This is a genomic window from Pantoea sp. XAF26B01_ASV70 (assembly GCF_054512635.1).
This window is the reverse complement of sequence record NZ_CM137251.1, coordinates 3,720,572-3,834,873: the sequence shown is the minus strand read 5'-3', so window position 1 is coordinate 3,834,873 and position 114,302 is coordinate 3,720,572. Positions and strand designations below refer to the sequence as shown.

Sequence of the window (114,302 nt, the reverse complement as noted above, 5' to 3'; positions counted from 1 at the left end):
CATCGGCATCAGGGCGGGCATCTGTTTATTGGTGGACCAGGCATCAGCGATTTTTGCCAGCTGATCGTCCTTCATGGTGCCGACCATATCGCCGTAGCAGCTGAAGAAATACCACGTGACGCCGCCGATCATCAGCAGATGAATAATCAGCAGCGTAGAGAGTAATTTGTTGCGTAATGAACGCATAAAGGTGAAGGGTTTCATATTGCCGGTACCCGCCAGCCCAGTCCGCGCACATTGCGGATCACGTCGTTATCCAGCTTGCGGCGCATCCCGTGGATCAGAACATCCACCGCATTGCTGCTGACTTCATCGCCCCAGCCATAGATGCGATTTTCCAGCTGCTCGCGCGACAGAATAGCGCCTGGCCGCTCCAGCAGGGCGTAGAGCAGGGCATATTCGCGCGCCGTAAGCTGCTCGCGCTGTCCTTTGTAGAGCACTTCGCGGGTCATCATATCCAGCTGCACATCGCCGCTGCCCAGCACCGAGTCTGCTGCGCCGTGGCTGCGTCGGGTAATCGCGCGCATCCGGGCCATAACTTCCTGTAAATCGAACGGTTTAAGCAGGTAGTCGTCAGCGCCGCTGTCGAGTCCCTGAATCCGCTGCGCCACCGTGTCGCGTGCGGTAAGAATCAGCACCGGCGTGGCGTCGCCACGCCCGCGCGCCCGGCGCAGTACCTGCAGGCCATCATCGCGCGGTAAGCCGAGATCGAGCAGCACGCAGCTGTAGCCGCCTTCGCTCCAGGCATTCTGGGCATAGATGCCATCACGCACCCAGTCCACCGACCAGCCCGCCCCCTCCAATGCCTGCTGCAGGTTCGCGCCGATCATTTCATCATCTTCAACCAGTAACACGCGCATGGCTGATCTCCTTCAGAAAGATGAGGGGAGTTTACTCACCAATTGTTAGGCCAGAATTATCCGCCGTCATACTTCGCACTGTGGCGGCGTTGGCTGCTTTTGCTCATCCCAGTCACTGACTGATGTCAGCTCCTGGGGACTCACGCATTTGCCGCCTTGCCACAGCATGAATTATTTCGCGGACCGCCGTCACCGGTATTTTATGGAGGAGTCAGGTGGCCTGATGTCCCCATCCATATCCATTGAGATGCCAGCGATTGCAAGCGTAAATGGGGTGACGTATATTTGAGCAACAGATTAATGCCAGACATTTCAGCGGTGAATAGTATGTCAGCCCAGGAAGCAAAAATCAGACATCAGCGCGAGTATCAGGAGCGTGTTGAAGCCGTCCGAAATGGTCAGGCTCCAGGCCGCGTGCTTGAAAAACGTCCTCAGGGTATTGTGCCTGCAAAAAGTGGACGCAGCCTCGCATTTTTCTGATGTCACGCCGTGCTGAAATCAGCCAGGTAGTAAAATAAGCTCATCATACAGGTGGGCTTTTTTTATGACATTGCACGCTATTCCTCCAGAAGAACAGATCCTTAAACTCAACCGTTATCTTATTGATAACGCCGGACAACTTCCGTCACCGGTTATTACTGTAGGCGGTCAGGCTGTTATGTACTGGTATCTGACCTACCTGCATCTTTATCCTGATCAGCCTGATGTAACATCCATAACCTCAATTGATGTTGATTATGTCACCCGAAAGGAAGGCGTTGATTTTCTGGCTCAGGAATATCAGCGATATCTCAAACATGTTGACGCCTGACAGGGCTGAATGCCCCCGTCACTTATGATGCAGAAATAAATTTGTCTGACTCAGCGTTTTTATCTTCTGCCTTTTTTCAGCAGCAATCTCTTCACGAACTTTCACACTAAAGCCCCGCTGGCCGCGCGATCCCGCCTCCGTTTCCGCCGTTGCTAATTCTGCGCTAATTTTCTGCTAATTAAGGGATAAATTTTAGCGGGTAGAGTGGCTCCACTGCACATCAGCATCAACAGGAGGAACCATGAATCAGCGCGAGTTTATTCGGAGTTTGCTGGACTGGATTGAGAACAACTTAGGACACGATCTGCATCTGGATGAGGTGGCGCGCCGCTCGGGCTATTCGCGCTGGCATCTGCAACGGCTGTTTCGCCAGCATACCGGCTTTTCACTGGCAGAATATATCCGTCAGCGCCGTTTAACCGAGTCTGCGCTCACGTTGCTGAGCAGCAACGAAGCGATACTGCAGGTGGCGATGAACTATGGCTTTGATACCCAGCAGGCCTATACCCGCACGTTTAAAAACTACTTTATGGTGACGCCTGGCCAGTTGCGCCGTCAGCGTCGCGTCGAGCCGGATCGGCTGCTATTCCCTCTGGCGATGGCCAGCTGATGCCTGATAAGACCTTCCCGTCACAGCCTGCGGACGGGAAGGTCGGCCCGCGCTTTGCGCTTCTCTCCACGTGTTCTTCGCCTCGCCTTTTTTTACCCATCAGCCACAGTGACCCCGCCCGAACGTGTTAGTTTGTTGCCAGCATCCCTTTACTGTCGGAGTCGGGAAACATGGAAAACGGCGCGAATTTAACCGCCATGTTGGTATTTGCACGGGTTGTGGAATTACAGAGTTTCAGTGAGGCGGCACGCGCACTCGGCTTGTCCAAATCCCATGTCAGCCGGGAGATCGCCCGTCTGGAGCTGCGGCTCGGTATCCGGCTGCTGCAACGCACCACCCGGCGGCTGGCGCTGACCGAGCTGGGCCAGGCGTACTATTCCTACTGTGTGCGGATGCTGGCCGAAGTGCAGCGCGCCGAAGCCTTTGTGCAGCAGGTGCATCAGCAGCCCGCCGGCCATGTCAGGCTGCAGGCACCCGTTACGTTTGGCTGCCAGTGCGTAGTCCCTGTCCTTAACCGCTTTCTGCGTCGGCATCTGCATATCAATGTCGATCTTGATCTGACCGATCGCAGTCACGATCGGCTGGATGATCAGGCGGATCTGGCGATTGTGATCCGATCCCGATCGCCACAGCAGGGCAATTTTCGGGTACTGAGCGAAATCGAGTGGGGGCTCTATGCCGCGCCCGCCTACCTGGCGCAGCGACCCGCTATCACACATCCTGAGATGCTGCCACGCCACGACCTGCTGATGTTTCATGGTCCGGCGCACACCGCCGCACTGCCGTTCCGCCGTGATAAACAGCGGCTGGCACTGGATGTACGTAGCCGTTTTCGCGCCAATAACAGCATGGCGCTGCTCAATGCGGCACTGGCAGGGAGCGGCATCGCCTATCTGCCCTCCTACATGGCCCAGGAGGCGATGGCGCGCGGGGATATTCAGCAACTGCTGCCGGAGTGGCAGATGGATCGTCTGCAAAGTTATCTGCTGCTGCACGACACGCCTGAACCGGCCTCACCCGTGACGCTGCTGTGCGATGCCCTGGTTGCGGCGCTGAATACAGGCTGATTGTTGCCTGCTGACAACAATCATCGTCACAGAGTAACTATCCCGCCGCGACTGTTGTTACTCCGCTACGCCGGTTAGCCTGTATCCCTGATTACTTACCGGATATCATCATGCAACAGTCACCCGAAACTGCAGAGTTTCAGCACTGGCGACGTAACTTAGGGGTCTGCGTCGTCGGCTCTTTTACCACTATCGTGGCGATGACGCTGCTGCTGCCGTTCCTGCCGCTCTATGTGCAGCAACTCGGCGTTGAGCAGCCTGCGGCTATCGCCCGCTGGTCCGGCCTTGCCTACGGCGCGACCTTTTTCAGCGCCGCACTGACGGCGCCGTTGTGGGGCAGGCTGGCTGACCGCTATGGTCGTAAGCTGATGCTGATTCGGGCCAGTCTCGGGATGGCGATTGCGATGTCGCTGATTGGCATGGCGACCGCGCCGTGGCAACTGGTGGCGCTGCGCCTGCTGGCGGGGCTGCTGGGCGGCTACGCGTCGGGATCGACCATTCTGGTGGCGGCGCAAACGCCGAAAGCACAGACTGGCTGGGCGCTGGGGGTGTTGTCTTCCGGCATTATGGCCGGCAACGTGGTCGGACCGCTGCTGGGCGGTGTGCTACCGCCACTGATCGGGATTCGTCAGACTTTCTGGCTGACCGGTGCCGTGATTTTTCTCGCCTTCCTCGCCACCACCTTTTTACTCAAAGAGCAGCCACGTGCTCCCGCTACATCGCGCGCCAGCCAGCAACCGCATCCTGAAGCCGGGCCGGTTAATCACAGCCTGATACGGCTGATGTGGCTCTCTGGCATGTTGCTGATCTTCGCCAGCATGTCGATTGAGCCGATTATTACGCTTTACGTGGGCGAGTTTGTGCAGGGCGACCACCAGATCACCCTGATAGCCGGACTGGTGATGTCCGCGGCGGCGCTGGGCACGGTCCTGGCGGCACCACGACTGGGTCGGCTGGCCGATCGGGTAGGGCACTGGCGGGTGCTGACCGGCGGTTTAGTCGTTAGCGGGCTGCTGCTGATACCCCAGGCATTTATCACGGCGGCCTGGCAACTGGTGCTGCTGCGTTTTCTGATGGGGATGGCGCTGGGCGGGTTGATGCCGTGCATCACGGCGATCATTCGTCATAACGTGCCGGGTTCACAGGTTGGGCGGATGCTGGGATATTCGACATCGGCACAATATATCGGCCAGGTCAGCGGCCCGCTGTTCGGTGGACTGGTGGGCGGTGCATTCGGGATGCGGCCGGTGTTTCTGGCAACCTGCGTGGTGATGCTGTTTTGCGCCTGGCTCAACTGGCGTGGCATGAAAAAGTAGTGCGATCAAAAAAGGCGGACCGGAGTCCGCCTTAGTTTATTCACAGCTGCGTGAATTACTTCTGGTCTGGCAGCGCGTAGGCAATCACATAATCGCCCAGCCTGGTACCAAACGAGCCGTGACCCCCTGCCGCGATGACAACGTACTGCTTGCCATCCACTTCATAGGTCATTGGTGTCGCCTGGCCGCCTGCTGGCAGACGTGCCTGCCATAACAGTTCGCCGGTATCAGTGCTGAAAGCACGCAGGTAGTTATCTGCGGTCGCACCAATGAAGAACACCTTACCTGCGGTGGTGATAGGACCACCCAGCATCGGCATACCCATTTTGAACGGCAGCGGAACCGGTGCGCTATCGCGAACGGTACCGATACGCTGTTTCCACACCACGTTGTTGGTCTTCAGATCCACCGCGGAGATGTAACCCCAGGCAGGCTGTTTGCATGGCAGACCAAACGGTGACAGGAACGGGTTCAGCTCGACGCCATACGGCACGCCATACTGAGGCTGAATACCGGTTTCAGTACCTGAACCACCTTCAGCGCCTTTCGGCGGCACAATCGGGTTGCCTGGGCCACGTGGAATCAGCTTAGAGACAAACGGCAGCGCCATTGGGTTAGCAATCGCGATCTGACGATGAGGATCGACTGCGATGCCGCCCCATTCGAACATACCGAGGTTACCCGGGAACACCAGCGTACCCTGCTCAGATGGCGGAGTGAACGGACCTTCATAGCGCAGGCGCTTGAAGATCACGCGGCACACCAGCTGGTCAAACATCGTCGCGCCCCACATATCCTTGTCCGTGAGATTCTGTTTCGGACGGAAGGTCAGCTCAGAGTAGGGCTGAGTGGCGGCAACGTGATCGCCTTTAGCAGCACCCTGTGGCACTGGCGTTTCCGGCGCAGGCACGACTGGCTTGCCGGTACGGCGATCCAGTACAAAGATGTTGCCGGTTTTCGCTGGCGCGTAGACAACCGGTACGGTGTTGCCATCTTTGTCGGTGATGTCAGCCAGCGTCGGCTGCGACGGCAGATCCATATCCCACAGATCGTGATGCACAGTCTGATAAGACCAGACCAGCTTACCGGTGGTGGCGTTCAGGGCCAGCACGCTGCTCGCATAACGCTCCTGCTCTGGTGTGCGGTTACCGCCCCAGATATCCGGGGTGCTCACGCCCATCGGCAGGTAAACGGTATCCAGTTTCGGATCGTAAACTGCCGGTGCCCATGAGTTCGGAGAGTTCATGGTGAAGGTGTGTTCATCAGCCGGAATGGCATTAGGATCTTTTGCGCCTGGATCAAATACCCACAGCAGTTTGCCGGTATTCACATCAAAGCCACGAATCACGCCTGACGGCTCGCGGGTTGAGTAGTTATCGGTAACCGCACCCGCCATCACGATGGTGGTGTTAGTAATCACCGGCGGTGAGGTCGGCTCATACTGACCCGCAGTGGTGACAGGCTGTTTGTGTTGCAGATCCAGCTCGCCGTTGACGCCAAATGCCGGGCAGCGTTCGCCGGTCTCTGCGTCCAGTGCAAACAGACGACCATCGTTGACCGGCAGATAGATACGACGTGAACACAGCGCAGGCTGAGTGTTCGCTGCATCGGCGGCTGCCGGCACTTCGTGGTAAGAAACACCGCGACAGGTCACGTGCTGGAAGGTCGGGTTGACCTTCATGCCCGGATCAAACTTCCACTTCTGCTTACCGGTGGCCGCATCCAGTGCAAACAGGATCTGGTGTGGCGAACAGAGGTAAAGCGTGTCGCGGATTTTAATTGGCGTGACTTCGTCGGTAATTTCACCCGGATCGTTAGGGGTTTTCATGTCGCCAGTCTGGAACTGCCAGGCAACCTGCAACTCTTTCACGTTCTGGTGATTAATCTGCTTCAGCGGAGAGAAACGGGTTCCCTGCTGATCGCGCGCATAAGCGGGCCAGTCAGCATCCGGGATGTTGCTCAGCGGCGCAGCCTGCGGGGCGTTGTCAGCGGTTTCTGGTACTGACCCGTTGATGACCTGCGGATCGTTGAATACCGCATAGGCCAGCACAATGGCACTGGCAATCAGCGCCACAGCCATGGTACCCAGCGCGGCTTTGCTGCCCGCATTGAAGCTGCGATAGACAAACGGCAGGATCAGCCAGACACCGAAGATCACCAGCACATCGGTGCGTGGTGCCAGTGCCCAGAAGTCGGTGCCCACTTCCCATACACCCCAGATCAGGGTGCCGATCAGCAGCAGCGCATAGAGAACCAGCGCAGTGCTTTTACGACGGGAAAGCAGATAAGCGGTGATAAGCATCACCACACCGCCAAAAACGTAATACCAGGAACCACCAATGGCGGCTAACCAGCCACCGCCAATCAGCATAAACGCGCCCGTCAGCACTGCGAACAGCACCGTCAGGAAACGAATTACGCCAAAAGATGAGGAGTTTTTCCCCATAATATCGACCTCGTTTCGTTGCCATAAAACACACGAAAACAACCAGATAGGCTGTTTCCAGTTATCAAGTACAAATGATTAGGGTGTTCTGAAGTATCTCTTCCGTTAAGACAGACGATCCCTTTGTGTTAAATGTTATAGCAAAATCAGATCGAGGTTTGATTTTTTTGGCTTAAACCGCTTAACAACTGGAATAAAACGACATTTTATGGGGGATTAAAGGACGTTAAGCGCACCGCCGTGTGCCCTTAACGCCGGAAGGCAGGATTTGTGAATCAGCAGCTAATAAGATCGCCGTCCGAGCGTTGCTGTTGCCAGCCGCTGATATTTATCTCAGCAAACTGCTCAGCGGTTAAGGGCGGCGTATGACTTCGTACGATTACCTCTGCCCCTTTTTCACGAAACGTCGCCATAAAAAAGGGAAAGGTAAACTTCTCATAATTATCATTAAAGAAAGATTCGGTTAAAACAATTCCTGAAAAAGGAAAAGATTCCAGCAGTCGCCAGTCTGCACCCGGCGGCGCAAAATCATAAAGCCAGAAATCAAATTTCTTTGTTAATTCAAGCAGTGACGTACTGTGTGCTGCCAGACTGGAATAATTAATTCCAATCCGGACACGCGCATTTTGTAAATGCGTATAGGCATCCGGAACCGCGATCATTCCCCGTAATCGAATATCTTCCACCGGCACAACCATTAATGCTGCTTCAGTAGCAATTTGATTGTGTAATGAAATAATGTTGTTTGTATTAAGTATATTGCCGCTATCCTGGTTTTGCTGAAGATAAGGCACGCTATAACAAATGCCAGTGACATTACGCTTAACGTGATGGATTGGTTCAGTAACATAGGGGTTATATAAACTGTTTTTCATTATCTCTATGAAATTCAATAGAAAGGATTTGTTGTTAATTAAGCATATAAAAAGTCGCATTTTTCTAAACGCGTGAATAAATATAGATCACATGCTTAATCCAAATCATCCTTTTGTTGCCTGAGAAAGTAAATAAACCTGTTAGCAAAGAAACGATAATTCCTTTGGCGTCTGATGATGTGCTGGAATATATTCAATAGTCGGGACCAATAGGCTGGTAATAATCATGAGGGGTCTGACGCGCCTCGGCCGGACAGGGACGCTGCTTATCGCACAGGGAGGCAGCGCTGGAGCCACAGGCCTTCTGCTCGCATCCGGTCTGCTATCGTGAAGCCGACAATCACCACACCAATAACACCGCGCAACGACGCGGGTTTCCTCACCTGATTTGGGATAAGACATGGGATTTATGGCATCGGCAGCGGAAGAGTCGCTGTGGCGACATCGGACATTTGTCGCCTTCTGGGTGGCGCGTACCTGCTCATCATTTGGTTTTCAGATGTTCTCGGTCGCAATCAGCTGGCAGATCTATGCGCTGACCAACAGCGCGATGGCGTTAGGGATGATTGGCTTAATGCAGTTTCTGCCGTCGGTGTTGCTGGCGCTGCCAGCGGGCCATCTGGCGGATCAATATGACCGGCGGCGGATCGTGCTGTTGGGTCAGCTGGTGGAATTTGCCGCACTGCTGGCATTAGTGGTGCTTACCTTATTCCATACCCCCGATAAGACCGCGTTGTGGGGGCTGGTGTTTATGATTGCAGTGGCGAAAGCGCTGGAGTGGCCTGCGATGTCTTCGATGCTGCCGTCGCTGGTGCCACCTTCGATTCTGGCGCGTGCGATGGCGATGAACTCCGTGGGCGGTCAGGCAGCGGTTATCGTCGGGCCGACGATTGGCGGGCTGCTTTATGTCGCCGGGCCGCATGTGGTGTATGGCGTTTCCGGGCTATTTTATCTGGTTTCGCTGACGCTGGTGAGTCTGCTGCGTTATGAGCGTCCGGTGCAGGCTCGTCTGCCGATGAATATGAAGAATCTGTTTGCCGGGATTCACTTTATCCGTGAGCGCAAAGATGTACTTGGGGTAATTTCGCTCGATCTGTTTGCGGTGCTTTTGGGCGGTGCAACGGCGCTGCTGCCGATTTTTGCCAAAGATATTCTGCATACCGGGCCCTGGGGGTTGGGGATGTTGCGCGGGGCGCCGTCGGTAGGAGCATTGCTGGTGGGCATCTGGCTGAGCCGCCACAAGCTGGAGAAGCATGTCGGGATGATTATGTTTGGCTCGGTGGCGGGCTTTGGCGTTGCGACGCTGGTGTTCGCGCTTTCCACGCAGTTATGGCTGTCGCTGGTGGCGCTCTGTGCGCTGGGTGGCTTTGATATGGTGAGTATGGTGATCCGGGGTGCGCTGGTGCAGCTGGATACGCCGGATACCATGCGCGGTCGGGTGAATGCGGTTAACGCGATTTTCATTAATACGTCGAATCAGCTGGGCGAGTTTGAGTCGGGGTTGCTGGCGGCCTGGATGGGTGCGGCACCGGCGGCGGCGATTGGCGGCATCGGTACGCTGGTGGTGGTGGCGCTGTGGATGAAGTTGTTTCCGCATCTGCGGCGGCGTCAGAAGCTGGAGAATGAGGTGGATCCGGTTTGAACAACCGAGGTTGGTGAGGCAGATGCGGTTGTAGAATTGAGTGCAGTCTCAGGGAGCCTATGCCTTGCGCAAAGACGCAAAAGCGCCATCCATTCGCTGTGAGTATGTAAGTTGCCTCTGACTGAAACGCAAACCGGACGAACGCAAAGCTCCGGAACGCCTTTCAAAACGTTCCTGATTTACACGAAAACGCGTTCCTTGCTATAACTTATCTCTCATCGGCAGGCCTGTGGCCTCCTCAGTCAGCTTAAGCGCTTATAGAGGGTACCGTTATGAATCAGACTCACTCCATTCCGGAAATTTATAATCCTGATGTGCCGTATTCAGTAAAGTGCGAGATCGTGGCGCAGCTGTGCCGGGCGCTGGCTTCCCATAAAAACATCCCGGTTAGCGCCCTGAGAAAATATCTTCTGGAAAAAACTCACGTTGATTTCGAAAATCTGGAGGATAACCCGGTAGGAATGCTGCTGCTGTATGAATACCTTCACTGCCAGCGCCCCTCGGTCTGCGCCCGGAATGAAAAAAACCTTCATTAAGCGCTGCCTTCAGCTTAATCAAATACGCCTTCGGAGAAGAGGGCTGGAGAAGGGGCGGTTGAGTTGTCGCTGGCAACGGTTTCCCGAGCCAGCTCAACCTCAATATTGTCACTGGCCCGAAGGCCAGTACAGGAAGTTACCAGTCATACTGCCATTAAAATCCTGGGGTCAGAGGGGGAGGCCGACCCGCAGGCTGGGGCCATCAGGCCCCGGTTTTTCCCAGGTTGGCGTCAAATGTTAGCCAGCTTTCACGCATGTCCACTACGCTGCGGGTTTTACGAGCCTCATCGATTTTAATTGCCGTGAGGCCCGCTTCCAGCGCGTCCACTACTGAAACTTTCAGCGGTGTTCCCTGTTTAATATGTTTAACGATCTCTTCAGCCATCAACGCATCTGCGCCGTAATGGCCATCATACGCATTGCCGCTGTAGGCGGTATCGACCTCTTTCTCGCCGCTGCGCGCGTTGTGTACGCGGAAGTAGTTGCGCACGAAGTCGCCTTCCGCCATGCCGTCGGTGCCCATGACACAGAAACGGCGGAACTCATCCGGCACATTCAGATTGGCGTGGAAGGCCAGCGTCGCGCCGCCTTCGTACTCAATCAGGGCAGTCTGGTAGTCGACAATATCGGCATCGCTGTCGAACACCGCATCGGTGCTCGACCAGCCGCTGGGCTTCACGTGATAAAGTTCTGAGTCAGCGGTGATAGCTCCCTGCGGCGCATGAGCGGGAGTAAAGGATTTCCGGCCACCAAAGCTGGCGACGCGGATCGGGCGCTCCTGCAACAGGCCCTGATAGAGATCGATGTCGTGACAGCATTTTTCCAGAATGTACGGGCCGGCATATTTCTCCAGACGGCGCCAGTCGCGCTGAAAGAATGCGCCGTGATAAGGCTTGATATGTTCTGTCGCCTCAATCGAGGTGATCTCACCCAACTGACCCGCATCGCGTGCCGCCAGCAAATCATGATAGAGCGGGGAATAGCGCAGTACCAGGCCGACCAGAATGCGCGCTTCGCCATACTGACGTACCAGCTTCGCCATCTCCATGGTCTGCTCTTCATTGATCACCACCGGCTTTTCTGTAAACACGGTGTAACCCGCCGCCAGCGCCTGACCCACATGCTCCAGATGCAGGAAGTTGGGTGAGCCAACCAGCACGACATCCATTCCGCCATGTTCCAGCAGAGCATCGATTGACGCAAAGGCCTGGCCGGGCGCGATACCAAAGCTGTGCAGATTAGGCAGTCCGGCGGGTGCCGGATCGTAATAACCCACTACCGAAAAGGCGTCGTCGGCTTTGCTGAACTCTTTGATCACGTGGGACAGTCGAAAGCCGAGACCGATAATGCCTACTTTCATGTTAAACCCCTGCTCCTGAAATCGCATGATGCATAGCCCGCCTGTGATCGGGCGCGCCTGTTGATAATCTGACCACCAACTTATTACGACAGAAAAACTAATGTCAATAACGCACTGCGCGTTTTGCGAGGGAGTTTTTGTTATCATGATGTAAAATAAGAAGAAAATTCAGATATGATTTTGCTATATTTATTTGTTATTGCGATTTAAGTTTTTTTATCCTATCGTTCGCTCATTATGGCTATAACCCTTAATCAGGGAAGGAAGCGCGTGCAACCACACTATCTTCTGGGCATTGATGGCGGCGGTACACAGTGTCGCGCGCGGTTAACCGACCTGCAGGGTCGCATCCTGGCTGAAGCCACCGGCGGGCCTGCCAACGTCTGGTCAGACTATGACGCGGCACTGACCTGCGTCGGGCAGCTGATCGAACGGGTATTGTCACAGGCGGGATTCGCCCCGGAGGCGCTGACGCAAACCGCGCTGGTGGCCGGATTAGCCGGTGCGAACGTCACCTCGGTACAGGCGCGGCTCGCCAGCTGGCAACCTGCCTGCGCGGCGTTACAGGTGGTCAGCGATGTGGAGATCGCCTGTGCGGGCGCCCATGGCGGCGCACCTGGCGCCGTCTTTATTATCGGCACCGGCAGTCAGGGAGCCGCGTGGGATGGCGAACAGTTTACGCTGCTTGGCGGCTGGGGCTTTGCCTTGTCTGACCAGGGATCGGGCGCTGAGCTGGGCCGTCGTGCGCTGCGGCTGGCGCTGCTGGCCCATGAAGCGATTATTACCCAGAGTGCACTTACCCGGCAGCTGATGGCGCAGTTCGACCACAGCCCGGAAACCATGCTGCTCTGGACGCGCTCAGCGACGCCTGCAGACTGGGCTCGCGTGGTGCCACAGATTTTTGCGGCCGCCGACGCGGGCGATGGTCATGCACAGGATCTGCTGCATCAGACCGCAGCCGATATCGGCCTGATGGTCCGCCGTCTGACTGCCCTGAGCAGCGGACCCGTGGCGCTGATGGGGGGACTGGCCACGCCGATTCAGCGCTGGCTGGATGACGATATTCAGGCCCGGCTGGTGACGCCGCAGGGCGATGCCCTGAGCGGGGCGCTGATACTGGCGCAGCAGCTGACGCCTGCCCGATTACCGATCTGAAGCTGGCTGAGCATCCTCAGCCGGATAACCCGAGGAATTTATGACCGCTCCCAACGTAACCGCGCGCATTCTGCGGTTGATTGTTGAAAATGCGCCGATCAGCCAGTCAGACCTGAAAGTTCGTAGCGGACTGAGCATGTCGACCGTGTCGCAGGCGACTAATCGCCTGCTGGCGCAGGAAATCGTGCAGGAGCTGGGGCTGCGTCGCGTGTCGATGGGGCGGCCAAAAACGTTGCTTGGGCTCAATCCCGATCGCGCCAGCGTGATTGGCATTCAGCTCAATGCGGAACGCAACCTGATCGTCATGACCGATCTCAGCGGCAATCTGCTGGGCGAACAGCAGATGCCGAAAGGCACGCTGACGCCGCGCCAGCTCGGCGATGCGCTGGCGAAATTCCTGCGCGGCGTTGAGGAGAAGCGGGTGGGCGCCATTGGCCTGGCCCTGTCGGGACTGGTCGATGCCGAAAACGGCTACTGTATCCGATCCAAAGTGCTCGACTGGGACAACGTCCCGATTGCGCGCCTGCTGGAAGAGCGTTTTTCGCTGCCGGTGTTTATCGAGAATGACGCCAACGCCATGGCAATGGCGGCGCTGGTGTTTGGTCAGCTCGGCAACGCGCAGTCGGCGGTGATCGCCACCTACGGCAAAGGGATCGGGGCGGGCATCATCCTGAATCGTCAGCTCTACCGCGGTCGTCACGGCAAGGCGGGGGAGATTGGCAACGGGCTGGTGGGCGACGGCTCACTGCGTCTGCTGGAAGATGTCGCCTCATCGCGCGCCATTCTGCAACGGCTTGCTGAGCAGGAACCGGTGGAAGGCCTCACGTTGCAGGCGCTGGATCAGCGGCCAACGCCCGAGGTGCTGGCGGTGCTGGAAGAGGCAGGACGCGAGCTGGGAATTTCACTGGCGAACCTGTCGGTGGCTTACGATCCGGATGTGGTTTATCTGGCGATGGAGCCGCACATGGCGTCACGCATTCTGCTCGATCACATCACCCAGAGCTTCCAGGCCTACCGGCTTAAACTGACGCCGCACATGACGCCGCTGCAGTTCCTGACTGAATCGAACCGCATGTGGGCGCTGGGCGCGGCGGGTTTTGCTGTCAACCGGCTGCTTGATCTGCTGGCGGCGCAGGCCGATGAAGAGCCGGTTACCTGAGTTATCCCTCGAATAAAAACGGGCGCCACGGCGCCCGTTTTTGTTTCCGCGCTTCCCTTAGCGCAGGCGCATCCCCTGATCATCAAACAGCAGGCAGTGTGCGGCAGAAAAGCCCAGTTCAACCTGGGTTCCCAGATCGCGCGTGGTTGCTTCACGCTCTTCCACCACCAGCATCTCTTCACGCCCGATATCCAGGTAGAGATAGTTGGTGTGGCCCAGCATTTCGCCATAGGCCAGCTCGCCGTGAAAGCGCAATGCCTCCGGCGTCTGCGCGGCAGGCTGGAAATGCTCGGGACGAATTCCCAGCGTCACGGTTTGCCCCTCGCGGCAGTCGGCGGCGATTTTCAGCACCAGCCCCTCAATCTTCAGTTCCGGCACCCGCAGCTGCACTTCACCCTTGCCCGTGGCGCTGATTTCCGCCCGCAGGAAGTTCATTTTTGGCGAGCCGATAAAGCCGGCGACAAACAGGTTATCCGGGTCGTGATAGAGCGTCAGCGGTGCGCCGACCTGCTCAATGCGGCCCTGACGCAGCACGACGATGCGGTCAGCCAGCGTCATCGCTTCCAGCTGATCGTGGGTGACATAAATCATGGTATTGCCGAGCGAGGCGTGCAGCCGCGCAATCTCAATCCGCATCTGCAAACGCAGCTCGGCATCGAGGTTAGAGAGCGGCTCATCGAACAGGAAGATACGCGGATGACGGATAATTGCCCGGCCAATCGCCACGCGCTGCCGTTGTCCGCCAGAGAGCGCGCGCGGCAGGCGGTCGAGCAGTTCGGTGAGATGCAGGCGGGCGGCCGTCCGGGCAATCGCCTCGTTGATCTCCGCTTTGGACTTTTTCATTACCTCAAGCGGATAGGCCAGGTTGCCGCGCACCGTCATGTTGGGGTAGAGCGCATAAGACTGAAACACCATAGCAATGCCGCGCTCGGTGGCGGGCTGCTGCGTCATGTCCTGCTCCTCAATCAGCAACTGACCGCTGCTGATCTCCTCCAGCCCGGCGATCATCCGCAGCAGTGTCGATTTGCCGCAGCCGGATGGCCCGACAAACACCACAAATTCGCCGCTGTTGATCGTCAGATCGATGCCATGAATGACATTAACGTGTTCATAAGACTTCTTCACATTCTGCAAGCGCAGGCTGGTCATCGGCTACCTCACTCAGAGTAACTGGCCCATGTAGATGGCATTGCTGCGCAGGATTGGGGTGAACCCCATGCGCTGATAAAAGGCACAGACCTGCTCATTCTGCAGGCTGACGCCAAGATGGACACCAGTGACACCGGCAGCGCGCAGCGCCGCCAGCTCATGCTCAATCATCCGGCGACCCCAGCCGCCTTTCTGTGCCGCCGGCAGCAGGTTGATATGCAGATGAGCGGGCCACTGCGTCACCAGCGTGTCAGCGGCCTGGTCAGGATGGCGTATTGCGTCGAGCACTTTGCTGTCGAGCGGCGCGCTGGCGCTGCGATCACGATATTTCTCCTGCAGCTGCGGCCACCATTCGGCCTGTAGCTGCGCTTCAAACGCGCGGGTATCGGGCGCGGCGACCACATAACCCTGCACCTCACCGTCCCGCTCCAGCACAAAAGCAAAGTCAGGCGCGAAACGCGCATAAGGCACAGCAAAACGCTGGCCGGGATAGTCAGGATCGGAATAGAGCGCGCGGGCATCGCCACCTGCATCGGCTGTTTCCAGGCAGATGCGGTAGAGCGCCGGGTAGTCCGCCGGGGTGGCCGGACGAATGACACCTTGATTCGCCATGGTGAATTCTCGTGAGTGAGTGAATCGGTCAGGGATTGAACAGATCCGCAGATAAAAGTTACGTTAATGAAAGTGGACTTAGTTTTCAAGATAGAATAATTACCTTATCTCACTAACACGGGCGCTTCGGCAATGTTTACCGGCATCGGGATGCACAACTGTGATCGCCAACACGCCCGGATCGTGGCGGCTGGCAGCAGATTCACGGCCAGTGAAAGGGGGAAAGTGTGAGCGTGATAGGATTTTCGTATGTTTTATCAGGACGTTATTTTGCAATGATTGCACTGGCATCTCCTGCTGCAGAAAAAGTAGCTGGCGACGCACCGCCACGGTTAATCGCGTAAATGCCAGCGCAGTGTGCTGAATTTCACGCCATGTCGCTGTTTATTTGCGCGTGCTCACAGCGTTGCAATTCCCCGCGCAGGCTGTTTGACTTTATTTTTTTATTAAAGTAAGTATGAGTGAGTGCGTTTGTGTGCGGCTGCAGCCTGCAGGATGTCAGGCGGTGAGATGAAAGGATGCCGATCCTGGTCTGAAGAAGGTGAGCATAATGTCTGTTTCCTCCGTTCGTTCGTTCCGAATTCGCAATGTGGGTCGGCTGCTGGCAGCGGGCCTGCTGGCGGGCAGCGTCTCGCATGCCGCCCACGCCGCCGTTACCCTGAATGAGTGGGATATCTACAACTACCCGGAGCAGACTGCCGCGGTAGATGAAGGGATTAAAGAGTTTTCCCAGCAGAATCCCGGCATTGTGATTAACCGCTCGGTTCACTCCTTTGAAGATACCCGTATTCCCCTGAAGCTGGCGCTGACCGCCGGTGATGGCCCGCAGATCGCTCAGGTCAACCAGGGCGGCGGTGATATGGGCTCGCTGGTTAAAGATAAGCTGCTGCTGCCACTCGACAGCTACGCCGCCAGCAACGGCTGGACCACACGCTTCCCGGACTCGATTCTGAAACGTAACCGCTGGTCAGACAGCGGCGAGTTTGGCAGCGGCAAACTCTATGGCGTCGCCAGCCTGGGCGAGATGGTCGGGCTCTATTACAACAAAGCGCTGCTGGATAAAGCGGGTATTGCCGTGCCGAAAACGCTGGCTGAACTGGAAAGCGCGATGGCGAAACTGAAGCAGCAGGGCACCGCGCCGATGATGCTCGGCCTGCTGGATGGCAACATGGGCCAGCAGCTGCTCAGCACCCTGTGGCAGGCGCAGATTGAGAGCCACGACCGCAAGACGCTGGATAATCTGATTTACGATGTGGGCGGCACCTTCAAAGACAGCAAGCTGGTCAATGCCGCCTCTATGATGAAGAGCTGGACCGACAAAGGGTACTTCTTCCCTGGCTTCCAGGGCATCGGTCACGACGATGCGGCGACGCTGTTCCAGAACGGCCAGGCTGCGTTCCTGGTCAGCGGCACCTGGTATCTCGGCCAGTTTAAAGACAACAAAGATATTCACTTTGCCGCGATGCCTGCCGGTGAAGGCGTGAAGCAACCGCTGATGGTGGGCGGTACCGATCTGGCGTTCTCCATCACCAGCACTGCCAAAGGCAAAGATCAGCAGGAAGGTGCGGCGAAGTTCATCAACTATATGGTCTCTGATGCCATGGCGAACCGCTGGCTGAAGGTGGGCTTCCTGCCTGCCAGCACCAATAAAGCGGCGAAAATGCCAGCGGACAATCCGCTGCTGGCCGAGGCGTATCAGGTCTGGCTGACACTCAATGATTACGACGGTTTAGGTCACTACGTGGACTGGGCGACACCCACCATGAACGCCGAGCTGAATCAGAACGTTCAACTGCTGCTGGCAGGCCGTCAGACACCCGATCAGATGGTAGTTAATTTTGATAACAACTATCAGCGTTACCTGAAAACACTGAAGCATTAAGCCGGAGGCCCGGCGAACAGCCGGGCCTGAGCCTCGTTCTGAACCACGAGTAGAGTTATGTTGAATTTAAGTGGCTGGCGTAATTTTCTCTATGTTCTGCCTGCGGTGCTGGTCTATGCGGTGTTTCTGCTGTTCCCGCTACTGGCCTCGCTGGGCATCAGTTTTACCGAATGGGACGGCACCTCGCTGCCGGTGTTTAGCGGCGTCAGCAACTATCTGCGGATGTTCAGCGATCCGGTGTTCTGGATTGCACTGGGCAATAACGCCATCCTGATGCTGTTCTATACCCTGTTGCCGATTGGCGTCGGCCTGCTGCTCTGCAGCTTTCTGTATGACACGCGCAACAACAGCGAACGCAGCGTGCTGCGCATTCTCTTTTTCCTGCCCTACATCATGCCGATGGCGGTGCTGGGCGTGGTGTGGCGCTGGCTCTATAACCCGGCGTTTGGTCCGATCGACCAGATATTACGCGCAATAGGATTGCCCCAGCTGGCACTCTCCTGGCTGGGTGATTTTACCTGGGCGCTGCCCGCCGTGGGTCTGGTCGCCACCTGGTACTTCTTCGGCTTCTGTCTGGTTCTGTTTATGGCGGGCCTGCAGCGCATGGATCCCTCACTGCTGGAAGCGGCCGATCTCGATGGCTCGTCGCGTCGCCAGAAGTTTATGCGCATTACGCTGCCAGGCCTGCGACCCGAGCTGCGGATTGCCCTGCTGCTGACGGTGATCGCCAGCCTGAAAGCCTTTGACCTGGTCTATGTGATGACGCAGGGCGGCCCGGGCACCTCCACCATGGTGACCAACATCTTTATGTATAAGCAGGGCTTTGATCTGCACTACTTTGGCTACGCCTCGTCGGTGGCGGTGTTCAGCATGGTCATTGTTTTAGGGATTAACTATCTGATCCATCTGGCCTTAAAGGAGCGTTACTGATGCGAAGCACGCCGGTGATTTCACGCGCGCTGATCTGGATCGTGGCGCTGATGACGATTCTGCCGTTCCTGATGGCGCTGATGACGTCGTTCAAAACCCAGATGGAGCTGTTTCAGGGGGTCTTCACGCTGCCCGCCTCGCTGAATTTCAAAAACTACCTGACCGCGTGGCAACAGGGACACTTCAACGTCTACTTCCTCAACTCAGTGCTGGTGGTGATTCCGGTGGTGCTGTTCAGCGTGCTGCTGGGCATTCTGGCCGGGTTCGGTTTCGCGTGGCTGAAAATCCCTGGTAAAAAAGTCATCGGAGCGATGCTGGCGCTGGGGATGGTGTTGCCGAGTGAAGCCTTTATCATTCCGCTCTATCACGAGCTGCGCTGGATGGGGCTGACCAACACCTATCTGGCGCTGATCCTGCCGCAAATCGCCCTGTCGCTGCCCTTTACCACGCTGATGATCGCCAGTGCTTTCCAGCAGGTGCCGAAAGAACTGGTGGAAGCGGCGGTAATGGATGGGGCATCGCGGGTCAAAATTCTGTGGGGCATTCTGGTGCCCGCTATCTGGCCGACCCTCTCAACGCTGGGGCTGCTGCTGTTTATCTGGACCTGGAATGAGTTCCTGATCCCGCTGATTCTGGTCAACAAGGATGAGTTACGCACACTGCCAATTGGCATGATGTTTTTCCAGAACAAAAACACCATCGACATTCCGGTGCTGATGGCGGGCGCGATGATTGTGATTATGCCGCTGATCGTGGTGTTCCTGATTTTCCAGCGCAAGTTCATCAGCGGCGTCACCGAAGGGGCCGTGAAGTAATCTGTGATAGCCCGCACGAAACGGCGCACTGGCGGCCAGACAAAGGTTTGCCGCGTCGTATCGTGCTGCAATTCCTCCTCCTCAATCCTGCGGGAGACGCATGATGCACCTTTCCCTTGCTGATTTTCACCCTGTCGCCGATGGCGAAACCCCGGACACGGCCGTGCTGCAACGCGCTATGGATCAGATTGCGGCGGCGGGCGGTGGCCGTCTGACCCTGCCTGCCGGGCGTTATCGCAGCGGCTGCCTGAATCTGCCCTCTGATTTTGAACTCCATCTTGAAGCGGGCGCGGTGCTGATCGCCAGTCAGCGGCTGGCTGATTACCAGGCGGTACAGGCGCTGAGCTGTGCTGAGAAGTCCCACAATGTGCTGCTCTATGCGCTGGGCCAGCGCAATATCACCATCAGCGGCACCGGCCGTATAGACGGTGACGGTGAAGCCTGGTTTGCCGCTGAGCGTGACGAGCAGGGCTATCGCCTGCCGCGTACGGACCGGCCGCGGATCATTGTGTTTGAAGATTGTGAGCAGGTAACGCTGACCGCTTTTACCATCGTGCAGGCGCCGATGTGGACGGTGCATCTGGTGAGCTGTCGCCATGTGCATATCGACCACCTCACCATCGACAATGCCATGACCATGCCGAATACCGATGCGCTCGATATCGACAGCTGCGAAGCGGTGTTTGTCAGCAACAGCTATCTCAGTGCCGCCGATGATGCCATCTGCATCAAAACCACCCATAAACCGGCCGCGCTGCGGCGTCCGGCGCGGCAGATTATGATCACCAACTGCCTGCTGCGTAGCTACAGCTGCGCCTTTAAAATCGGCACTGAAACCTGGGATGATGTGGAAGATGTCACGGTGACCGGCTGCACCATTTTTGATTCCAACCGTGGCATCGGCATTCTGTCGCGTGACGGTGGCGCGATGCGGCGTCTGCTGTTCAGTAATCTGACTTTTGCCTGTCACCATGCGCCGCCCTGTCACTGGGGAAAAGCCGATCCGCTGCATATTTCGGTGCGCAGTCGCGATCCCGCCATTACGCCAGGCATCGTAGAGCAGGTGCAGTTCAGTAACGTTACGGGCGTGGCGGAAGGGGCGATTAACCTGCATGCGGCAGAACCGGGCTGGATACGCGATGTGGTCATCAGCCAGCTGCAGATGCGGCAGACCGTGGCACCGGTTGCACAGGGACACTATGACGTACGGCCGCCCTGTAACCCGGACTCCCCGACCGGCATGGGGCTGGATAACGCCTACAAACTTGACCCGAAAACCGGAGAAGCTTTTGGCGTAGAGCGCTATCCCGGCGGGCTGCCGGGCCTGTTCGCACGCGGGGTGGAGAACCTGCAACTGCACAGCCTGGCGATAATACGGCCGGAACCGTTACCGCCAGGCTGGCACCCCGAGTGCGTGGTGCAGTTGCCGGACTAAATCACAGCGCGGCGGCGATGGCCATACCGAGCTGTTCGGTGCTGGCGCTGCCGCCGAGATCGCGCGTCAGGTGCTCACCCGCTGCCAGCGTGCGTTCAATCGCGTCTAACACCGCATCACCTGCCGCTTTGTAGCCGAGGTGCTCCAGCATCATCGCGCCACACCAGATCTGTCCGATGGGATTGGCGACACCTTTACCGGCGATATCGGGCGCAGAACCGTGAACCGGTTCAAACAGGCTGGGGAACAGGCCTTCCGGGTTGATATTGGCCGAAGGGGCGATGCCGATAGTGCCGGTACAGGCCGGGCCGAGATCGGAGAGGATATCGCCAAACAGATTGCTGGCGACCACCACATCAAACCAGTCCGGATGCAGCACGAAGTTAGCGGTGAGAATATCGATGTGATACTTATCGACGCGAACATCGGGGAACTGACCGGCCATGGCTTCAACGCGGCTATCCCAGTAGGGCATGGTGATGGCAATGCCGTTCGATTTGGTGGCGGAGGTCAGGTGTTTCTTCGGCCGACTCTGCGCCAGCTGATAGGCAAACTTCAGGATGCGATCGACGCCGGTGCGCGTCATCACCGTCTCCTGAATCACCACTTCACGTTCGGTGCCGGGGAACATGGTGCCGCCGACGCTGGAGTATTCACCCTCAGTGTTTTCGCGTACCACATAGAAGTCGATATCGCCGGGCTGACGGTTCGCCAGCGGCGCTTTGACGCCTGGCATCAGTCGCACCGGACGCAGATTCACATATTGATCGAACTCCCGGCGGAACTGCAGCAGCGAGCCCCACAGTGAAACGTGGTCGGGCACCACATCGGGCCAGCCGACTGCGCCAAAATAGATCGCATCAAAGGCTTTCAGCTGTGGAAACCAGTCGTCAGGCAACATTTTGCCATGCTGCTGCCAGTAGTCGGCACTGGCGTAATCGAACCACTCCCAGCGCAGCGGAATGTTAAATTTCTCTGCGGCCGCATTCATTACACGGACGCCTTCCGGCATCACTTCTTTGCCGATGCCGTCGCCAGGGATCACGGCAACAGAGTGAATTTTGTCAGTCACAGGGTACCTTTCCGGTTGATGTTCGAATTGTGTACGCAGTATAACTGTCGCTTACGGGGAAATAATGAGCCTGAAAGGCAATCCAGTGTTGAATAAAAGTAGAGAATCCCGCACCTCCACCGATGATTTAGCCTTCTTTGTTCGCCTGGCTGCGCTGGATAGCCTGACTGCGGCGGCGCGCGAACTGGGACTGTCGCTGGCGGCGGTCAGCAAACGTCTGAGCCAGCTGGAACAGCGGCTTGGTGTGCAACTCCTGCGCCGCACCACGCGACGACTGGAGCTGACGCCGGAAGGGCGCCGCTATCTGGCGGGCGCGCGTCCGTTGCTGGATCAGCTGGCGGCGCTGGAAGAGGCGGTCAGCGGCGAGACCGCCCAGCTGCGCGGCACACTTAACATCAACGCCTCATTTGGCTTTGGCCGTCGGCATATTGCGCCCTGCGTCTCGGCTTTTGCCGCGCTGCACCCGGAACTCTCGCTGTCGCTGCAGCTCAGCAGCCAGCCACTTAATTTTCTTGATGCCCACATGGATATTGATATCCGCGTCGGGGAACCGCCCGACTCACGGCTGGTGGCGCGCAAACTGCGTACCAATCCGCGCATTCTCTGCTGCTCACCCGCCTATGCCGCCCGGCACGGTCTGCCGGAGACAGTGCGCGATCTGGCACAACACAACTGCATTTTACTGCGCCAGCACGACAGCGATTTTACCCTGTGGCGACTGACCAGCGGCGAACAGAGCATCAATCAGAAAGTGCGCGGCAGTCTGATCACCAACGATGGCGAAGTGGCGATGCGGCTGGCGATGGATGGGCATGGCATCTTGCTGCGTTCCTGGTGGGATGCGCAGCACAGTCTGGCGACGGGCGAACTGCTGCCGGTGTTACCCGACTGGCAGGCACCGGATGGCGATATTTTTGCGGTCTGGCAGGCGCAGCGTCAGCTTCCGGCGCGTATTACCGCATTTGTGGGGTTTCTGCAGAGCAATCTGCAATCGGTTGATTAGCCAGGCTTTTAAAGGCAGTTTCTGGCGCGGCCAGACGCCTGCGGACAATAAACATACCGCATTAAGCTGATTCGGTTGCGTCATCATGCCGCTGCGTTTACAGCGTTTTAGCGGCTGCGTATGATTCTTATTCTTTTTATTTCCTGCCTGTCCTCTGCGTTGTGGCCAGCCGGGAGCAGCAGGCAGATAGGGGAGTTAAGTATGAAAGCGTTGTTCAGTCCGCGTACAGCGGCACTTACACTGGCGATGGTGACCACCTTCAGCCTGACGGCGTGCCAGATGCCGGCGAAAAAAGTGGATGCCAGCGCGCCGGTGGTGATGCAGCCCTCCAGTCCCGATAACCTGATTCAGCGCGAGCTGGGTGAAGGTTTGTATGAGATGGCCTATCTGCCAGCAAAAAATGCCCTCTATGTCGCCAGCGCGCAGGGATTTAAAGATATCAGCGGCGGCATGATCTACCGTCTTGATGCTTCCACGCTGCAGAGCACCGGCGCGGGACACTTCGACCTGAAAAACTTTGGTCTGATCAGTGCGCCTGACGGCAGCGCACTCTACGCCACCAACACGCTGGATGGCGGTATCTCTAAAATCGATCCTGATAACGGTAAGGTGCTGAAGCGCCTGATGTTTGACGAGAAAAACGAGAAAGGCATGCCCTATGGCACGCGTGAAATCTTTCTGCATGACGGGCTGCTCTATGTCGGCGGCGTGGGTGATCCGGGCGTGATCTGGGTGGTTGATGCCAAAACCCTGACGCTGAAAACCCGGATAAAAAATGCCGGGAAGTGGGTCACAGGCATCATCTTCTCGCCGGTCAGCGACCGGATTTATGCGGCGAACGGCAGCGGAGAAATCCTGGTGATCAATCCGCGCAATAACAAAATCGAGCAGCGCCTGACGGCGGGTGACGGGCAGGAGTATCTGTTCCTGAATATGGCCGAGGATCCGGCAACCGGTCGCCTGTTTGTTACGGATAATTCAAAAGCGAAAAATACGCTGGTGTTTGATGAGCGCAGCGGCAAGGTCATTAAGCGTCTGAATCCGGGCGACTCACTGGGGATTAAGTTTAATGGCAAGCGCAATGAGATTTATATCAGCCAGCGCGAATCGAAGAAGGTGCTGCAGCTGGATGGCACCACCTATGAGGTGAAAAACAGCTGGTCATTTGATAGCCACCCCAACAGTCTGCTGGTCTCACCGGACGGGCAGACCCTGTTCGTCACCCTGAAGCAGGGCTTCAATGACGATCACAGCAGTCAGGGGCTGGATGGCGTGGCGCGTATCACACTGCAATAAAAAAAGGCGGCATCGCTGCCGCCTGAATCTTTACTTAGCCACACCTTCTACCAGCACCACGCGATAGTTCGCGCCTTTCAGACGGTGCGCTTTGGCAGCCTGATATTCCGGGCTGTCATACCAGGCATGTGCGGCTTCGCGGCTCGCGAATTCCAGAATCACCACGCCTTCCGCTTCCTGTCCTTCCAGCGTTTCCAGTTCGCCATAAAAGGCGAGAGGATTGATCTGATGATCGCCGCGAGCCTCGCCCGCTTTCTCGGCATAGATCGCCATTTCGTCCTGGTTCAGGGTGTTATCACGAATAAATACAACATATGCACTCACAGGTCTCTCCTTAAGCTTTTTTATCCTGGGTTTTGGTATCGAAGTCAGCGGCATCATGACGCTCGTGCAGCTGATCGGCCGGGTCGCCCATGACACGGTTGACCTTGCGGCCACGAATCACAGCAGGTCGCAGCGCGATCTCTTTCGCCCAGCGCACCACATTTTTATAGGACTGCACATCCAGGAATTCGGCACCGCCATACTGGTCATTCAGCACCATGTTGCCGTACCACGGCCAGGTGGCGATATCAGCGATGGTGTAGTCATCACCGGCCAGATAGCGGTTATCTGCCAGCTGACGATCCAGCACGTCGAGCTGACGCTTCGCTTCCAGCGTGAAGCGGTTAATGGCGTACTCAATTTTTTCTGGCGCGTAGTGATAGAAATGACCGAAACCACCGCCGAGGTAAGGCGCTGAGCCCTGTAACCAGAAGAGCCAGTTCAGGGTTTCGGTGCGGCCAGCGATATCTTTCGGCAGGAAGTAGCCATACTTCTCCGCAAGATAGAGCAGGATGTTGCCCGATTCAAATACCCGAATCGGCGGCGTTGCTGAGTGGTCGCTCAGCGCCGGGATTTTCGAGTTCGGGTTTACGTCGACAAAACCGCTGGAGAACTGATCGCCTTCGCCGATACGGATCAGCCAGGCATCATATTCCGCATCGTTGACGTTAAGCGCCAGCAGTTCTTCCAGCAGGATGGTCACTTTCTGGCCGTTAGGCGTGCCAAGCGAATAGAGCTGTAAAGGATGCTTGCCGACCGGCAACGCTTTTTCATGGGTGGGACCAGCGAACGGACGATTAGTTTTAGCGCCGTTGCCTTTGGCTTCAGGGTCCCAGGTCCAGACTTTTGCGGGCTGATATGCATTTTCCGACATAATGAAAGTTCGCCTTATGGTGTGGTATTGGTCTGGAGTGTAGCAGGTGCTGCGAAGGGGGTTTAACTCTGCTGGCTGCGCAAGGCCGTGCTGCAGGGGGCTGATGTCAGGCGGGCAGCGGCACAGGAGAAAAGTGAATAAAAGTGTGTCAGGCAGGTGGTTCGTTATCCTGAGCGGAGGTGGCCGTGCAGTCAGCAGCGACTGCACGGCAGGCAGGGTTACAGCAGTTCACGCTCAATCAGTTCGCGGGTTTCTACCGCCTGAACCTTTATCTTTTCCGGGTAGCCAAACAGAGACGCCGCGATGATCGGTTCACCGCCGACTTTATAACTGCGGGTAGCAAAGCCGGTGTCGCGCAGCGTTTTAAACAGGGTGTCGAAGTCCACTTCGCCTTCGCCCACGCCGACATGCTGGTGAATGGTGGCATCCACCCCTGGCGGGTTAACGATGTAGCGACAGTGTTTTGTATGGTTCATGGTGTCGGCGATCAGCATGTGTGACAGATCGTCACCGGCATACTCCAGCATCGGTTTCACATCACCTTTGCCTTTGTCATAAAAGAAAGTGTGTGGTGCGCTATAAATATACTTCACGTTATCGCTGCGAAACGACTTCACGATATCCACGGTTTCGTTGTTCTCTTCGCAGAAATCCCATGGATGCGCCTGGATTTCGACGCGGATGCCTTCACGTTCGATGATTGGCAGCAGCTCTTCCATGGAGCGATAGAACATCTCTTCACAGATTTCCGGCTCGTTAGGCGTGCCGGAGAGCTCGGTGTTGATCACCTGCACACCCATCTCAACCGCGATCTCGATCATCCGCTTCCAGTTCTTCACCGCCGCCTGACGACGCAGCTCATCCGGGCCGGACCAGCGATAGACCACGATAAACGAGGAGATCTCCAGCCCGGTGGCGTTTAACGCATTCTTATACTCGGTGATGATTTCACGGCTGGCTTTAGGATGTTTATAAAACGGGTTGATCTGCGGATGCGGCGACTGTTCGATATATTTGTATCCCCAGTCGGCCACCTGATGAACCATACGGGTGATGCCTAAATCTTTAATCACATCCACATCAAAAGCGATTTTCATCTTTCTGCTCCGGGCACATTAAGGTTGCTGTTCTTCATTGAAGGTCACGCCAATCTGCTGCCTGACGTTGTCCATCGTGGCCAGGGTGGTAATCGCCTGGTCAAGCGAATGGATGGGTGAATCGATCCGGTTCTGACCGATACACCAGGCGAAATGGTTAATTTCATGACAGAGCTGTTCATAGCGGCTGGCAGGCTCCTGCCACTGCAGGCGATGACGCCGATCGCTGGAGGTCAGGGTGAAGTTACCAGGCGCATAGAACTGGCCCGCCAGTTCCAGCGTGGCCTCGCGTCCGGCGATCACCGCGCCGCCTGGCGTGTTGCTGAACAGGGTGGTATTCAGCACCGAATGCATGCCGTGCTGATGGGTAAACAGCATCGACGTCTGACCGTTTACACGCCCAGCCGGGACGGGCTGGCCCCGGGCGACGATCGTGTCAGGCGCACCGCCGCCAACAAACACGCTAAGCGCCACCAGATAGCTGCCCAGATCCAGCATCGGGCCGCCCGCCAGATCGGCGTTGAAGATGCGATGGTCTGGTGTGAAAAACTCGCCATGATCGGCAATCAGGGTGTGAACATCGCCGAGCACGCCATCCTCCAGCAGCTGACGGATAACGTCATATTTCGGTGTGAAGTTGCACCACATCGCCTCCATACAGAGCAGGTTCGCGGCAGCGGCGGCCAGTTTAAGCTGTGTCGCCTGCTGAGCATTCAGCGCCAGCGGCTTTTCAATCAGCAGATGCTTTCCGGCGGCAATCGCGCGCAGACCATCGGGAAAATGGTGGTTGTGGGGCGTAGCGATATAGACCGCATCAACATCCTCCCGCGCCAGCAGCACGTCGATACTGCCCGTGGCATGGCTGATTGACCATTTGTCGGCAAAGGCCTGTGCTTTTGCCGGGTCACGCGCAGCCACCGCCGTGATCTGCTGGTGGGTATGCTTGCGCAGTGCATGGGCAAAATGGTCGGCGATCCAGCCCGGCCCGATAATGCCCCAGCGCAACTGTGGTACCTGGCTGGCCGCGGTCAGGCGTGGAACCGGAAGCGTTGAAGGGAACATAACTTTTCCTTTTATACGTGCAGGCAGGTGCTGCTCAGGGCTCCACTATAGAAAGCCCGCCGTCGTCGCTCTAACCTTTTAATGATGTGATCCCATCAACCCGATCGGCGCAGGATTTTTATCCGTTTTAGCAAATGGGCGTTTTAAAGAGAATGCAGAAAGAAATGAATGTTTCATTTTGCGAGGACGATCAAGATTAACGCTGACTTTCTATCAAATAAATGAGAGGAAATGGCTGTGCCGCGATAGAGTGTTGATGTCTCAGACAACAGAATATATAGGCGTAGCCGTCAGCCAGCGCTACAGAGAGCAGAAGCAGGGAGAAGGATGATGTCAAAAGTGACGATGACCGCTATTGCGCAGGCGGCGGGCGTGGGCGTGGCCACCGTGGATCGGGTGCTGAATGGACGCGCGCCGGTGCGCAGCGTGACCGAGCAGAAAGTGCTGGCTGCGGCCCGCGAGCTGGGCTATCACCTGACGCAGGCACACATCCGGACAACATCGCTGCTCGCTGCGGCAATAGTTCGCGTGAGCTTTATCCTGCTGCCTGCCCGTTATTCGTTTTATCAGCAACTCGGCGAGGTGCTGAAACAGCAGCTGAAGGCGCAGCAGCCACAGGGCAGCGAACCTGAATTCTGCTGGCATGATATTCATGAAGTGGAGGCGGTGGCGCACTCGCTGCGTCTGCTGGCACAGCGCAGTGATGTGATTGCGCTGGTGGCGCTGGATCATCCGCTGATTCGTCACGCGATTCAGGATGTGTCACGACTGGGCGTACGGGTTTACGCGCTCTTTTCTGATTTCTCGCCCTGTGAGCATGCGGGGTTTATCGGCATTGATAATCAGAAAGCGGGACGTACGGCGGCCTGGATGGCACAGCATCTGCTGCGTCAGCCGGGATGCGTTGGGGTGCTGCTGGGCGATCACCGCTTTACCTGCCAGGAGAGCAGCGAGATCAGTTTCCGCTCTTACCTGCGCGAGTCAGGCATCAGCCAGCGGGTACTGGAACCGTTAAAAACGCATGAGTCGGGTGAAGGAGGCTATCAGGCGACCCGGCAGTTGCTGGACACCCATGATGATCTGGTGATGATTTATGCGCCCTGCGGCGGCATAGAGGGCGTGGTGCAGGCGCTGCGTGACAGCGGACGCAGGCAGATCGATCTGCTGTGCCACGGTCCGCTGCCCGGCGATGAGCTGGCGCTGATTGATGGCACCATTACGCTGATGTTGCGCCATCGTATTGATGCCATGGCTGCGGCGGTGATCGCCACCTGCCTCAACAGCCGGATGGAACAGCGCGACCATTTTGCTCAGGTGACCGTACCCTTTGAAATCGTGACGCGTGAAAACCTGTAGAAAGAGCAGGTTAGCGGGTATTTGATAGAAAGCTATCATATAAAGAAATATTTAAACGCGATCTCTATCAAAAAATGAAACGTTCATTGTTGTCTGAGATGAAATTTTCATTTGATACTGCCAGCAGTTCTCACTGCACAGGCAGATATCATGACCTTTCACATTGCTAATGCGCCCTGTAGCTGGGGCGTCGACGATCCCGCTAATCCCTGGCTGCCGCCATGGCAGAAAGTCCTGACCGAGGCCGCTCAGGCTGGCTATCCCAGTATTGAACTCGGCCCCTGGGGCTATCTGCCAGCGGATGCAGCCGAACTGACCCGGCAGCTTAATGCGCATCAGCTTTCGCTGGTGGCGGGTACGATTTTTGATGATTTGGTCAGTGAAGCGCATTTCCCTGAACTGGTCACGCTCACCCACAACCTGTGCCGTACCCTGGCCAGCGTACCAACCGCCGCCAGAACGCCCGGCGCCAGCGCGCCTTATTTGGTGGTCATCGACTTCGGGAATCCGGAGCGGGCGAAATATGCCGGTCAGTCAGAAAAAGCGCCACGGCTCTCCGCTGACGACTGGCAGCGCATGATGCGACACATCACCATTCTGAGTGAGATTGCCTGGCAGGAGTATGGCGTGCGACCGGTGATCCATCCGCATGCGGGCGGCTGCATTGAGTTTGCCGATGAGCTTGCGCGGCTGGTCAGTGATATTCCGCATCAGGTGGCTGGTTTATGTCTGGATACCGGCCATCTCTATTACGCCGGGATGGATCCGGTCGCTTCACTGCAACAGTACTGGACCCGCATCGATTACCTCCACTTCAAAGACGTTAACCAGCGGGTCTGGCGAGACGCCCTCTCTCGCGGACTCGACTTTTTCACTGCCTGCGCGCAGGGGGTGATGTGTCCGCTGGGGCAGGGCGCAATTGACTATCCGGCGGTGCGCACGCTGCTGACTGAGCGTAACTATCAGGGCTGGATCACCATCGAACAGGAGCGTGATCCGCGCCATGCCGACACCAGTCTGCGGGATGTTAAAGCCAGCCTGGACTATCTCCGATCAACAGGATTCTGAGGACAACAGCATGATTAACGGTAAAAAAGCGGCTAATCGCTCGCTGCGCTGGGGCATGATCGGCGGCGGCGGCACCAGCCAGATTGGCTATATCCATCGCTCTGCAGCACAGCGTGACGGAAACTTTGTGCTGCTGGCGGGGGCGTTTGATATTGATGCCGCACGCGGGCGTGAGTTTGGTCAGGCGCTGGGTGTGGCACCGGACCGCTGTTATCCCGATTATGCCAGCCTGTTCGCCGGGGAAGCCGCGCGTGAAGATGGCATTGAGGCGGTGTCTGTCGCCACGCCTAATAATACTCATTTCGCCATTTGCCGCGCGGCGCTTAATGCCGGGCTGCATGTGGTGTGCGAGAAGCCCCTCTGTTTTACGGTCGAAGAGGCGGATGAGCTGGAGCAGCTGAGCCGGGAGAAGCAGAAGGTTGTTGGCGTCACCTACGGTTACGCCGGGCATCAGCTGGTTCATCAAGCCAGGGAAATGATCGCCGAAGGGGCTTTGGGTGAGATCCGCATCGTTAACATGCAGTTTGCCCACGGCTTCCATAATGAGGCGGTGGAGTTGCAGAGTGAAAGCACCCGCTGGCGGGTTGATCCGCGCTTTGTCGGCCCGAGTTACGTGTTAGGCGACCTGGCGACGCATCCGTTATTTATCGCAGAAACGATGTTGCCACAGCTGAAAGTGACGCGTCTGCTCTGTTCGCGTCAGAGCTTTGTCGCGTCGCGTGCGCCGCTGGAGGACAACGCCTTTGTGATGATGGAGTATGACAACGGCGCAGTCGGCACGTTATGGGCGTCGGCGGTGAATGCCGGATCGATGCACGGGCAGAAGATTCGGGTCGTCGGATCGAAAGCCAGTCTGGAATGGTGGGATGAGCAGCCGAACCAGTTGCGCTATGAAGTGCAGGGCGAGCCAGTGCGCATTCTGGAGCGCGGCATGGGCTATCTTAATCCGCGCGCGCTGGAAGAGGACCGCATTGGCGGAGGGCATACCGAGGGGTTATTTGAAGCCTGGTCCAATCTTTATCGTCGCTTCGCACTGGCGATGGATGCCACCGATCGCCGTGACACCGACTTCCTGCAGGATTTCTGGTATCCCGACGTGCATGCCGGATTAATGGGCGTGCGCTGGGTCGCGCAGTGCGTGAAATCGGCGGATGCCGGTGCAGTGTGGGTGGCGTGCTGAAGCAGAGGGCGAGCCACAGGATGTGGCGAGTGTATCGAACCTTCGATAACGGGTTCGTTCCACAAAAGCAAAAACCCGCCAGAGGCGGGTTCTTTAAATTTTGGTGCCCGAACCCGGAATCGAACCAGGGACACGGGGATTTTCAATCCCCTGCTCTACCGACTGAGCTATTCGGGCAACGGGGCGCATTAAACCGTAAAGGCCGCGGGTCGTCAACGGCTTTCACTAAAAAACCCCTGGAAACGTGACTGATTGCCTGATTTTCAGTCAAAGCGGGTAAAACCTCAGGCCAGCGCGCCATTTTTACGGCACAGCGCGATGCTGTAAACATCCTCCGCCAGCCGCTGTGCGGTGGCGACATCCTGCACATTGCGCTTCACCAGCAGCTTGCTGAGGCAGCCTTCAAGAATCAGCTCCATCTGATCGGCCACCATGCTGGGGTTGTCCAGCGCCTGCTCCACCAGAATGTCGTGGGTGAACTGCCATGAGCCGCGTTTCTGCTGTTCGGCTAGTTGATGGATGGGCTGATCGGGCTGCGGGTAGAAGCTGCAGGCGGCGATAAACAGGCAGCCTGGAAAGCGTCCTTTGCTGACCTGCTCACTCAGGACCTCATAGCGTGCCATCAGCTTCTGGTCGGGCGACAGCGATTCATCCAGCAGGATCTGGCGTCGCCAGGTATCAATCTGCTGCCCGTGATAGCGCAGCGCATCGTAGAGCAGGGCGTCACGATCGGGCCAGAACTGCTGAAGCTGGTCACGGGTTAATTCGGATCCCGCCAGGGTTTCCAATGAGAGGGTGGCGGCGAGGCCGTTCTGTTCAAGCACATTCAATGCATGCTCGAGTATCTGTTCACGCTGCAAGTGACTCTCCTCTGGTATGCAGGCCCGGTAATGCACCGGGCAATGACCTGACTCCAGTGTTGTTTACGGGGTAAGTTTCTGCAAATGCGCCCGGAAGTCGGCGGCATTGAGAAACCCGGTGATGCGCGATCCGGCGATTTCGCGGCCCTGCGCATCAAAGAACAAAATCGTCGGTAAGCCCAGCACCTGAAGGTGCTGCAACAGCGCGTTATCACTGGCGTTGTTGGCGGTGACGTTGGCCTGTAGCAGCTGTACCTGACTCAGGCTATCGCGCACGGCGCTGTCACTAAAGGTATATTTTTCAAACTCTTTGCAGGCGACGCACCAGTCAGCGTAGAGATCGACCATGGTGATGCGGCCACGGGCCTGCTGCAGCGCGCTATCGAGCTGCTGCGGCGTCTGGATAGTATGGAACGGCAGCGGTGCCACAGCCTGCTGCTGCGCCGGTCCGCCAAAGGCCCAGTCCTGCAACGGGCGTGCGCTGATCAGCGCAGCGGCCAGCATGATAATCTGCACTACGCGCCACTTACCACTGCTGGCGCGCAGGCTGACGCTGAACGCCCAGCCAAAGAACGCCACGCCGAGCAGGCTCCAGAGTCGCAATCCCCACGCATCGCCCAGCACCCGCTCCAGCAGGAAGACCGGCAGCGCCAGGATGACAAAACCAAAGCCCTCTTTAACGGTTTGCATCCACGGGCCGCTTTTTGGCAGCAGCCGGTTGCCAAACAGGGTCACGGCGATCAGCGGTAATCCCATTCCGACCGCATAGAGCCACAGCGTCCCGGCACCGGCCCACAGATTTCCGCTCTGCGCGATGTAAAGCAGAATGGCGCTGAGCGGGGCCGTGGTGCAGGGCGAGCAGATCAAACCCGCCAGTGCCCCCATAAGGAAGACGCCGGGCAGCGAGCCACCCTGCTGACGATTACTCCACAGGGTCAGGCGGGTTTGCAGGCTGGCGGGCAGTTGCAGCGTAAACAGGCCGAACATCGACAGCGCCAGCACGATAAACAGCAGTGAGAGCGTGAACAGCACATAAGGATGCTGCAACGCGGCCTGGAAGCGCAGGCCCGCTGCCGCGACGACGACTCCCAGCAGCGTGTAGGTCAGCGCCATCCCCTGCACATAGACCATCGCCAGCGCGAACAGCCGGCCCAGCGAATAGTGGCGCTGTCCGCCAAGGATAATGCCGGAGATCAGCGGATACATCGGCAGTACGCAGGGCGTAAACGCGACACCGATACCAATCAGTAGCGCCCAGAGCGGCGAGAAAGGCAGCGGGCTGGCGGGCGCGGGCTGAGCGCTGACCGGCGGCGGTGCGCTGCTGGCGGTTACCGCACTTACCGGAACGCTGCGCGTCTCTGGCGGATAACAGAATCCGGCGGCGGCACAGCCCTGATAAGTCACACTGAGCGTGGCGCCGCTGGCCGCCTGTTGCAGCGTCACCGGCAGCGTCAGATCCTGCGGATAGATTTCACTTTTGCCGAAGAATTCATCTTCATGCGGCTGACCAGCCGGCAGCGTTAACGGCGCGATGGTCGCGTTCTGCGGTGTGATGTGGATCTGCTGGCGATAGAGGTAATAACCCGATTTCACTTTCCAGTGCAGGTTGAGCTGCGCGCCCTGCTGGTCGAAGTCAAAAGTAAAGGCCTGATCAACCGGCACAAAGCGACTGGTCGTCGGATTTGAAAAGAGTGAAGCGTGCGCCTGCAGGCCGATAAACAGCGTCAGCAGAAGCGTAATTAAGCGAGAGATGCGTGCAGCCATGACAAGTATTCACTGTCTCCATATTGAACCGGCAGCGCCAGCAGTTCGGGCACATCGTAAGGGTGAGCGTCTTTGAGCAGATCACACAGCGCCTGCTGATGATCGCTGTCGCATTTCAGCAGCATCTGGACTTCGCTGCTCTGCTCCATTTTTCCCTGCCAGAGATACCAGGAGGTGGCGCCCGGCAGCAGTGTGACACAGGCCGCCAGCCTGGCTTCCAGCGCTAAGCCAGCAAGGTGCTCCGCCGTGGCCTGATCGGGCGTGGTGCAGAGGATAACGACAGCATTCATCCTGTAACTCCTGTTTTAAAGAGCGCCGATGATAGCACGCTCCATCCGTAACACGAGGAGTGCGCTTATAGCAGCAATCCGCCAAAAACGAAGCCAGAGAGCACCGACAGCGCAATGGCGATCACGCCGGGAATGATAAAGGCATGGTTAAACACATACTTGCCAATCCGGGTCGAACCCGTGTCATCCATCTCTACTGCGGCCAGCAGGGTCGGGTAGGTCGGCAGCACAAACAGCGCTGAAACCGCCGCGAAGGAAGCGATGGCAGTAAGCGGCGTAACGCCCAGCAGCAGCGCGGCGGGCATCAGCGCTTTGGTGGTCGCAGCCTGCGAGTAGAGCAGCATCGAGGCGAAGAACAGCACCAGCGCCAGCATCCACGGATAGGTTTTCAGCGTGTCGCCCGCCAGCATCTGAATCTCCGCCAGATGTGCCTTCACAAAGGTATCGCCCAGCCAGGCGACGCCCATCACGCAGATACAGGCGCTCATGCCGGACTTAAAGGTGCTGGCGCTGAGGATTTCGCTGGTGTCGAGTTTGCAGGTCAGGCTGATCAGCGTGGCGATGGTCAGCATAAACACCACAATCGCTTCATTGCGTGGCAGTGGCGGATTGACGATCAGCCCGACGCTGGCGCTGGTCGCGGTGGCATAAAGCACCACGGCCACAATGCCCGTCAGAAACAGCAGCACCGATTTTTTCGCGCCCGGTTTTGCCTGGTAGAGGCTGGCGCCGCGCAGCGTGACTTCGCCTTTGGCGAGACGCGCCTGATAAACCTCATCATCCTTTAGCTCACGGCCTAAGAAGTTAGTCACCAGAGCCGCCAGGAAGAGGCCCACCATGGTTGAGGGGATGGCAATCGCCAGCAGCGTGATATAGCTGACGCCGCGCGGCTCAAGCAAAGTGGCGAAGAAAACCACTGCGGCTGAAATGGGTGATGCGGTAATCGCGATCTGCGAAGCCACTACCGCAATCGACAGCGGCCGGGAAGGGCGAACGCCTTGCTCTTTCGCCACTTCGGCAATCACCGGTAATGTTGAGAACGCGGTATGTCCGGTACCGGCCAGTAGCGTCATCAGGTAGGTCACTAGTGGGGCCAGCAGCGTAACGTGGCGTGGATGGCGGCGCAGCAGGCGTTCCGCCAGGCTCACCAGATAATCCATGCCGCCTGCCACCTGCATGGCGGCTATCGCGGCGATCACCGCCATGATGATTTCAATCACATCGAACGGAATAGCACCGGGTGCCATGCCAAATCCCAGCGTCAGGATCAGCACGCCCATTCCGCCTGCGAACCCGATACCAATGCCGCCAAGACGTGCGCCCAACCAGATCGCCATCAAGACGATAAGCAGCTCAACCACAAACATGAATGACTCCTGAAAGATAAACCGGTAATAGCCGGGTGTGCTGTTTAACAAAAAAAAAGGCACACCGTGTTGATCGCGGTGTGCCTTTGGTTAACCAGCGTCGGTTAAACCTTACTGTTCGTTTTCATCAGTATAACGTTTGGCTTTATAAACCGGGTACATCAGGTTCTGCACCGAGAAGATATCGTCCAGCTCACTTTCCGTCAGCAGGCCGCGCTCCAGCACGACTTCACGTACGCTTTTACCGGTTTCCGCACAGATTTTACCGACGATGTCGCCGTTGTGGTGGCCGATGTAAGGGTTGAGGTAAGTCACGATACCAATCGAGTTGAAGACATAGGCTTCGCACACTGCGCGGTTGGCGGTAATGCCGTTGATGCACTTCTCCAGCAGGTTGTAGCAGGCGTTAGTCAGAATGCTGATCGACTCAAACAGCGCCTGGCCAATCACCGGCTCCATCACGTTGAGCTGCAGCTGGCCCGCTTCAGAGGCCATCGTCACGGTGATGTCGTTGCCAATCACTTTGAAGCAGACCTGGTTTACCACCTCCGGTACAACCGGATTGACCTTGGCGGGCATGATAGAGGAACCCGCCTGCAGCTCTGGCAGGTTGATTTCATTCAGGCCAGCACGCGGGCCAGAGGAGAGCAGGCGCAGGTCGTTACAGATTTTAGAGAGCTTCACCGCCAGACGTTTCAGCGATGAATGGACCATCACATAGGCGCCGCAGTCGGAGGTTGCTTCAATCAGATCTTCCGCTGGCACCACCGGCAGGTTGCTGACTTCCGCCAGACGCTGTACCGCCAGGTGCTGATAGCCTTCCGGCGTGTTGAGGCGGGTGCCGATGGCGGTCGCGCCCAGGTTCACTTCCAGCAGCAGTTCCGCGGTGCGCAGAATGCTTTTGGTCTCTTCGTTCAGCAGTACGCTGAAGGCGTGAAATTCCTGCCCGAGGGTCATCGGCACGGCATCCTGCAACTGGGTACGGCCCATTTTCAGGATGGTCTGGAACTCATCGGCTTTGTGCTGGAAGCCTTCGGCCAGCTGGCTGATGCCATCAAGCAGTTTCAGTAGCGAGCTGTAGACCGCGATGCGGAAACCGGTTGGGTAAGCGTCGTTGGTAGACTGGCATTTGTTCACATGATCGTTGGGGTTGAGGTACTGATATTCCCCTTTCTGGTGGCCCATCAGCTCCAGGCCGATGTTCGCCAGTACTTCATTGGTGTTCATGTTGACCGAGGTCCCGGCACCGCCCTGATAAACATCCACGGGGAACTGGTCCATACAGCGGCCGTTGTTGAGCACTTCGTCGCAGGCCTTAATGATGGTATCGGCAATGTTGCGCGGGATGGTCTGCAGCTCTTTGTTGGCCATCGCCGCCGCTTTTTTTACCATCACCATGCCGCGGACAAATTCAGGTATGTCGCTGATTTTGCTGTTGCTGATATAAAAATTCTCAATCGCACGCAGAGTATGAACGCCATAATAGGCATCCGCCGGAACTTCGCGCATACCTAACAGGTCTTCTTCGATACGAATGTTGTTCGCCATGATAACCTTCTTGTTGTTGCCGCTAACTATCACAAAGGATGTGTTTATTTTGTCGTGGTGTACCCGTGCCGACATATTATCCGTCTTCATAGGGGCGTGTGCGATCATATTCTGATGCATATGAAAAGCACGCATGCAGATCACTTAATGCTGCAGCCTGGTTAACGATATGTGAAGTTGGTTACAAAATTAACCCCGCAGGATAAATTTGACAGGATCGGTTGAAAATGGCGGCGCGGGTGCCCATCTCTTTTCTTATCATCCTCAGGATGAACGCTTTCTGCTGACCGGCACGCTGCCGTTCAGCCCCTACTTACAGGAGAGTACGGTGCGCTGGATACCGTTATTAGTCTTTTTCGTTCTGGCCTGGATTGAGATTTCCCTCTTCATTCAGGTTGCACACGTCATGGGCGTGCTGCTTACCATGCTGCTGGTGGTCTTCACCTCGTGCATCGGCGTCTCGCTGGTCAAAAATCAGGGCATGAAAAACTTTATGCTGATGCAGGAGAAGCTGGCACGTAATGAAAGCCCGGCCAATGAGATGATCAAAAGCGTGTCGCTGATCATCGCCGGTTTCCTGCTGCTGCTGCCTGGTTTCTTTACCGACCTGCTGGGCCTGCTGCTGCTGCTGCCACCGGTGCAGAAACATCTGACGCTGAAGCTGATGCCTCATCTGCGCGTCTGGCGGGGACCGGGAGCCGGTCCAGACAGCGGCTACACCATGGATGGCGAGTTCGAGCGTAAAGACAGCGATCGCCTTGAGCATCATGACGATCACAAGGATCGTTAACCGCAGCTGTCACCTCTGAAAGCGCAACCCTCGGGTTGCGTTTTTTATTTGCCCCATCATCTGTTCAAAAAGCCATCACTTATCACTCACAGGTAAAAAATTTGTTGTCCGCCCCCTTGAAAGTAGGTGATAGCGGCCCTATCTCTCTGGTCACGAGGCCGGAAGCCATGCAGCCCGGTGTTCAACCCCAAAACTGAATGATTGGACTTCTCAAAGGAGAGCTATCAAATGAAAATTCGTCCATTGCACGATCGCGTTATCGTCAAGCGTAAAGAAGTTGAAGCTAAATCAGCTGGCGGCATCGTGCTGACCGGTTCCGCAGCCGGTAAATCCACCCGTGGTGAAGTACTGGCTGTCGGCAATGGCCGCATCCTTGAGAGTGGCGACATTAAGCCGCTGGACGTGAAGGTTGGCGACATCGTGATCTTCAGCGAAGGTTACGGCGCGAAAACCGAGAAAATCGACAACGAAGAGGTGCTTATCATCTCTGAGAGCGACATTCTGGCCGTTGTTGAAGCGTAATTTTTACGCGTAATTCACTGAACGAAACGAATTTAAGGGATATTTAAAGATGGCAGCTAAAGACGTAAAATTCGGTAATGACGCACGCGTAAAAATGCTGCGTGGCGTGAACGTACTGGCAGATGCAGTAAAAGTTACCCTGGGTCCTAAAGGCCGTAACGTAGTCCTGGATAAATCTTTTGGTGCACCGACCATCACTAAAGATGGTGTTTCTGTGGCACGTGAAATCGAGCTGGAAGACAAGTTCGAGAACATGGGCGCGCAGATGGTGAAAGAAGTTGCCTCTAAAGCGAACGACGCTGCGGGCGACGGTACCACCACTGCAACCGTACTGGCACAGTCTATCATCACCGAAGGCCTGAAAGCGGTCGCAGCGGGTATGAACCCGATGGACCTGAAGCGCGGTATTGACCAGGCTGTTATCGCTGCGGTTGAGAAACTGAAAGCGCTGTCTGTTCCTTGCTCTGACTCTAAAGCGATTGCGCAGGTAGGTACTATCTCTGCTAACTCCGATGAAACCGTGGGCCAGTTGATTGCTCAGGCGATGGAGAAAGTGGGTAAAGAAGGCGTGATCACCGTTGAAGAAGGCACCGGCCTGCAGGATGAGCTGGATGTGGTTGAAGGTATGCAGTTTGATCGCGGCTACCTGTCACCTTACTTCATCAACAAGCCAGAAACCGGTGCGATTGAACTGGAATCACCGTTCATCCTGCTGGCTGACAAGAAAATCTCTAACATCCGTGAAATGCTGCCAGTGCTGGAAGCCGTTGCGAAAGCCGGCAAACCACTGCTGATCATCGCGGAAGATGTTGAAGGCGAAGCGCTGGCAACACTGGTGGTTAACACCATGCGCGGCATCGTGAAAGTGGCTGCGGTTAAAGCACCAGGCTTCGGCGACCGTCGTAAAGCTATGCTGCAGGATATCGCTATCCTGACCGGTGGTACCGTAATCTCTGAAGAGATCGGTATGGAACTGGAGAAAGCGGCTCTGGAAGATCTGGGCCAGGCAAAACGCGTTGTGATCAACAAAGACACCACCACCATCATCGACGGTGTGGGTGAAGAAGCGACAATTCAGGGCCGTGTAACCCAGATTCGTCAGCAGATCGAAGAAGCAACGTCTGACTACGACAAAGAAAAACTGCAGGAACGCGTAGCGAAACTGGCAGGCGGCGTAGCCGTTCTGAAAGTAGGCGCAGCAACTGAAGTTGAAATGAAAGAGAAGAAAGCCCGCGTTGAAGATGCGCTGCACGCAACCCGTGCTGCCGTTGAAGAAGGTGTGGTTGCTGGTGGTGGTGTGGCGCTGGTTCGCGTGGCAGCACAGCTGGTTGATCTGCGTGGTCAGAACGAAGATCAGAACGTCGGTATCAAAGTTGCGCTGCGCGCGATGGAATCTCCACTGCGTCAGATCGTTTCTAACGCCGGTGAAGAGCCATCTGTTGTCGCTAACAACGTGAAAGCGGGCGACGGTAACTACGGTTACAACGCGCAGACTGAAGAGTACGGCAACATGATCGACTTCGGTATCCTGGACCCAACCAAAGTGACCCGTTCTGCTCTGCAGTACGCGGCCTCTGTTGCGGGTCTGATGATCACAACTGAATGTATGGTCACTGACCTGCCAAAAGGCGACGCACCTGATTTAGGCGGCGGCGCTGGCGGTATGGGTGGCATGGGCGGTATGGGCGGCATGATGTAATTGCCGTTGACTGCTTAAGTCATCAAAGAACCCCCGATCGGAAACGGTCGGGGGTTTTTCTTTTTCAGCGTCTGAATGCTGGCAGCAGCAGGAAAAACCCATTAACTTTTTTTATGTTCTGCATCATGGTTTAGTCAGGGCGGGATGCTCTAACGTGGATCCCGGCGCAAAATAGCGCGCTCTGAAAGGGATAAACAACAGATTAAGGAAAATTAAAATGCAAGATAAATGGGAATTTTATAAGGACGAAGCACACAAGTGGCGCTGGAGAAGAACGGCGCCCAACGGCAATATTACCGGCGCCGCCAGTCAGGGCTACGTTAACAAAGCCGATTGCATCGAAAATGCACGACGTAATGGCTACACCGGTTAAGGGCATCACGCTCTGACATCACCCCCGATCGGAAACGGTCGGGGGTTTTTCTTTTGGGTGGGAAAATAGTATAAGTAAGGCGCAATCGTTCGTCTTTCCTCTTGATATGTCACGCTGTCTGCGGCTGCGCCGACTGATCGACTGGCTTCATTTTATTCACCAGCATCGGCACGCTTGCCAGCCTGCAAGCGGCGTGAAATATTGAGACGATATAACGGGATAAGGGCAATGAATGTGCAGAAAGAAAAATCCTTTTTCTGCTACGCTGCCACCCGACTCTGATGATAATAAATGGGGATTACAATGCGGATTAACCTCTTGCTCGGACTGACGGCTGGCGCGTTATTGCTGGCGGGCTGCAGCAGCTCTACGCAACTCTCTTCAGCAGGACAGCGCGTGACGTTCACCGATCAGCAGCCTGGCAATACCTGTCAGCTTCTGGGCAATATTACCGGCTCTCAGAGCAACTGGCTGAGCGGTGCAGGCGGCGAAACCAGCGCACTGCGTGGCGCAGCAAACGACCTGCGCAATCGCGCAGCGGAGATGGGCGGTAACGTGATTTATGGAGCAACCAGTCCGACGCAGAACCTGTTGTCCGCGTTCGCGCCACTCGACAGCAAAATGACCGGCCAGGTCTACAAGTGCCCATAATGTGAATCAGGCAGTCTGCCAAATTGAACCGGCCAGCCTTTTGCTGGCCGTTTTTATTCCTGACGTAACTGTAAATCTAACGGTGTTTTACTTGGCTCTCCGCCAATTTCACGCGCCAGCTTTGGCACCAGATAGCCGGAGACCTGTGACAGTAATGCACGCACCAGCTGGCGGGCCTCGTCATCTGACACAAAGAAATGCGCCGCACCCTGTACCTTATCCAGCACGTGCAGATAGTAGGGCAGAATGCCGGCATCAAATAGCGCATTGCTCAGGGTGGCCAGCGTCTGCGCATTATCGTTGATGCCACGCAACAGGACGCTCTGATTCAGCAGGGTGACACCGGCACGCTTCAGGCTGCTCATCGCCTCACGCAGCTCATCATCAATCTCCTGCGCATGGTTGATGTGCGTCACCATCACCACCTGCAGATGCGTCTCGCTGAGCATCTGACAGAGCTGATCGGTAATGCGCGCCGGTATCACCACCGGTAAACGGCTGTGGATGCGCAGACGTTTCAGATGCGGGATCTGTTCCAGCGCGGCGATAAGCCAGGCGAGCTCATGATCTTTCGCCATCAGCGGATCGCCGCCGGAGAAAATGATCTCATCCAGCTCGGGATGATCGGCGATATAGTCCAGTGCAGCCTGCCAGCTACGCTTGTTGCCGGGATTATCCTGATAGGGGAAATGACGGCGGAAACAGTAGCGACAGTTGACGGCGCAGCCGCCTTTTACCAACAATAAAGCCCGGTTTCGGTATTTATGCAGCAATCCAGGTACAACGTTGCTTTGTTCATCGAGCGGATCGGTGCTATAACCTGGCGCATCAGTGAATTCCTGGCGGCGGGTCAGTACCTGAAGCAGCAGCGGGTCGTGCGCATCGCCTTTTTTCATCCGGCGGATGAACGCATGCGGTACACGTAAGGCGAAAAGACGCCGCGCATCCGCACCTTCAGCCAGCTCAGTGTGCTGATCAAGGGCTAAAATCCGCAGTAATTCATCAGGTTCGGTGACAACATCCGCAAGTTGCTGCAACCAATCTTCTCTGGAAGGTGTTTTTAGGGTTACAATGTGTGCCATTTTTTTGGCTTAGTACCAGTGTCAATTTTCGTAGAGGGCCTTCATGGCGACTTATTCTAGCAACGATTTCCGTCCCGGTCTTAAAATCATGTTCGAAGGCGAGCCGTATGCCATCGAATCCAGTGAGTTCGTTAAACCGGGTAAAGGTCAGGCATTCGCGCGCGTTAAAATGCGTCGCCTGCTGACGGGTTCTCGCGTTGAGAAAACTTTTAAATCTACCGACTCCGCCGAAGGCGCTGACGTAGTAGATACCAACCTGAACTACCTGTACAACGACGGTGAGTTCTACCACTTCATGCATCCGGAAAGCTTTGAGCAGTTCCAGGTTGAAGAGAAGACGGTAAGCGATGCAGCGAAATGGCTGCAGGATAACGCTGAATGTATCGTTACGCTGTGGAACGGTCGTCCAATCGCCGTTCAGCCGCCGAACTTTATCGAAGCTGAAGTTATCGAAACCGATCCAGGCCTGAAAGGTGATACCGCAGGGACTGGCGGCAAGCCAGCTAAACTCTCTACCGGTGCCGTGGTGAAAGTGCCACTGTTCGTGCAAGAGGGCGAAGTGGTGAAAGTTGACACCCGCTCTGGCGAATACGTGTCACGCGTGAAATAAGATTCGCAGGCGCATCTTCTGGTGCGCCTTTTTCTTGTCTGAGAGAAAAAAATGATCAAGCTGGCAAAATTAATCGCGTTCGCGTTGCTGGTCTCCTCTGCGTTAAGCGCCTGCAACACATTCCACGGTTTTGGCGAAGATGTCTCTCACTTAGGTGGTGCCATTTCGCGTGCAGCAAAATGACCTTAACTGATTGTCCTTTTTAGAGTCTCGCCAGCAGCAACTGCCGGAAATCCGGCTATGCTTAAAGCGCTGTACTTTACATCCATCAAAAAGGACATTGTTATGTTAAAGAAAAGTATTGCTGCAATCTTCTCTGTACTGGTGCTCTCTTCCCTGCTCACAGCTTGTAATACAACGCGTGGCGTAGGTGAAGATGTCGAAGCGGGCGGCCAGGCGATTCAGAACAGCACGAAGTAACCTGTTATTCCAACCGGTACGAAATGCTTTTCGTACCGGCTTGTCAGATTCTGCACTATTTCTGTTTTACCCAGATTAACTCTTCAACCGGGAAACCATCCCGACGCGCCTGATCAACCAGTTTCTCTTTTACGCCCGGTTCCAGTTGTGGTGTGCGTGACAGTATCCAGAGATAGTGGCGATTCGGTCCACATACCAGCGCATAGCGGTAGTCAGGATCGAGAGCAATCACGTTATAGCCGCCATAGAAGGGGCCGAAGAAAGAGACTTTCAGAGAAGCCCGCGTGGGTTCACCGGTGAAGTAGGCTTTGCCGACGCTCTCCTGCCAGCGCTGCTTTTTGACGTTATAACCACGGTTGATTACCTTCAGGCCGCCATCTTCACGCGGGCTGTAGTTTGCCGTTACCTGTTCAAGTCCGCGCTCAAAAGGGTGGTTAAGGCGGGCAATCTCATACCACTGACCGAGATATCGCTGGCTGTCAAAGTTATCTACGACCGTGACGTTCTTTGGCGGCGTAGTGCTGCAGGCGACAGAGAGAAAAGCACTCAGGCTGGCAACAACTGTTTTCCATGGAGACATAGTGGGATTCCTTTGTGATTTAACCGCTTAAGTATAGAAGCCGAAACGCTGTTTTTGGCAGTACGGGCACGAGATTGTTTGCCGCAGGCATTGCAGGTAGACTTCCCCCCTAATTTGCATCAGGAGTCATCACCATGAGCGAAACGGCAAGCTGGCAACCAAGCGCATCCATCGCCAATTTGTTAAAACGCGCCGCTATTTTAGCAGAAGTGCGTCGTTTCTTTGCCGATCGCGGCGTGCTGGAAGTGGATACGCCGGCGATGAGCCAGGCCACCATTACCGATATCCATCTGGTGCCATTCCAGACGCGTTTTGTCGGGCCTGGCGCTGCGCAGGGGCGCGATCTCTGGCTGATGACCAGCCCGGAATATCATATGAAACGCCTGCTGGCGGCGGGCAGTGGCCCGATCTATCAGATGGCGCGCAGCTTCCGCAACGAAGAGGCGGGACGTCACCACAACCCGGAATTCACCATGCTGGAGTGGTACCGGCCGCATTATGATATGTACCGTCTGATGAACGAAGTCGACGATCTGATGCAGCAGGTGCTGGAGTGTGACAGCGCTGAGTCGCTCTCCTATCAGCAGGCGTTTATCCGTCATCTTGAGCTGGATCCGCTGTCAGCGGATAAAGCGCAGTTGCGTGAAGCGGCAGAGAAACTGGGTGAAGGCGAGCTGGCGCGTGCAGAAGAGGATCGCGATACCTTACTGATGCTGCTGTTTATGCTGGGTGTGGAACCGAAGATTGGTCAGGATAAACCCTGCTTCGTTTATCATTTCCCGGCCAGCCAGGCAGCCCTGGCGGAGATTAGCACCGAAGATCACCGCGTGGCCGAACGCTTTGAGGTCTATTACAAAGGCATTGAGCTGGCGAACGGTTTCCGCGAGCTGACCGACAGCCGTGAGCAGCGTCAGCGTTTTGAGCAGGATAACCGTCGCCGTGCGGCGCGCGGCCTGCCTGTGCATCCTATTGATACATATCTGCTGGATGCGCTGGCGCATGGCATGCCTGCCTGTTCCGGGGTCGCACTGGGTATCGATCGCCTGATCATGCTGGCGTTGAAAGCGGAGTCATTGAGCGATGTCATCGCGTTTCCGGTGGATCGCTGCTAATCGGTTAATCACAAACGATGGCGGATTAGAGGGGAAGGGTTGGCCCGGATGAAGAGCAAAGCGTCCGAGCCAGGATGGCGAGGCCGACCGCCATGGATGGCGGCCTTCTTTGCGATCAGCCGGGCCATCCCTGACCTGGCACAGGTTTCAGCTAACTGCTGCTGTCAGGAAACTCCTGAATGGTGACCGGCAGCGTCAGTTTCTGATCGTTTCGCAGTACCTGCACATCAATCACTGAACCCGGGCGAATTTCTGCAACCTGATCCATGGTCTCCTGCGCGGAGATGGCCGGCTTGCCATTAACGCTGAGCAGCACATCGTTGGCCTGAATCCCGGCTTTATCCGCTGGCCCATCTGGCGTGACCACGCTGACAATAATGCCCTGAACCCGATCCAGATTGCTCCCCTGTCCATGCAGCGGCGGCAGCTCACGCCCGGTAATGCCGATATAGCCGCGGATCACCCGACCATCACGAATCAGCTTATCCATGATCTTCGAGGCTAAAACGGTTGGAATGGCGAAACCAATCCCTTCCGGGGTTTCACCATCACTACTTTTATCGAAGGTCAGGGTGTTAATGCCCATCAGCTCGCCTAGCGAGTTAATCAGCGCGCCGCCGGAGTTACCCTGATTGATTGACGCATCGGTCTGCAGGAAGTTCTGTCGGCCTGATGAGCTTAAGCCAACCCGGCCCGTGGCGCTGATAATGCCCTGCGTGACCGTCTGACCGAGGTTATAGGGGTTGCCGATAGCCATCACCACATCCCCGATATGCGCCTGGCGATTTGGATTGATGGGGATAACGGGCAGGCCGGAGGCCGTGATCTTCAGTACCGCCAGATCGGTCATACCATCGGAACCCACCAGCGTCGCTTCAAAGAAGCGGCCATCCTGCAGCGCCACGATAATTTGATCGGCATTATTGATCACATGCTTATTGGTAAGGATGTAGCCTTTTGCATTCATGATCACCCCTGAACCCAGGGTCGTGATGCCACGATTGTTGTTGCCGTGGGCGCTACGATTGTAAACGTTCACAACGGCAGGCACGGCGCGGCGCACCCCTTGATTGAAGCTAAAGGGCGTTTCGTCTGTAATATTTTCGTGGTTATAGAGGGCGTCGCTGCCCATACGCAGTGCAGGCAGTGCTGCGAGCAAAATACCCGCCACAATCAGGCCCAGCACCACGGCACGCAAAAGTTTAAGAAACATGGTGTTAAATTACGCCAGGGGAGATCGCAGGGGAGAATAGCATGAGAGCGGCGGACACACACGTGCTTGTGTCCGCCGTAATGCGAGGTTTATCTCAACAACAGATAGATACTTTCATCGCCGCGCACCACATTCAGTGCCAGTACCGGCGGTTTCCCTTCCAGTATTTTACGCATTTCAGCAATGGTCTGAACCCGGTTGCGGTTAACGCCGATAATCACATCATCTTTCTGCAGACCAACCTGTTCAGCCGGTGTGCCTTTTTCGATGGTATCGACCTTCACGCCTTTATCACCGGTTTTAGTCTGTCCATCACTCAGGGTTGCGCCCTGAAGCGCGGGTGACATCAGCTGTGCGCTGGCGGTGCTCTGTGCGCTCTGCTCCAGCGTAACGGTAACCGTTAATGGCTTACCTTCACGCAGCAGGCCAAGCTTAACCTGTTCACCTGGCGGCGTGGTTCCCACTTTGACGCGCAACTCAGCGAAGCTGGTAATCGGCTTATCGTTGATCGACGTAATGATATCGCCTGATTTCACGCCCGCTTTCTGCGCGGCAGATTGCGGTAAGACTTCAGAGACAAAGGCGCCGCGCTGCGCATCGACATTGAATGCTTTAGCCATATCGGCTGTCATTTCAGTGCCTTTGATGCCGAGCTGACCGCGCTTCACTTCACCAAATTTAATCAGCTGCTGCGCGAGGTTCATCGCCATATCACTCGGGATAGCAAAGCCGATACCGATGTTACCGCCGCTGGAGGCGAGAATCGCGGTGTTGATACCGATCAGTTCGCCGTTAAGGTTGACCAGCGCACCGCCTGAGTTGCCACGGTTGATCGCGGCATCGGTCTGAATAAAGTTTTCCAGTCCTTCCAGGTTCAGGCCGCTGCGGCCCAGTGCGGAGATAATACCGGAGGTGGCCGTCTGTCCCAGCCCGAACGGGTTACCGATCGCCACCGCGAAATCACCCACTTTCAGCTGGTCAGAGTCCGCGACTTTCACCTGCGTGAGGTTTTTTGCGCCCTGAATCTGAATCAGCGCGATATCGGTCTGCTCATCATGGCCAATCAGTTTGGCTTCATATTCACTGCCGTCGCCAAGCTGTACGTTGATTTTATCCGCACCGTTGACCACGTGATTGTTGGTGAGCACGTAGCCTTTCGCGGCATCGATGATCACGCCAGACCCTAAACCTTCAAACGGCTGTGGCTGACTATTTCCGCCAGGCATCTGACCAAAAAAACGCTTCAGCGGTTCAGGAATATCCTGAGCCTGTGCACCCGAATCAGTGCCTTCCACATGCACACTGACCACGGCAGGTAACACTTTCTCCAGCATCGGTGCCAGACTCGGCAGCGGCTGGCCCGCAATTTGTGCTGGCAGCGTTGCCATCGCGTCTGGCGCGGCGGCAAGGCTCATCCCAATACTCAGGGCTAATGCGCTAAACAGGCGTGCTTGTTTTTTCATTGCTACAACGCTCTCGCTGCAAAAGGTGGGAGGAATTAATAAGTGTGACAGTCGTTTGCGGTCAGGGTTCGCAAAAACAGCGGGCGCAGACAGGCTGCGCCCCAAAAAGATTAGTCGCGGGCAGGGCGCTCGCCACGCAGTAAACCGGATGCGCCTTCAGAATAGTCGCGCGGCATCTGCACCGGCACCTGATCGTTGTCCGCTTCGGCTTCAGTCAGCTGATAGGCAAACGGATTTTTCTGGCCAGGCAGATTCGGCAGCAGGTCATTTGAGCCTTTTGCCATGTGCTGATAGAGCTGACGATAATCACGCGCCATGTTGTCCAGCAGCTCCGCGCTCTGCGCGAAGTGATTGGTCAGCTCTTCGCGATAATCCGCCAGCTCCGCTTTCGATTTTTCCAGCTCGTACTGCATGCTGCGCTGCTCACGCAGCTTTTTGTTGCCAAAACGCATGGCGACTGCGCCGACAATAATACCAACCACTAAACCAATTAGCCCGTATTCCCAGGTCATAATGACTCCCGTGTTATTTCCATTGTTCCGTAGGGCATTGCACCATTTCAATAATAGTCACTATACCCGTTAATCTTATGGATGTGGAACTCTGGAGCAGCATGGCTTAGTGTAGAACGGCCTTTTTTTCAGCAACCGTGGTATGAATCAGACACCATTCAGGGACTTTGAAACAACAATGCAAACCTCAACTCCGCTTTCACGCTATGAACAGGCGCTGTCGCAGGGCGAATTCAGGCCCGATGACGTACAACGTGAAGCGATTACCCGTTTAGACGCGCTGCAGCAGGCGCTGGTTGCCCGGCAACAATCCGCCGCGCCTGCCACATCCGGCCTGCTGGGTCGCCTGTCAAAATTGATCGGTAAAGAGAAAAACGAGACGCCACAACCGGTACGTGGACTCTATATGTGGGGCGGTGTCGGTCGCGGTAAGACCTGGGTCATGGATCTCTTTTTTCAGTCTATTCCTGGCGATCGCAAACTGCGTCTGCACTTCCACCGCTTTATGCTGCGGGTGCATGAAGAGCTGACGCAGCTTCAGGGGCAGAGCGATCCGTTACTGATTATTGCGGACAAATTCAAAGCAGAAACGGATATCCTCTGTTTTGATGAATTTTTTGTCTCCGATATCACCGATGCGATGCTGCTGGGCACGCTGATGGAAGCGCTGTTTGAACGCGGCATTGCGCTGGTGGCCACCTCGAACATTCCGCCTGATGATCTCTATCGTAATGGTCTGCAGCGCGCGCGCTTCCTGCCTGCCATCGAGCAGATCAAACGTCATTGTGATGTGATGAATGTGGATGCCGGTATCGACTACCGGTTACGCACGCTGACCTCCGCGCACCTGTGGAACTCTCCGCTGAACAAAGAGACGCACGCTGAAATGGCGCGGATGTTTAAAGCACTGTCGGGCAGCCAGCCTGAAGATGCGCCGGTTCTGGAAATTAATCACCGCCAGATGCCGACGCTGGGCGTCAGCGAGGGCGTGCTGGCGATTAATTTCACCACTCTGTGTGGCGAAGGGCGCAGCCAGCATGACTATATTGCGCTGTCGCGCCGTTTTCACAGTGTGCTGCTGTATGACGTGCCGGTGATGATCTACAAAACCGAAGATCAGGCACGGCGTTTCCTCGCACTGGTCGATGAGTTCTATGAACGGCATGTGAAGCTGGTGGTCGCGGCAGAAACGTCACTGACCGAGATTTATCAGGGCACGCGGCTGAAGTTTGAATACCAGCGCTGTTTATCCCGACTTCAGGAGATGCAGAGCGAAGAGTATCTGCGTTTACCGCACCTGCCGTGAGAATAATCGGGATAAATACCGAAATAGGGTTCGATTTTTGTAACCGACTTCTCTATAATCTTGCGACCCCACGTTACAGCAAAGGATTTTTTTCCCAAATCCTCTGTGTTCCAGTAACTCTATCCGAAGGGGTGGCTTGCTGGTCAAAATGGTCGTGTGAGCCTCATTCGTTTACTTAAGCGTTTGGGATTTCACCAACGTGTAACTTAATTTGGGTAAGCTTTTCGATGAAAACTTTTACAGCTAAACCAGAAACCGTCCAACGTGACTGGTTTGTAGTTGACGCAACGGGCAAAACTTTGGGTCGCCTGGCGACTGAACTGGCGCGCCGTCTGCGTGGTAAGCATAAAGCGGAATACACTCCGCACGTTGATACGGGTGATTACATCATCGTTCTGAACGCAGAAAAAGTTGCTGTAACCGGCAACAAGCGTACTGACAAGATCTACTATCACCACACTGGCCACATCGGTGGTATCAAACAGGCGACCTTTGAAGAGATGATTGCTCGCCGTCCTGAGCGTGTGATTGAGATCGCGGTTAAAGGCATGCTGCCGAAGGGCCCGCTGGGTCGTGCTATGTACCGTAAACTGAAAGTTTACGCAGGCAACGAGCACACCCATGCGGCACAGCAACCGCAAGTTCTTGACATTTAATCGGGATTAAAGGCAATGGCTGAAACTCAAAACTACGGCACTGGTCGCCGCAAAAGCTCTACCGCTCGCGTATTCATTAAGCCGGGTAGCGGTAACATCGTAATTAACCAACGTTCTCTGGAACAGTACTTCGGTCGCGAAACTGCCCGCATGGTAGTTCGTCAGCCGCTTGAGCTGCTGGACCTGGTTGGTAAATTCGATCTCTATGTCACTGTTAAAGGTGGCGGTATTTCTGGTCAGGCTGGTGCGATCCGTCACGGTATCACCCGCGCTCTGATGGAATACGACGAATCACTGCGTGGCGAGCTGCGTAAAGCTGGCTTCGTAACGCGTGATGCGCGTCAGGTTGAACGTAAGAAAGTCGGCCTGCGTAAAGCACGTCGTCGTCCTCAGTTCTCCAAGCGTTAATTGTTTGCAGCTCCGGCTGCGGCAATTGGCTCAAAAAACCCGCTTCGGCGGGTTTTTTATTTTCTGCCTTCCCATAAACTGTCCGCGAAAACCGTAACGCCGCGCTCAATTTACCTGCAAAGATTCATTCCACGCCCACAAGCAGCCTAAAATCTGGTAAACTCTGTGTCACTTTGCGCCCGCAGGCCGGTGCGTTATGCGCCTCCCCACTGTCGGGGCGTCAGTATCTGTGACGCAGCTAACCAGGTTGCGTGCGAGTTCGATAAGCAAGTGAGTCGCCGTGTGGTTGGCTATTCGCAGTATCTTTTTGTGAACAAACTTGGAGGTTTTCATGGCTGTCGCTGCCAACAAACGTTCGGTAATGACGCTGTTTTCTGGTCCTACTGACATTTTCAGCCATCAGGTACGTATCGTCCTGGCGGAGAAGGGTGTCAGCGTAGAGATCGAGCAGGTCGAAATGGATAACCTGCCGCAGGATCTGATTGACCTCAATCCGTATCGCACGGTACCGACGCTGGTAGATCGTGAGCTGACGCTGTATGAATCACGCATCATCATGGAATATTTAGATGAGCGCTTCCCGCATCCGCCACTGATGCCGGTTTATCCGGTTGCCCGTGGTGATAGCCGCCTGATGATGCACCGCATCGAGCAGGACTGGTATAGCCTGATGAGGAAAGTAGAGAATAGCAGCGGTCAGGAAGCGGAAGCGGCACGCAAGCAACTGCGTGAAGAGCTGCTGGCTATCGCGCCACTGTTTGGCCGTACGCCTTATTTCATGAGCGAAGAGTTCAGCCTGGTTGATTGCTATCTGGCTCCGCTGTTATGGCGTCTGCCGTCAATGGGTATCGATTTGATCGGCTCAGGTTCAAAAGAGCTGAAAGGTTACATGAATCGCGTATTTGAGCGTGACTCCTTCCTCGCTTCATTAACTGAAGCTGAACGTGAAATGCGGCTGCAAGCCCGGGCTTAACGTATGGAAATGTCGCAACTTACTGCACGTCGTCCCTATCTGCTGCGCGCCTTTTATGACTGGTTGCTCGACAACCAGCTGACGCCGCATCTGGTGGTCGACATAAATCTGCCGGGTGTGCAGGTGCCGCTGGAGTATGCGCGCGATGGTCAGATTGTCCTGAACATTGCGCCACGTGCTGTCGGTAACCTCGATCTGGCGAATGATCAGGTGTCGTTCAACGCCCGCTTTGGTGGCGTTCCTCGCCAGGTTAACGTGCCGATGGCGGCGATTCTGGCAATCTATGCGCGTGAAAATGGCGCCGGGACGATGTTTGAACCGGAACCGGCTTACGAGCTGGGCACGCATGAGGCGTCAGAGGGTCAGGAAGAGACTATGATGTCGGTGATTGATGGTGATCGTCCTGACGATGCCAGCGATGACGAGACACCGCCTGATGACGATCCACCGCCACGTGGTGGACGACCTTCACTGCGCGTAGTGAAATAGCAGTGACATAACAGCGAATACCCGTCCATCCGACGGGTATTTTTTTGCCTGTCGGCCATAAAAAAATCCGGCTGCCTGCGCAAGCCGGATTTTTTCAGCAGACCATCGCGATCAATAGACGTCGCGCAGGTAGCGCTTCTCTTTCTTCAGCTGATCGACATAGTCAGCAGCGCGCTCGGTGGAGAGACCACCAAACTGGCGAACCACTTCATACAGCGCATTATCCACATCCTTCGCCATACGCGATGCATCGCCACAGACATAGAAGTAAGCCCCTTCCTGCAGCCAGGCATACAACTCAGCGCCCTGTTCAAGCATCCGGCTCTGCACGTAGATTTTCTTCTCCTGATCGCGTGAGAACGCCAGATCCAGACGCGTCAGCAAGCCATTATCGCGCCAGGCAAGTAATTCATCCTGATAGATAAAGTCATGTTCCTGATGCTGATCGCCGAAGAACAGCCAGTTTTTGCCCTGCGCGCCGGTTGCCTGGCGCTCCTGCAGGAAAGCACGGAATGGTGCGATACCGGTACCTGGTCCCACCATGATCAGCGGTGCGCTGTTGTTGGCAGGCACGCGGAACGATTTATTGGGTGAGATAAAGATGGCGGGCTTTTCACCGCGACGCACACGCTCGGCCAGATAGGTTGAGCAGACGCCACCGCGATTACGGCCACCACTGTGATAACGCACCGAGGCAACGGTCAGATGCACCTGATCAGGATGGGCTTTAGAACTGGACGAAATAGAGTAAGCGCGATGCTGCAGCGGACGCAGCAGCGCGACAAACTCGGGTACCGCCAGCGTGCGCGTCAGCTCAAGCTGCAGCAGGTCAAGGGTATCTTTGCCCCACAGCCATACGCCCAGCGCATCTTTATCATCATGCTGTAACACATGACGCAGCTCCTGGTTGGTGGTGTTCTGCCCGACCCATTCGATTAACTTGCGTGACGGCTCTGAGATCTCAAACTGATAGGTCAGCAGGTCGCCAAGGCTGCGATCAAAGCCGGGCACCGGCGTCTCGTAGTCCGCGTTAAGCTGGGTCAGCAGCAGGCTGACCAGCGACGGCTCGTTGACCGGAATTACGCCCAGCGCATCGCCCGCTTCATACTTCAGGCCGCTGTCAGACAGGTCGAACTCGAAATGACGAATATCTTTGGCCGACTGCTCGCCTGACAAACGCTTGTTAGTGATCAGCGCGGCGGCGTATGGATTGGATTTGTTGCTGCCTGGAATGACTGGCGCTTCAGGCGCGCTTTCCAGCACGGTGCCGCTGCTGCCCGCGCTGGCGGCAAACTGTGGCATTGAGCTGTTCAGCCACTCGCTGGAAGGCTCCTCAAAATCGATATCACAATCGATACGATCAACCACGCGTTTCGCGCCCAGCTGCTCAAGGCGCATATCAATAAACTTGCCCGCCTGACAGAAGCCATCGTAGCCAGTATCACCAATCGCCAGCACGGCGAAATGCATCTGCTCCAGACGCGGTGCGGTACTGGCAGAGATCGCGTCCCAGAACAGCTGCGCGTTGTCCGGCATTTCACCTTCGCCATAGGTCGAGGTGACGATCAGTACATGGCGCATGGTGGCAAATACGTCGAGATCGACATCGCCCAGCGCCTGAACCACCGGCACCAGTCCTTTAGCGCGGGCAGATTTCGCTGCGGTCTGCGCCAGTGCTTCAGCATTGCCGGTCTGTGAGCCATAAAGAATGTGCAGTTGCGTCGTCGCGGCTGCGCTTGTGCCCGCGGCGGGTTGCTGCTTGTCTTCTAATACCAGCAAACGGGAGTGCAGACCCGCAAGAAAGCCAGCCAGCCAGTACTTCTGATCGCCATTAAAAGGTGCATCTTCTGGAATATAAGGAATTTTCATGGGTACTTTTACTCAATCCCGTTCTCGCCCGTCATCAGTGGCATTGTCCGGTGTGAAAGCGGTTCCGCTTTCCCGCGCCGCAGCGTGTGCGACAGGGGAGAGCGGTGCTGCATCTGTCCGGTACAACGATTAATCCGGGCAATGATCAATTAATAATATTCAGTTCAGCCTGATCAGTATCACTGTCAGGAGAGTTTACCCACCGCAGCGGCGATTTCCGGCAATGCCGCTCGTGCAAACAGCTCTTCAAAGTCAGGCAGGTGGCCCAGCACTTCCCGGTTACAGGCATCCTGATACATGATCCAGCCATAGGTTGCCAGACTGTCCATGGAGCGGATGTTACGTTGCGTCAGCGCCGCTTTGTAATCTGACATGCGTTTAGTACCAATCAGACTCGCCAGTTCATCATCGCTGTAGCTCTCGATAGCGGAACGGGCATGACGCTGCAGCTTGCTTATCAGCGAAAAGTCTTCCGTCATCAACAGATTACGGACCGCTTTTTCAACTGCCGCATCTTCAACCGGGGTGCCTTTCGGTAATTTCCCCAGCGCCAGCTGCTGGGCAAAGCTCAGCACGGTGTAGTTGTTCAGCAGGACAAACATCTCCAGCGTATCGGTCGCGCCATAAGCCGGTACGGCACCGTTGGCGATGGTTTTACCCTGACGCCATGCGGCTTTAAACTTCGCCACCTGATGGCCTGCCAGCGCCGTCGACAGCTCTTCGAGCAGATCTTTGCGGCTCTTGGCTTTCAGAATCTCGCCGCCATCTTGATAGAGCAGCAGCGAGCGCGGCATCACGTAAACAAAGTGGTGACACTCCGTTTCCCAGTTCTCCAGCAGCCAGGCGGCACGCGGTGATTTCGTCGCCTCCAGATGCCAGTTCAGCATGGTCAGCACCGCCTGCTTGTGCACCTGGGCCATTTCATCCTGATCGGCAATCGAGCCGAACTGCACTGAATCACCGGCAGCATGGCTGGCCAGCGATCCATAGGGGTCGTACTGGTAGGCGAAGCCGCCGCTCATGCCGTTGCCAAATCCTTTACCGAAGGTGCCCAGGTTGAGGATGGCGCCATTGGTCATATATTCGCAGCAGAAGTCACCGACGCCTTCAACCACGGCGGTGGCACCGGAGTTACGCACCGCGAAACGGTCACCGGCCTGGCCCTGCACGAACAGACGTCCGCCGGTCGCGCCAAACAGCGCAAAGTTACCAATCAGCACGTTGCCATCGGCATCCTGCGCGCCGCCACCAGGCGACATCACGATCAGTTCGCCGCCACACTGTCCTTTGCCGACACCGTCGTTACAGGTGCCGTAATGGGTCAGCTGCATGCCATCGTTGCAGAAGGCGCCAAACGACTGACCGGCAGAACCGGTGGTGGAAATTTTTACGCTCTCAGGGGCCAGATAGCGACGACCGCGATCGTCAGTCATTACGGCAGGCATCGCCTGCAGCTGCTCAGAACTCAGCTGATGGTTCAGCATCCGCTCAATATCGATGGCCAGCTGGCCGCCGACACTTTTGTTTCGGTTATTCAGCACGATGTTGTTGCCCAGAGTGACGTCAGGATTTCCCTGATCCACCAGCGACAGCTTCAGTTGCTCAATCCAGACATCATCCAGCTCAAAATCTTTTTCCAGATAAACCGGCTTGTCGATTTTCAGCTCAGGCACCACGGTAAGCATGGCGCGTAAGTCGAGCTTGCCCACTTCCAGCGGGTGATCCATCAGGTGCAACAGGTCAGAGCGACCGCGTGCCTCACGCAGGGAACGCAGGCCCATACGCGCAAGGATTTCACGCACTTCATGCGCCACGTTGAGGAAATACTGCGCCAGCTGACGCGGATCGCCATCAAACGCTTCGGCATTCGTGGTTAAGCCAGCCGGGCACTTAACGTTACAGTTCTTCGCCATCACGCATTTCAGCATCATCAGCGCCGTCGTACCGAACTCAAAGCTGTCGCCGCCCAGCAGCGCAGATTTCACCACGTCGCTGCCGGTCTGCTGGGCGCCAGAGCAGCGCAGCAGCACTTTCTCACGCAGGCCGTTGGCGCACAGCGCCTGGTGGACTTCAGCGATGCCGATTTCAGCCACGCGTCCGGTATATTTCAGGCTGGTCACCGACGCAGCGCCGGTACCGCCGGTGTTACCCGCAACGTTAATCACGTCTGCACCCGCTTTGGCCACGCCGACCGCGATGGTGCCGATCCCTTCAGACGAGACCAGCTTGACGATAACGCGCACCCGCGCGGCTTTGCAGTCGTGGATCAACTGCGCCAGATCTTCGATGGAATAGGTGTCGTGATGCGGCGGCGGTGAGACCAGCTCGACGCCAGGCGTACCGCCACGCGCGGCAGCAATCTCGACGGTAACTTTGGCCGCCGGTAGCTGGCCGCCTTCACCAGGTTTCGCACCCTGACCAATTTTGATCTCCAGCTCTTCCAGCATCGGATCCGCCAGATAGGCAGCCCAGACGCCGAAACGGCCCGAAGCCAGCTGTTTGATCCGTGAGGCACGAATGGTGCCGTGACGGGAGTAATGCTCGCCGCCTTCACCGCAGTTACTCATGCCGCCGACCATATTGGTGCCGTGCGCGACCGCTTCATGAGCGGGAGCCACCAGCGCACCGTGGCTCATCGCCCCGGAGGCAAAGGTACGGGTAATTTCACAGGCTGGCTGCACTTCGCTCAGCGGCAGTGAAGGCAGGGTGGTGAAGATACGTGACAGATAATCGGCCGCTTTACCGTAAGCGGTCACTTTCAGACCGCCAGTCACCACTTCGCTGCTTTCAATATCGTCGCCGAAGCGGGATTTCAGGGCGCGTGACAGGTTCTGCAGGCGTTCGCTCTCAGGCTTCAGTCCTTCAATCGCATCGGTCAGACGCAGCATAAAGTGATTCAGGCTGCCATCTACCGCCTCACACTCCATGCCACGAATGGCAAAGCCGTTGTTGGTCAGCGAGTAGCGTCCCAGCTTGCGGCGGAACTCCGCTTCGCTGTCGATGTGGGTCAGGTCAGCCGGGAATGTCAGGATGTCGCGCAGGGCCGCCGGGCGACGTTTACGCTCTTCATACATCAGGCTTGAGAACTGACGGTAATCAGCAGTAATCGCGAAATTATTGATCACCTCATCCGGGATGCGCTCAAAGCTGCTGTCTTTAAAGGTCTCAGGCTTGATGCCAAACGCATTATCCAGTTTAGCCAGCGTCATCAGGCGGATGAAGTTGTCCTCTTCGCGCGCTTTGTCGGCAAAGCGAATCGGTTCTTCGGTCATATCGATAAAGGTCCGCACGGCGATGGTGCCGTAGGAGTGACCTGCGCCTTCTGCACGCTCTTTGAACAGGCCCAGCAACGGAACTTCAGATTCGCCCTGAATCTTCAGTGCGCTCTGGTGCCAGTCAACGGCCATCTGCGCGATCGTCGCGAAGCCTGCGCCGCCCACCGGCGTTTTGATATTCGGGAAATATTTTTTCAGCACCGGATCATCGGTGTTGAGGAAGTTAGGCTCAAAGAACTCGCCGCTGCTGTAGCTCTCAACGGTACAGAGGCCCACTTTGCCCATGGTTTTCATCAGTGCTTTTTCAGCCGCTTTGGCATAGCGCTTAAAGGCTTTGTTACCTTCTTCACCTTCACCAAATTTCTCCTCTGCGCGCATCTGTACGCCCAGCGGATAGATAGCTGACGCTCCAAAGCCAAGTGTGGCGGCAATGTGGTGCGACGAGATGCTCTGGCCGCTTTCAACCACCAGAGAAACATCCAGACGCAACCCTTCCTTTATCAGGCGCTGGTTGATGGCGGAAACCACCAGCAGCATCGGGATCGCGGCGTGCTTTGAAGAGATATGGCGATCGGTAAGTACGGCGATGCCACCCTGGGTACGGGCAAAATCAACCACCTGTTGCGCCAGGTCATCAATCGCCTTTTCCAGGGCATTCGCGTTCGCGGTGGTGCTCAGCAGATCTTTGCCGATCACCGGCTCATAGAGCATCTCAAAGCGGGCATAAGGTGCGATAGTCTGCTCGCGTAAACGCAGCATATCGAGGTGGCTGAGAATCGGGGTCGGCACCACAATCTGACGGCCTTTGCTGCGGCCCAGATGGGGTTTTGCCCCCAGCGCGACACGCAACGTCATGCCATCCACTTCGCGGATAGAGTCCAGCGGCGGGTTGGTGACCTGCGCAAAGCGCTGAGAGAAGTAGTGCGCCATACCGCCTTCATGATCGGATAAGCCGTTGATGGCGTTGCCGTAACCCATCGCAGAGATCTTCTCTGCGCCGGTATTCAGCATCGGGTCCATCATGAACTTGAAGCTTTCCTGATTGTAGTAGTAGGCAACAAAGCGCTGATACGTTTTCAGATCGCCACGATAACGCAGCGGTGAACCCTGCTGTTCTGCCGGGATCTCGGGCAGATCGTCAAGACCGACGCGCGCTTCACGCAGCAACGCCGAATAATCTTTCTCTGCGGCCAGTTTTTCCAGCGCCTGCAGCGTGGTATAGCTGCGTTTTTCACGGTGATCGAAATAGAGCATACCGCCCGCTTCGATACGCCCACGACGCAACACGCTTTCAGGTGGGAAGGCGATCTGGCCGGCTTCCGACATCGCACCGATATAGTCAGCGGTTTCTACTGAACGCAGGGGACGCAGACCCAGACGATCAAGACGGGCGCCAATTACTTCGCCATTACCAAAGATTAAGGCAGCAGGGCCGTCGTTCTTCTCTTCATACAGCGAGAAGTACTCCAGCATGTCACGCACTTCTGGCGACAGCGCGCTGTCGTTTTCCCAGGCGGGCGGCATCATCGACACCACGGCGGTGATCAGATCGAGGTCATCTTCCATCAGACGGCTGTGGATGCTCTGATCCAGGCGCGAACTGTCGGACTGGCCTTTAGGCCGCACGATGGTCTTGCCACGGGCCAGCGCCAGCGCGGACTCAGCGATGCGGTTTTTACGGTCAGTGTTCAGCTCGCCGTTGTGCGCCATCAGGCGGAACGGCTGCGCCATCGTGGTATGGGGATCGGTGTTAGTGGAGAAGCGGGTATGGAAAAACAGCCCGCGCACCTGATGATCCGGATCGGTCAGATCTTTGAAGTAAGGGATCACTTCATTGGAATTCAGACGGGCTTTGAACACCTGCGTGCGTGACGACAGCGACAGCGGATAGAGGCCGCCAAATTCGCTTTCGGTGAAAGCTCGGGCTTCAATGGTTAACAGGGCACGGTAGATGCGTTTTTCGAAGTCGTTCTGATCCACCACATCCTGTGGCGCAGTGAAAATCCACTGCAGAATCGGTAACTGGAACTGCGCGGCTGCCGGGCGCGTCACGCTGCTGTCGAGCGGCATGTCACGCTTCATGAGTACCGGCAGACCAAAGCTGCTGAGGGTTTCATCCACCAGACGTTCGGCATTCGCGCGCAGCTCAGCATCTTTCGGCACAAAGAAGTTACCGACACCAAAGCGTCCCGCTTCCAGCGGCTGGCCGGTAATTTTGCGGAAGAATTGCAGCGAAAGATCAACGTTGACCCCCGCGCCGTCGCCAACGCCTTCCGCTGACATGCCGCCGCGGTGAGGCACCGTACACAGGGCGCTGTGCGCCATCTGCAGAATCTCGTGGGTCTGCTCGCCGTCCTTACGCGTAATGAAACCTACACCACAGCTGTCACTGCCTGCTGTCGGATCATACAAGCCATAGGATTGAGGTTTTTTAGTGGACATTGAGGGTCTCCTTAAACTGCTTTGACATTACCTGCACTGTTTCAGGGTCTGAGCGCAACGGGGGCGCTATCATTTTCATCGCCATGCTCTGTCGAGCGCGCGTCATAGCCCTGAGCATTTCTCTCCAGACATCGGTAAAACGTCCTTAATTGAGCTGCTCTCTGATTTCCGGTCTCTTAAAGGAGATGACTTAAACCACGCGGGAGTCTTCTTGTTGCATAGATATGCCGAGACAATGGCCCGTCTGGAAAGCTTTCAGCGGATTTCCAACTTATCGGGAAAGCGTAATCAGGTCAAATAGGGCGGTCAGACGGGATTATCATGCGTTTTATCTGCTTAAGTGCATGAATTTAATTATTTTTAAGGTTTAAAATGTATCACTCTGGTGCCTGGCGACAGGCCGATAAATGTGAACTGACTCACTGTAGTGCAGGCGTCAGATCTCTGCACCATGCTGGTGACAGGGTGTTAAGCAGCATTAAATGCTGTTCAGCACCCATGATGCATAGCATGTATCTGTTTTTCTTATGTCCGGTTATTTGAATGAAACCGCGGTTGGTTATAAGAAAAATTAATCAGCATGGGCATGCTTAAAACAGCATTAAAGATGAATGGCTATGCATATAAAAGGGTGTGCCTGTGCAACAGGACGCTGCCAGGATATTGAAAAAAGGCCGTACAGAGAAATCGGTGATTCGCTGGCGGCCTTACAGATTATTCATTTGGCACAGTCAGTCAAGGGTTTTAACCGCTTTATCCTTAACGTCGCCGATCGGCGAGGCTGCTGCACCATAAAAGCGCATTTGATCCCTTATCTCCACGCGACGTGCTGCGACGGCAGCGGGTTAACTGCGCTATTATGAGGCTGTTTCTCTTCCAGGGAGTTGTTATGAAACAAATTCGTCTGTTGGCGCAGTACTACGTTGATTTAATGGTGAAGCTTGGACTGGTGAGGTTCTCGCTGCTGCTGGCGTCTGCGCTGGTGGTGCTGGCGATGATTGTCCAGATGGCGGTCACGATGGTACTGCGGGGCCATGTCGAGAGCATTGACGTGGTGCGTTCGGTCTTCTTCGGGCTGCTGATCACGCCCTGGGCGGTCTATTTTCTCTCGGTGGTGGTCGATCAGCTGGAGGAGTCACGGCAACGACTGGCACGGCTGGTGGATAAGCTGGAAGAGATGCGTACCCGGGATCTGGAACTCAATCAGCAGATGAAAGAGACCATTACGCAGCTGAATCAGGAGATCAGCGATCGTAAAAAGGCGGAGCTGGCACGCGAACAGGTGATGGATAAGCTGCGTGAAGAGGTAACGCGTCGTGAGCAGGCACAGATTGAGCTGGAACAGCAATCCTCCTTCCTGCGCTCCTTCCTGGATGCCTCGCCTGACCTGGTGTTCTATCGCAACATCGATAAACAGTTCTCCGGCTGCAACCGTGCAATGGAGCTGCTGACCGGCAAAAGCGAAAAGCAGCTGATTGGCCTGACGCCGCGCGATATCTATGATGATGAAGCGGCCACTAAGGTGCTGGAAACGGACGAAAAGGTATTCCGCCACAACGTCTCGCTGACCTATGAACAGTGGCTGCAATATCCCGACGGACGCAAAGCCTGCTTCGAGATCCGTAAAGTGCCTTACTACGACCGCGTGGGTAAGCGCAGCGGATTGATGGGCTTTGGCCGCGATATAACCGAACGTAAGCGCTATCAGGACGCGTTAGAGAACGCCAGCCGGGAGAAGACCACCTTTATCTCTACGATCAGCCACGAGCTTCGTACGCCGCTTAATGGCATTGTCGGCCTGAGCCGCATCCTGCTGGACACCGACCTTAATCAGGAACAGCTGAAATATCTCAAAACCATCCACGTCTCCGCCATCACGCTGGGCAATATCTTTAATGATGTGATTGAGGTGGACAAAATCGAGCGCCGTAAAGTACAGCTGGATAATCAGCCGCTCGACTTCACCGGTTTCCTGGCCGATTTAGAAAACCTCTCTGGCCTGCTGGCACAGCCGAAAGGGCTGAAGTTTGTGCTCGCGCCGCAACTGCCGCTGCCGCATATGATCTCGACCGATGGAACGCGTCTGCGCCAGATTCTGTGGAACCTGATTGGTAACGCCGTGAAGTTCACCCAGCAGGGCGAGATCGTGGTGCGGGTAACCTATGAGCAGGACGAGACGCTGCGCTTTGAGGTGCAGGACTCCGGCATGGGTATCCGTCAGGAGGAGCAGGACAAGATCTTCGCTATGTATTATCAGGTCAAAGATCAGCATGGCGGTAAACCGGCTACCGGTACCGGCATCGGGCTGGCGGTATCACGCCGCCTGGCGCAGGCGATGGGCGGTGATATCCGCGTGCACAGTGCGCCGGGACAGGGGTCATGCTTCACCGTAGAGATCAAAGCGCCACGCATTGCTGAAGAGGTGGAGGATGAAGGCGTGGACGATAGCCTGCCACTGCCTGCGCTGCACGTGCTGCTGGTTGAAGATATTGAGCTTAATGTGATTGTGGCGCGCTCGGTACTGGAGAAGCTGGGCTGCAGTGTAGAGGTCGCCATGACCGGCAGCGAGGCGCTGGCGATGTTTGACCCGCTGGAGTTTGACCTGGTGCTGCTGGACATTCAGCTGCCCGATATGACCGGGCTGGATGTCTCACGTGCGATTCGCCAGCAGTACCAGGGAACGCATCTGCCCCCGCTGGTTGCTCTTACCGCCAATGTCCTCAAAGACAAAAAAGAGTACTTCGACGCGGGAATGGATGACGTGCTCAGCAAACCGCTGGCAGTGCCGGCACTCACTGCGATGATTAAAAAGTACTGGGATTATCAGACAGAACCGGAAGAGGAGATCGCTGATGTCAGCGATGACAAAACCCGAATGCTGCTGGATGTCGCGATGCTCGAACAGTATATCGAGCTGGTTGGTCCCAGCCTGATTACCCAAAGCCTGACGATGTTTGAAAAGATGATGCCGGACTACCTTGCGGTGCTGGAGTCGAATCTGATGGCGCGCGATCAGAAAGGCATTGCTGAAGAGGGACACAAAATCAAAGGGGCGGCGGGTTCGGTCGGGCTGCAGCGTTTGCAGATGCTGGCGAAACAGATTCAGAGTCCGGAGTTACCGGCGTGGTGGGACAATGTAGGTGAATGGATTGATGAGCTGAAGCATGAATGGCGACACGATGTGCAGGTATTACGCGACTGGGTGGCAGAGCAGGATAAGTGATACCCCGGAAAAAAATGACCCCAGCCGAGGCCGGGGTGCGCGAAATACTGCGCCAACACCAGGGAAATCATTGCGGCCGCTATGATTTGAATAATTAATGCAGCCGCAGGGTATTGGTTAACACTGTCATCACCTTAGCAAATTCATCTTCTCATGCGACAAGATTCATTAAAATTTGTGATATTGAGCAGCGTTTAAATACAGAAAACATTAATTTGGCAACACAGTCAAGTAAGGAATTAATTTCTGTGCTGTGTTGCTGCTATTTTAATCAGTTTTACGCTTTTTCGTGTAGTTTTAATGCTGCCGGGCAGGGAAACTGAAGCTGAGCAGCACCAAAGTGAGCCGCCGTTAACATTTGCCTTTTGAATGAGGCTAACGCGCTGATATTGCAAGCGCGCTGCCTGAAATGACACGAATTATCCAAAACGATTTGGAATGATAAAAAAGAATCTAAAAGTTTGTCCTTCTGTCGTTCTGCTATCAGGGTTATTACTGGAAGGAAATAGTGCCATTCTGGCAACCCGTGACGCCATTAAGCGCTGCTTATTTATCCGTTATAACGATAATTCTGATTAACCTTTGGGCACGGCAGGATTAAGAAAATAATAACAGTTAAGCATGGTAAATGATTCATGCGGGCGCTTATTACTCATGATTAAGTGTTTATCTGGAAAGATGCTAAGCAATGGCAATGAATGGAACCGATTCCTTTTTTGCGGAAGTACTTGAACTATTTCGAACTGTTGCAGCATGTTGATGCAAAATGATTGAATAAAGTCTGGAAACAGCCTGTCAGTTTTCAGCGATAATCGTAAAAAGGCTGCTTTTTTAGCAGTGATTACATGAGTGATTGATTAACGTCTGAAACAAGTGTGGGAAGATTGCATGAACAAGCATAAAGGAAGCGTCGGACAGCGTATCAGACGTATTGTTGGTCGTATCGTACTGGTGTGGCTGGGAATATGGCTGGCGGGCATTTTACTCTTTTCGTTCTTACCCGTGCCGTTCTCAGCGGTGATGGCTGAACGACAGATCGGAGCCTGGTTACGCGGTGATTTTAGTTATGTCGCCCATTCAGACTGGGTCGGCCATGACGAGATTTCGCCCTGGATGGGGCTGGCCGTTATCGCCTCAGAAGATCAAAAGTTTCCCACCCATTGGGGCTTTGATGTGGCAGCGATTGAGTCCGTACTGGATAACAGCGATAGCCGGATGCGTGGGGCGTCCACGCTGTCTCAACAGACGGCGAAGAATCTGTTCCTCTGGGATGGTCGCAGCTGGGTGCGTAAAGGTCTGGAAGCGGGTCTGACGGTAGGAATTGAAACGGTCTGGACGAAGCGGCGTATTTTAACCGTCTATCTCAATATTGCGGAGTTCGGGCCGGGCATCTTTGGCGTTGAGGCGGCTTCTCAGCGTTACTTCCATAAGCCTGCCAGCCGGCTGACCGCAGCAGATGCCGCCTTACTGGCAGCGGTGCTGCCTAATCCGATACGTTATCGTGCTGCTGCACCCTCAGGCTATGTCAGAGAGCGGCAGCAGTGGATACTGCGTCAGATGCGCCAGCTTGGCGGGGAAGGCTTCCTGCAGCGTAATCAGCTCGACTAAGCGTTAATCTTCATCGAAACCCGCTTCAAATAACTCAATGACCGCTGCCAGCGCCGGAATCTCCTCCGGGCCGCTGGCTTCAATCTCAATGTGGCCGCCTTTTGCCGAGTCGAGCATCAGCAGCGCAATCACGCTGCTGGCTTCGGCTTCAGTGCCCGCTTCATTGCGCAGTAATACTTCGGCATCAAAGCTCTGCACCAGCTCAAATAACTTCATCGCCGGACGTGCATGCATGCCCAGCTTATTTTTGATTTCTACAGTTTGTCTGACGGTCATGATTTGCGCTTTTCCAGCGTACGATGGCGTGACTGCACATTCTTACCCCGTGAACGGAAGTAATCTGCCAGCTGTTCTGCAATATAGACTGAGCGGTGTTTACCGCCGGTGCAGCCAATCGCCACGGTAAGATAGCTACGGTTATTGGTCTCCAGCATCGGCAGCCAGAGTTCAAGGTAGCTGCGCGTCTGGTAGATAAAATTATGCACTTCAGTGTGGCGATCAAGGAAGGCCGCCACAGGACGATCGAGGCCGGTCATCGGACGCAGTTTGGGATCCCAGTGGGGGTTGGGCAGAAAGCGCACGTCAAATACATAGTCAGCGTCAATCGGAATGCCATGCTTGAAGCCAAACGACTCAAACACCATAGTCAGCTCACGTTCACGCTTGCCCAGCAGGCGGGTACGCAGCATCTCTGCCAGCTCATGCACCGACATCTCTGAGGTGTCGATGATCAGATCGGCACGTGAACGAAGTGGCTCCAGCAGATCGCTCTCTTCATCAATCGCGCTCTCCAGCGAGAGGTTTTTGCTGGAGAGGGGATGCAGACGGCGCGTATCGCTGTAACGACGAATCAGGGTGTTGCGATCGGCGTCGAGAAACAGCAGCTGAGGGGAAAATGTATCAGGCAGATTATTCAGTGCGGTTTCAAAAATTTCCGGGGATTCGGGCATATTACGCACGTCGATGCTGACCGCCGCCGAAATATTGCGCTCAGCCAGCGAGTTAGCTAACTCAGGCAGCAGCACGACCGGCAGGTTATCAACGCAGTAGAACCCCATATCTTCCAGCGCACGGAGCGCCACTGACTTCCCCGAGCCTGAACGACCGCTAACGATCATCAGCACCATGACCTTCTCTCCCGTTTTAAAACCGGCACCCGGCCGGTAAAGACGCGTTACTGCTCCGACTGGACTTCCGTAATAATGGCATAGAGCTCTTCATCACTCTGCGCTGCGCGCAGACGACGGCAAACCGTTTTATCTGCCAGACGCTTTGCCACCAGTGACAGGGTGTGCAGATGTGTTTTGCACTGGTCAGCCGGGACCAGTAAGGCAAACAACAGATCGACAGGCTGGTTGTCGACGGCATCAAACGCAATCGGCTGTTCGAGGCTGATAAACACCCCAACCGCGCGCAGCGTATCCTCTTCCAGCTTGCCGTGCGGGATGGCTATCCCGTTACCAATACCGGTACTGCCCATGCGTTCGCGGGTCAGGATCGCTTCGAAAAGCGTCTGGTGCGGCAGGTTGAGCTGCTTAGCGGCCAGTTCGCTGATGATTTCCAGCGCACGTTTTTTGCTCTGGCAGTGGACGCCGCTGCGGGTGCAGTCTGGCGAAAGCACTGTGCTCAATTCCAGTGTGAGATCGTTGTTCATTATCGTTTCACTTGCGTGTTCACCAGGCCATTCACCGCCAGCGCGTATTGACGCGTGTGACAAACGGCGCCTGCTCAGATGACAAAACGGGGCGGATTATCCGCCCCATCCTGTCGGCTCTGCGCGCCAGGCGCGCGTCGCTAGCGTGAAGGTTAGTGTTTTTTCAGTTTATCTTTGTGTTTGGTCAGCTGACGGGTGAGCTTATCGATCAGTCCGTCAATGGCCGCATACATATCTTCCGCTTCGGATGTGGCGTGCAGCTCGCCACCATTCACGTGTAGTGTTGCGTCAGCCACCTGCGTGACTTTCTCAACCTTCAGGACAATATAGACCTGATTGATATGTTCAAAATAGTGTTCCAGTTTGGCAAATTTACCGTTGACGAATTCACGCAGAGGTGGAGTGATTTCAACGTGTTGCCCGGTCAGGTTCAGCTGCATAGGTCTTCCTTCTCATTTCTTTCAAACCAGTTGTTTACGCTGGTTCGATGGCGGGATGGATAAAGACTCACGATATTTGGCGACGGTACGCCGTGCCACCATGATCCCCTGATCAGATAACATGGAGGTCAGTTTACTGTCGCTCAAGGGTTTGGCTGGATTTTCCGCCGAAATTAATTTTTTCACCAGGGCACGAATCGCGGTAGAGGAGGCTTCACCGCCACCTTCCGTATTAACGTGACTGGAGAAAAAGTACTTCAGTTCAAAAATGCCACGCGGGCTGTGCAGATACTTCTGCGTGGTAACGCGGGAGATGGTCGATTCGTGCATCTCAACGGCCTGGGCGATATCCGCCAGCACCATCGGGCGCATAAATTCTTCACCCTGCTCGAAAAAGGCCTGCTGTTGCTCAACAATACAGCGCGTCACTTTCAGCAGGGTATCATTGCGGCTTTCCAGGCTCTTAATCAGCCAGCGGGCTTCCTGCAGATTACTGCGAATGAACTGGCTGTCGCTGTCGTTCCGCGTCGCGCCGCTCATTGCCGCATAGTGCTGATTGATCTTCAGACGTGGCACGCTATCGGCATTGAGTTCAACCGTCCAGCGGCTGCCGATCTTACGTACCAGCACATCGGGAATGACATATTCTGGTTCGCCGGTGTTGATCGACTGACCCGGACGCGGGTCCAGCGACTGAATCAGCAGCATCGCCTCTTTCAGCACCTCTTCTTTGAGGCGTGTGACCCGCATCAGGCTGCGGAAATCGTGGTTTGCCAGCAGATCGAGATGTTCGCTGACGATCAGGCGCGCCTCTGCCAGCATCGGCGTTTCGGGCGCATATTGTGAAAGCTGCACAAGCAGGCAGTCACGCAGGTCGCGCGCGCCAACACCAATCGGGTCAAAGCGCTGGATGCGTTTCAGCACCGCTTCAACTTCATCCGCTTCGAGCTCATCATCGCCGATGCTGTCAAGGATCTCCTCAAGCGAAACGGTGAGATACCCGGTGTCATCAATAGCATCGACAATAGAGGTGGCAATGGCGCGATCGGTATCGCTGAACGGCGTCAGTCCGACCTGCCACATCAGATAATCCTGCAGCGACTGGGTCGTTTCGCCCTGATAAACCGGTAACTCATCATCCTGGTAATCGGTGCCGGTGCCGGAAGGCGTACCCGCGGTGTAGATCTCATCCCAGGTCGCATCCAGCGGCAGTTCATCAGGCATCTCTTTCTGCTCAAGCGCTTCGCGTGTATCCAGCGCCTCGGCCTCTGAAGACTCCCGTGAATCGATCTCTTCATGCAGGTCAGTCTGCTCAAGCAGCGGATTACTTTCCAGCGCAAGCTGAAGCTCCTGCTGGAGTTCAAGCGTAGAGAGTTGCAGCAGGCGAATCGCCTGTTGCAATTGCGGAGTCATTGCCAGCTGTTGGCTGAACCTGAGTTGTAAACCTTGCTTCATAGACAGGATGATCGTTCCCAGGTAAACATCGGTATTAACGACACCTTATCAGAGTCTGAACTCTTCACCCAAATAAACCCGCTTAACCTGCTCATCCGCAAGAATTTCATTCGGTGTGCCGTGTGCGATCAGGTGCCCCTGGCTGACGATATAAGCCCGCTCACAGACCGCTAACGTTTCGCGTACGTTATGGTCGGTAATCAGCACACCGAGGCCGCTGTCACGCAGATGCTCAATGATCTTCTTAATGTCGATAACGGAGATGGGGTCAACACCGGCAAAAGGTTCATCCAGCAGGATAAATTTAGGATTAGCCGCCAGCGCCCGTGCAATCTCAACACGACGTCGCTCACCACCCGAAAGTGCCTGGCCCATGCTGTCGCGCAGGTGCTCAATGTGAAACTCTTCCATCAGCTCACGGGCACGATCCTGGCGTTGCTCTTCGGTCAGATCGTCACGGATCTGCAAGACCGCCATCAGGTTATCGTAGACGCTGAGGCGACGGAAGATCGATGCCTCCTGCGGCAGATAGCCGATGCCACGACGCGCACGGGCATGCAGCGGCAGGATGCTGATATCTTCATCATCAATAATAATGCGGCCAGCGTCACGCGGCACAATGCCCACTACCATGTAAAAGGTGGTGGTTTTACCGGCACCGTTCGGGCCCAGCAGGCCGACAATCTCGCCGGATTTTACCTGCAGGCTGACATCTTCTACCACGCGACGGCCTTTATATGCCTTCGCCAGGTTTTCTGCGATTAATGTGGCCATAGCTATCAGTTACTCTTCTTTCCGCTGTTGGACGAACCTTTGTCCTGAAGTTGCGACGGCACCAGTACAGTCGTGACGCGCTTGTTCTGGCCCTGACTGAAAGCCTGCATTTTCTGCTCTTTCACCAGGTAGGTAATACGATCGCCTTTGATGTTGCTGTCCTGCTGCTCAATGAACGCATTGCCGGTCAGTTCAACGAAATCGTTAGCCAGTTCATAGTGCAGTTTTGCGGCATGGCCCTGCACCGGCTTACCGCTGTCCTGCATCTGATAGAAGGTGGCGGGATTACCGTAGGCGTCAACGATGGTTTTCTTGCTGTCGCCGCCCGGACGGGTCACCACGACTTTATCTGCCGTGATTTTAATTGAGCCCTGCGTCACGATGACATTGCCGGTAAAGGTCGCGACATTGCCTTGCAAATCCAGCGCCTGATTCTGCGAGTCAATATTGACGGGCTTGTCCGAGTCACCGGTCAGAGCCAGCGCCGGAACGCTGGTTGCCAGCAGCATGCTGGCCAGTAAAAGCTTCAGGCTATTTTTGTTCATTTTGAATTTCATAAGAGGTTTTGACCTTCTCGATTAACTCGGCGTTTTTTGTCCGTAAATTGCCGCGCATTTTCATGCCGGTGGAGTTAAAACTGCGGCCATACAATGTCACCTGGTCATCAGAGGTAACGTCCTGAGTGACAAGATTAATCTGGGCGTTATCGGTTTTGATCCGCTCAAGCTGAGAATCCTGCGTCAGCGTATTCAGCTCAACATGGCCATACAGGTAAAGCATACGATCTTTGGTGAGCTTTGCTTTATCCGCGCGTAACGTCCAGGTAGGGATTTTGTTCTCATCAAAGGTGGTCATGACCGGATTGTCGAACCAGCTCAGTTCATCATCCGAGAAATAGGTCACTTTGTCAGAGACCAGTTTATATGACAGCGCGCCCTGCGGGTTATAAACCACAGTGTGTGAATCAGCACTGGTGTAGGTCGGTGACTGACTGTCCGTGCCGACTGGCGTGCCATCGTCATCCTGGTTAGTAAGATTCCAGCCGATCAAAACCAGTGCAATCAAGGTCAGAATCAGCGTTATCCAACGCCTGCTTTTACTCATACTGATTGCCCTTTGGCATCCTCAAATTTGTTCTGCGCCATTAAGATCAGGTCACATACTTCGCGAACTGCACCGCGTCCACCGGCAATCCGCGTGACATAATGCGCGCGCGGCAACAGGATCGGATGTGCATCCGCCACCGCCACGCTTAAACCCACTTTCGCCATAACCGGCCAGTCGATCAGATCGTCACCGATGTAGGCGACCTGGTCGTCGGAAAGAGACAGTTTATCCAGAAGTTCACGATAGGCCAAAAGCTTATCCGATTGTCCCTGATAAAGATGACGGATGCCGAGCGTTTTGCAGCGATCTTCCATCAGACGGGCATTGCGGCCGGTAATAATAGCCACTTCCACATCGGAGGTCAGCAAACAGCGAACGCCGTAACCGTCCCGCACGTTGAATGCCTTCAGCTCTTCGCCATTATTCCCCATGTAGATCACTCCGTCGGACATCACGCCATCGACATCGCAGATCAGCAGACGAATTCTGCTGGCGCGCGCCATAACGTCAGCGCTGACCGGGCCGTAGCAGGTTTCAATCGGGTGGGTTGCCTGTTGCATTTTCTCTTCCTGTTCAGACTACGCCAGCGCGCAGCATGTCATGCATATGTACCACACCGAGCAGATGGTCGTCATCGGCCACCAGAATCGAGGTAATGTTTTTGGTCTGCATCAGGTTCAGGGCTTCCACCGCCAGCATATTAGGCCGGACGCGGATGCCACCTGGCGTCATCACTTCCCCGATGGTGGCGCGCTGGAAATCGATGCCCATATCAAAGATGCGGCGCAGGTCACCATCGGTAAAGATACCTTCAATTTTCATCAGGTCGTCGACGATCACCGTCAGCCCCAGATTTTTGCGGGTAATCTCCAGCAGCGCATCGCGCAGCGAGGCGTCCCGTGTGACGTGCGGCAGCTCATCGCCACTGTGCATGATATCAGCCACATGCAGCAGCAGTTTACGGCCCAGCGCACCGCCAGGATGGGACAAAGCAAAGTCTTCGGCGGTGAAGCCGCGCGCTTCCAGCAGCGAAACCGCCAGCGCGTCACCCATCACCAGCGTGGCTGTGGTACTGGTGGTCGGTGCCAGACCCAGCGGGCAGGCTTCCTGCGGAACATGGACACACAGATGCACATCGGCAACCCGGCCCATCGCACTGTCAGGCCGTCCGGTCATGCAGATCAGCGTAATGTGCTGACGCTTTAAAACCGGAATCAGCGCGAGGATTTCGTTCGACTCACCGCTGTTGGAGATGGCGATGACCACATCATTTTTGCTCACCATGCCCAGATCGCCATGGCTGGCTTCGGCCGGATGAACAAAAAAAGCGGGCGTGCCGGTACTGGCAAAGGTCGCCGCCATTTTTTTGCCGATATGGCCAGACTTGCCCATGCCCATCACCACCACTTTACCCTGACAGGCGTAGATCAGGGCGCAGGCGCGGGCGAAATCGTCGTTAATATATTGATCGAGTTGTTCCAGACCTTCGCGCTCAATGCGCAGTACGGTTTTCCCCGCCTGCTGGAAATCAAATGCTGTTGGTTGCTGATATGACATAGTGAGTCTGTCCTTGTTAGCCGTCCATGAATGCCGGCTGCATCCACAGCAGCGTCACCCAGACGAAGAAACCACAGAGTAAAAATAAGCCTGCCGTACGGCCAACGCGGCGGCGACGTAGCAGGCAGAGCAGGGCAAACAGCACGCTGACTCCCAGCATCACCCAGTAATCACGGGCGAAGGCGTGATAATCGACACTGCCAGGGTGAATCAGCGCCGGCAGACCCAGCACAATGGCAATATTATAAATGTTGGCGCCGATCAGATTGCCGATCGCGATATCATCTTCGCCTTTCAGCGCACCGGCAATAACCGTTGCCAGCTCGGGCAGGCTGGTGCCCACGGCGATCAGCGTCAGGCCCATCACCAGCTCGCTGACGCCAAAATAGTCGGCAAACGCCGTGGCATTGTCGATCACCATTCGTGTCGACATAGGCAGGATAATCAGCGCGACGGCCAGCCAGAGAAAGGCCACCGTATTTCCGCTCTCTTCGCGTGGCAGCTCGGCCAGCTGCTCGCGGGTCAGGGTGTCGTTGTTATCCCGTTCTGCTTTACGCGCAATGCGAATCACCACCATCAGATAAATCGCGGCAATGGCGATCAGGCCTATTCCATCCAGTCGACTAAGCTGATTGTCAAACAGCATGAAACCGCTGAGCAGGGTAACCAGCAACATTAACGGCAGTTCACGGCGTATCAGATTAGAATGGACGCTGAGCGGGTGCATAAGCGCAGCGGCACCCAGGATGAGTAAAATATTGGTAATATTCGAGCCGAGCGCGGTGCCAACAGCAAGATCCATCTGGCCATGCTGCGCGGCGGAAAAGGAGAGGATCATCTCTGGCAGCGAGGTGCCGATGCTGACAACGGTCATGCCAATAATCAGTGGCGGGATGCCAAATGATCGACACAGTATAGAGGCGCTAAACACCAGACGATCGGCACCATATGCCAGTAAAAGCAAACCGATAATCAGCAGTGCAGAAGCTACGAACATGAAAAATCCTTGCGTAAAAACCCAGGCCGGCAATGCCTTTCCCGACCGGTTTAAGGTTCTGTTTGGCGAGACAGGCGCTGATTTTGACCGTCCGGACGGCAAAAGTAAATTTAATGACCATTTTCGCCAAATCTTAGCGGTAAGTTTCTGTAAAGCTATCGTGAATCAGGACCGAACAGGCTACCATCGTACCCCATGTTTACGCCCGATCCTTACAAGAGGTTATAATGATCCAGCAGCAATCGAATCTGGTTGAGGTTCGTGGCGTGAGTTTTTCGCGCGGAGATCGCACCATCTTCGATGACATTTCGCTGACCGTGCCAAAAGGCAAAGTGACGGCGATAATGGGGCCGTCGGGGATAGGAAAAACCACGCTGCTACGCTTGATTGGGGGGCAACTTCAGCCGACCAGCGGTGAAATCTTTTTCCGTGGTGAAAACATTCCGTCATTGTCTCGCACTAAATTGTACGAAGCGCGCAAAAAAATGAGCATGCTGTTCCAGTCTGGCGCGCTGTTTACTGACCTGACGGTCTATGAAAATGTTGCCTGGCCGCTGCGTGAACATACCCGTCTGCCTCCTCCGCTGCTGCACAGCACAGTGCTGATGAAGCTGGAAGCGGTGGGTCTGCGTGGCGCGGCCCAGCTGAAGCCCGCGGAGCTGTCGGGCGGAATGGCGCGTCGTGTGGCACTGGCGCGCGCTATCGCGCTGGAGCCGGAACTGATCATGTTTGATGAGCCTTTCGTCGGTCAGGATCCGATCACGATGGGTGTGCTGGTAAAACTCATTGATGAACTGAACCATGCTCTGGGCCTGACCTGTATTGTGGTCTCGCACGACGTACCGGAAGTACTGAGTATTGCGGACTATGCCTATATCGTGGCCGGACAAAAAATTATCGCACACGGCACCACGCCGGAGTTGCGAGCGAACAATGACCCGCGCGTTCGCCAGTTTATTGATGGCGATGCGGATGGTCCGGTTCCCTTCCGTTTTCCTGCCGGCGACTATCTCGCTGATTTAACCGGCTCAGGGAGTAACTAAACTGATGGTGTTGAAGGCGCTGGCGACATTTGGACGTCAGGGAATTGAAACGTGCGCCAGTTTTGGACGCGCAGGACTCATGCTCTTTCATGCGCTGGTGGGCAAGCCAGCGTTCCGCAGACACACGCCGCTACTGATTAAACAACTTTATAGCGTCGGCGTGCTGTCGCTGCTGATCATCGTGGTTTCCGGTCTGTTTATCGGCATGGTGCTTGGCCTTCAGGGTTATCTGGTCTTAAACACCTATGGCGCGGAAACCAGCCTCGGTATGCTGGTGGCGCTGTCATTGCTGCGCGAACTGGGGCCGGTTGTGACCGCGCTGCTGTTCGCCGGACGGGCAGGGTCTGCGCTGACCGCCGAAATCGGCCTGATGAAGGCCACCGAACAGCTCTCCAGTATGGAGATGATGGCGGTTGACCCGTTGCGCCGGGTGGTCTCGCCGCGCTTCTGGGCCGGTTTTATCAGTATGCCGTTACTGACGCTGATTTTTACCGCGGTAGGGATTGCCGGTGGGGCGCTGGTCGGGGTGAGCTGGAAAGGGATTGATCCTGGTTTCTTCTGGTCGGCGATGCAGAATGCCGTCGATTTTCGTGCCGATGTGGTTAACTGCCTGATTAAAAGTGCGGTATTTGCCATTACCGTGACGTGGATTGCGCTGTTTAACGGCTATGATGCGATTCCAACTTCTGAAGGGATCAGTCGCGCGACGACGCGCACTGTGGTGCACGCGTCACTGGCGGTGCTCGGATTGGATTTTGTGCTGACAGCACTGATGTTTGGGAATTGATGCAATGCAAAGCAAAAAAAGCGAAATCTGGGTTGGCATATTTATGATTATGGCGTTGCTGGCGGCGCTGTTTCTCGCGCTGCGCGTCGCCGATTTAAAGTCAATGGGCACCGAGCCGACGTGGAAGCTCTACGCCACCTTTGACAATATTGGTGGTCTCAAAGCCAGTTCGCCGGTCAAGATTGGTGGGGTGGTGATTGGCCGGGTGACCGACATTGAGTTAGAGCCGAAAACGCTGCTGCCGCGTGTCACCATGGACATCAGCGATCAGTATGCGAATAAAATTTCAGACACCAGCTCGCTGGCGGTTCGCACTCAGGGACTACTGGGTGAGCAATTCCTGGCACTCAATTTAGGATTTGAGGATCCTGAACTGGGTTCGGCGATGCTGAAAGATGGCGATACGCTGCGCGATACGAAATCCGCCATGGTGCTCGAAGACCTGATCGGTCAGTTCCTTTATAAGAGCGGCGATAATAAACAAAACAGTGAAAACAAGGATGCGCAGGAAGGCGACAGTGCTGCGCCTGCGGCACCGGCTCAACCTTAAAGAAGAGGGTATACCATGTTTAAACGTTTACTGATGATTGCCATGCTGGTGGTTGCGGTACCGCTGACGGCAACCGCAGCCGATCAGAGCAACCCCTACAAACTGATGAATGAAGCGGCGCAAAAGACGTTCACCCGTCTGAAAAACGAGCAGCCGAAAATCAAGCAGGACCCTAACTACCTGCGTCAGATTGTGCGTCAGGAGCTGCTGCCTTATGTACAGATCAAATATGCGGGCGCGTTAGTGCTGGGCCGCTACTATCGTGATTCGACGCCCGCTCAGCGTGAAGCCTACTTCAGCGCCTTTGGTGACTATCTGGCGCAGGCTTATGGTCAGGCACTGGCACTGTACAACGGACAGAGCTACCAGATTCAACCTGAGCAGCCGTTAGGCGATGCCCAGATTGTCGCTATTCGCGTTTCCATTATCGACCCAAATGGTCGTCCACCGGTTCGCCTCGACTTCCAGTGGCGTAAAAACAGCCAGAGCGGTAACTGGCAGGCGTATGACATGATCGCTGAAGGCGTCAGCATGATCACCACCAAACAAAATGAGTGGAGCGATCTGTTACGTACCAAAGGTATCGATGGTCTGACGGCGCAGCTGAAATCTTCTGCGGCACAGCCAATCACGCTGGATAAACAACAATAATGCACGAATCGTTACGCTGGGAGCGGGAAGCCAGCACGCTATTACTGAAAGGCGAACTGGATCGCGACACGCTGATGAGCCTGTGGCAGCAACGTGAAACGCTGATTAAAGATGTCGATACCATCGACGTCGCGGCGCTGGAGCGTGTGGACTCTTCCGGGCTTGCCCTGCTGGTGCATCTGCGGGAAATCGCGCGGGCACAGGGTATTACCCCTCGCTTTACGGGCATCAGCGACAAACTGCATTCGCTGATTACGCTTTACAATCTGCAACAGATTATTGTTTCTGCGGATAAAAGCGCCTGATATCCGGTTGTTATGCTAAGCCCCTGTTTTCAACAGGGGCTTTTGCGTATTTAAGAGTCAGCCGCTTTCCTCTACTATGTCAGCCTTATTATTATTAAGTGAAGTTAAGCCCAATGGAAAACAGTGAAATTCAGGCCGTGCTGATGGCAGCATTGCCTTTAGATGAAGTGCATGTGATGAGCAATGATGGCAGCCATTTTCAGGTGATCGCCGTAGGCGAACTGTTTGGCGAACTGAGCCGCGTGAAAAAGCAGCAGGCTGTCTACGCGCCGCTGATGGAATTTATCGCGGATAACCGCATTCATGCTGTCTCTATCAAAACCTATACTCCCGCTGAATGGGCGCGTGACCGTAAACTCAACGGTTTCTGATCCCCAGCGGGGTGAACTCGTCGCTGGCGAGTCCAATCTTTAGCTAGTTAATTGAGAGCCGTGTTAATGGACAAATTTCGTGTGCAAGGCCCCACCCGCTTAAGTGGTGAAGTAACCATTTCCGGGGCAAAGAACGCCGCGCTTCCTATTCTGTTTGCTGCGCTGCTGGCTGAAGAGCCGGTCGAGATCCAGAATGTGCCAAAGCTGCGCGACATTGATACCACCATGAAGCTGCTGAGCCAGCTGGGTGCGAAGGTGGAACGCAACGGTTCTGTGCATGTCGATGCCAGCGCGGTAGATGTATTTTGTGCGCCTTACGATCTGGTCAAAACCATGCGTGCCTCAATCTGGGCGCTGGGCCCGCTGGTGGCGCGTTTTGGTCAGGGTCAGGTTTCCCTGCCGGGTGGCTGCGCTATCGGCGCGCGTCCGGTTGATCTGCACATTACCGGTCTTGAACAGCTGGGTGCCGAGATCAAGCTGGAAGAGGGCTACGTGAAAGCGTCAGTCAATGGCCGCCTGAAGGGCGCACTGATTGTCATGGACAAAATCAGCGTCGGCGCGACCGTGACCATCATGAGTGCTGCGACGCTGGCGACCGGTACCACCGTGATTGAGAATGCGGCGCGTGAGCCGGAAATTGTCGATACCGCCAACTTCCTTAACACCCTGGGCGCCAGAATCAGTGGTGCAGGCAGCGATAAAATCACCATCGAAGGCGTAGAGCGTCTGGGTGGCGGTGTTTATCGTGTCCTGCCGGATCGTATCGAAACCGGTACCTTCCTGGTGGCTGCCGCCATTTCGGGTGGCAAAGTGATGTGTCACAAAACCCAGCCGGATACGCTGGATGCTGTGCTGGCCAAGCTGCGTGATGCGGGTGCCGATATCGAAACCGGCGAAGACTGGATCAGTCTGGATATGCACGGCAAGCGGCCAAAAGCGGTCAATGTGCGCACTGCACCGCATCCAGGTTTCCCGACCGATATGCAGGCGCAGTTCACACTGTTAAACATGGTCGCGGAAGGCACGGGCGTGATTACCGAAACCATCTTCGAAAACCGTTTCATGCATATCCCGGAACTGATTCGTATGGGCGGACATGCTGAGATTGAGAGCAACACGGCGATCTGTCATGGGGTTGAAACCCTGTCAGGTGCGCAGGTGATGGCGACCGATTTGCGTGCGTCTGCCAGCCTGGTTCTGGCCGGTTGTATTGCGGAAGGAACGACGTTTGTTGATCGCATTTATCACATCGATCGTGGCTATGAGCACATCGAAGATAAGCTGAAAGCCATGGGCGCAAACATCGAGCGCGTCAGCGAAGAGTAATCCCGCAGATGCTCTGAAAGAGCCAGCCCCCTTTGGGGGCTGGTTTTTTTTCGCCTGAGGATCGCCTGAGTTTTCAGGCGGTATCGGAATGATCGACAGGCGCCCGGATACGTTTTCTGCGATCCAGCAGGCAGTGGGTCTCGGGATCGTAATAGCGGCTGGGCCAGATCTCACAAGGATGAACCTTGATCGCGTCAGCGATCAACCATTCGCCCTTGGGCCATGGACGCGTGAGCGCATTAGCCAGCGTTGATGAACTGAGACCTGCTGCGCGTGATAGCGCCGCGAGTGTCATTCCACGCTTATGCAGCGCCGCGATAATGTCAGCCGGGTGCCAGTCTTCCATCCTTTTTTGCATATCCTGTTCTCCTTTTCCCTGTCATTGCGTCGTCCAGCAGGACGTGAGCTTTCCTTTTTACCGTTATCTGGAAAGATTGAGGTTTTTATAGCAAATAGTTCCCATTAGTTTCCAGTAATATTTGGATCCAGCATCTGATCTGTGGGGTGGCATGCAAAAGGAGTGCAACAGCTAAGAGATAACAAAAAGAAGTGAGAGCAGGGACGTAAAAACGGAGCCTGTCAGGCTCCGTGAGGGATCAGAAATCGCGCTGAACTGACATGTGCGCCAGCGACTCCAGCGCACTGCGCCACGGCGATTCGGGCAGAATACGCAAGGCTTCAATGGCTTTATCCGCTTCCTGTTCGGCGCGGCTGCGCGTCCATTCGAGTGAACCACACTGATTCATCGCTTCCAGTACCGGTTCAAGCAGATGGCGGCCATTTCCCTGCTCAATGGCTTCACGGATCATCTTCGCCTGCTCAGGTGAGCCGTGCTGCATAGCATGCAGCAGTGGCAGCGTGGGTTTGCCTTCACTCAGATCATCGCCGGTATTTTTGCCCAGCGTCTCGCCATCAGCACTGTAATCCAGTAAGTCGTCAATTAATTGGAAAGCGGTGCCCAGATAGCGTCCATAATCCTGTAGCGCTTTTTCCTCTTCAGGTGTGGCTTCAGCCAGTATCGCCGAGGCCTGCGAGGCCGCTTCAAACAGACGCGCGGTCTTGCTGTAAATCACGCGCATGTAGCTCTCTTCGGTGATGTCGGGATCGTTGACGTTCATCAGCTGCAGGACTTCGCCCTCAGCAATCACGTTTACCGCTTCTGACATCAGCGCCAGGATACGCAGCGAACCCATGCTGGTCATCATCTGGAAGGCGCGGGTGTAAATAAAATCACCGACCAGCACGCTTGCCGCATTGCCAAACGCCGCGTTCGCGGTCGCTTTGCCACGACGCATATCGGATTCATCCACGACATCGTCATGCAGCAGCGTGGCGGTGTGGATAAATTCGATCAGCGCCGCATTGGTCACGTGCAGATCGCCCTTGTAGCCCATGGCACGTGCGGATAGCACGGCAATCATGGGACGGATACGCTTGCCCCCACCACTGATGATGTAGTAGCCCAACTGGTTGATGAGCGAGACATCTGAATTCAGCTGGTCGAGGATGGTCTGGTTAACGGCAGCCATATCCTGTGCGGTTAATTCATTAATCTGTTCTAAGTTCATTCGTCTTTTCAGCTATGACTCGTTATCTCTGCCATGGTAAGTGCTTTTACCCAGCCAGCGTTCAGGTAATCTGTTACTGATTGTACTTGAATTTTCTGCCTGAGAAACGGTTGCATTCAGCCTGTGTTTTTTTTCTGCAAGAGTGTGCAAAGTGCTCTTGTCTTCTTCTGGAGTTTTGCGTAGAATTCGCGCCCTATTGTGAATATTTAGCGCGCCGCCTGATGAACTAAAAGGCAAGCGCAGAAGCGGAGTTTTATATGTACGCGGTTTTCCAAAGTGGTGGTAAACAACACCGAGTAAGCGAAGGTCAGACCGTTCGCCTGGAAAAGCTGGACATCGCAACCGGTGAAACGATTGAGTTTGACCAGGTTCTGATGATTGCTAATGGCGAAGACGTGAAAATCGGCGCGCCACTGGTTTCAGGCGGAATGATCAAGGCAGAAGTTGTTGCTCACGGTCGTGGCGAGAAAATTAAGATCGTTAAGTTTCGTCGTCGTAAGCACTACCGTAAGCAAGCAGGCCATCGCCAGTGGTTCACTGATGTGAAAATCACTGGTATCACGGCATAAGAGGAGATCTGACAAATGGCACATAAAAAGGCTGGTGGTTCGACTCGAAATGGTCGTGACTCCAATGCAAAACGTCTGGGTGTAAAACGTTTCGGTGGCGAATCTGTTCTGGCAGGTAGCATCATCGTTCGTCAGCGTGGCACCAAATTCCACGCCGGTACCAATGTAGGTTGTGGTCGTGACCACACCCTGTTTGCTACCGCAGACGGTAAAGTACAGTTCGAAGTTAAAGGTCCGAACAACCGTAAATACATCAGCATCGTTGCTGAGTAAGGTTGTCGTGACGCAGACGTTTAACGTCTGAACGCACGAATTGAAGGCCCCGCAGCTCCTGCGGGGCTTTTTACATTCTGCGGTCTGTTGCGGTAAAAGCGACGCATCACAAAAGTTTGCTGTACACTTTATGTACGCACTGGCGAAAGCCAATCCTGATTTATCCGCCGCTGGTCAGCGCAGAAGACCCTGGCGGACCCGTCTGCAGAGTGCTGCAGGCGATTGTGTGACGGAGATAGAAAATGAAGTTTGTAGATGAAGCGACAATTTTGGTCGTCGCCGGTGATGGCGGTAATGGTTGCGTAAGCTTCCGCCGCGAAAAATATATCCCGAGAGGCGGCCCTGATGGGGGTGATGGCGGTGACGGCGGTGACGTTTATCTGATCGCTGATGAAAACCTCAACACCCTTATCGATTATCGTTTCGAAAAATCTTTCCGCGCCGAGCGTGGGCAGAACGGCCAGAGCCGCGACTGTACTGGCAAACGCGGTAAAGATATCGAAGTTAAAGTGCCGGTCGGCACCCGGGTTATCGATCAGGGTACCGGCGAGACACTGGGCGACATGACGCGTCACGGCCAGAAACTGATGGTCGGCAAAGGCGGCTGGCATGGTCTGGGTAACACCCGCTTTAAATCATCTGTAAACCGCAGTCCGCGCCAGAAAACCATGGGTACCCCAGGTGAAAAGCGCGATCTGCAGCTGGAGCTGATGCTGCTGGCAGATGTCGGGATGCTGGGCTTACCGAATGCCGGTAAATCGACCTTTATCCGTGCCGTATCGGCAGCGAAGCCAAAAGTGGCGGACTATCCGTTTACCACGCTGGTGCCGAGCCTGGGCGTGGTTCGTATGGACAGCGAGCAGAGCTTCGTCGTGGCCGATATCCCTGGCCTGATTGAAGGCGCAGCCGATGGCGCAGGCCTCGGCATTCGCTTCCTGAAGCACCTTGAGCGCTGCCGCGTGTTGCTGCACCTGATCGACATCGACCCTATCGATGAAAGCGATCCGGTTGAAAATGCCCGCATCATTCTCGGCGAGCTGGAAAAGTACAGCGAGAAGCTGTTCAACAAGCCACGCTGGCTGGTCTTCAACAAAATTGATCTGATCAGTGAAGAAGAAGCGCAGTCACGGGCTAAAGCGGTGGCTGAAGCACTGGGCTGGGAAGATAAGTATTACCTGATTTCTGCCGCAAGCCGTACCGGTGTCAACGAACTCTGCTGGGACGTGATGAGCTTCATCAACGCTAATCCGAAAGAAGCGGAGCTTGAAGAGAAGCAGCCGGAGAAAGTGGAGTTCATGTGGGACGATTACCACAAAGAAACCATTGAAAACACGGTTGAAGTGGAAGATGAAGAGTGGGATGACGACTGGGATGATGAAGACGACGAAGGCGTTGAAATTATCTATCAGCGTTAACCGATCGCCTGCTACAGCGTGATATGCAATGCCCCCTTTCAGGCCTGAAAGGGGGCATTGTTCTTTCTGCAGCTAGCTCATCACCGCCACACTCAGTCGCGCACTGCAGCACAGCTGATCCCGACCGTTCCGAATCTCAATCTGCCAGCTCTGACTGCGTTTACCCAGATGCAGTGGACGGCAAATTCCCCGCACCAGACCGGCAGAAACCGCACGATGATGGCTGGCATTCACTTCTACGCCAACCACGCTGCTGCCTTCCTCAACCGCCAGATATCCGGCAATTGAGCCCATCGACTCCGCCAGCACCACGGACGCACCGCCATGCAGCAGCCCGAACGGCTGTTGCGTACGGGCATCGACCGGCATCGTCGCTTCCAGATAATCATCACCTATCAGGGTAAAAACGATACCCAGATGGGCCACCAGAGAGTTCTCACCCAGCGCATTCAGGGCGGGAAGATCAATGGATCGCTTCCAGATCGCTGTCATCATCAGGCTCCCAGGGTTGCGCCACCATCAACCACAATATCCTGCAGCGTCACATGGCTGGCAAGATCCGACGCGAGAAACAATACGGTGGCCGCAATTTCCTGCGGCTGCGCGATCTTGCCCAGCGGGATACCCAGCTTGAACTGATCCGGGAAGCCGGCAATCATCTCCTGCTCACCCGTCGGTGTGTGCCACAGGCTGCGCTGCATATCGGTGTCGGTGGAACCGGGTGAAACGATGTTGCAGCGCACGCCATAGGGCGCCATCTCCAGACCCACGGTCTGACAGAGACTGCGCAGCGCCGCTTTTGAAGCACCATAAGCGGACATGCCAATACGCGGGGCATGAGCCGAATTAGACGCGACAGTGACGATGGCACCGGCGCGCTGTTCGCGAAAGCGTGGCAATGTTTGCTGGAACAGATTAAACGCGCCGCCCGCATTGACGTTAAGACACGCCTGCCAGTCGGCAAACGACAGCTCATCGGTGGCACCAATCCGTAAGATACCGGCTGCGTTGACCAGCACATCAATGCGCGGTTGCACGGCCAATACGCGCTGGCAGATCGTTTTGACCTGAGCCGGATCGGCTACATCCATCGTGTGGCAGGGAAACGGGTAATCATGGCCCTTAAAACGTTGATCAAAGGCCTCGACCTGTGCGCCAGCCTGATGAAAGGCTAACGCAGTATGATAGCCGATACCCTGGCCGGCACCGGTTACCCAGACGATTTTACCGCTGAAGTCGAATGTGTGGCTCATTTCGCCGGCTCCCGCGTCAGCAGCGCCCACCAGCCATCAATGCTCGGATTTTTCGCCAGGCTGACGAAATCGATATCACGATGTACCTGACGCCAGCGTGCCGCCAGCGCCATCACGCGTACTGAGTCCAGACCGTAATCAATCAGGTTTTCATCATCTTCCGGCACCTCATCATCTTCCAGCAGCGGCAGGATCAACGCGCGCAAATCATCTTTGCTGAGTGGCACAGGCATCAGATCGGCGGTCATCACCACTTTTCCGCTACGGCCCGCGGTGTAGGTCAGCGCCATCATATGTTCCTCACGGCTGAAGTCAGCCAGCGCATCGGCCACCATAAACGGCTGAATATTGCGCATAAACGCATCGGTGGCGGTGGTCAGGCAGCCAATATGGGCATAGACGCCGGTGATAATCAGCTGATCGCGACCCATCTCCTGCAGGATCGACTCCAGCGGCGAGCGGTGAAATGCACTGTAGCGCCATTTGGTCAGGACATGATCGTCCTCATCCGGTGCCAGCGCATCCACGATCTTCTGCTGATCGGGATGTTTATTCAGGCCCGGTCCCCACATGTCGTTGAGCAGCGCCCGATCTTCATCGCTCTGCGCATTTGGCTGAGCGGTGTAAAACACCGGAATGCCCTGCGCTTTGCAGTAGCGACGCAGGCGGACAATATTGTCGACTACCTGCTCAACCAGCGGGCTATCTTCGCCCCAGAAGTTGAGAAAATAGCGCTGCATATCGTGGATCAGCAGGGCGGCACGGCCCGGCTCCAGCATCCATTTCACTTTGTTGTTGGGCAACTCGGTGGCGGCTGGCAGCGGATAAGAGGTCAGTTGTGGAATAGCCATTGAAAATCTCCGGACAGATCAGGCTTGCGCTTGTTGATCGGCAAGTTGTTGGCGCAGACGTTTTTTGTCCACCTTTCCGACCGCGGTCAGCGGCAGGGCATCTACGCAGGTAATACGGTCGGGCAGCTTAAATTCTGCCACGCCAAGTTCACGCAGGTGACGACGCAGCGCCACCGGTTTAACCGGCTGACGGGTGACGATAAAGGCACAGCTCTTTTCGCCCATCAGCTCGTCGCTCATGGAGACCAGCGCAGCGTGGATCACATCCGCATGGCGCTGCAGCAGGTTTTCGATCTCTTCGGCTGCGATCTTTTCGCCGCCCCGGTTGATCTGATCTTTCTCCCGGCCCTGCACGATGATGTTGCCAGAGGGCGTGATCTCAATCAGATCGCCAGAGCAGTAAAAGCCCTGGTCATCGAAGCTGGCGGCGTTATGTTCCGGGCTGTTGTAGTAGCCGCGGAAGGTATAAGGACCACGCGTCATCAGGCGACCGATGGAGCCTGCTGGCAATGGATTACCCTGATCGTCGGCGACCCACACCTCGTCATCCGGGGAGATCGGGCGTCCCTGCGTGGTGAGAATGGTCTGCTCATCGTCATCCAGTCGGGTGTAGTTCACCAGACCTTCCGCCATACCAAATACCTGCTGCAGGGTGCAGCCGATCTCGTTCTGGATGCGCGCGGCCAGCGTTTCGCCCAGCTTTGCGCCACCGACCTGAATGCGTTGCAGCGAGGCCAGCGCAGCATTGCTGCCCCATTCCTGAATCGCCTGCAGCCAGAGACTGGCGGCGGGCGGAACCAGGCCGGTATCGGTGACCTGATGCTTTTCAATCAGCGGGAAGCAGAGTGTTGCGCTGGGATCGGCGGCTAAGATCACCTGTCCGCCCGCGTAAAAAACGCCCAGCGCGCCCGGCGAACTCATCGGGAAGTTATGCGCGGCGGGCAGGGCGATCAGGTAGCGGGTGTCGGCGGTAACATCGCAGATAACGTCACTCTCACGGATGCTGTAGTAGTAATCATTATGGGTACGTGGGATCAGTTTCGGTGTACCGGTACTGCCACCTGACAGCTGGAAAAAGGCGACTTCATCGCCTGCGGTCGGGGTTGCGATGAAGTTGCCCGCGGGTTCAGCCAGCAGGGCGTCGAGGCTGTTTTCCGTCTGAGCGTCATTACGCAGGATCACCTGTTGGAGTGAAGGCTGATCGCGGCGAAGTTGCGTAATAAACACATCATCGGCGAACAGTGCGTGGCTGCGATCGGCAATTAACAGGCTCGGCGAGATCTGACTGGCATAGGCGGCCAGTTCGGTGCGCTGATGGCTGAACAAGGCGTTAACCGGGGCAACGCCGATTTTGAACAGGGCAAACAGCGTCAGGTAAAATTCCGCCACGTTGCCGAGCTGCACCAGCGCCGTATCGCCTGACTTCAGGCCGCGACGCTGCAATGCCGCGGCCAGGTTGTCACTCAGCGCCGCCAGCTGGCGATAGGTAAATTGTCGTTCGCCATCAATCACCGCTACGCTCTCGCTGTCGCGATGACGTTCCAGGATGTCGGTCATCGGCAGATCGAGCCAGTAGCCTTTTTCACGGTAACGTGCAGCCAGATCGTCCGGCCAGCGGCTGTAGGAAATCGTCATACAGGTTCCTTTATTGCAGTCCAAAAGCGCGAAGCATGGTGTCGAGTTTGACGCCGGTTTCACGCCATTCTGATTCAGGTTGTGAGTCCGCTACGATGCCTGCGCCCGCAAACAGCCGCACCCGCGGGCCATTCACCGTACCGCAGCGAATGGTGACGACCCATTCGCCATTGCCCTGATCGTCACACCAGCCGACGATGCCGCCAAACAGCTGACGTTCGAATGGCTCCAGTCGCTGAATCAGCGTCTGAGCACGCTGATGCGGGAAGCCGCTGAGGGCCGGTGTCGGATGCAGCAGACAGGCCAGTGACAGCGCATTTTCGCGATCGTCCAGCACGTCACCCTGAATCTGCGTAGCGAGATGCCACAATGTTGCAGTGGTCAGCAGTGAGGGTGTCTCGGGGACCGACAGCAGGCGGCTGCGCGGTTGCAGCGTCGCGCGCATCGCATCCGTGACCAGCTTATGCTCATGACGATCTTTTGCTGAGTGCATCAGGCTGTCGCCAGAGGCCTGGTCACGCTGCGGATCGCGATGACGCGGCGCTGAACCGGCCAGCGGACAGGAGCTGAACTGGCGGCCCTGCTTACGAATCATCAGTTCCGGGCTGGCGCCAACCAGCGCGCCACCATCGGGCAGCGGCAGATGGAAGTGATAGCTGTTAGGGTTCTGCGCCACGATGCGCTGCATCAGGGCGGCCGTATCAACCGGTTGTTCCGCCACGATATCCATCAGCCGCGACAACACCACTTTATCCAGATCGCCGCGCTGCGTAGCCGCCACCGCCTGCGCAACCATGTCGATGAAAATGTCATGGTCCGGCACCGCCGTGCGGCGACGCACCTGCGGCAGTTCAGCCTCAGCCAGAGAGGCACTGGCGTTGAGATCGTCACGGTTAAAGGTCTGATACGACTCAGGGATAAACAGCGCAGCGGGCTGATCCACGTCGAAGGGGATTGCACCCACCAGAATGGGATGGGCAATGCCCTGTTTTCTGGCTGAAGCAAAATGGTGCTGTAGTTGCTGCTGAAACTCCCCTGTCAGCTGCTCACCCTGCCTCACCGGCGCGGTAAGGGTAGTAAAACAGCCCTGTGTGGTCAGGCTTTGCCAGGGAGAGGTAAACAGAAAGCCACGGCAGAGTGCCGGGAAATCCTGCAACAAGGGATGTTCAAACGCCAGCGATTCCACCATAATTCCCACCTATAAATGATAAGATAACTAATAATGATTATCATTTGTATTGTGGGCCAGTAACCTACGTTGATTAGCCGAAAGTGTCAATAATTACGCGGCGATTCAGCTGGCATGGCCGGTTAAATCAGCACAAATGGTCTCTCTCTTTTTCCGGGTAAAAGTGGACGAAAATCTATGAGTAAACATGGTGTCACATCGGCGATAGCGCTGTTTTTCCTGAGCATCAGCCTGTTCAGCGTTACCGCTGCTGCCCAGACCGGCTGGCCGCGTACTGTCGCCGGGGCAACAGGCAATATCACGCTGACCCAGGCACCGATGCGTATCGTTTCGACCAGCGTTACCCTGACAGGCTCGCTGCTGGCCATTGATGCGCCGGTCATCGCCAGTGGCGCAACCGCACCCGGCAGTCGGCTGGCTGATAAGCAGGGATTCTTCCGTCAGTGGGGCGAAGTGGCCAAACAGCGCGGCGTAAAACGTCTCTACATTGGTGAGCCCAGTGCAGAAGCGATTGCTGCTGAAGCGCCAGACCTGATTGTGGTCAGCGCCACAGGGAATGATTCGGCGATCAAACTGGTCGATCAGCTCGCGGCGATTGCGCCGGTGCTGGTGGTGAATTACGACGATAAAAGCTGGCAGCAACTGGTGACGTTGCTGGGTGAGGTGACCGGGCATGAAGCGGAAGCTGCCGCCCGGAAAGCTGAGTTTGATGCGCGAGAAAAGGCTCTGAAAGCGAAGCTGACCCTGCCGCCGCAGCCGGTATCAGCGATGGTGTGGAACGGGGATGGCCGGGCAGTCAATCTGTGGACGGATGCGTCGGCGCAGGGGAAATTACTGCAGCAACTGGGCTTCACTCTGGCGACGCCGCCGGCCACTCTTCAGTCTGGTCACAGCATGGGACAGCGTAAAGATATCCTGCAACTGTCAGGAGAAAATCTGGCGGCAGGCCTTAATGGTCAATCATATCTGCTGTTTGCCGCCGAAGAGCCCACCGCCGCACAGGTGATGAGCAACCCTTTCCTGGCGCAGACCCCAGCTGTGCGCGCAAAAGCGGTCTATGCGCTGGGGCTGGATAGCTTCCGGCTCGACTACTACAGCGCCAGCAATTTGCTGACGCGGCTGGAGACGCTGTTCGTTAAATCATGATCCCGTTTCCGCCGGTGCAGGCGGTTGATAGCGACGCAGACGCGCCATCAGCAGCCACATGACGATGCCCAGCACGGTGGCTGCCAGACCAGACAGGCTGGCCGCCTGCTGCGGCAACAGCAGCGAACCCATCGCGCCAATCATCGCTGCACCTATCGCATCGCCGGTGACATTCTGCGCTGTCCAGAGGCTGTTGATCCTGCCGAGCAGCGCATCAGGCGTCAGCGTCTGGATCAGCGCGTACTGCACCAGGCTGTTGATGGCACTGAAATAGCCAAAGGCCGCGAGGCAGACCAGACTCGCGCTGAACCACGGCATCAGGCTGAACAGAGCCAGCGCGACGAAAGCAGCAATAGCACTCGCCAGAATCAGGCGGCCCGGCTGCGGTGACTGTGCCAGCCGTCCGCTGGTGAGGGCACCTGTGGCAGCACCCAGCGGAACGGCGGCATACATCAGCCCTAACTCCGTCACACCGACCTGCCAGTGTGGCGCCAGCGCCGGATAGAGCACGCGCACCGCGCTGGCTAACGTCACCAGCGCGCCGACCAGCGCCGCCATGCCAACGATCGGGCTGGCAAACAGGAATTGCACGCCGCTGACCAGTGCTTTTAGCGGATGCTCACGCGGCTGCGGCGGTGGCGCCAGCCGCGGCAACCGCAGCAGGGTTAGCACCGTCAGCAACGTGCCGAACGCCGCCAGTCCGTAGTTCCACGCCACACCGCCCTGCGCGATGACCAGTCCGGCAATGGCGGGGGAGAGAATCGCGCCAAAGCGCACCGTCAGCATGGTAATCGCACCTGCTTTCATCAGGTTTTCACGCCCGACCAGCGCCGGCGTCGCCGCCAGCAGCGCGGTGACGCCTATCGCGCCGAAAAAACCATCCCACAGTCCCAGCACAAAGACGGCGATCACCGACGGCGAAGGGAGCAGGGCATTGATGCATAAGGCGACAAAGCCCAGGCCACAGGTGGATCGGGCAAACAGGATCAGACGTCGGCGCTCATAGCGATCCGCCAGCACGCCGCCGGTCAGCAGGCCGATAAACATGCCGGCACCGGCCAGCGTCACCGCCAGCCCCACCAGCAGCGGCGACTGCGTTAGCTGCTGAATCTGAACCGGTACCGCCACCGCCAGCATGCCGAGGGCGACGATGGAGATAAAGCGGGCGATAAAAATGGCGCGAAAGGCGGGGTGGGTTCTCAGCAGGCTGAGATCGATAAAGTGGGAGGGTTTGTTCATAACGTCGCTTTTTTGCACCCATTTTCCTCATCATTGAGTCCGGGAGTCATGGTAACATACAAAAAATCACTAATAACGATAACAAGTATCATTATCATAATGACTCGTGCTGCGATCTCAATGAATCGGTGAAGGTTTAAACGTTATGCGTCAACTTCGTGCAATAGCAGGTTCAGGGATGCTGCTGTTGTTGCTTCTCGCGCTCAGCCTGATGCTGGGTGCCAAATCTATCCCCTTTCATGATGTCACGCAGGCCTTATTCAGCGGCTGTAACCGCGTCGATTGTGTCATCGTGCGCGATGCCCGACTGCCGCGCACCCTGGCGGGTCTGCTGGCCGGGATCAGTTTAGGTCTGGCGGGCGCGCTGATGCAGAGCCTGACGCGCAATCCGCTGGCCGATCCCGGCATTCTCGGTATCAACGCCGGTGCAGGCTTTGCGGTAGTGCTGGGCATCGCCCTGTCTGGCGCTGACTCCCCCGCGGACTGGCTTGGCTTTGCCTTTACGGGCGCACTGCTGGCCTCCCTGCTGGTGGCGCTGACCGGTGCGCTGGGCGGTGGCCGCGTTAATCCGGTGCGTCTGACGCTGGCAGGCGTGGCGCTGGGCGCGGTGCTGGAGGGGTTAACCTCTGGTTTATCGCTACTCAATCCTGACATCTACGATCATCTGCGTTTCTGGCACAGTGGCTCGCTGGATATCCGCAATTTTGCCATTCTGCGCACCACCTTTCCGGCGGTAGTCGCCGGTAGCCTGCTGGCGCTGCTGCTGGCGCGTTCGCTCAACAGCCTGAGTATGGGCGGTGATATGGCGACCGCGCTGGGTACCCGGGTGATGCGTACCCAGCTGGTGGGATTACTGGCTATTGCGCTGCTGAGTGGGGCGGCGACAGCCGCTGTCGGCCCCATCGCTTTTGTCGGCTTAATGACGCCACATCTGGCCCGCTGGCTGCTGGGTAACGATCATCGCTGGATGCTGCCCGGAACCCTTCTTATCACCCCCTGTTTGCTGCTGGCCGCCGATATTCTGGGACGGCTGCTGGTACCGGGCGAACTGCGCGTGTCGATTGTCACGGCCATACTGGGCGCGCCGATGCTGATTGTGCTGGTGCGCCGCAAGTCGGGAAGAGGGCAGCTATGAAACGGGTGATGATTAATGCGCTGATGCTGCTGGTGGCCTGCGGGGTGCTGACCTTTCTGAGCATTACGCGCGGCACCTTACCGATCTCCGCCAGCCAGTTGTGGGCCCTTATCAACGGCGAGGCGGCGCGTAACATACAGCTGATTGTACTGGAGTGGCGACTGCCGCGTGTCATGATGGCGCTGCTGATTGGTGCGGCACTGGGCGTCAGCGGGGCAATTTTTCAGTCGCTGCTGCGCAACCCGCTGGGCAGCCCCGATATTCTGGGTTTCAATACCGGCGCTTACAGCGGCGTGCTGGTGGCACTGGTGCTGTTCCAGCAAAACATGGAGGGCATGACGCTGGCGGCACTGCTTGGCGGACTGCTCACGGCGGGCGTGGTCTGGCTGTTGAGCTGGCGCAACGGCGTGGAGACCTTTCGTCTGATCATTGTGGGCATCAGCGTGCGGGCGCTGCTGATGGCGCTGAACAGCTGGCTGATTATCAGCGCCTCACTGGAGGCGGCACTGAGCGCCGGGCTCTGGAGCGCCGGTTCACTCAACGGCATTACCTGGGCGAAAACGACGCCGGTGATTATCGTGCTGCTGCTGGCGCTGCTGGCGACAAGCATGCTGGCCCGGCGCATGCGTCTGCTGGAGATGGGTGACGACACCGCCTGCGCGCTGGGCGTACCGGTTGAACGCAGCCGCGTTTTGCTGATGCTGACGGGCGTGATCCTCACCGCCGCCTCTACCGCGCTGGTCGGTCCTGTCTCCTTTATTGCGCTGCTGGCACCGCAGATTGCTCGTCGGCTATGTGGCGGTATCAAAGGCGCGCTGCCGCTGGCTGCCTTGTGCGGCGCGCTGCTGTTAACCGCCGCGGATTACGCCGCGCAGCACTTTTTCCTGCCTTATCAGCTGCCGGTTGGCGTCATCACGGTTAGCCTGGGCGGACTCTATCTGATTGCTTTACTGGTACGGGAGGCGCGACGCCAATGACAGTGAAAACACGTTTGCAGGGCGACGCGCTGACGCTGGGGTATGACAAAAAAATCGTGGCGGAGAATCTCACCGTCGCGATCCCCGACGGTGAACTGACCGTTATTATTGGCCCAAATGCCTGTGGAAAGTCGACGCTGCTGCGTACCTTATGCCGCCTGGTCTCGCCCCTGAAAGGCCAGGTGCTGCTGGATGGCAATGCGATTGCTCACTACGCTACCAAAGAGGTGGCGCGTCGGCTGGGGCTGCTACCGCAAAGCTCGAATGCACCAGCGGGCATCAGCGTCAGCGAACTGGTCGCGCGCGGGCGTTATCCGCACCAGTCGCTGTTTGGTCGCTGGCGACAGAAAGATGAGACGGCTGTTCAGCAGGCAATGCAGGCTACCGGCGTGGCAGACTTAGCGCAGCAGCAGGTTGATACGCTCTCTGGCGGCCAGCGGCAGCGGGTGTGGATTGCGATGGTGCTGGCTCAGCAGACGCCACTGTTGCTGCTGGATGAACCGACCACCTGGCTCGACATCGCCCATCAGATTGAGTTGCTGGAATTAATGCAGGATCTCAATCAGCAGCATGGCCGTACGCTGGTGGTGGTGCTGCATGATCTCAATCAGGCGTGCCGCTATGCCAGCCACCTGATTGCGATGCGAGACGGGAAAATCATTGCCGAAGGGAAACCGGCGGAGATCGTCACGCCGGAACTGATAGAAGCGATCTACGGCCTGCGCTGCATCATCATTAACGATCCGGTGGCCGGTACGCCGATGATTGTGCCGCTGGGAAGAGGCTGACCTGCGCTTTCTCCACCCGAAGAAAGCGCAAAGTCAGAACGGTTCAGGGATCCAGCGACGCCAGGCACTGCTGCAGTCGTGGCCCAATCTGTTCGAACATGCGCGGTGAGATGATCTCGACGTGCGCACAGTCCAGCGGCCAGATAGTCAGCTCGCCGACATAGGGCGCCCAGGCGCGGCGCGCATCCTGACCGGGCTGCTGCGTCTGTTCCGCCAGGAACAGGGTTGCGTGTCCGGTGAAGCGGGCACTGCGCGCTGTTGCCAGCAGGCGCACTGAACTGGCGTAGTTGGCTTCAATGGTGGTAAACAGTGCCTCCATTCCTTCACCGGCCTGCTGCCGTTGCGCAGCGATAAACTGCTCGCGCTCACGATTAACCTCTTCCAGCACCGCCGGATCCAGCACGTTTTCACCGCGCCGTTCATCCCAGTTCTGCGTCTCCGGCGGCCAGGTATCCAGCAGTCCGAGGAAGGCAACGGTTTCACCTTCGGCCTCCAGCCGCGCGGCGATACCCTGCGCCAGCGTGCCGCCCAGCGAGTAGCCCAGGAAATAGTAAGGCCCCTGTGGCTGCTGCTGACGCACCGTCGCCAGATGCGCCTCACACACCGCGTCAAGTTGCTGCGCCTGGTTCAGCGGGCTGGTGATGTCGGGTGACTGAATGCCGAGTAGCGACCAGCGTGCATCCAGATAGCGCTGCAACACGCTGAACTGCCAGGCAAAACCGGAGGCGGGATGGAAGCAAAACAGCGTCGGGCCAGTGCCGCGTCGCAAGGGTAATACCGCTTCAAATCCGGCACGAGCCACATCCGCGGGCTCGCTGCTGAGCAGTGTCGCCAGCTTTTCTACCGTGGATGCCACCATGATCTGGCCCACTGACACCGGCTGATTCAGCGTCCGGCGCAGCTGTGCTGCCAGCCGCATCGCCAGCAGCGAGTGACCGCCCAGCGAGAAGAAATCATCCTGGGCGCTCACCGGTTCGCACTCCAGCAGCCTGGCAAACGCCTGTGCCAGTGTCGTTTCGAGTCCGGGATGCGGCGCGCGACCAGCCAGCGCTGCCTGCGTTTGCGGCAGCGGCAGCGCTTTGCGATCCAGTTTACCGTTGCTGCTGAGCGGTAACGCCGCCAACTGAACAATCGCCACCGGCACCATATGCGCCGGTAACTGTGAGGCCAGAGTCTGACGCATTGCGTCGGTATCGATCGGGCCATCAGCCACCACATAGCCGACCAGCTGGCGGGCATCGCCCTGCTGATCGCTGCTGCTCCCCAGCACCACCGCATGTGTGACGGCCTGCTCAATGCCAGGTAGCGCAGCCATGGCGTGGTCGATCTCGTTCAGCTCGATACGCTGCCCGCGAATTTTTAGCTGATCGTCGCTGCGGCCCAGATACTCCACCGCACCATCCGGCAGCCAGCGCGCCACATCACCAGTGCGGTACATCCGGGAGCCGTGACCCCACGGATCGGCGACAAACCGGCTGGCAGTGAGGTCGGGACGATCAAGATAGCCATGCGCCAGCTGCACGCCGGTCAGATAGAGATCGCCAGCCACGCCCGGTGGCACCGGCTGCAGACGCGCATCCAGAATCCGTAAGCCGGTGTTCCAGACCGGGAAGCCAATCGGCACGCTGGCCCCTTCGACGGCCGCCAGCTCCGGGCCAAAGGCCGGATAGTAGCTGACATCAACCGCTGCTTCGGTCGGGCCATAAAGATTATGCAAGGGCACACGGGTCAGCGCCTGCCACTGGCGCGATAACTCTGCGGGCAGCGCTTCGCCGCTACAGAAAACCCGGCGCAGGGTGGCGCAGCGCGCTATCGCGTCACCTTCCTGCAACGAAGCGACAAAAGCAGCCAGCATCGACGGAACAAAATGGGTGGTGGTCACGCGGTAGCGGGCAAACAGCTGCTGCAGCGCGTCCGGGTCGCGATGAGCATCGGGCGGAGCCATCACCAGCCGTGCGCCGACGATGAGCGGCCAGAAGAACTCCCATACCGAAACATCAAAGCTGCTCGGGGTTTTCTGCAACACCACATCATCGCTGCCGAGCGGATAGCGATCCTGCATCCATAACAGACGGTTGACGATCGCCTCATGACTGACCAGCACCCCTTTTGGCCGACCGGTCGAGCCGGAGGTATAGATGATGTATGCGCCATCCTGTGGACGCGGGGCCTGCATCAGCACGCTATCCACGGGTGTTAACAGCGCGTCGTAAAACAGCGGCGCGACGGGTGAGAGTGCCGCCAGCCGCTCGGCCAGTTCACGACAGGTGATCAGCGTTTTCGGCGCGGCATCTTCCAGCATCATCTGTAACCGATCGTCCGGGTAGCCGGTATCAAGCGGCAGCCAGGTTGCCCCCACGCTGACGATCGCCTGCAGCGCCAGCGATAAAAAGACCGAACGCGGCAGCGCTACGGCGACGATATCACCCGGCGTCACTCCCTGCGCAATCAACTGCTGCCCCAGCGCGGCGACTTGCTGCTGCATCTGTTGATAGTTAAGCTGATGCCCCTCATCTGCCAGTGCCGGAGCGCGCGGCGAACGCTGTGCCTGCCGAAGCAGCAGGCTGCTCAGGGTTTCTGCAGGCAGCATTACGGCAGTCTGGTTGATCGCCGCGAGCTGCTGATGCTCTTCCGGCATCAGCATGTCCAGCTCGCCACAGGCACTGGCTGGCCGGACGGCAAGCTGCTGAAGCAGCAGGCCAAAGCGGCTGGCGTGTTGCTTTAGCGTTGTGTCGTTATAGCGCTGTGCATTAGCCAGTAACTCCAGTGTCAGGTCGCCCTGTTCGCTGAGGTAGATAGCAATCTCCAGATCGCGTACCGGTCCTGACGCCAGCTGATGGGTTACGCCTTTGATGCCAGCGAAATCGAGCTGGTAATCAAACATCTTCAGGTTGATTACCGGCCCATAGAGCGGATCGCTGTCGCCGGAGCGACCCAGATCGCGCTGCACCTGTTCAGCGTCGTAACGCTGATGGCGACGCATTTTTTTGACTTCGTCCGCCAGACGCCCGGCCAGTGCCGTCAGCGGCTGTGCCGGATCGTAATGCACCGCCATTGGCAGCACGTTAATCACCGGACCGGTGGCGCAGAGCGCGGCCGAGCCGATGCGGCGCATAAAGATGAAACCGGCGGCGAACGCATGCTGGCCGGTGAGGCGCGCCAGCCATAACGCCACCAGCGCAAAGGCGGTATCCGCGGCACTGAGGTTGTGCTGCCCGGTGTGCGTCAGCAAAGCCTGAAACGTGTCGCGATCCACGGCAAACGTGTGGCGCAGCAGGTCGGTGCTGGCGCTCTGACCGGCCAGCGGCAGAGCGGACAACGAGGCGGGCGCAGGTAGCTGCGCGCCTTTCTCCAGCCAGTGCTGGCGATCGCGCTGCCAGCCCGAAGATTGCTGATAGCGCTGATATTCATCAACGACGTCGCTGAACGGCACAAACGGGCTTGGCTCCGGCGTGTCGCCGCGCTGCCAGGCGCTGTAGAGATTGGCGATACGGCGGGTCAGGGCGGTGAAACTAAAACCATCGACCACCAGATGATGGTATCGCTGATACCAGTACCAGTGATCCTCATCCAGCCGAAACAGGCTGTGATGGTAGAGCGGCGCGCCGCTCAGCACCCGCAGATCGCCGGTCATATCCTGCTGCATCAGCGCACGTGCTGCGGCCTCCGGATCGGCGGCGTCGCGCAGATCGACCACCTCAGGCTCGCGGAAAGCCTGGGGTTCAGGCCACTGTAGCGGTTCACCCTCCAGCTCGCCAAAGGCCATATTCAGTGTGTCCGCTTCCTGCATGCCAGCAATTATGGCCCGTGACAGCAACGCGCTGTTCAGCGCACCGCGCAGTTCGACAAAATGCGCCACGGCGTAAGCATTGGAATAGGGCGATAGCTGGTCAGCGATCCAGATTCCGGGCTGAGCGGCCACCAGCGGCAGCGTTTTTTGTTCTGTCTGCGGGTTGAGGGTGATCTCAGACATTTTCGCCTCTGTCCTGCGTCATAACTGGACGGATATCGTGCCAGTTTTCATTCAGCCAGCTCAGACAGTCAGCCTGTGGCCCGGGGCCAAACACCGGCTGCCATCCTGCCGGAACCGCACAAAAGGCGGGCCATAAACTGTACTGCTGCTGATCGTTCTTCAGCACCTGACAATCCTGTTGCGGATCGTCGAAAGGGTTAAGTTGTTGCATGTCGGTCTCCTGTCCGCAGTCACCGGGCGCGCTAACGCCGCTGTCCTGCATAGATATCTTTCAGTGGCGCGCAGAAGGCGGAATATAAGCGGGTTAGGGCTATTGCCACATGGCTTTAAGGCCTGCCAGCAGTCCGCCGCGCCAGCACAGCGCATCGTGACCGCCTTCGACCGGGTGATAGCTGACCTGATGTCCGGCAGCGTTCAGATCGCGCTGAAACTGCTGGTTTGCTGCCAGAATCAACCGTTCGCGTCGTCCCGCTTCCAGGTAGAAGCGGCGAGGGGGTGCCTGCAGTAAGCCCTGTTGTAACTGCTGTGGCAGCCAGCCATTGGGATCGCCGCGCGCGGGCCACCAGAACGAACCGGAGAGGCTGATCGCTCCAGCAAAGGTTTCCGGCCAGGTCAGGGTGGCGTAAGCGGCAGAAAGGCCGCCAAAACTTTGTCCCGCTACCAGCGTGCTGTCGGCACGAAACGGCGCCCAGCGCTGAACCTGCGGCAACAGCTCGTGCTGAATCGCCAGCCAGAAGTCAGGGTTACAGGTCAGCTCACGCGTGCGGTGTTCGCGGTCGATGATGTCGATCATGACATAGACCGCAGGGGGCAGTTCGCCTGCCTCTGTCAGTTGCTGAAGCGGGCCGGCAACCGGCATGTTCTGTGCCCAGAACTGACCATCCAGCAGCAGTACCAGCGGACGATCGCCTGCACTGGCGTCTCCGGTAACAGAGATCCAGATCTGACGCTGGTTCCCCAGCCGTTCGCTGCGCCACCAATAGTGTTGCAGCGGAATATCGGCGGCACGGCCCTCATCAACCGCACGCCACACCTGCTGATCCGGCGCGTGTGGCAGGTGCAGTGGCGAGACCCTCATTCCGCGTCCACCCGCCCAGCTTCGCAGAGGATTCAGCGGGTCGCTTTGCGCCTGCGGGAATTTCTGACTCCACCACTGGCGCACTGCCTGCATATCGGCCTGCCCGGTAAAAGTCTCTTCCTGACTATCAGGAATCAGGCAGTAGCTGCCGCGCCAGTCAGCGGGCAGGGCGGTTTGCCACCACCAGACATCGGTATCGGGAACAGGCGTTAAGGAGGAGGGGACCGCTGAATGATGATGATCGGTTACGCCGGTAATATTGATCCAGACGCGCCGGGTATCGGAGTGCTGCGTGTCACCCTGGGGATCGCGCCAGAAAAAGGTGACCTGACAGGTTCCCTTTTCGCCAGCTTCAACCAGAGGAATGCCCCGTTGCTGCTGCTGTTGCCACCAGCGTTCACTGCCGGTTTCTTCACTTAACCACGTCATACGCGCCATCTTTCGATCACCCTTGATTAGGGTCATACATGTTATGAATAATAGTATTGATAATTATTTGCATTTGCAATAGGGTGTTTCCGCCCGACAGGGAGCGCGCGCATCCTCTCTGCCGCACCGGCTTTCAGACTGATGCAAAGCGGTTCTGACGCTGGCCCGGCGACAAGGGGAAAACGTTGCAGGCAAGGTTATTACTTTTTTACCGGCACGCCGGCAGTGGCATCCTCGCCGGCACTCCAGGAACAGAAAAATGAAAAAGTTATCCCGGCTTTCGTTAGCCATTATGATTGAACTGGGTTTCACCGCCTCTCTCATTTCTGCCGGTGCCGTGGCTGCTGAAGCCACCCACGAACCGGTTATCGACAGCAGCCCCTCCGATACCCTCCACGACGACACCATGATGGTGACCGCCGCCGAGCAGACGTTGCAGGCACCTGGCGTGTCGACCATCACCGCCGACGAAATAAAAAAACATCCACCCGCACGCGATGTCGCCGAAATTATTCGCACCATGCCTGGCGTCAATCTGACCGGTAACTCCACCAGCGGCCAGCGCGGAAACAATCGCCAGATCGATATCCGCGGCATGGGGCCGGAAAATACCCTGATTCTGATCGATGGATTGCCGGTGACCAGCCGCAACGCGGTTCGGCTTGGCTGGCGTGGCGAGCGTGATACGCGCGGCGACACTAACTGGGTGCCGCCAGAGATCATTGAGCGCATTGAGGTAATCCGCGGTCCGGCAGCGGCTCGTTACGGTAACGGTGCAGCGGGCGGCGTGGTGAACATCATCACCAAAAAAGAGATGGATAATCAGTGGCACGGCTCATGGAGCGCCTATTACAACGTGCCGGAACACAAGGAGGAGGGCGCGACCCGTCGCACCAACTTCAGCCTTGAAGGGCCACTGGGCGAGGATGTCAGTTTCCGGCTCTATGGCGGTCTGGCAAAAACGCAGGCTGATGCTTACGACATTAATGAAGGGCACGCCGCAGACCGCACCGGCAGTTACGCCGGATCGTACCCGGCGGGCCGGGAAGGCTCGATCAACAAAGATATTCATGGCCTGCTGCGCTGGGCATTTGCGCCGATGCAGACGCTGGAAGTGGGGGCCGGTTACAGTCGTCAGGGCAACCTCTATGCCGGGGACACGCAGAACACCAATACCAACGCCCTGGTGAAAAGCAAATATGGTGACGAGACCAACCGGCTCTATCGGCAGAACTTTTCTGTTAAGTGGACCGGTGCCTGGGATAATGGCATCAGCACCAATACCTACGCGCAATATGAGAACACCCGCAACGCGCGTCTGAATGAGGGGCTGGCGGGCGGCACCGAAGGCATCTTCGCCAACAGCAACTTCAATACCATCCAGCTGGATGATGTGTTGTTGCACAGTGAGATCAGTGTGCCGTTTGAATGGCTGGTGAACCAGACCGCGACTTTCGGGACGGAATGGAATCAGCAGCGGATGAAGGATCCTTCATCGACGACTCAGGCCGCCAGCTACGGGTCGATTCCCGGTATCGCTACGACCGGCCGCACACCCTATTCACAGGCGGAAATCTTCTCGCTGTTTGCCGAAGACAATATTGAGCTGACCGATAGCACCATGCTGACGCCGGGCCTGCGCTTCGATCACCATTCGATTGTCGGCGATAACTGGAGTCCGTCGCTCAACCTGTCACAGGGATTAGGCGATGAGTTCACCCTGAAAATGGGTATTGCGCGCGCCTATAAAGCCCCGAGCCTCTATCAGACCAACCCGAACTATCTGCTCTACAGCAATGGTCAGGGCTGCGCCGCCAGTGCCGGTGCCTGTTATCTGATGGGTAATGACGATCTGAAAGCGGAAAACAGCATCAATAAAGAGATTGGGGTCGAATGGAAGCGCGACGGCTACCAGGCGGGCCTGACCTGGTTCCGCAACGACTACCGTAACAAGATCGAGGCTGGCACGGCGCCAACCGGCACCGCATCTAACGGCAAAACCGACATCTACAAATGGGAAAATGTGCCCAAAGCGGTCGTCGAGGGGCTGGAAGGCACGGTCAATGTCCCGTTCTCCGACAGCGTAACGTGGAACAATAACTTCACTTACATGCTGCAGAGTAAGAATAAAGAGACCGGCGATCGTCTGTCGATTATTCCGGAATATACGCTCAATTCGACGCTGAGCTGGCAGGCGATGCAGGACCTCTCCCTGCAAACGACCCTGACCTGGTACGGTAAACAGGTACCGAAGAAATATGACTATAAAGGTAACGCCGTCACCGGTAGCGCCACCGATCAGGTGAGCCCCTATTCGGTTGTGGGCATGAGCGGCACCTATGACGTTAATAAATATGCCAGCGTCACCGTGGGTATCGACAACCTGTTCGACAAGCGCCATTTCCGGCAGGGCAACGCGCAGACCACCGGCAATGCCACCACCGGAGCGTGGCTCTATGGCGCAGGGGCCAATACCTTTAACGAGTCGGGCCGCACCTGGTATATGAGCGTGAATACCCGCTTCTGATGGACGGGCAATAAAAAGCGCAGCGGTTGATCTGACCGCTGCGCTTTTTTTATGACTGAATAATCAGTTGTTCTGATTGATATCGCGGTAGAGACGGCTCTCAAATCGCACCAGCGGAATACGGCGGGTACGCTGATCTTCCGGCGGGACCGCATAACCGGAAAGGAACTGCACGAATGCCACCCGCGCACCACTGGAGGTGGTGATAAAGCCCGCCAGGTTATAGACGCCCTGCAGTGAGCCGGTTTTCGCCGAGACTTTGCCATCCAGCCCCGCCTCATGCAGCCCGCCGCGATACTGCAGCGTGCCGTCGTAACCTGCCAGCGGCAGCATCGAAATATAATCCAGCGTGTTGTCATTCTTCGCAATGAACTGCAATACCTGCATCATGGTTTGCGGCGAAATCAGGTCATGGCGGGAGAGACCTGAACCATCCACCTGAATGCTATTACCCATGTCGACATTGGCTTTGGCTTTCAGGATGCGGCGAACGGCATCCTGTCCGGCGCGGAACGTGCCGGGCACATTGAAGTAGTGATGACCAATGGTGCGAAACACCGTGTCGGCAATCATGTTGTCTGACTTCTTCAACATGGTGTGCAGCAGCGTATGCAGCGGCGCGGACTGGGTCGATGCCAGCACGGTACCCGGTTCGGTAACCTGCGTCTGTCGCACCAGATGCCCGCTGTAGTCAATCTCAGATGACCGCAGTTCCGCCTTGAGGATTTCGCCAGCCCAGGCCGCGCCATCCTGTACCGCAAATGCCAGCGGCAGCGGTTCCGCGCGCTGGCGCATACAACCCGTGAGGGTGTAGCGGTTCAGCTCGCCCGGCACCACATCCAGCTCGCAATATTGCCCTTCGCCGCTGTTGCGGCCAATGGTGCGCACCTGGCTGTACATATGCGCCGGATAATAGGAGGCGATACGTACAAAGGCATTCTCACCCGGCGTATTAGCACTGTAGAGCGACACCGAGAAGCAGTTTTTATCAACGATTGCCGCACCCGGCGGAGCACTGAAGCACTGGGTCATATCGTTCCACGGCCAGCCCGGCGCCATATCGTGACTGGCAAAAACGGAGGTGTCGATAACCAGATTGCCTTTGATATGGTTAATGCCCTGCTTCTTTATCGCCGCCACCATGTTGCGCAGATCCTGACGGCTTAAGGTGGGATCACCGCCGAAACGTGCAACTAAATCGCCGTTCAGGGTGCCATCGATAATGGCGCCGCGAGTCTCAAAAGTGGTCTGAAAACGGAAGTCGCCACCCAGTTCCAGCAATGCTGCCAGCGCCGTCACCACTTTCATGGTACTGGCGGGCAGGGCCATCTGTTTTCCGTGATAATCAATAATCGGTGTTGATGCGCCTACTTTTTGTACCATCAGCGCCAGATTGGCGCCGTCTGGCAGGTACTGCATGTATTCATCAACTGGCGCTGCGTGTGCCTGCAGCATAAATGCGCAGCTTAATCCGGTAACAAGTCGTGAAAATCGCATAATCTCGCGGTAACTGGCAGGTGAGGGCGTCAATACTACGTCGCTGGACGGTGCAAAGTAAACGATGACCCGCAGGGAACTCTGGGGTAAAATACGTATCAAATTGCAAAACTCTTTTCTGGCCTGGAAGCATCTCCGGGTCAGGATTCTTTTATTTGCAAAAACGGGCTAATGCGCCGCAGAACGCTTTTTTCTGCAGTCACCGGTCAGGATGACATCGTTAAACAGGAAAGATGGCGAGGAGCTTAAATGAATCAGATTCCGATGACGTTAAGAGGCGCTGAAAGATTGCGCGAAGAGCTGAACGAGCTGAAAACCGTGAAGCGCCCGCGCATTATCGCCTCTATCGCTGATGCACGCGAACATGGCGATTTAAAAGAGAACGCGGAATATCACGCTGCGCGTGAAGAGCAGGGTTTTTGCGAAGGCCGTATTCAGGAGATTGAAGCCAAACTCTCCAATGCGCAGGTTATCGACGTCACTCAGATGCCGAAAACCGGACGCGTGATTTTCGGTGCAACCGTTACCGTGCTGAACGTCGAAACCGACGAAGAAGCCACGTATCGCATTGTGGGCGATGACGAAGCGGACTTTAAGCAAAATCTGATTTCGGTCAATTCGCCGATGGCGCGTGGCCTGGTGGGTAAAGAGGCCGATGACGTGGCTATTGTGAAAACCCCGGGCGGCGACGTTGAGTATGAAATCCTGAAGGTGGAATACCTTTAAGATGTTGCTACGCTTTGAAAAGCGTTAAAGCACAATGTAAAGAAAGGAAAAAGGCCGCATTGCGGCCTTTTATCTGAGGTAAGAGCATGTCACTTTCTTTGCCCACTTAGCGTGGCAGAGAAATTTTGCTCTCTTTAGAGGGGCGATACAGCACCAGCGTTTTGCCGATCACCTGTACGTTGCTGGCACCGGTCTCACGCACGATAGCCTCAACGATCAGCTGTTTCGTTTCACGATCTTCCGAGGCAATTTTTACCTTGATCAGTTCGTGATGCGACAGAGCCTGCTCGATTTCGGCCAGCACGCCTTCAGTCAGGCCATTGCCACCCAGCATAACCACTGGCTTGAGCGGATGGGCGAGGCCCTTGAGGTGCTGTTTTTGTTTGGTACTTAGATTCATCGTAGTTTTTTACTTACTCAGGGATTGAAAACGGTTCATTCTACCGCCATCTCGGGTATATCACCAAATCGACGCAACCCATTGCGTGCAGGTTTATCGCTACGATGACGATTTAGTTGGAAATATTATGACGGGTAAAAAGCGTTCGGCCAGCTCCGGCCGCTGGCTTCAGGAACACTTTAGCGATAAATATGTGCTCCAGGCGCATAAAAAAGGGTTGCGTTCGCGCGCCTGGTTTAAACTTGATGAAATACAACAGGGTGACAAGCTTTTCAAACCCGGCATGACCGTGGTAGATCTGGGTGCTGCACCCGGAGGCTGGTCGCAATATGTGGTACAGCAAATTGGGAACAAAGGGCGAGTCATTGCCTGTGATATCCTGCCAATGGATCCGATAGTCGGTGTCGATTTCCTTCAGGGCGATTTTCGTGAAGAATCGGTGGTCAATGCGCTGCTTGAACGCGTTGGCGATCAAAAAGTTCAGGTTGTCATGTCCGATATGGCGCCGAATATGAGTGGTACACCTGCCGTAGATATTCCCCGGTCGATGTATTTAGTCGAGCTGGCGCTGGAGATGTGTCGGGATATCCTGGCACCTGGCGGCAGTTTTGTAGTGAAAGTGTTTCAGGGAGATGGCTTCGATGAATACCTGCGGGAAATTCGCTCCCTGTTTACGAAAGTGAAAATTCGTAAGCCGGACGCTTCACGTTCACGTTCACGTGAAGTGTATATTGTGGCGACTGGGCGCAAACTATAACCAAATTGCTGGAGAAGTCCGCAGTTTTGCTGCGATTCCATGTATGCGGGATCTATAGTACCCTACGCTATCTGTTAACACCGTTGTAATATGAGGTTAATCCCTTGAGTGACATGGCGAAAAACCTGATTCTCTGGTTAGTCATCGCGGTCGTGCTGATGTCAGTATTCCAGAGCTTTGGGCCCAGCGAGTCGAATGGCCGTCGGGTTGATTATTCAACCTTCCTGTCGGAAGTGAACCAGGATCAGGTCCGCGAGGCACGTATTAACGGGCGTGAAATTAACGTCGTTAAAAAAGACAGCAATAAATACACGACCTACATTCCTGTCAACGATCCCAAGTTGCTCGATAACCTCTTGACCAAAAACGTCAAAGTGGTTGGCGAACCGCCGGAAGAACCAAGCCTGCTGGCTTCAATCTTCATTTCGTGGTTCCCGATGTTGCTGCTGATCGGTGTGTGGATCTTCTTTATGCGTCAGATGCAGGGCGGCGGCGGTAAGGGCGCGATGTCCTTCGGCAAGAGCAAAGCCCGCATGTTGACGGAAGACCAGATTAAAACCACTTTCGCCGACGTAGCAGGTTGTGACGAAGCGAAAGATGAAGTTGCTGAGCTGGTGGAATATCTGCGTGAGCCAAGCCGTTTCCAGAAGCTGGGCGGTAAGATTCCAAAAGGCGTTCTGATGGTGGGGCCACCGGGTACCGGTAAAACCTTGCTGGCAAAAGCGATTGCCGGCGAAGCGAAGGTGCCTTTCTTTACCATCTCCGGTTCTGACTTTGTGGAAATGTTTGTCGGTGTCGGTGCATCCCGTGTGCGTGACATGTTCGAACAGGCCAAAAAAGCGGCTCCATGCATCATCTTTATCGATGAGATCGACGCAGTCGGTCGTCAGCGTGGCGCCGGTTTAGGCGGTGGACATGACGAACGTGAGCAGACGCTGAACCAGATGCTGGTTGAGATGGATGGTTTCGAAGGTAATGAAGGTATTATCGTTATCGCCGCAACTAACCGTCCTGACGTCCTGGACCCTGCGCTGCTGCGTCCAGGTCGCTTTGACCGTCAGGTTGTTGTTGGCCTGCCAGATGTTCGCGGTCGTGAGCAGATCCTGAAAGTGCATATGCGTCGTGTGCCGCTGGCAACTGATGTTGATGCAGCGATCATTGCACGTGGTACGCCAGGCTTCTCGGGTGCCGATCTGGCCAACCTTGTTAACGAAGCAGCGCTGTTCGCGGCCCGTTCAAACAAGCGTGTGGTTTCGATGGTGGAGTTCGAGAAAGCGAAAGACAAAATCATGATGGGTGCGGAACGTCGCTCCATGGTGATGACGGAATCGCAGAAAGAGTCAACTGCCTACCATGAAGCAGGCCACGCCATTATTGGTCGCCTGGTGCCAGAGCATGATCCGGTTCATAAAGTAACGATTATCCCGCGCGGTCGCGCACTGGGTGTGACCTTCTTCCTGCCTGAAGGCGACGCGATCAGCGCCAGCCGTCAGAAACTGGAAAGCCAGATCTCAACGCTTTACGGCGGTCGTCTGGCAGAAGAGATCATCTACGGTGCAGAACGTGTTTCTACCGGTGCGTCCAACGATATTAAAGTTGCGACCAATCTGGCACGTAACATGGTGACGCAGTGGGGCTTCTCTGAAAAACTGGGTCCATTGCTCTATGCAGAAGAAGAGGGTGAAGTGTTCCTTGGACGTTCTGTCGCGAAAGCGAAACATATGTCTGATGAAACGGCCCGCATCATCGATCAGGAAGTTAAGCACCTGATCGACAGCAACTACCAGCGTGCTCGTCAGATTCTGGGTGAGAACATGGACATCCTTCACGCGATGAAAGACGCGCTGATGAAGTATGAAACCATTGATGCACCGCAGATCGACGACCTGATGGCGCGCCGCGAAGTGCGTCCGCCAGCGGGCTGGGAAGATCCAGGCAGCAACTCAGACAGCAACGGTACGCCTAAGGCGCCACGTCCGGTTGATGAACCGCGTACGCCAAACCCAGGCAATACCATGTCAGAGCAGTACAACAAATAAGACGCAACATCGTCAGACAAAACCCCGGCTGGTCCGGGGTTTTTTACATCCAGATATTGATCAGCAAGGAGTTTCCGCCATGAAGTTGTTCGCCCGTGATTCCCATCTCGATTTATCTTTTCCACATGTGATGGGCATTCTTAACGTCACGCCGGACTCCTTTTCAGATGGTGGAAAGCATAACGCGCTGGTCGATGCGCTGACGCATACCAATGAGATGGTCAATGCAGGCGCAACCATCATCGATGTGGGTGGGGAATCAACCCGTCCTGGCGCGGATGAAGTGAGTGTGGAGGAGGAGCTGGAGCGGGTGATTCCGGTCATCAATGCCATTGCCCAGCGTTTCGAAGTCTGGATTTCAGTGGACACCTCTAAAGCTGACGTCATCCGGGAAGCCGCGCGAGTAGGTGCTCACATCATAAACGACGTGCGTTCGCTTTCTGAACCCGGAGCACTGGAAGCCGCCGCCTCGACCGGGCTGCCCGTCTGTTTAATGCATATGCAGGGCGAACCGCGCACCATGCAGCAGGCACCGGTTTACGAAAATATTTTAAGCGAAGTGGACACTTACTTCGCTCAGCAGATAGCGCGCTGCGAAGCAGCGGGCATTAAAAAAGAGCGTCTGATACTCGACCCGGGCTTCGGTTTCGGTAAAAATCTCAGCCACAATTATGAACTGCTGGCTCATCTTGGCGATTTTCACCACTTCTGCCTGCCGCTGTTAGTGGGGATGTCGCGTAAATCGATGATTGGCCAGCTGTTAAACGTCGGCCCGTCACAGCGTTTAACCGGCAGCCTGAGTTGCGCGGTGATTGCTGCTATGCAGGGCGCGCAGATTATTCGCGCCCATGATGTAAAAGAGACGGCTGAAGCGATGCGCGTGGTCGAAGCGACCCGAAGAGCAAAAGGAGTATCATGAGTAATCGTAAATATTTCGGTACAGACGGCATTCGTGGCAAAGTCGGTGAAGCACCCATCACCCCCGATTTCGTCCTGAAGCTGGGCTGGGCCGCAGGTAAAGTGCTGGCGCGCCACGGTTCAAAGAAGATCATCATCGGCAAAGATACCCGTATCTCTGGCTATATGCTGGAGTCCGCGCTGGAAGCCGGTCTCGCCGCAGCAGGCCTGACGGCCGCCTTTACCGGCCCGATGCCGACACCAGCCATCGCCTATCTGACCCGTACTTTCCGCGCAGAGGCGGGCATTGTGATTTCAGCGTCACATAACCCGTTTGACGACAACGGGATTAAATTCTTCTCGTCCGAGGGCACCAAACTGCCCGATGACGTCGAAGAGGCGATTGAGCTGGAGATGGAAAAGCCGATTACCTGCGTTGAATCAGCGCAGTTAGGCCGCGCCAGCCGCATCGTCGATGCAGCAGGGCGTTACATTGAGTTCTGCAAAGGGACGTTCCCCAGCGAACTGAATCTGAATGGCCTGAAAATTGTGGTCGACTGCGCCAATGGCGCCACCTACCACATTGCGCCGAATGTATTGCGTGAACTGGGCGCGACGGTGATTGCTATCGGTGTCCAGCCAGACGGCATGAACATCAACAAAGAGTGCGGTGCCACCGATCTCAAACTGCTGCAGCAGCGCGTGCTGGCAGAGAAGGCTGATATCGGCCTGGCCTACGACGGTGACGGCGATCGCATCATGATGATTGACCATCTGGGTGACAAAGTTGATGGCGACCAGATCCTCTACATCATTGCGCGTGAGGCCCTGCGTCAGGGACAGCTTCGTGGCGGCGTCGTGGGTACGCTGATGAGTAACATGGGGCTGGAGTTAGCGCTGAAACAGCTCGGCATTCCGTTTACCCGTGCCAAAGTCGGTGACCGTTATGTACTGGAAAAGATGCAGGAGAAGGGCTGGCGTCTCGGTGCAGAGAACTCCGGTCATGTGATCCTGCTGGATAAAACCACAACCGGTGACGGTATCGTTGCAAGTTTGCAAGTGCTCACTGCGATGGTGCGTAACCATATGAGCCTGCACGATCTCTGTAGTGGCATGAAGATGCTGCCGCAGGTTCTGGTTAACGTACGCTTTGCGGGCGAACATGATCCGCTTCAGAGTGACGCGGTAAAAGCTGTCACGGCTGAAGTGGAAAAAGCGCTGGCGGGTCGCGGACGCGTTCTGCTGCGTAAATCAGGTACTGAGCCATTAATTCGTGTCATGGTCGAAGGCGAAAATGAGGCGCAGGTCACCGAACTGGCGAATCGCATCGCCGACCAGGTCAAGGCCGTTTAAAACCGTAACAGGCGGTCTGCAGGGTGCTGAACTGCCTGTAAAATCACCGGGATGGCGTTTTTTTCTGCAAACAGTAGGGGTAGTAAAAATTGCACTTGCAGAGATATGCGCCTTTGGTTAGTATTCACACCCGCTTCTGATGGGTGATGACGAGACTCCCCATCAATACTGGTTGAAGCTTTAACTGTACGATTACCGTGCAAGGAACAGGATGATATGTACCAAGCTCTTTTAGTAGTTTTCCTTATTGTAGCTATCGCCCTCGTGGGTATGATCATGCTGCAGCAAGGCAAAGGCGCTGATATGGGAGCCTCATTCGGTGCAGGCGCATCCGGTACGGTGTTTGGTTCTTCGGGCTCAGGTAATTTCATGACTCGTACAACCGGCATCTTAGCAGCGCTGTTTTTCATCATCAGCCTGGTTCTGGGTAATCTGAACAGCAATAAAGCGTCTAAAGGAAGCGAGTGGGAAAATCTTTCTGCGCCGGCACAGTCTTCTCAACAGACTGAAAAGCCAGCTCAACCGGTAACGCCGGGCAGCGATATTCCTAAGTAAGATCGTCAGCACAACGAATCGTTGTGGTCAGTGCAGTGCCGTGGTGGTGGAATTGGTAGACACGCTACCTTGAGGTGGTAGTGCCCGATTGGGCTTACGGGTTCAAGTCCCGTCCTCGGTACCAAATAGCAGTATCCCTTGCATTTTATGCAGGTCTGGAGTATTATTCGCCACGTTTTCGGACGCGGGGTGGAGCAGCCTGGTAGCTCGTCGGGCTCATAACCCGAAGGTCGTCGGTTCAAATCCGGCCCCCGCAACCAATTTTCCCTTTGAGTTCTTTTTCAAATATACTGTATGCATCGACGGACGCATTCACGGTTATTTTTTGAAAGAAAATTCTTTGGATGGAGTCCGGGCCGCATTGCGGCATACAGGGTCCAGTGATTAAAAGCCCCGAATATTCGGGGTTTTTTGTTATTAGCGAATCGTAATACTGGGCTATAGGCCCTTTTTTTATGTCTTGGGGGTGGGCTTGTCCACATTAGAGCAAAAATTGACAGAGTTGGTATCGGCTCCCGTAGAAGCGCTGGGTTACGAACTGGTTGGAATTGAATTCGTTCGTAGTCGCACATCTATCCTGCGCATCTATATTGATAGTGAAGATGGCATCAATGTCGATGATTGCGCCGATGTCAGCCACCAGGTAAGTGCGGTAATGGATGTTGAAGATCCCATTACGGTCCCTTACAACCTAGAAGTCTCTTCACCGGGACTCGATCGTCCTCTGTTCACTGCAGAACACTACACCCGCTTTATGGGTGAAGAAGTGAGTCTGGTGTTGCGTATGGCCGTGCAGAACCGCCGTAAATGGCAGGGAACCATTAAGTCAGTTGATGGCGAGATGATCACGGTGCACGTTGAGGGTAGCGATGAAGTGTTCGCACTGAGTAATATTCAGAAAGCGAACCTGGTCCCCCACTTTTAAAAGTCCGGATTGAGGCTAACCAGGATGAACAAAGAGATCTTAGCTGTTGTAGAAGCCGTTTCTAACGAAAAAGCCCTGCCGCGTGAGAAAATCTTCGAAGCGCTGGAGAGCGCGCTGGCGACTGCGACCAAGAAAAAGTACGAGCAGGAAATTGAGGTACGCGTCAGCATTGATCGCCGCAGTGGCGATTTCGATACTTTCCGCCGCTGGGAAATCGTAGAAGAGGTGACACAGCCGACGCGCGAGATCACGCTGGATGCGGCCCGCTTCGAAGATGAAGCATTCAATCTGGGCGAATATGTCGAAGATCAGATTGAATCGGTCACCTTTGACCGTATCACCACCCAGACCGCTAAGCAGGTTATCGTGCAAAAAGTGCGCGAAGCTGAGCGCGCAATGGTGGTTGATCAGTTCCGTGAGCAGGAAGGCGAAATTATCACGGGCGTGGTGAAGAAAGTTAACCGCGACAACATCTCCCTCGACTTAGGCAGCAATGCCGAAGCGGTGATTCTGCGCGAAGATATGCTGCCGCGTGAAAACTTCCGTCCAGGCGACCGTATTCGTGGCGTACTCTACTCTGTACGTCCGGAAGCGCGTGGCGCGCAACTGTTCGTGACGCGTTCTAAACCAGAAATGCTGATTGAACTGTTCCGCATCGAGGTGCCAGAAATTGGCGAAGAACTGATTGAAATTAAAGCCGCTGCCCGTGATCCGGGTTCGCGCGCTAAAATTGCAGTCAAAACCAACGACAAACGTATTGATCCGGTGGGTGCCTGTGTGGGCATGCGCGGCGCGCGTGTTCAGGCAGTTTCCAGTGAACTGGGCGGCGAGCGTATCGATATCGTGCTGTGGGACGATAACCCGGCGCAGTTTGTTATTAACGCCATGGCTCCGGCCGATGTGGCGTCAATCGTGGTTGATGAAGATAACCACACCATGGATATCGCCGTAGAAGCTGGCAATCTGGCTCAGGCGATCGGCCGTAACGGCCAAAACGTGCGTCTCGCTTCACAGCTGAGTGGCTGGGAGCTGAACGTGATGACCGTCGATGATCTGCAGGCTAAGCATCAGGCTGAAGCACATGCAGCGATCGATATGTTCACTAAACATCTCGACATCGACGAAGAGTTCGCCACCGTACTGGTGGAAGAGGGCTTCTCCTCGCTGGAAGAGCTGGCATACGTGCCAATCAACGAGCTGCTGGAAGTCGACGGCCTCGACGAAGAGACCATTGAAGCCCTGCGTGAACGAGCAAAAAATGCGTTAACCACCCTGGCACTGGCGAAAGAAGAGAGTCTTGGAAATCAGGAGCCCGCTGAGGATCTTCTGAATCTTGAAGGCCTCGATCGTGCGCTGGCGTTCCGCCTGGCGTCGAAAGGCGTTTGCACGCTGGAAGATCTCGCTGAGCAAGGTGTTGACGATCTGACGGATATTGAAGGCATGTCTGATGAACAAGCCGGCGCGCTGATTATGGCCGCACGTAATATCTGCTGGTTCGGCGATGACGCGTAATAACAGGAAGGAACAGCATGACAGATGTAACCGTAAAATCGCTGGCCGCAGAAATTCAGACTCCGGTCGATCGCCTGGTACAGCAATTTGCTGATGCGGGGATCCCTAAGTCTGAAAATGACGCGGTGACCCAGCAAGAGAAAGAAACCTTACTATCTCATCTGAACCGTGAACACGGTCAGGTCGGTTCAGCTAAGCTGACGCTGCAGCGTAAAACGCGCAGCACCTTGAATATTCCAGGCACCGGGGGTAAAAGTAAGTCGGTGCAAATTGAAGTCCGCAAAAAGCGTACCTATGTGAAGGGTGATGCAGAGGCTGAGCAAGCTCAGGCAGAAGCTGAAGCCGAGGCGCAGCGTGAAGCGGAAGAGCAGGCGCAACGCGAGGCTGAAGAAAAAGCCCGTCGCGAAGCTGAACAGAAAGCGCAACGTGAAGCCGAAGATAAAGCCAGGCGCGAAGCCGCTGACAAGGCCAAACGTGCAGCAGCGGAAAATGAAAAAGTGACAAATCAACCTACCGACGAAGTGACCAGGGCTGCGCAATCAGACAAAGCCCGTCGCGAAGCTGAAGCTGCCGAACTGAAGCGTAAAGCTGAAGAAGAAGCCCGCCGTAAGCTTGAAGAGGCTGCCCGCCTCGTAGCAGAAGAAGCCCGCCGTCTGGCTGAAGAGAAATCAGCTGAATGGGAAAAACCGGAAGAAGAGGATAAAGGCGACTATCACGTCACCACTTCGACCCATGCCCGTCAGGCGGAAGACGAAAACGACCGTCAGGTTGAAGCAGGTCGTGCGCGTGCGCGTACTACGGCTAAAGCTGCGCGTCCGGCGAAAAAAGGCAACAAACACTCTGAAGCCAAAACTGACCGTGAAGAAGCGCGTGCGCAGGTTCGTGGTGGTAAAGGCGGCAAGCATCGCAAACCTAGCGCACTGCAGCAGGGCTTCAACAAGCCAGCGCAGGCCGTTAACCGCGATGTTGTGATTGGCGAAACTATCACCGTAGCCGAACTGGCTAACAAAATGGCGGTGAAAGGTTCTCTGGTCATTAAAGCGATGATGAGAATGGGCGCCATGGCGACCATCAACCAGGTCATCGACCAGGAAACTGCACAGCTCGTTGCCGAAGAGATGGGCCACAAAGTGACCCTGCGTCGTGAGAACGAGCTGGAAGAAGCGGTAATGGACGATCGTGATACTGATGCTGCGCAGGAGTCTCGTGCTCCGGTTGTCACCATCATGGGCCACGTCGACCACGGTAAAACGTCCCTGCTGGACTATATTCGTTCCACTAAAATCGCCTCTGGCGAAGCGGGCGGTATTACTCAGCACATCGGTGCTTACCACGTTGAAACCGACAACGGTATGGTTACCTTCCTGGATACCCCGGGCCACGCCGCGTTTACCGCGATGCGTGCACGTGGTGCGCAGGCGACCGATATCGTTATCCTGGTGGTTGCAGCAGACGATGGCGTGATGCCACAGACTGTCGAAGCTATTCAGCACGCCAAAGCCGCTAAAGTGCCGGTTGTGGTTGCAGTGAACAAGTGCGATAAGCCAGAAGCGGATCCGGATCGTGTTAAAAACGAACTGACTCAGTACGGTATCATTCCGGAAGAGTGGGGCGGCGAAAACATGTTCGTTAATGTCTCTGCGAAAGCGGGTACCGGCATTGATGACCTGTTAAACGCTATCCTGCTGCAGGCGGAAGTGCTGGAACTGACCGCTATCCGTGAAGGTATGGCGAGCGGCGTGGTGATCGAATCGTTCCTCGACAAAGGTCGTGGTCCGGTTGCCACCGTGCTGGTACGTGAAGGTACGCTGAACAAAGGCGACATCGTTCTTTGTGGTTTCGAATATGGCCGCGTTCGTGCAATGCGTGACGAACTGGGTCGCGAAGTCATGGAAGCGGGTCCATCTATCCCGGTTGAGATTCTGGGCCTGTCCGGCGTGCCGGCTGCGGGTGATGAAGCGACCGTGGTACGTGACGAGAAGAAAGCACGTGAAGTTGCGCTCTATCGTCAGGGCAAATTCCGCGAAGTTAAACTGGCTCGCCAGCAGAAATCTAAGCTCGAGAACATGTTTGCTAACATGACCGAAGGCGAAGTGTCTGAACTGAACATCGTTCTGAAAGCTGACGTTCAGGGTTCTGTGGAAGCAATCTCCGACTCCCTGCAGAAACTCTCCACCGACGAAGTGAAGGTGAAGATTGTGGGTTCAGGCGTGGGCGGGATTACCGAAACCGATGCGACCCTGGCTGCTGCCTCTAACGCCATCCTCCTTGGCTTCAACGTTCGTGCCGATGCCTCTGCGCGTCGCGTCATTGACGCAGAAAGCCTGGATCTGCGCTACTACTCTGTCATCTATAACCTGATTGACGAAGTTAAAGCGGCGATGAGCGGCATGCTGGCACCAGAGTACAAACAGCAGATCATCGGTCTGGCTGCGGTGCGCGATGTGTTCAAATCACCGAAGTTTGGCGCGATTGCCGGTTGTATGGTGACGGAAGGTAACATCAAGCGTCACAATCCAATCCGTGTCCTGCGCGACAACGTGGTAATTTACGAAGGCGAGCTGGAATCTCTGCGTCGCTTTAAAGATGACGTCAACGAAGTGCGTAACGGCATGGAGTGCGGTATCGGCGTGAAGAACTACAACGACGTTCGCGTTGGCGATATGATCGAAGTGTTTGAAATCATCGAAATTAAACGCACCATCGAGTAATAGACTGCTGATGTGTTGCAATTTGGGAGGCCTCTGGCCTCCCGAATTATTTGGGAGAAATAATGATGGCGAAAGAATTTGGTCGCCCGCAGCGCGTTTCACAAGAGCTGCAAAAAGAGATTGCGATGATCCTGCAGCGTGAGATCAAAGATCCACGTCTTGGCATGATGGTCACCGTATCAGGCGTTGAAGTCTCACGCGATCTCGCTTACGCAAAAGTGTTCGTGACTTTCCTCAACGACAAAGATGAAGAAGCGATTAAACATGGCCTGAAAGCGCTGAAAGAAGCGTCAGGTTATATCCGCATTCTGCTGGGCAAAGCGATGCGTCTGCGTATCGTGCCTGAGCTGACTTTCTTCTACGACAACTCGTTAGTCGAAGGGATGCGCATGTCCAATCTCGTCACCAGCGTCGTGAAGAACGATACTGAGCGCCGTGGTCCGGACGCCACTGGCGATGACGAGGAGGCGTAATGAGTCGTCCGCGTCGTCGCGGTCGCGACGTCCATGGCGTGTTGTTGCTGGATAAGCCACAAGGCGTCTCGTCGAATGATGTCCTGCAGAAAGTGAAGCGTATCTTTAACGCGAATCGCGCAGGACATACCGGCGCGCTGGATCCTCTGGCTACCGGCATGTTGCCGATCTGCCTGGGTGAAGCGACTAAGTTTTCGCAGTATCTGCTCGATTCCGACAAACGCTATCGCGTGATTGCCCGACTGGGCGAGCGGACCGACACGTCAGACGCCGATGGCAACATCGTGCAGACGCGTCCGGTCAGCTTCAGTCAGGCCGATCTGGACAGTGCTCTGGAGAGCTTCCGCGGCGAAACGCTGCAGGTGCCTTCGATGTTTTCGGCACTGAAGCATCAGGGACGCCCGTTGTATGAATATGCGCGTCAGGGCATTGAGATTGCGCGTGAACCGCGTCCGATCACTGTCTATGAGCTGCAATTTATTCGCTGGCAGGATAATGAGCTGGAGCTGGAAATTCACTGCTCCAAAGGCACCTATATCCGCACCATCATCGATGACCTGGGCGAAAAGCTGGGATGCGGTGCGCACGTGATTATGCTGCGTCGCGTTCAGGTTGCCCGTTATCCGTATGAAAGGATGGTGACGCTGGAACAGCTCAACACCCTGCTGACGGAAGCCACAGAAGCCGGCATTTCACTGGAAACGCAGCTCGATCCGCTGTTGTTGCCAATGGACAGCCCCGCCTCTGATTTCCCTGAAGTGAATATCCCGCCTGCCGTGGCAGATTTCTTCCGCCAGGGACAGCCGGTACAGGCCAGCAATGCGCCTGCGCAGGGGCTGGTAAGGGTATCGGAAGGCGAAGCGCGTAAGTTTATCGGTATGGCAGAAATTGCCGACGATGGCCGGCTTGCGCCACGTCGTTTAGTGGTTGAGTATCAGGATTGAGCCAGGCGTTCACTTTTCGCTGATGGGGCATTTGCGTTGCTATCGGGCGCAGAGTAGAATAGCGCGGCTTTAAAGCGGGATGCTGAATTAGAGATCGGCACCCATACATTCATTTATTACTGGAGTTTATTATGTCTCTAAGCGTAGAAGCTAAAGCAGAGATCGTTGCTAAATATGGCCGTGGTGCTAACGACAGCGGTTCAACTGAAGTTCAGGTTGCCCTGTTGACCGCGCAGATTACCCATCTGCAGGGTCACTTCTCTGAGCACAAAAAAGACCACCACAGCCGCCGCGGTCTGCTGCGCATGGTATCTCAGCGTCGTAAGCTGCTGGACTACCTGAAGCGTAAAGACG

The 114,302-nt window shown here is 56.0% G+C and carries 109 protein-coding genes and 3 tRNA genes (2 of these 112 running past the window's edge); 62 read left to right on the top strand and 50 right to left on the bottom strand.

Going from position 1 to position 114,302, the window contains the following annotated elements; all coding sequences use genetic code 11:
* Together ACX8ZY_RS18150 and ACX8ZY_RS18145 are read right to left on the bottom strand one after the other, a co-directional pair.
* Positions 1-204, bottom strand: the 5' portion of a protein-coding gene (locus ACX8ZY_RS18150) for a sensor histidine kinase (protein ID WP_022625242.1). It extends 1,152 nt beyond the left edge of the window; only the first 204 of its 1,356 coding nucleotides appear in the window; the start codon lies at positions 202-204; its stop codon lies beyond the left edge, outside the window.
* Positions 201-860, bottom strand: coding sequence for a response regulator (locus ACX8ZY_RS18145; RefSeq protein ID WP_010252086.1), 660 nt, complete (start codon positions 858-860; stop codon positions 201-203). Before ACX8ZY_RS18145 ends, ACX8ZY_RS18150 begins: the two co-directional genes overlap by 4 nt.
* Positions 861-1,404: 544 nt before the next feature.
* Here ACX8ZY_RS18145 and ACX8ZY_RS18140 point away from each other — a divergent pair.
* The 4 genes from ACX8ZY_RS18140 (at position 1,405) to ACX8ZY_RS18125 (ending at position 4,664) form a co-directional block, all read left to right on the top strand.
* Positions 1,405-1,671 (top strand): hypothetical protein, encoded by a 267-nt coding sequence (locus tag ACX8ZY_RS18140; protein ID WP_010252074.1) that lies wholly within the window; start codon positions 1,405-1,407, stop codon positions 1,669-1,671.
* Between the two features lie 241 nt (positions 1,672-1,912).
* Positions 1,913-2,281: a helix-turn-helix domain-containing protein gene (locus ACX8ZY_RS18135; RefSeq protein WP_009092546.1), complete on the top strand. Its 369-nt coding sequence runs from the start codon at positions 1,913-1,915 to the stop codon at positions 2,279-2,281.
* A gap of 170 nt (positions 2,282-2,451) precedes the next feature.
* Positions 2,452-3,348, top strand: coding sequence for a LysR family transcriptional regulator (locus ACX8ZY_RS18130; protein WP_425020990.1), 897 nt, complete (start codon positions 2,452-2,454; stop codon positions 3,346-3,348).
* Between the two features lie 110 nt (positions 3,349-3,458).
* The gene (locus ACX8ZY_RS18125) at positions 3,459-4,664 is read left to right on the top strand and encodes an MFS transporter (RefSeq protein ID WP_010252067.1); all 1,206 of its coding nucleotides are present in this window, start codon (positions 3,459-3,461) and stop codon (positions 4,662-4,664) included.
* Between the two features lie 55 nt (positions 4,665-4,719).
* Here ACX8ZY_RS18125 and ACX8ZY_RS18120 read toward each other — a convergent pair whose 3' ends face one another.
* Both ACX8ZY_RS18120 and ACX8ZY_RS18115 read right to left on the bottom strand, forming a co-directional pair.
* Positions 4,720-7,110: a glucose/quinate/shikimate family membrane-bound PQQ-dependent dehydrogenase gene (locus ACX8ZY_RS18120; protein WP_158132070.1), complete on the bottom strand. Its 2,391-nt coding sequence runs from the start codon at positions 7,108-7,110 to the stop codon at positions 4,720-4,722.
* 275 nt (positions 7,111-7,385) lie between these two features.
* Entirely contained in the window at positions 7,386-7,985 is a 600-nt protein-coding gene (locus ACX8ZY_RS18115) for a hypothetical protein (RefSeq protein WP_029519503.1), read from the bottom strand.
* A gap of 400 nt (positions 7,986-8,385) precedes the next feature.
* Here ACX8ZY_RS18115 and ACX8ZY_RS18110 point away from each other — a divergent pair, with 400 nt between their 5' ends.
* Positions 8,386-9,627 carry an MFS transporter gene (locus ACX8ZY_RS18110; protein ID WP_010252060.1) on the top strand — a complete coding sequence of 414 codons (1,242 nt, stop codon included), beginning with the start codon at positions 8,386-8,388 and terminating at the stop codon, positions 9,625-9,627.
* A 323-nt stretch (positions 9,628-9,950) separates the two neighbouring features.
* Here the strand turns inward: ACX8ZY_RS18110 and ACX8ZY_RS18105 are convergent, their stop codons facing one another.
* Positions 9,951-10,160 carry a hypothetical protein gene (locus ACX8ZY_RS18105; protein WP_033780442.1) on the bottom strand — a complete coding sequence of 70 codons (210 nt, stop codon included), beginning with the start codon at positions 10,158-10,160 and terminating at the stop codon, positions 9,951-9,953.
* Positions 10,161-10,365: 205 nt separating this feature from the next.
* A complete protein-coding gene (locus ACX8ZY_RS18100; RefSeq protein ID WP_010252054.1) occupies positions 10,366-11,523 on the bottom strand; it encodes a Gfo/Idh/MocA family protein in 1,158 nt (385 codons plus the stop codon).
* 270 nt (positions 11,524-11,793) lie between these two features.
* On the opposite strand from ACX8ZY_RS18100, the gene ACX8ZY_RS18095 reads away from it, so the two are divergent.
* Together ACX8ZY_RS18095 and ACX8ZY_RS18090 are read left to right on the top strand one after the other, a co-directional pair.
* Positions 11,794-12,678 (top strand): glucosamine kinase nucleotide-binding domain-containing protein, encoded by an 885-nt coding sequence (locus tag ACX8ZY_RS18095; RefSeq protein WP_033787524.1) that lies wholly within the window; start codon positions 11,794-11,796, stop codon positions 12,676-12,678.
* Between the two features lie 40 nt (positions 12,679-12,718).
* The gene (locus ACX8ZY_RS18090) at positions 12,719-13,837 is read left to right on the top strand and encodes an ROK family transcriptional regulator (RefSeq protein ID WP_010252050.1); all 1,119 of its coding nucleotides are present in this window, start codon (positions 12,719-12,721) and stop codon (positions 13,835-13,837) included.
* Positions 13,838-13,894: 57 nt separating this feature from the next.
* Here the strand turns inward: ACX8ZY_RS18090 and ACX8ZY_RS18085 are convergent, their stop codons facing one another.
* Positions 13,895-14,986, bottom strand: a complete 1,092-nt coding sequence (locus ACX8ZY_RS18085; protein WP_157353499.1) for an ABC transporter ATP-binding protein — start codon at positions 14,984-14,986, stop codon at positions 13,895-13,897.
* Between the two features lie 12 nt (positions 14,987-14,998).
* Positions 14,999-15,598, bottom strand: a complete 600-nt coding sequence (locus ACX8ZY_RS18080; RefSeq protein WP_264367122.1) for a GNAT family N-acetyltransferase — start codon at positions 15,596-15,598, stop codon at positions 14,999-15,001.
* A 550-nt stretch (positions 15,599-16,148) separates the two neighbouring features.
* Here ACX8ZY_RS18080 and ACX8ZY_RS18075 point away from each other — a divergent pair.
* From ACX8ZY_RS18075 to ACX8ZY_RS18060, 4 genes are all read left to right on the top strand, one after another.
* Complete coding sequence (locus tag ACX8ZY_RS18075; protein ID WP_010252044.1) at positions 16,149-17,480, top strand: extracellular solute-binding protein; 1,332 nt, start codon at positions 16,149-16,151, stop codon at positions 17,478-17,480.
* 57 nt (positions 17,481-17,537) lie between these two features.
* Positions 17,538-18,410, top strand: coding sequence for a carbohydrate ABC transporter permease (locus ACX8ZY_RS18070; protein WP_010252041.1), 873 nt, complete (start codon positions 17,538-17,540; stop codon positions 18,408-18,410).
* On the top strand, positions 18,410-19,225 hold the full coding sequence (locus ACX8ZY_RS18065; RefSeq protein WP_010252038.1) for a carbohydrate ABC transporter permease: 816 nt from the start codon (positions 18,410-18,412) through the stop codon (positions 19,223-19,225). The genes ACX8ZY_RS18070 and ACX8ZY_RS18065 overlap by 1 nt, the downstream gene beginning before the upstream one ends.
* A gap of 103 nt (positions 19,226-19,328) precedes the next feature.
* On the top strand, positions 19,329-20,660 hold the full coding sequence (locus tag ACX8ZY_RS18060) for a glycoside hydrolase family 28 protein (RefSeq protein ID WP_425021013.1): 1,332 nt from the start codon (positions 19,329-19,331) through the stop codon (positions 20,658-20,660).
* 1 nt (position 20,661) lies between these two features.
* On the opposite strand, the gene ACX8ZY_RS18055 is transcribed toward ACX8ZY_RS18060, so the two are convergent.
* Positions 20,662-21,732, bottom strand: coding sequence for a tartrate dehydrogenase (locus ACX8ZY_RS18055; RefSeq protein ID WP_033787519.1), 1,071 nt, complete (start codon positions 21,730-21,732; stop codon positions 20,662-20,664).
* Positions 21,733-21,796: 64 nt separating this feature from the next.
* On the opposite strand from ACX8ZY_RS18055, the gene ACX8ZY_RS18050 reads away from it, so the two are divergent.
* Positions 21,797-22,735 (top strand): LysR family transcriptional regulator, encoded by a 939-nt coding sequence (locus tag ACX8ZY_RS18050; protein ID WP_033769472.1) that lies wholly within the window; start codon positions 21,797-21,799, stop codon positions 22,733-22,735.
* A gap of 201 nt (positions 22,736-22,936) precedes the next feature.
* Positions 22,937-24,031 (top strand): YncE family protein, encoded by a 1,095-nt coding sequence (locus ACX8ZY_RS18045; RefSeq protein ID WP_022625249.1) that lies wholly within the window; start codon positions 22,937-22,939, stop codon positions 24,029-24,031.
* A 30-nt stretch (positions 24,032-24,061) separates the two neighbouring features.
* Here ACX8ZY_RS18045 and ACX8ZY_RS18040 read toward each other — a convergent pair whose 3' ends face one another.
* The 4 genes from ACX8ZY_RS18040 to ACX8ZY_RS18025 form a co-directional block, all read right to left on the bottom strand.
* Positions 24,062-24,355 (bottom strand): DUF1330 domain-containing protein, encoded by a 294-nt coding sequence (locus ACX8ZY_RS18040; RefSeq protein WP_010252030.1) that lies wholly within the window; start codon positions 24,353-24,355, stop codon positions 24,062-24,064.
* Between the two features lie 10 nt (positions 24,356-24,365).
* Entirely contained in the window at positions 24,366-25,229 is an 864-nt protein-coding gene (gene yghU, locus ACX8ZY_RS18035; protein WP_010252027.1) for a glutathione-dependent disulfide-bond oxidoreductase, read from the bottom strand.
* Between the two features lie 218 nt (positions 25,230-25,447).
* Entirely contained in the window at positions 25,448-26,326 is an 879-nt protein-coding gene (locus ACX8ZY_RS18030; protein WP_421665142.1) for a sugar phosphate isomerase/epimerase family protein, read from the bottom strand.
* 18 nt (positions 26,327-26,344) lie between these two features.
* On the bottom strand, positions 26,345-27,388 hold the full coding sequence (locus tag ACX8ZY_RS18025; protein WP_010672024.1) for a Gfo/Idh/MocA family protein: 1,044 nt from the start codon (positions 27,386-27,388) through the stop codon (positions 26,345-26,347).
* A gap of 330 nt (positions 27,389-27,718) precedes the next feature.
* Between ACX8ZY_RS18025 and ACX8ZY_RS18020 the strand changes: the two genes are divergently transcribed.
* From ACX8ZY_RS18020 to ACX8ZY_RS18010, 3 genes are all read left to right on the top strand, one after another.
* A complete protein-coding gene (locus tag ACX8ZY_RS18020; RefSeq protein ID WP_421665385.1) occupies positions 27,719-28,744 on the top strand; it encodes a LacI family DNA-binding transcriptional regulator in 1,026 nt (341 codons plus the stop codon).
* A gap of 150 nt (positions 28,745-28,894) precedes the next feature.
* A complete protein-coding gene (locus tag ACX8ZY_RS18015) occupies positions 28,895-29,812 on the top strand; it encodes a TIM barrel protein (protein WP_421665141.1) in 918 nt (305 codons plus the stop codon).
* Between the two features lie 10 nt (positions 29,813-29,822).
* Positions 29,823-30,992: a Gfo/Idh/MocA family protein gene (locus ACX8ZY_RS18010; RefSeq protein ID WP_010252017.1), complete on the top strand. Its 1,170-nt coding sequence runs from the start codon at positions 29,823-29,825 to the stop codon at positions 30,990-30,992.
* Positions 30,993-31,093: 101 nt separating this feature from the next.
* Here ACX8ZY_RS18010 and ACX8ZY_RS18005 read toward each other — a convergent pair.
* The 6 genes from ACX8ZY_RS18005 to aspA form a co-directional block, all read right to left on the bottom strand.
* Positions 31,094-31,169 (bottom strand) — tRNA-Phe (locus ACX8ZY_RS18005).
* A gap of 107 nt (positions 31,170-31,276) precedes the next feature.
* On the bottom strand, positions 31,277-31,852 hold the full coding sequence (gene dicD / locus ACX8ZY_RS18000; RefSeq protein ID WP_010252014.1) for a division control transcriptional repressor DicD: 576 nt from the start codon (positions 31,850-31,852) through the stop codon (positions 31,277-31,279).
* A 63-nt stretch (positions 31,853-31,915) separates the two neighbouring features.
* Positions 31,916-33,616: a protein-disulfide reductase DsbD gene (locus ACX8ZY_RS17995; RefSeq protein ID WP_060681562.1), complete on the bottom strand. Its 1,701-nt coding sequence runs from the start codon at positions 33,614-33,616 to the stop codon at positions 31,916-31,918.
* Positions 33,592-33,906, bottom strand: a complete 315-nt coding sequence (gene cutA, locus ACX8ZY_RS17990) for a divalent cation tolerance protein CutA (protein ID WP_010672018.1) — start codon at positions 33,904-33,906, stop codon at positions 33,592-33,594. Before cutA ends, ACX8ZY_RS17995 begins: the two co-directional genes overlap by 25 nt.
* Positions 33,907-33,971: 65 nt before the next feature.
* Complete coding sequence (locus ACX8ZY_RS17985) at positions 33,972-35,273, bottom strand: anaerobic C4-dicarboxylate transporter (protein WP_033759606.1); 1,302 nt, start codon at positions 35,271-35,273, stop codon at positions 33,972-33,974.
* Positions 35,274-35,384: 111 nt separating this feature from the next.
* Positions 35,385-36,821 carry an aspartate ammonia-lyase gene (gene aspA / locus ACX8ZY_RS17980; protein ID WP_010251996.1) on the bottom strand — a complete coding sequence of 479 codons (1,437 nt, stop codon included), beginning with the start codon at positions 36,819-36,821 and terminating at the stop codon, positions 35,385-35,387.
* A gap of 328 nt (positions 36,822-37,149) precedes the next feature.
* Here aspA and ACX8ZY_RS17975 point away from each other — a divergent pair, with 328 nt between their 5' ends.
* The 5 genes from ACX8ZY_RS17975 to ACX8ZY_RS17955 all read left to right on the top strand — a co-directional run bounded on the left by ACX8ZY_RS17975 (position 37,150) and on the right by ACX8ZY_RS17955 (position 40,856).
* Positions 37,150-37,611, top strand: coding sequence for an FxsA family protein (locus tag ACX8ZY_RS17975; RefSeq protein WP_010251992.1), 462 nt, complete (start codon positions 37,150-37,152; stop codon positions 37,609-37,611).
* A 228-nt stretch (positions 37,612-37,839) separates the two neighbouring features.
* On the top strand, positions 37,840-38,133 hold the full coding sequence (locus ACX8ZY_RS17970) for a co-chaperone GroES (RefSeq protein ID WP_010251990.1): 294 nt from the start codon (positions 37,840-37,842) through the stop codon (positions 38,131-38,133).
* Between the two features lie 49 nt (positions 38,134-38,182).
* The gene (gene groL / locus ACX8ZY_RS17965) at positions 38,183-39,832 is read left to right on the top strand and encodes a chaperonin GroEL (RefSeq protein ID WP_010251987.1); all 1,650 of its coding nucleotides are present in this window, start codon (positions 38,183-38,185) and stop codon (positions 39,830-39,832) included.
* Positions 39,833-40,049: 217 nt separating this feature from the next.
* The gene (locus ACX8ZY_RS17960) at positions 40,050-40,205 is read left to right on the top strand and encodes a YegP family protein (RefSeq protein ID WP_167430335.1); all 156 of its coding nucleotides are present in this window, start codon (positions 40,050-40,052) and stop codon (positions 40,203-40,205) included.
* Between the two features lie 303 nt (positions 40,206-40,508).
* Positions 40,509-40,856, top strand: a complete 348-nt coding sequence (locus tag ACX8ZY_RS17955) for a DUF4156 domain-containing protein (protein WP_010251983.1) — start codon at positions 40,509-40,511, stop codon at positions 40,854-40,856.
* Positions 40,857-40,909: 53 nt separating this feature from the next.
* On the opposite strand, the gene epmB is transcribed toward ACX8ZY_RS17955, so the two are convergent.
* Complete coding sequence (epmB, locus tag ACX8ZY_RS17950) at positions 40,910-41,938, bottom strand: EF-P beta-lysylation protein EpmB (protein ID WP_033759609.1); 1,029 nt, start codon at positions 41,936-41,938, stop codon at positions 40,910-40,912.
* A gap of 43 nt (positions 41,939-41,981) precedes the next feature.
* Here epmB and efp point away from each other — a divergent pair, with 43 nt between their 5' ends.
* The 3 genes from efp (at position 41,982) to ACX8ZY_RS17935 (ending at position 42,968) form a co-directional block, all read left to right on the top strand.
* Positions 41,982-42,548, top strand: coding sequence for an elongation factor P (efp, locus tag ACX8ZY_RS17945; protein WP_010251979.1), 567 nt, complete (start codon positions 41,982-41,984; stop codon positions 42,546-42,548).
* 51 nt (positions 42,549-42,599) lie between these two features.
* Entirely contained in the window at positions 42,600-42,731 is a 132-nt protein-coding gene (locus ACX8ZY_RS17940) for an entericidin A/B family lipoprotein (RefSeq protein WP_003848306.1), read from the top strand.
* A 102-nt stretch (positions 42,732-42,833) separates the two neighbouring features.
* Complete coding sequence (locus tag ACX8ZY_RS17935; RefSeq protein WP_003848302.1) at positions 42,834-42,968, top strand: entericidin A/B family lipoprotein; 135 nt, start codon at positions 42,834-42,836, stop codon at positions 42,966-42,968.
* Positions 42,969-43,023: 55 nt separating this feature from the next.
* Here ACX8ZY_RS17935 and ACX8ZY_RS17930 read toward each other — a convergent pair whose 3' ends face one another.
* A complete protein-coding gene (locus tag ACX8ZY_RS17930) occupies positions 43,024-43,548 on the bottom strand; it encodes a lipocalin family protein (protein WP_010672015.1) in 525 nt (174 codons plus the stop codon).
* Between the two features lie 134 nt (positions 43,549-43,682).
* On the opposite strand from ACX8ZY_RS17930, the gene epmA reads away from it, so the two are divergent.
* On the top strand, positions 43,683-44,660 hold the full coding sequence (gene epmA, locus ACX8ZY_RS17925; protein ID WP_003848297.1) for an elongation factor P--(R)-beta-lysine ligase: 978 nt from the start codon (positions 43,683-43,685) through the stop codon (positions 44,658-44,660).
* A 151-nt stretch (positions 44,661-44,811) separates the two neighbouring features.
* Here epmA and degS read toward each other — a convergent pair whose 3' ends face one another.
* The 3 genes from degS to zapG form a co-directional block, all read right to left on the bottom strand.
* Entirely contained in the window at positions 44,812-45,873 is a 1,062-nt protein-coding gene (gene degS, locus ACX8ZY_RS17920; RefSeq protein ID WP_010251964.1) for an outer membrane-stress sensor serine endopeptidase DegS, read from the bottom strand.
* Positions 45,874-45,962: 89 nt separating this feature from the next.
* Positions 45,963-47,336: a serine endoprotease DegQ gene (gene degQ / locus ACX8ZY_RS17915; RefSeq protein ID WP_010251960.1), complete on the bottom strand. Its 1,374-nt coding sequence runs from the start codon at positions 47,334-47,336 to the stop codon at positions 45,963-45,965.
* Positions 47,337-47,446: 110 nt separating this feature from the next.
* Positions 47,447-47,848 (bottom strand): Z-ring associated protein ZapG, encoded by a 402-nt coding sequence (gene zapG, locus ACX8ZY_RS17910; RefSeq protein WP_003848291.1) that lies wholly within the window; start codon positions 47,846-47,848, stop codon positions 47,447-47,449.
* Positions 47,849-48,026: 178 nt separating this feature from the next.
* Between zapG and zapE the strand changes: the two genes are divergently transcribed.
* The 5 genes from zapE to sspB all read left to right on the top strand — a co-directional run bounded on the left by zapE (position 48,027) and on the right by sspB (position 51,680).
* A complete protein-coding gene (gene zapE, locus ACX8ZY_RS17905) occupies positions 48,027-49,154 on the top strand; it encodes a cell division protein ZapE (RefSeq protein ID WP_258993024.1) in 1,128 nt (375 codons plus the stop codon).
* 227 nt (positions 49,155-49,381) lie between these two features.
* Positions 49,382-49,810: a 50S ribosomal protein L13 gene (gene rplM, locus ACX8ZY_RS17900; RefSeq protein WP_008925400.1), complete on the top strand. Its 429-nt coding sequence runs from the start codon at positions 49,382-49,384 to the stop codon at positions 49,808-49,810.
* A 15-nt stretch (positions 49,811-49,825) separates the two neighbouring features.
* Entirely contained in the window at positions 49,826-50,218 is a 393-nt protein-coding gene (gene rpsI, locus ACX8ZY_RS17895) for a 30S ribosomal protein S9 (RefSeq protein ID WP_008925401.1), read from the top strand.
* A gap of 331 nt (positions 50,219-50,549) precedes the next feature.
* The gene (gene sspA, locus ACX8ZY_RS17890) at positions 50,550-51,191 is read left to right on the top strand and encodes a stringent starvation protein SspA (RefSeq protein ID WP_009092481.1); all 642 of its coding nucleotides are present in this window, start codon (positions 50,550-50,552) and stop codon (positions 51,189-51,191) included.
* A gap of 3 nt (positions 51,192-51,194) precedes the next feature.
* Entirely contained in the window at positions 51,195-51,680 is a 486-nt protein-coding gene (gene sspB, locus ACX8ZY_RS17885) for a ClpXP protease specificity-enhancing factor (protein WP_010251939.1), read from the top strand.
* Positions 51,681-51,791: 111 nt separating this feature from the next.
* On the opposite strand, the gene ACX8ZY_RS17880 is transcribed toward sspB, so the two are convergent.
* Both ACX8ZY_RS17880 and ACX8ZY_RS17875 read right to left on the bottom strand, forming a co-directional pair.
* Entirely contained in the window at positions 51,792-53,549 is a 1,758-nt protein-coding gene (locus tag ACX8ZY_RS17880) for a sulfite reductase subunit alpha (RefSeq protein WP_010251935.1), read from the bottom strand.
* 185 nt (positions 53,550-53,734) lie between these two features.
* On the bottom strand, positions 53,735-59,266 hold the full coding sequence (locus ACX8ZY_RS17875; protein WP_010251932.1) for a glutamate synthase-related protein: 5,532 nt from the start codon (positions 59,264-59,266) through the stop codon (positions 53,735-53,737).
* Positions 59,267-60,155: 889 nt separating this feature from the next.
* Here ACX8ZY_RS17875 and arcB point away from each other — a divergent pair.
* Both arcB and mtgA read left to right on the top strand, forming a co-directional pair.
* Positions 60,156-62,489 carry an aerobic respiration two-component sensor histidine kinase ArcB gene (gene arcB / locus ACX8ZY_RS17870; RefSeq protein ID WP_033780457.1) on the top strand — a complete coding sequence of 778 codons (2,334 nt, stop codon included), beginning with the start codon at positions 60,156-60,158 and terminating at the stop codon, positions 62,487-62,489.
* Between the two features lie 888 nt (positions 62,490-63,377).
* The gene (mtgA, locus tag ACX8ZY_RS17865) at positions 63,378-64,097 is read left to right on the top strand and encodes a monofunctional biosynthetic peptidoglycan transglycosylase (protein ID WP_010251926.1); all 720 of its coding nucleotides are present in this window, start codon (positions 63,378-63,380) and stop codon (positions 64,095-64,097) included.
* Between the two features lie 3 nt (positions 64,098-64,100).
* On the opposite strand, the gene npr is transcribed toward mtgA, so the two are convergent.
* The 11 genes from npr to ACX8ZY_RS17810 all read right to left on the bottom strand — a co-directional run bounded on the left by npr (position 64,101) and on the right by ACX8ZY_RS17810 (position 72,081).
* On the bottom strand, positions 64,101-64,373 hold the full coding sequence (npr, locus tag ACX8ZY_RS17860) for a PTS phosphocarrier protein NPr (protein ID WP_010251923.1): 273 nt from the start codon (positions 64,371-64,373) through the stop codon (positions 64,101-64,103).
* Entirely contained in the window at positions 64,370-65,224 is an 855-nt protein-coding gene (gene rapZ, locus ACX8ZY_RS17855) for an RNase adapter RapZ (RefSeq protein WP_010251920.1), read from the bottom strand. The genes npr and rapZ overlap by 4 nt, the downstream gene beginning before the upstream one ends.
* A gap of 47 nt (positions 65,225-65,271) precedes the next feature.
* Positions 65,272-65,751 (bottom strand): PTS IIA-like nitrogen regulatory protein PtsN, encoded by a 480-nt coding sequence (gene ptsN, locus ACX8ZY_RS17850; RefSeq protein ID WP_010251916.1) that lies wholly within the window; start codon positions 65,749-65,751, stop codon positions 65,272-65,274.
* A gap of 152 nt (positions 65,752-65,903) precedes the next feature.
* Positions 65,904-66,191, bottom strand: a complete 288-nt coding sequence (hpf, locus tag ACX8ZY_RS17845; protein WP_010251913.1) for a ribosome hibernation promoting factor — start codon at positions 66,189-66,191, stop codon at positions 65,904-65,906.
* Positions 66,192-66,212: 21 nt separating this feature from the next.
* Positions 66,213-67,646 (bottom strand): RNA polymerase factor sigma-54, encoded by a 1,434-nt coding sequence (gene rpoN, locus ACX8ZY_RS17840; RefSeq protein ID WP_010251911.1) that lies wholly within the window; start codon positions 67,644-67,646, stop codon positions 66,213-66,215.
* Positions 67,647-67,694: 48 nt separating this feature from the next.
* Positions 67,695-68,420: an LPS export ABC transporter ATP-binding protein gene (gene lptB / locus ACX8ZY_RS17835; protein WP_003851107.1), complete on the bottom strand. Its 726-nt coding sequence runs from the start codon at positions 68,418-68,420 to the stop codon at positions 67,695-67,697.
* Positions 68,421-68,425: 5 nt separating this feature from the next.
* On the bottom strand, positions 68,426-68,977 hold the full coding sequence (lptA, locus tag ACX8ZY_RS17830) for a lipopolysaccharide ABC transporter substrate-binding protein LptA (protein ID WP_010672013.1): 552 nt from the start codon (positions 68,975-68,977) through the stop codon (positions 68,426-68,428).
* Complete coding sequence (gene lptC / locus ACX8ZY_RS17825) at positions 68,952-69,524, bottom strand: LPS export ABC transporter periplasmic protein LptC (RefSeq protein ID WP_010251907.1); 573 nt, start codon at positions 69,522-69,524, stop codon at positions 68,952-68,954. The genes lptA and lptC overlap by 26 nt, the downstream gene beginning before the upstream one ends.
* Positions 69,521-70,087, bottom strand: a complete 567-nt coding sequence (kdsC, locus tag ACX8ZY_RS17820) for a 3-deoxy-manno-octulosonate-8-phosphatase KdsC (RefSeq protein WP_010251905.1) — start codon at positions 70,085-70,087, stop codon at positions 69,521-69,523. Before kdsC ends, lptC begins: the two co-directional genes overlap by 4 nt.
* Before the next feature lie 13 nt (positions 70,088-70,100).
* Complete coding sequence (gene kdsD / locus ACX8ZY_RS17815) at positions 70,101-71,084, bottom strand: arabinose-5-phosphate isomerase KdsD (RefSeq protein WP_010251903.1); 984 nt, start codon at positions 71,082-71,084, stop codon at positions 70,101-70,103.
* A gap of 16 nt (positions 71,085-71,100) precedes the next feature.
* Complete coding sequence (locus tag ACX8ZY_RS17810) at positions 71,101-72,081, bottom strand: calcium/sodium antiporter (protein WP_010251901.1); 981 nt, start codon at positions 72,079-72,081, stop codon at positions 71,101-71,103.
* On the opposite strand from ACX8ZY_RS17810, the gene ACX8ZY_RS17805 reads away from it, so the two are divergent.
* The 8 genes from ACX8ZY_RS17805 (at position 72,080) to murA (ending at position 77,114) form a co-directional block, all read left to right on the top strand.
* On the top strand, positions 72,080-72,337 hold the full coding sequence (locus ACX8ZY_RS17805; protein ID WP_124889623.1) for a hypothetical protein: 258 nt from the start codon (positions 72,080-72,082) through the stop codon (positions 72,335-72,337). The two genes, ACX8ZY_RS17810 and ACX8ZY_RS17805, sit on opposite strands and share 2 nt — an antisense overlap.
* Entirely contained in the window at positions 72,309-73,124 is an 816-nt protein-coding gene (mlaF, locus tag ACX8ZY_RS17800; RefSeq protein WP_010251897.1) for a phospholipid ABC transporter ATP-binding protein MlaF, read from the top strand. Before ACX8ZY_RS17805 ends, mlaF begins: the two co-directional genes overlap by 29 nt.
* Before the next feature lie 4 nt (positions 73,125-73,128).
* The gene (gene mlaE, locus ACX8ZY_RS17795; RefSeq protein ID WP_010251894.1) at positions 73,129-73,911 is read left to right on the top strand and encodes a lipid asymmetry maintenance ABC transporter permease subunit MlaE; all 783 of its coding nucleotides are present in this window, start codon (positions 73,129-73,131) and stop codon (positions 73,909-73,911) included.
* Between the two features lie 4 nt (positions 73,912-73,915).
* A complete protein-coding gene (gene mlaD / locus ACX8ZY_RS17790; protein ID WP_421665138.1) occupies positions 73,916-74,461 on the top strand; it encodes an outer membrane lipid asymmetry maintenance protein MlaD in 546 nt (181 codons plus the stop codon).
* Positions 74,462-74,476: 15 nt separating this feature from the next.
* On the top strand, positions 74,477-75,112 hold the full coding sequence (gene mlaC / locus ACX8ZY_RS17785) for a phospholipid-binding protein MlaC (RefSeq protein WP_010251887.1): 636 nt from the start codon (positions 74,477-74,479) through the stop codon (positions 75,110-75,112).
* On the top strand, positions 75,112-75,417 hold the full coding sequence (mlaB, locus tag ACX8ZY_RS17780; protein ID WP_010251883.1) for a lipid asymmetry maintenance protein MlaB: 306 nt from the start codon (positions 75,112-75,114) through the stop codon (positions 75,415-75,417). The genes mlaC and mlaB overlap by 1 nt, the downstream gene beginning before the upstream one ends.
* Positions 75,418-75,530: 113 nt before the next feature.
* Complete coding sequence (gene ibaG / locus ACX8ZY_RS17775) at positions 75,531-75,788, top strand: BolA family iron metabolism protein IbaG (RefSeq protein WP_010251880.1); 258 nt, start codon at positions 75,531-75,533, stop codon at positions 75,786-75,788.
* 66 nt (positions 75,789-75,854) lie between these two features.
* A complete protein-coding gene (murA, locus tag ACX8ZY_RS17770; protein ID WP_010251868.1) occupies positions 75,855-77,114 on the top strand; it encodes a UDP-N-acetylglucosamine 1-carboxyvinyltransferase in 1,260 nt (419 codons plus the stop codon).
* A 73-nt stretch (positions 77,115-77,187) separates the two neighbouring features.
* Here the strand turns inward: murA and ACX8ZY_RS17765 are convergent, their stop codons facing one another.
* Positions 77,188-77,472, bottom strand: a complete 285-nt coding sequence (locus ACX8ZY_RS17765) for a helix-turn-helix domain-containing protein (RefSeq protein ID WP_022625265.1) — start codon at positions 77,470-77,472, stop codon at positions 77,188-77,190.
* Positions 77,473-77,710: 238 nt separating this feature from the next.
* Complete coding sequence (ispB, locus tag ACX8ZY_RS17760) at positions 77,711-78,682, bottom strand: octaprenyl diphosphate synthase (RefSeq protein ID WP_008925415.1); 972 nt, start codon at positions 78,680-78,682, stop codon at positions 77,711-77,713.
* A gap of 257 nt (positions 78,683-78,939) precedes the next feature.
* On the opposite strand from ispB, the gene rplU reads away from it, so the two are divergent.
* From rplU to cgtA, 3 genes are all read left to right on the top strand, one after another.
* On the top strand, positions 78,940-79,251 hold the full coding sequence (rplU, locus tag ACX8ZY_RS17755) for a 50S ribosomal protein L21 (RefSeq protein ID WP_008925416.1): 312 nt from the start codon (positions 78,940-78,942) through the stop codon (positions 79,249-79,251).
* A gap of 15 nt (positions 79,252-79,266) precedes the next feature.
* Positions 79,267-79,524, top strand: a complete 258-nt coding sequence (gene rpmA / locus ACX8ZY_RS17750; RefSeq protein ID WP_003851093.1) for a 50S ribosomal protein L27 — start codon at positions 79,267-79,269, stop codon at positions 79,522-79,524.
* A 242-nt stretch (positions 79,525-79,766) separates the two neighbouring features.
* Entirely contained in the window at positions 79,767-80,939 is a 1,173-nt protein-coding gene (gene cgtA, locus ACX8ZY_RS17745) for an Obg family GTPase CgtA (protein WP_003851092.1), read from the top strand.
* 72 nt (positions 80,940-81,011) lie between these two features.
* Here the strand turns inward: cgtA and ACX8ZY_RS17740 are convergent, their stop codons facing one another.
* Genes ACX8ZY_RS17740 through ACX8ZY_RS17720 form a run of 5 tightly spaced genes read right to left on the bottom strand, consistent with a single transcriptional unit; the run spans position 81,012 to position 85,867 of the window.
* Complete coding sequence (locus ACX8ZY_RS17740) at positions 81,012-81,431, bottom strand: hotdog fold thioesterase (RefSeq protein WP_029519501.1); 420 nt, start codon at positions 81,429-81,431, stop codon at positions 81,012-81,014.
* A 2-nt stretch (positions 81,432-81,433) separates the two neighbouring features.
* Positions 81,434-82,192: a 2,3-dihydro-2,3-dihydroxybenzoate dehydrogenase gene (gene dhbA, locus ACX8ZY_RS17735; RefSeq protein ID WP_022625267.1), complete on the bottom strand. Its 759-nt coding sequence runs from the start codon at positions 82,190-82,192 to the stop codon at positions 81,434-81,436.
* A complete protein-coding gene (locus tag ACX8ZY_RS17730; RefSeq protein WP_324700455.1) occupies positions 82,189-83,043 on the bottom strand; it encodes an isochorismatase family protein in 855 nt (284 codons plus the stop codon). The genes dhbA and ACX8ZY_RS17730 overlap by 4 nt, the downstream gene beginning before the upstream one ends.
* 18 nt (positions 83,044-83,061) lie before the next feature.
* Positions 83,062-84,678 (bottom strand): (2,3-dihydroxybenzoyl)adenylate synthase, encoded by a 1,617-nt coding sequence (locus ACX8ZY_RS17725; RefSeq protein ID WP_060681572.1) that lies wholly within the window; start codon positions 84,676-84,678, stop codon positions 83,062-83,064.
* Positions 84,679-84,688: 10 nt separating this feature from the next.
* On the bottom strand, positions 84,689-85,867 hold the full coding sequence (locus ACX8ZY_RS17720; RefSeq protein WP_089414645.1) for an isochorismate synthase: 1,179 nt from the start codon (positions 85,865-85,867) through the stop codon (positions 84,689-84,691).
* Between the two features lie 177 nt (positions 85,868-86,044).
* Between ACX8ZY_RS17720 and fepB the strand changes: the two genes are divergently transcribed.
* Positions 86,045-87,013, top strand: coding sequence for a Fe2+-enterobactin ABC transporter substrate-binding protein (gene fepB / locus ACX8ZY_RS17715; RefSeq protein ID WP_421665137.1), 969 nt, complete (start codon positions 86,045-86,047; stop codon positions 87,011-87,013).
* Here fepB and entS read toward each other — a convergent pair.
* Positions 87,008-88,252, bottom strand: a complete 1,245-nt coding sequence (entS, locus tag ACX8ZY_RS17710; protein WP_022625272.1) for an enterobactin transporter EntS — start codon at positions 88,250-88,252, stop codon at positions 87,008-87,010. The two genes, fepB and entS, sit on opposite strands and share 6 nt — an antisense overlap.
* Positions 88,253-88,397: 145 nt before the next feature.
* Between entS and fepD the strand changes: the two genes are divergently transcribed.
* Genes fepD through ACX8ZY_RS17695 form a run of 3 tightly spaced genes read left to right on the top strand, consistent with a single transcriptional unit; the run spans position 88,398 to position 91,152 of the window.
* Positions 88,398-89,387: a Fe(3+)-siderophore ABC transporter permease gene (gene fepD, locus ACX8ZY_RS17705; RefSeq protein WP_301249947.1), complete on the top strand. Its 990-nt coding sequence runs from the start codon at positions 88,398-88,400 to the stop codon at positions 89,385-89,387.
* Positions 89,384-90,364, top strand: a complete 981-nt coding sequence (gene fepG, locus ACX8ZY_RS17700) for an iron-enterobactin ABC transporter permease (RefSeq protein WP_256849792.1) — start codon at positions 89,384-89,386, stop codon at positions 90,362-90,364. The genes fepD and fepG overlap by 4 nt, the downstream gene beginning before the upstream one ends.
* On the top strand, positions 90,361-91,152 hold the full coding sequence (locus ACX8ZY_RS17695; protein ID WP_256849791.1) for an ATP-binding cassette domain-containing protein: 792 nt from the start codon (positions 90,361-90,363) through the stop codon (positions 91,150-91,152). Before fepG ends, ACX8ZY_RS17695 begins: the two co-directional genes overlap by 4 nt.
* A gap of 43 nt (positions 91,153-91,195) precedes the next feature.
* Here the strand turns inward: ACX8ZY_RS17695 and ACX8ZY_RS17690 are convergent, their stop codons facing one another.
* The 3 genes from ACX8ZY_RS17690 to fes form a co-directional block, all read right to left on the bottom strand.
* A complete protein-coding gene (locus ACX8ZY_RS17690) occupies positions 91,196-95,125 on the bottom strand; it encodes an enterobactin synthase subunit F (protein WP_421665136.1) in 3,930 nt (1,309 codons plus the stop codon).
* Entirely contained in the window at positions 95,118-95,336 is a 219-nt protein-coding gene (locus tag ACX8ZY_RS17685; RefSeq protein WP_029519500.1) for an MbtH family protein, read from the bottom strand. Before ACX8ZY_RS17685 ends, ACX8ZY_RS17690 begins: the two co-directional genes overlap by 8 nt.
* A 99-nt stretch (positions 95,337-95,435) precedes the next feature.
* Complete coding sequence (gene fes / locus ACX8ZY_RS17680) at positions 95,436-96,641, bottom strand: enterochelin esterase (protein WP_421665135.1); 1,206 nt, start codon at positions 96,639-96,641, stop codon at positions 95,436-95,438.
* A gap of 250 nt (positions 96,642-96,891) precedes the next feature.
* On the opposite strand from fes, the gene ACX8ZY_RS17675 reads away from it, so the two are divergent.
* Positions 96,892-99,159: a TonB-dependent siderophore receptor gene (locus ACX8ZY_RS17675; protein ID WP_421665134.1), complete on the top strand. Its 2,268-nt coding sequence runs from the start codon at positions 96,892-96,894 to the stop codon at positions 99,157-99,159.
* A gap of 63 nt (positions 99,160-99,222) precedes the next feature.
* On the opposite strand, the gene dacB is transcribed toward ACX8ZY_RS17675, so the two are convergent.
* Positions 99,223-100,656 carry a serine-type D-Ala-D-Ala carboxypeptidase gene (gene dacB / locus ACX8ZY_RS17670; RefSeq protein ID WP_010251813.1) on the bottom strand — a complete coding sequence of 478 codons (1,434 nt, stop codon included), beginning with the start codon at positions 100,654-100,656 and terminating at the stop codon, positions 99,223-99,225.
* A 249-nt stretch (positions 100,657-100,905) separates the two neighbouring features.
* Between dacB and greA the strand changes: the two genes are divergently transcribed.
* Positions 100,906-101,382 (top strand): transcription elongation factor GreA, encoded by a 477-nt coding sequence (gene greA / locus ACX8ZY_RS17665; RefSeq protein ID WP_010251811.1) that lies wholly within the window; start codon positions 100,906-100,908, stop codon positions 101,380-101,382.
* Positions 101,383-101,488: 106 nt separating this feature from the next.
* Here greA and yhbY read toward each other — a convergent pair whose 3' ends face one another.
* Positions 101,489-101,782, bottom strand: coding sequence for a ribosome assembly RNA-binding protein YhbY (yhbY, locus tag ACX8ZY_RS17660; protein WP_010251809.1), 294 nt, complete (start codon positions 101,780-101,782; stop codon positions 101,489-101,491).
* A 127-nt stretch (positions 101,783-101,909) separates the two neighbouring features.
* Between yhbY and rlmE the strand changes: the two genes are divergently transcribed.
* The 13 genes from rlmE to rpsO all read left to right on the top strand — a co-directional run.
* Positions 101,910-102,539: a 23S rRNA (uridine(2552)-2'-O)-methyltransferase RlmE gene (gene rlmE / locus ACX8ZY_RS17655; RefSeq protein ID WP_010251807.1), complete on the top strand. Its 630-nt coding sequence runs from the start codon at positions 101,910-101,912 to the stop codon at positions 102,537-102,539.
* 113 nt (positions 102,540-102,652) lie between these two features.
* Complete coding sequence (ftsH, locus tag ACX8ZY_RS17650) at positions 102,653-104,578, top strand: ATP-dependent zinc metalloprotease FtsH (RefSeq protein WP_010251805.1); 1,926 nt, start codon at positions 102,653-102,655, stop codon at positions 104,576-104,578.
* Between the two features lie 79 nt (positions 104,579-104,657).
* Complete coding sequence (gene folP / locus ACX8ZY_RS17645) at positions 104,658-105,497, top strand: dihydropteroate synthase (RefSeq protein WP_421665133.1); 840 nt, start codon at positions 104,658-104,660, stop codon at positions 105,495-105,497.
* Entirely contained in the window at positions 105,494-106,828 is a 1,335-nt protein-coding gene (gene glmM, locus ACX8ZY_RS17640) for a phosphoglucosamine mutase (RefSeq protein WP_010251799.1), read from the top strand. The genes folP and glmM overlap by 4 nt, the downstream gene beginning before the upstream one ends.
* Before the next feature lie 216 nt (positions 106,829-107,044).
* Positions 107,045-107,383 carry a preprotein translocase subunit SecG gene (gene secG, locus ACX8ZY_RS17635; protein WP_010251798.1) on the top strand — a complete coding sequence of 113 codons (339 nt, stop codon included), beginning with the start codon at positions 107,045-107,047 and terminating at the stop codon, positions 107,381-107,383.
* A gap of 37 nt (positions 107,384-107,420) precedes the next feature.
* Positions 107,421-107,507, top strand: a tRNA-Leu gene (locus ACX8ZY_RS17630).
* Between the two features lie 59 nt (positions 107,508-107,566).
* A tRNA-Met gene (locus tag ACX8ZY_RS17625) sits at positions 107,567-107,643 on the top strand.
* A gap of 212 nt (positions 107,644-107,855) precedes the next feature.
* Entirely contained in the window at positions 107,856-108,308 is a 453-nt protein-coding gene (gene rimP / locus ACX8ZY_RS17620) for a ribosome maturation factor RimP (RefSeq protein ID WP_010251795.1), read from the top strand.
* Positions 108,309-108,332: 24 nt separating this feature from the next.
* Positions 108,333-109,820, top strand: a complete 1,488-nt coding sequence (nusA, locus tag ACX8ZY_RS17615) for a transcription termination factor NusA (protein WP_010251792.1) — start codon at positions 108,333-108,335, stop codon at positions 109,818-109,820.
* 17 nt (positions 109,821-109,837) lie between these two features.
* Positions 109,838-112,531 carry a translation initiation factor IF-2 gene (infB, locus tag ACX8ZY_RS17610; protein WP_010251789.1) on the top strand — a complete coding sequence of 898 codons (2,694 nt, stop codon included), beginning with the start codon at positions 109,838-109,840 and terminating at the stop codon, positions 112,529-112,531.
* 65 nt (positions 112,532-112,596) lie between these two features.
* Complete coding sequence (gene rbfA, locus ACX8ZY_RS17605) at positions 112,597-113,004, top strand: 30S ribosome-binding factor RbfA (protein ID WP_010251785.1); 408 nt, start codon at positions 112,597-112,599, stop codon at positions 113,002-113,004.
* Entirely contained in the window at positions 113,004-113,948 is a 945-nt protein-coding gene (truB, locus tag ACX8ZY_RS17600; RefSeq protein ID WP_341576096.1) for a tRNA pseudouridine(55) synthase TruB, read from the top strand. The genes rbfA and truB overlap by 1 nt, the downstream gene beginning before the upstream one ends.
* A 131-nt stretch (positions 113,949-114,079) precedes the next feature.
* Positions 114,080-114,302 carry the 5' portion of a 30S ribosomal protein S15 gene (gene rpsO / locus ACX8ZY_RS17595; RefSeq protein WP_003851063.1) on the top strand. Its footprint extends 47 nt past the window's final position, so the window shows 223 of its 270 coding nt (coding positions 1-223); it begins with the start codon at positions 114,080-114,082; the stop codon falls past the right edge of the window.

Coding starts and splice junctions, on each gene's coding strand:
- ACX8ZY_RS18135 (WP_009092546.1), top strand. CDS start 1,913: ATGAATCAGCGCGAGTTTATTCGGAGTTTGCTGGACTGGATTGAGAAC.
- rplU (WP_008925416.1), top strand. CDS start 78,940: ATGTACGCGGTTTTCCAAAGTGGTGGTAAACAACACCGAGTAAGCGAA.
- rplM (WP_008925400.1), top strand. CDS start 49,382: ATGAAAACTTTTACAGCTAAACCAGAAACCGTCCAACGTGACTGGTTT.
- efp (WP_010251979.1), top strand. CDS start 41,982: ATGGCGACTTATTCTAGCAACGATTTCCGTCCCGGTCTTAAAATCATG.
- ACX8ZY_RS18145 (WP_010252086.1), bottom strand. CDS start 860: ATGCGCGTGTTACTGGTTGAAGATGATGAAATGATCGGCGCGAACCTG.
- degQ (WP_010251960.1), bottom strand. CDS start 47,336: ATGAAAAAACAAGCACGCCTGTTTAGCGCATTAGCCCTGAGTATTGGG.
- ftsH (WP_010251805.1), top strand. CDS start 102,653: ATGGCGAAAAACCTGATTCTCTGGTTAGTCATCGCGGTCGTGCTGATG.
- ACX8ZY_RS18120 (WP_158132070.1), bottom strand. CDS start 7,110: ATGGGGAAAAACTCCTCATCTTTTGGCGTAATTCGTTTCCTGACGGTG.
- kdsC (WP_010251905.1), bottom strand. CDS start 70,087: ATGCAACAGGCAACCCACCCGATTGAAACCTGCTACGGCCCGGTCAGC.
- epmB (WP_033759609.1), bottom strand. CDS start 41,938: ATGGCACACATTGTAACCCTAAAAACACCTTCCAGAGAAGATTGGTTG.
- fes (WP_421665135.1), bottom strand. CDS start 96,641: ATGGCGCGTATGACGTGGTTAAGTGAAGAAACCGGCAGTGAACGCTGG.
- fepD (WP_301249947.1), top strand. CDS start 88,398: ATGCGTCAACTTCGTGCAATAGCAGGTTCAGGGATGCTGCTGTTGTTG.
- nusA (WP_010251792.1), top strand. CDS start 108,333: ATGAACAAAGAGATCTTAGCTGTTGTAGAAGCCGTTTCTAACGAAAAA.
- ACX8ZY_RS17955 (WP_010251983.1), top strand. CDS start 40,509: ATGCGGATTAACCTCTTGCTCGGACTGACGGCTGGCGCGTTATTGCTG.
- dacB (WP_010251813.1), bottom strand. CDS start 100,656: ATGCGATTTTCACGACTTGTTACCGGATTAAGCTGCGCATTTATGCTG.
- ACX8ZY_RS17675 (WP_421665134.1), top strand. CDS start 96,892: ATGAAAAAGTTATCCCGGCTTTCGTTAGCCATTATGATTGAACTGGGT.
- zapG (WP_003848291.1), bottom strand. CDS start 47,848: ATGACCTGGGAATACGGGCTAATTGGTTTAGTGGTTGGTATTATTGTC.
- ACX8ZY_RS17940 (WP_003848306.1), top strand. CDS start 42,600: ATGATCAAGCTGGCAAAATTAATCGCGTTCGCGTTGCTGGTCTCCTCT.
- mlaE (WP_010251894.1), top strand. CDS start 73,129: ATGGTGTTGAAGGCGCTGGCGACATTTGGACGTCAGGGAATTGAAACG.
- ACX8ZY_RS18100 (WP_010252054.1), bottom strand. CDS start 11,523: ATGAAAGTAGGCATTATCGGTCTCGGCTTTCGACTGTCCCACGTGATC.
- lptA (WP_010672013.1), bottom strand. CDS start 68,977: ATGAAATTCAAAATGAACAAAAATAGCCTGAAGCTTTTACTGGCCAGC.
- fepB (WP_421665137.1), top strand. CDS start 86,045: ATGAGTAAACATGGTGTCACATCGGCGATAGCGCTGTTTTTCCTGAGC.
- lptC (WP_010251907.1), bottom strand. CDS start 69,524: ATGAGTAAAAGCAGGCGTTGGATAACGCTGATTCTGACCTTGATTGCA.
- ACX8ZY_RS17995 (WP_060681562.1), bottom strand. CDS start 33,616: ATGGCTGCACGCATCTCTCGCTTAATTACGCTTCTGCTGACGCTGTTT.
- murA (WP_010251868.1), top strand. CDS start 75,855: ATGGACAAATTTCGTGTGCAAGGCCCCACCCGCTTAAGTGGTGAAGTA.
- ACX8ZY_RS17960 (WP_167430335.1), top strand. CDS start 40,050: ATGCAAGATAAATGGGAATTTTATAAGGACGAAGCACACAAGTGGCGC.
- ACX8ZY_RS18060 (WP_425021013.1), top strand. CDS start 19,329: ATGCACCTTTCCCTTGCTGATTTTCACCCTGTCGCCGATGGCGAAACC.
- aspA (WP_010251996.1), bottom strand. CDS start 36,821: ATGGCGAACAACATTCGTATCGAAGAAGACCTGTTAGGTATGCGCGAA.
- ACX8ZY_RS17690 (WP_421665136.1), bottom strand. CDS start 95,125: ATGTCTGAGATCACCCTCAACCCGCAGACAGAACAAAAAACGCTGCCG.
- ACX8ZY_RS18075 (WP_010252044.1), top strand. CDS start 16,149: ATGTCTGTTTCCTCCGTTCGTTCGTTCCGAATTCGCAATGTGGGTCGG.
- rapZ (WP_010251920.1), bottom strand. CDS start 65,224: ATGGTGCTGATGATCGTTAGCGGTCGTTCAGGCTCGGGGAAGTCAGTG.
- mlaB (WP_010251883.1), top strand. CDS start 75,112: ATGCACGAATCGTTACGCTGGGAGCGGGAAGCCAGCACGCTATTACTG.
- ACX8ZY_RS17685 (WP_029519500.1), bottom strand. CDS start 95,336: ATGCAACAACTTAACCCTTTCGACGATCCGCAACAGGATTGTCAGGTG.
- fepG (WP_256849792.1), top strand. CDS start 89,384: ATGAAACGGGTGATGATTAATGCGCTGATGCTGCTGGTGGCCTGCGGG.
- ACX8ZY_RS18105 (WP_033780442.1), bottom strand. CDS start 10,160: ATGAAGGTTTTTTTCATTCCGGGCGCAGACCGAGGGGCGCTGGCAGTG.
- groL (WP_010251987.1), top strand. CDS start 38,183: ATGGCAGCTAAAGACGTAAAATTCGGTAATGACGCACGCGTAAAAATG.
- epmA (WP_003848297.1), top strand. CDS start 43,683: ATGAGCGAAACGGCAAGCTGGCAACCAAGCGCATCCATCGCCAATTTG.
- ACX8ZY_RS17725 (WP_060681572.1), bottom strand. CDS start 84,678: ATGACGATTTCCTACAGCCGCTGGCCGGACGATCTGGCTGCACGTTAC.
- ACX8ZY_RS17985 (WP_033759606.1), bottom strand. CDS start 35,273: ATGTTTGTGGTTGAGCTGCTTATCGTCTTGATGGCGATCTGGTTGGGC.
- dhbA (WP_022625267.1), bottom strand. CDS start 82,192: ATGAGCCACACATTCGACTTCAGCGGTAAAATCGTCTGGGTAACCGGT.
- rpoN (WP_010251911.1), bottom strand. CDS start 67,646: ATGAAGCAAGGTTTACAACTCAGGTTCAGCCAACAGCTGGCAATGACT.
- ACX8ZY_RS18065 (WP_010252038.1), top strand. CDS start 18,410: ATGCGAAGCACGCCGGTGATTTCACGCGCGCTGATCTGGATCGTGGCG.
- ptsN (WP_010251916.1), bottom strand. CDS start 65,751: ATGAACAACGATCTCACACTGGAATTGAGCACAGTGCTTTCGCCAGAC.
- ACX8ZY_RS18080 (WP_264367122.1), bottom strand. CDS start 15,598: ATGGCGAATCAAGGTGTCATTCGTCCGGCCACCCCGGCGGACTACCCG.
- ACX8ZY_RS17765 (WP_022625265.1), bottom strand. CDS start 77,472: ATGCAAAAAAGGATGGAAGACTGGCACCCGGCTGACATTATCGCGGCG.
- ACX8ZY_RS17810 (WP_010251901.1), bottom strand. CDS start 72,081: ATGTTCGTAGCTTCTGCACTGCTGATTATCGGTTTGCTTTTACTGGCA.
- ACX8ZY_RS17880 (WP_010251935.1), bottom strand. CDS start 53,549: ATGAAAATTCCTTATATTCCAGAAGATGCACCTTTTAATGGCGATCAG.
- mlaF (WP_010251897.1), top strand. CDS start 72,309: ATGATCCAGCAGCAATCGAATCTGGTTGAGGTTCGTGGCGTGAGTTTT.
- degS (WP_010251964.1), bottom strand. CDS start 45,873: ATGTTTCTTAAACTTTTGCGTGCCGTGGTGCTGGGCCTGATTGTGGCG.
- sspA (WP_009092481.1), top strand. CDS start 50,550: ATGGCTGTCGCTGCCAACAAACGTTCGGTAATGACGCTGTTTTCTGGT.
- ACX8ZY_RS18085 (WP_157353499.1), bottom strand. CDS start 14,986: ATGACCAGCCTGCGCTTGCAGAATGTGAAGAAGTCTTATGAACACGTT.
- ACX8ZY_RS18090 (WP_010252050.1), top strand. CDS start 12,719: ATGACCGCTCCCAACGTAACCGCGCGCATTCTGCGGTTGATTGTTGAA.
- ACX8ZY_RS18110 (WP_010252060.1), top strand. CDS start 8,386: ATGGGATTTATGGCATCGGCAGCGGAAGAGTCGCTGTGGCGACATCGG.
- ACX8ZY_RS17875 (WP_010251932.1), bottom strand. CDS start 59,266: ATGTCCACTAAAAAACCTCAATCCTATGGCTTGTATGATCCGACAGCA.
- ACX8ZY_RS18140 (WP_010252074.1), top strand. CDS start 1,405: ATGACATTGCACGCTATTCCTCCAGAAGAACAGATCCTTAAACTCAAC.
- ACX8ZY_RS17970 (WP_010251990.1), top strand. CDS start 37,840: ATGAAAATTCGTCCATTGCACGATCGCGTTATCGTCAAGCGTAAAGAA.
- zapE (WP_258993024.1), top strand. CDS start 48,027: ATGCAAACCTCAACTCCGCTTTCACGCTATGAACAGGCGCTGTCGCAG.
- mlaD (WP_421665138.1), top strand. CDS start 73,916: ATGCAAAGCAAAAAAAGCGAAATCTGGGTTGGCATATTTATGATTATG.
- rpmA (WP_003851093.1), top strand. CDS start 79,267: ATGGCACATAAAAAGGCTGGTGGTTCGACTCGAAATGGTCGTGACTCC.
- ACX8ZY_RS18070 (WP_010252041.1), top strand. CDS start 17,538: ATGTTGAATTTAAGTGGCTGGCGTAATTTTCTCTATGTTCTGCCTGCG.
- ACX8ZY_RS18115 (WP_029519503.1), bottom strand. CDS start 7,985: ATGAAAAACAGTTTATATAACCCCTATGTTACTGAACCAATCCATCAC.
- secG (WP_010251798.1), top strand. CDS start 107,045: ATGTACCAAGCTCTTTTAGTAGTTTTCCTTATTGTAGCTATCGCCCTC.
- arcB (WP_033780457.1), top strand. CDS start 60,156: ATGAAACAAATTCGTCTGTTGGCGCAGTACTACGTTGATTTAATGGTG.
- ACX8ZY_RS17720 (WP_089414645.1), bottom strand. CDS start 85,867: ATGGTGGAATCGCTGGCGTTTGAACATCCCTTGTTGCAGGATTTCCCG.
- ACX8ZY_RS17930 (WP_010672015.1), bottom strand. CDS start 43,548: ATGTCTCCATGGAAAACAGTTGTTGCCAGCCTGAGTGCTTTTCTCTCT.
- ACX8ZY_RS18030 (WP_421665142.1), bottom strand. CDS start 26,326: ATGAAAATCGCTTTTGATGTGGATGTGATTAAAGATTTAGGCATCACC.
- lptB (WP_003851107.1), bottom strand. CDS start 68,420: ATGGCCACATTAATCGCAGAAAACCTGGCGAAGGCATATAAAGGCCGT.
- ACX8ZY_RS18015 (WP_421665141.1), top strand. CDS start 28,895: ATGACCTTTCACATTGCTAATGCGCCCTGTAGCTGGGGCGTCGACGAT.
- yghU (WP_010252027.1), bottom strand. CDS start 25,229: ATGTCGGAAAATGCATATCAGCCCGCAAAAGTCTGGACCTGGGACCCT.
- ACX8ZY_RS18050 (WP_033769472.1), top strand. CDS start 21,797: ATGAGCCTGAAAGGCAATCCAGTGTTGAATAAAAGTAGAGAATCCCGC.
- ACX8ZY_RS18045 (WP_022625249.1), top strand. CDS start 22,937: ATGAAAGCGTTGTTCAGTCCGCGTACAGCGGCACTTACACTGGCGATG.
- npr (WP_010251923.1), bottom strand. CDS start 64,373: ATGACCGTCAGACAAACTGTAGAAATCAAAAATAAGCTGGGCATGCAT.
- ACX8ZY_RS18025 (WP_010672024.1), bottom strand. CDS start 27,388: ATGTTCCCTTCAACGCTTCCGGTTCCACGCCTGACCGCGGCCAGCCAG.
- cgtA (WP_003851092.1), top strand. CDS start 79,767: ATGAAGTTTGTAGATGAAGCGACAATTTTGGTCGTCGCCGGTGATGGC.
- mlaC (WP_010251887.1), top strand. CDS start 74,477: ATGTTTAAACGTTTACTGATGATTGCCATGCTGGTGGTTGCGGTACCG.
- ACX8ZY_RS17695 (WP_256849791.1), top strand. CDS start 90,361: ATGACAGTGAAAACACGTTTGCAGGGCGACGCGCTGACGCTGGGGTAT.
- entS (WP_022625272.1), bottom strand. CDS start 88,252: ATGAACAAACCCTCCCACTTTATCGATCTCAGCCTGCTGAGAACCCAC.
- ACX8ZY_RS18130 (WP_425020990.1), top strand. CDS start 2,452: ATGGAAAACGGCGCGAATTTAACCGCCATGTTGGTATTTGCACGGGTT.
- cutA (WP_010672018.1), bottom strand. CDS start 33,906: ATGAATGCTGTCGTTATCCTCTGCACCACGCCCGATCAGGCCACGGCG.
- kdsD (WP_010251903.1), bottom strand. CDS start 71,084: ATGTCATATCAGCAACCAACAGCATTTGATTTCCAGCAGGCGGGGAAA.
- truB (WP_341576096.1), top strand. CDS start 113,004: ATGAGTCGTCCGCGTCGTCGCGGTCGCGACGTCCATGGCGTGTTGTTG.
- yhbY (WP_010251809.1), bottom strand. CDS start 101,782: ATGAATCTAAGTACCAAACAAAAACAGCACCTCAAGGGCCTCGCCCAT.
- ACX8ZY_RS17730 (WP_324700455.1), bottom strand. CDS start 83,043: ATGGCTATTCCACAACTGACCTCTTATCCGCTGCCAGCCGCCACCGAG.
- mtgA (WP_010251926.1), top strand. CDS start 63,378: ATGAACAAGCATAAAGGAAGCGTCGGACAGCGTATCAGACGTATTGTT.
- rpsI (WP_008925401.1), top strand. CDS start 49,826: ATGGCTGAAACTCAAAACTACGGCACTGGTCGCCGCAAAAGCTCTACC.
- hpf (WP_010251913.1), bottom strand. CDS start 66,191: ATGCAGCTGAACCTGACCGGGCAACACGTTGAAATCACTCCACCTCTG.
- folP (WP_421665133.1), top strand. CDS start 104,658: ATGAAGTTGTTCGCCCGTGATTCCCATCTCGATTTATCTTTTCCACAT.
- ACX8ZY_RS17935 (WP_003848302.1), top strand. CDS start 42,834: ATGTTAAAGAAAAGTATTGCTGCAATCTTCTCTGTACTGGTGCTCTCT.
- sspB (WP_010251939.1), top strand. CDS start 51,195: ATGGAAATGTCGCAACTTACTGCACGTCGTCCCTATCTGCTGCGCGCC.
- ispB (WP_008925415.1), bottom strand. CDS start 78,682: ATGAACTTAGAACAGATTAATGAATTAACCGCACAGGATATGGCTGCC.
- infB (WP_010251789.1), top strand. CDS start 109,838: ATGACAGATGTAACCGTAAAATCGCTGGCCGCAGAAATTCAGACTCCG.
- rlmE (WP_010251807.1), top strand. CDS start 101,910: ATGACGGGTAAAAAGCGTTCGGCCAGCTCCGGCCGCTGGCTTCAGGAA.
- ibaG (WP_010251880.1), top strand. CDS start 75,531: ATGGAAAACAGTGAAATTCAGGCCGTGCTGATGGCAGCATTGCCTTTA.
- rbfA (WP_010251785.1), top strand. CDS start 112,597: ATGGCGAAAGAATTTGGTCGCCCGCAGCGCGTTTCACAAGAGCTGCAA.
- ACX8ZY_RS17805 (WP_124889623.1), top strand. CDS start 72,080: ATGAAAAATCCTTGCGTAAAAACCCAGGCCGGCAATGCCTTTCCCGAC.
- ACX8ZY_RS18020 (WP_421665385.1), top strand. CDS start 27,719: ATGTCAAAAGTGACGATGACCGCTATTGCGCAGGCGGCGGGCGTGGGC.
- ACX8ZY_RS17740 (WP_029519501.1), bottom strand. CDS start 81,431: ATGACAGCGATCTGGAAGCGATCCATTGATCTTCCCGCCCTGAATGCG.
- glmM (WP_010251799.1), top strand. CDS start 105,494: ATGAGTAATCGTAAATATTTCGGTACAGACGGCATTCGTGGCAAAGTC.
- ACX8ZY_RS18010 (WP_010252017.1), top strand. CDS start 29,823: ATGATTAACGGTAAAAAAGCGGCTAATCGCTCGCTGCGCTGGGGCATG.
- greA (WP_010251811.1), top strand. CDS start 100,906: ATGAATCAGATTCCGATGACGTTAAGAGGCGCTGAAAGATTGCGCGAA.
- ACX8ZY_RS18125 (WP_010252067.1), top strand. CDS start 3,459: ATGCAACAGTCACCCGAAACTGCAGAGTTTCAGCACTGGCGACGTAAC.